The organism is Acinetobacter sp. 8I-beige (genome assembly GCF_902505955.1).
Lineage (GTDB): Bacteria > Pseudomonadota > Gammaproteobacteria > Pseudomonadales > Moraxellaceae > Acinetobacter > Acinetobacter johnsonii.
In genome coordinates this window covers 1,191,759-1,281,832 of record NZ_LR732790.1, presented here as the reverse complement: position 1 = coordinate 1,281,832, position 90,074 = coordinate 1,191,759, and the positions used below count along the sequence as shown (strand labels likewise).

General features: G+C 39.7%; 90 protein-coding genes and 1 pseudogene (1 of these 91 only partly in view). 39 read left to right on the top strand and 52 right to left on the bottom strand.

The window, feature by feature from the left end:
* On the top strand, positions 1-468 hold a 468-nt coding region (locus GVX98_RS06120), incomplete at its 5' end, for a hypothetical protein (RefSeq protein WP_216070678.1).
* Between the two features lie 17 nt (positions 469-485).
* Here GVX98_RS06120 and GVX98_RS06115 read toward each other — a convergent pair.
* On the bottom strand, positions 486-977 hold the full coding sequence (locus tag GVX98_RS06115; RefSeq protein ID WP_171503304.1) for a hypothetical protein: 492 nt from the start codon (positions 975-977) through the stop codon (positions 486-488).
* 85 nt (positions 978-1,062) lie between these two features.
* Between GVX98_RS06115 and GVX98_RS06110 the strand changes: the two genes are divergently transcribed.
* Entirely contained in the window at positions 1,063-1,272 is a 210-nt protein-coding gene (locus GVX98_RS06110) for a helix-turn-helix domain-containing protein (RefSeq protein WP_151801463.1), read from the top strand.
* Here the strand turns inward: GVX98_RS06110 and GVX98_RS06105 are convergent.
* From GVX98_RS06105 to ftsY, 8 genes are all read right to left on the bottom strand, one after another.
* Positions 1,261-1,698, bottom strand: a complete 438-nt coding sequence (locus GVX98_RS06105; protein WP_159127529.1) for a hypothetical protein — start codon at positions 1,696-1,698, stop codon at positions 1,261-1,263. The genes GVX98_RS06110 and GVX98_RS06105 overlap by 12 nt on opposite strands.
* 1 nt (position 1,699) lies before the next feature.
* Entirely contained in the window at positions 1,700-4,024 is a 2,325-nt protein-coding gene (locus GVX98_RS06100; RefSeq protein WP_159127963.1) for a hypothetical protein, read from the bottom strand.
* The gene (locus tag GVX98_RS06095) at positions 4,014-5,594 is read right to left on the bottom strand and encodes a site-specific integrase (RefSeq protein ID WP_159127528.1); all 1,581 of its coding nucleotides are present in this window, start codon (positions 5,592-5,594) and stop codon (positions 4,014-4,016) included. The genes GVX98_RS06100 and GVX98_RS06095 overlap by 11 nt, the downstream gene beginning before the upstream one ends.
* An 11-nt stretch (positions 5,595-5,605) precedes the next feature.
* Positions 5,606-6,952: a site-specific integrase gene (locus GVX98_RS06090; protein ID WP_159127527.1), complete on the bottom strand. Its 1,347-nt coding sequence runs from the start codon at positions 6,950-6,952 to the stop codon at positions 5,606-5,608.
* Between the two features lie 610 nt (positions 6,953-7,562).
* Entirely contained in the window at positions 7,563-8,225 is a 663-nt protein-coding gene (locus GVX98_RS06085) for a DUF2057 family protein (protein ID WP_159127526.1), read from the bottom strand.
* Between the two features lie 197 nt (positions 8,226-8,422).
* Positions 8,423-9,016, bottom strand: a complete 594-nt coding sequence (locus GVX98_RS06080; protein ID WP_159127525.1) for a nitroreductase family protein — start codon at positions 9,014-9,016, stop codon at positions 8,423-8,425.
* A 173-nt stretch (positions 9,017-9,189) separates the two neighbouring features.
* The gene (locus GVX98_RS06075) at positions 9,190-9,876 is read right to left on the bottom strand and encodes a nitroreductase family protein (RefSeq protein ID WP_159127524.1); all 687 of its coding nucleotides are present in this window, start codon (positions 9,874-9,876) and stop codon (positions 9,190-9,192) included.
* 194 nt (positions 9,877-10,070) lie between these two features.
* Positions 10,071-11,177: a signal recognition particle-docking protein FtsY gene (gene ftsY / locus GVX98_RS06070; protein WP_159127523.1), complete on the bottom strand. Its 1,107-nt coding sequence runs from the start codon at positions 11,175-11,177 to the stop codon at positions 10,071-10,073.
* A 190-nt stretch (positions 11,178-11,367) separates the two neighbouring features.
* Here ftsY and GVX98_RS06065 point away from each other — a divergent pair, with 190 nt between their 5' ends.
* Both GVX98_RS06065 and GVX98_RS06060 read left to right on the top strand, forming a co-directional pair.
* Positions 11,368-12,747: a pitrilysin family protein gene (locus tag GVX98_RS06065; RefSeq protein ID WP_159127962.1), complete on the top strand. Its 1,380-nt coding sequence runs from the start codon at positions 11,368-11,370 to the stop codon at positions 12,745-12,747.
* Positions 12,747-14,339, top strand: coding sequence for a pitrilysin family protein (locus GVX98_RS06060; RefSeq protein WP_159127522.1), 1,593 nt, complete (start codon positions 12,747-12,749; stop codon positions 14,337-14,339). The genes GVX98_RS06065 and GVX98_RS06060 overlap by 1 nt, the downstream gene beginning before the upstream one ends.
* Before the next feature lie 376 nt (positions 14,340-14,715).
* On the opposite strand, the gene GVX98_RS06050 is transcribed toward GVX98_RS06060, so the two are convergent.
* Positions 14,716-15,075, bottom strand: a complete 360-nt coding sequence (locus GVX98_RS06050; protein WP_004984633.1) for a hypothetical protein — start codon at positions 15,073-15,075, stop codon at positions 14,716-14,718.
* A gap of 217 nt (positions 15,076-15,292) precedes the next feature.
* On the opposite strand from GVX98_RS06050, the gene GVX98_RS06045 reads away from it, so the two are divergent.
* The 3 genes from GVX98_RS06045 (at position 15,293) to GVX98_RS06035 (ending at position 16,609) form a co-directional block, all read left to right on the top strand.
* On the top strand, positions 15,293-15,526 hold the full coding sequence (locus GVX98_RS06045) for a hypothetical protein (RefSeq protein WP_004697075.1): 234 nt from the start codon (positions 15,293-15,295) through the stop codon (positions 15,524-15,526).
* A 139-nt stretch (positions 15,527-15,665) separates the two neighbouring features.
* Positions 15,666-16,046, top strand: coding sequence for a DUF2750 domain-containing protein (locus tag GVX98_RS06040; RefSeq protein ID WP_004984635.1), 381 nt, complete (start codon positions 15,666-15,668; stop codon positions 16,044-16,046).
* Between the two features lie 131 nt (positions 16,047-16,177).
* Positions 16,178-16,609 (top strand): CBS domain-containing protein, encoded by a 432-nt coding sequence (locus GVX98_RS06035; RefSeq protein WP_159127521.1) that lies wholly within the window; start codon positions 16,178-16,180, stop codon positions 16,607-16,609.
* A gap of 133 nt (positions 16,610-16,742) precedes the next feature.
* Here GVX98_RS06035 and trpB read toward each other — a convergent pair whose 3' ends face one another.
* From trpB to GVX98_RS05990, 9 genes are all read right to left on the bottom strand, one after another.
* The gene (trpB, locus tag GVX98_RS06030; RefSeq protein ID WP_159127520.1) at positions 16,743-17,951 is read right to left on the bottom strand and encodes a tryptophan synthase subunit beta; all 1,209 of its coding nucleotides are present in this window, start codon (positions 17,949-17,951) and stop codon (positions 16,743-16,745) included.
* 42 nt (positions 17,952-17,993) lie between these two features.
* A complete protein-coding gene (locus GVX98_RS06025) occupies positions 17,994-19,181 on the bottom strand; it encodes a VWA domain-containing protein (RefSeq protein ID WP_159127519.1) in 1,188 nt (395 codons plus the stop codon).
* A gap of 13 nt (positions 19,182-19,194) precedes the next feature.
* Entirely contained in the window at positions 19,195-20,046 is an 852-nt protein-coding gene (locus tag GVX98_RS06020) for a MoxR family ATPase (RefSeq protein ID WP_159127518.1), read from the bottom strand.
* Positions 20,047-20,068: 22 nt separating this feature from the next.
* Positions 20,069-20,452: a hypothetical protein gene (locus tag GVX98_RS06015; RefSeq protein ID WP_004697064.1), complete on the bottom strand. Its 384-nt coding sequence runs from the start codon at positions 20,450-20,452 to the stop codon at positions 20,069-20,071.
* A 22-nt stretch (positions 20,453-20,474) separates the two neighbouring features.
* Positions 20,475-20,783: a YcgL domain-containing protein gene (locus GVX98_RS06010; protein ID WP_004984643.1), complete on the bottom strand. Its 309-nt coding sequence runs from the start codon at positions 20,781-20,783 to the stop codon at positions 20,475-20,477.
* Positions 20,784-20,912: 129 nt separating this feature from the next.
* The gene (locus GVX98_RS06005; RefSeq protein ID WP_004984645.1) at positions 20,913-22,055 is read right to left on the bottom strand and encodes an HRDC domain-containing protein; all 1,143 of its coding nucleotides are present in this window, start codon (positions 22,053-22,055) and stop codon (positions 20,913-20,915) included.
* Between the two features lie 206 nt (positions 22,056-22,261).
* On the bottom strand, positions 22,262-22,858 hold the full coding sequence (recR, locus tag GVX98_RS06000; protein WP_125274857.1) for a recombination mediator RecR: 597 nt from the start codon (positions 22,856-22,858) through the stop codon (positions 22,262-22,264).
* A gap of 16 nt (positions 22,859-22,874) precedes the next feature.
* Positions 22,875-23,204 (bottom strand): YbaB/EbfC family nucleoid-associated protein, encoded by a 330-nt coding sequence (locus tag GVX98_RS05995; RefSeq protein WP_062032624.1) that lies wholly within the window; start codon positions 23,202-23,204, stop codon positions 22,875-22,877.
* A 29-nt stretch (positions 23,205-23,233) separates the two neighbouring features.
* Positions 23,234-24,421 carry an O-succinylhomoserine sulfhydrylase gene (locus GVX98_RS05990; protein WP_159127517.1) on the bottom strand — a complete coding sequence of 396 codons (1,188 nt, stop codon included), beginning with the start codon at positions 24,419-24,421 and terminating at the stop codon, positions 23,234-23,236.
* 142 nt (positions 24,422-24,563) lie between these two features.
* Between GVX98_RS05990 and GVX98_RS05985 the strand changes: the two genes are divergently transcribed.
* Both GVX98_RS05985 and GVX98_RS05980 read left to right on the top strand, forming a co-directional pair.
* Positions 24,564-25,655 carry an alpha/beta fold hydrolase gene (locus GVX98_RS05985; RefSeq protein WP_159127516.1) on the top strand — a complete coding sequence of 364 codons (1,092 nt, stop codon included), beginning with the start codon at positions 24,564-24,566 and terminating at the stop codon, positions 25,653-25,655.
* A 15-nt stretch (positions 25,656-25,670) separates the two neighbouring features.
* Positions 25,671-26,543 carry an NAD(P)-dependent oxidoreductase gene (locus tag GVX98_RS05980; protein ID WP_159127515.1) on the top strand — a complete coding sequence of 291 codons (873 nt, stop codon included), beginning with the start codon at positions 25,671-25,673 and terminating at the stop codon, positions 26,541-26,543.
* A gap of 71 nt (positions 26,544-26,614) precedes the next feature.
* Here the strand turns inward: GVX98_RS05980 and GVX98_RS05975 are convergent, their stop codons facing one another.
* Complete coding sequence (locus tag GVX98_RS05975; protein WP_159127514.1) at positions 26,615-27,328, bottom strand: transglutaminase family protein; 714 nt, start codon at positions 27,326-27,328, stop codon at positions 26,615-26,617.
* A gap of 207 nt (positions 27,329-27,535) precedes the next feature.
* Here GVX98_RS05975 and GVX98_RS05970 point away from each other — a divergent pair, with 207 nt between their 5' ends.
* The gene (locus GVX98_RS05970) at positions 27,536-27,841 is read left to right on the top strand and encodes a putative quinol monooxygenase (RefSeq protein WP_159127513.1); all 306 of its coding nucleotides are present in this window, start codon (positions 27,536-27,538) and stop codon (positions 27,839-27,841) included.
* 72 nt (positions 27,842-27,913) lie between these two features.
* Here the strand turns inward: GVX98_RS05970 and GVX98_RS05965 are convergent, their stop codons facing one another.
* Positions 27,914-28,633, bottom strand: a complete 720-nt coding sequence (locus GVX98_RS05965; protein ID WP_159127512.1) for an SDR family oxidoreductase — start codon at positions 28,631-28,633, stop codon at positions 27,914-27,916.
* 696 nt (positions 28,634-29,329) lie between these two features.
* Here GVX98_RS05965 and GVX98_RS05960 point away from each other — a divergent pair.
* The 3 genes from GVX98_RS05960 (at position 29,330) to GVX98_RS05950 (ending at position 31,413) form a co-directional block, all read left to right on the top strand.
* Positions 29,330-29,599, top strand: coding sequence for a YARHG domain-containing protein (locus GVX98_RS05960; protein ID WP_004697032.1), 270 nt, complete (start codon positions 29,330-29,332; stop codon positions 29,597-29,599).
* Positions 29,600-29,629: 30 nt separating this feature from the next.
* Positions 29,630-30,043, top strand: coding sequence for an HIT family protein (locus GVX98_RS05955; RefSeq protein ID WP_004697031.1), 414 nt, complete (start codon positions 29,630-29,632; stop codon positions 30,041-30,043).
* A gap of 272 nt (positions 30,044-30,315) precedes the next feature.
* Positions 30,316-31,413, top strand: a complete 1,098-nt coding sequence (locus GVX98_RS05950; protein WP_062032607.1) for a porin — start codon at positions 30,316-30,318, stop codon at positions 31,411-31,413.
* A 104-nt stretch (positions 31,414-31,517) separates the two neighbouring features.
* Here the strand turns inward: GVX98_RS05950 and GVX98_RS05945 are convergent, their stop codons facing one another.
* Positions 31,518-32,138, bottom strand: a complete 621-nt coding sequence (locus GVX98_RS05945) for a YidB family protein (RefSeq protein WP_159127511.1) — start codon at positions 32,136-32,138, stop codon at positions 31,518-31,520.
* 107 nt (positions 32,139-32,245) lie between these two features.
* Positions 32,246-32,713, bottom strand: a complete 468-nt coding sequence (locus GVX98_RS05940) for a DUF6231 family protein (RefSeq protein ID WP_004697025.1) — start codon at positions 32,711-32,713, stop codon at positions 32,246-32,248.
* 34 nt (positions 32,714-32,747) lie between these two features.
* Between GVX98_RS05940 and GVX98_RS05935 the strand changes: the two genes are divergently transcribed.
* Positions 32,748-33,617, top strand: a complete 870-nt coding sequence (locus tag GVX98_RS05935; RefSeq protein WP_004984674.1) for a DUF2797 domain-containing protein — start codon at positions 32,748-32,750, stop codon at positions 33,615-33,617.
* An 83-nt stretch (positions 33,618-33,700) separates the two neighbouring features.
* On the opposite strand, the gene GVX98_RS05930 is transcribed toward GVX98_RS05935, so the two are convergent.
* The 3 genes from GVX98_RS05930 to GVX98_RS05920 all read right to left on the bottom strand — a co-directional run bounded on the left by GVX98_RS05930 (position 33,701) and on the right by GVX98_RS05920 (position 36,606).
* Positions 33,701-35,566: a SurA N-terminal domain-containing protein gene (locus GVX98_RS05930; RefSeq protein ID WP_159127510.1), complete on the bottom strand. Its 1,866-nt coding sequence runs from the start codon at positions 35,564-35,566 to the stop codon at positions 33,701-33,703.
* Between the two features lie 131 nt (positions 35,567-35,697).
* A complete protein-coding gene (locus tag GVX98_RS05925; protein ID WP_004697018.1) occupies positions 35,698-35,970 on the bottom strand; it encodes an HU family DNA-binding protein in 273 nt (90 codons plus the stop codon).
* 168 nt (positions 35,971-36,138) lie between these two features.
* Positions 36,139-36,606 carry a phasin family protein gene (locus GVX98_RS05920; protein WP_004984677.1) on the bottom strand — a complete coding sequence of 156 codons (468 nt, stop codon included), beginning with the start codon at positions 36,604-36,606 and terminating at the stop codon, positions 36,139-36,141.
* A 193-nt stretch (positions 36,607-36,799) separates the two neighbouring features.
* Here GVX98_RS05920 and GVX98_RS05915 point away from each other — a divergent pair, with 193 nt between their 5' ends.
* From GVX98_RS05915 to fdx, 8 genes are all read left to right on the top strand, one after another.
* Entirely contained in the window at positions 36,800-37,447 is a 648-nt protein-coding gene (locus GVX98_RS05915; RefSeq protein ID WP_087013627.1) for a hypothetical protein, read from the top strand.
* 113 nt (positions 37,448-37,560) lie between these two features.
* On the top strand, positions 37,561-38,034 hold the full coding sequence (locus GVX98_RS05910; protein ID WP_004697011.1) for an Rrf2 family transcriptional regulator: 474 nt from the start codon (positions 37,561-37,563) through the stop codon (positions 38,032-38,034).
* A 1-nt stretch (position 38,035) separates the two neighbouring features.
* Positions 38,036-39,253, top strand: a complete 1,218-nt coding sequence (locus tag GVX98_RS05905) for an IscS subfamily cysteine desulfurase (RefSeq protein ID WP_004697009.1) — start codon at positions 38,036-38,038, stop codon at positions 39,251-39,253.
* A 104-nt stretch (positions 39,254-39,357) separates the two neighbouring features.
* The gene (iscU, locus tag GVX98_RS05900; protein ID WP_004697007.1) at positions 39,358-39,744 is read left to right on the top strand and encodes a Fe-S cluster assembly scaffold IscU; all 387 of its coding nucleotides are present in this window, start codon (positions 39,358-39,360) and stop codon (positions 39,742-39,744) included.
* A gap of 36 nt (positions 39,745-39,780) precedes the next feature.
* Complete coding sequence (gene iscA / locus GVX98_RS05895) at positions 39,781-40,101, top strand: iron-sulfur cluster assembly protein IscA (RefSeq protein WP_004697006.1); 321 nt, start codon at positions 39,781-39,783, stop codon at positions 40,099-40,101.
* A gap of 119 nt (positions 40,102-40,220) precedes the next feature.
* Positions 40,221-40,736 (top strand): Fe-S protein assembly co-chaperone HscB, encoded by a 516-nt coding sequence (gene hscB, locus GVX98_RS05890; protein ID WP_004697004.1) that lies wholly within the window; start codon positions 40,221-40,223, stop codon positions 40,734-40,736.
* Between the two features lie 38 nt (positions 40,737-40,774).
* Positions 40,775-42,634, top strand: a complete 1,860-nt coding sequence (gene hscA, locus GVX98_RS05885) for a Fe-S protein assembly chaperone HscA (protein ID WP_159127509.1) — start codon at positions 40,775-40,777, stop codon at positions 42,632-42,634.
* Between the two features lie 16 nt (positions 42,635-42,650).
* Positions 42,651-42,989, top strand: coding sequence for an ISC system 2Fe-2S type ferredoxin (gene fdx, locus GVX98_RS05880; RefSeq protein WP_004697000.1), 339 nt, complete (start codon positions 42,651-42,653; stop codon positions 42,987-42,989).
* A gap of 74 nt (positions 42,990-43,063) precedes the next feature.
* Here fdx and GVX98_RS05875 read toward each other — a convergent pair whose 3' ends face one another.
* The 5 genes and pseudogenes from GVX98_RS05875 to GVX98_RS16890 all read right to left on the bottom strand — a co-directional run.
* Positions 43,064-44,527, bottom strand: coding sequence for an adenylate/guanylate cyclase domain-containing protein (locus GVX98_RS05875; RefSeq protein WP_004984691.1), 1,464 nt, complete (start codon positions 44,525-44,527; stop codon positions 43,064-43,066).
* Positions 44,528-44,585: 58 nt separating this feature from the next.
* Positions 44,586-45,020, bottom strand: a complete 435-nt coding sequence (locus GVX98_RS05870; RefSeq protein ID WP_004696995.1) for an HIT domain-containing protein — start codon at positions 45,018-45,020, stop codon at positions 44,586-44,588.
* Positions 45,021-45,251: 231 nt separating this feature from the next.
* Entirely contained in the window at positions 45,252-48,710 is a 3,459-nt protein-coding gene (gene mfd / locus GVX98_RS05865) for a transcription-repair coupling factor (RefSeq protein ID WP_159127961.1), read from the bottom strand.
* A gap of 140 nt (positions 48,711-48,850) precedes the next feature.
* Positions 48,851-49,216, bottom strand: a complete 366-nt coding sequence (locus tag GVX98_RS05860) for a hypothetical protein (RefSeq protein ID WP_159127508.1) — start codon at positions 49,214-49,216, stop codon at positions 48,851-48,853.
* A gap of 213 nt (positions 49,217-49,429) precedes the next feature.
* Positions 49,430-50,046: pseudogene (locus GVX98_RS16890) on the bottom strand (lyase family protein); the annotation flags it as partial.
* Between the two features lie 404 nt (positions 50,047-50,450).
* Here GVX98_RS16890 and putP point away from each other — a divergent pair.
* Positions 50,451-51,974 (top strand): sodium/proline symporter PutP, encoded by a 1,524-nt coding sequence (gene putP / locus GVX98_RS05855; protein WP_062032755.1) that lies wholly within the window; start codon positions 50,451-50,453, stop codon positions 51,972-51,974.
* Positions 51,975-52,037: 63 nt separating this feature from the next.
* Here the strand turns inward: putP and GVX98_RS05850 are convergent, their stop codons facing one another.
* The gene (locus GVX98_RS05850) at positions 52,038-52,532 is read right to left on the bottom strand and encodes an Lrp/AsnC ligand binding domain-containing protein (RefSeq protein ID WP_004696989.1); all 495 of its coding nucleotides are present in this window, start codon (positions 52,530-52,532) and stop codon (positions 52,038-52,040) included.
* Between the two features lie 117 nt (positions 52,533-52,649).
* On the opposite strand from GVX98_RS05850, the gene putA reads away from it, so the two are divergent.
* The 5 genes from putA (at position 52,650) to GVX98_RS05820 (ending at position 59,420) form a co-directional block, all read left to right on the top strand.
* Positions 52,650-56,405, top strand: a complete 3,756-nt coding sequence (gene putA / locus GVX98_RS05845) for a trifunctional transcriptional regulator/proline dehydrogenase/L-glutamate gamma-semialdehyde dehydrogenase (RefSeq protein WP_159127507.1) — start codon at positions 52,650-52,652, stop codon at positions 56,403-56,405.
* 267 nt (positions 56,406-56,672) lie between these two features.
* Complete coding sequence (gene trmA, locus GVX98_RS05840) at positions 56,673-57,755, top strand: tRNA (uridine(54)-C5)-methyltransferase TrmA (RefSeq protein ID WP_159127506.1); 1,083 nt, start codon at positions 56,673-56,675, stop codon at positions 57,753-57,755.
* A gap of 242 nt (positions 57,756-57,997) precedes the next feature.
* On the top strand, positions 57,998-58,222 hold the full coding sequence (locus tag GVX98_RS05830) for a hypothetical protein (RefSeq protein WP_004984703.1): 225 nt from the start codon (positions 57,998-58,000) through the stop codon (positions 58,220-58,222).
* Positions 58,223-58,430: 208 nt separating this feature from the next.
* Positions 58,431-58,679, top strand: coding sequence for a hypothetical protein (locus tag GVX98_RS05825; RefSeq protein ID WP_078426558.1), 249 nt, complete (start codon positions 58,431-58,433; stop codon positions 58,677-58,679).
* Between the two features lie 201 nt (positions 58,680-58,880).
* Positions 58,881-59,420: a lecithin retinol acyltransferase family protein gene (locus tag GVX98_RS05820; protein WP_159127504.1), complete on the top strand. Its 540-nt coding sequence runs from the start codon at positions 58,881-58,883 to the stop codon at positions 59,418-59,420.
* On the opposite strand, the gene GVX98_RS05815 is transcribed toward GVX98_RS05820, so the two are convergent.
* From GVX98_RS05815 to GVX98_RS05805, 3 genes are all read right to left on the bottom strand, one after another.
* Positions 59,414-59,875 (bottom strand): SRPBCC domain-containing protein, encoded by a 462-nt coding sequence (locus GVX98_RS05815; protein WP_159127503.1) that lies wholly within the window; start codon positions 59,873-59,875, stop codon positions 59,414-59,416. The two genes, GVX98_RS05820 and GVX98_RS05815, sit on opposite strands and share 7 nt — an antisense overlap.
* A 119-nt stretch (positions 59,876-59,994) precedes the next feature.
* The gene (locus GVX98_RS05810; protein ID WP_159127502.1) at positions 59,995-60,906 is read right to left on the bottom strand and encodes a bestrophin family protein; all 912 of its coding nucleotides are present in this window, start codon (positions 60,904-60,906) and stop codon (positions 59,995-59,997) included.
* A 79-nt stretch (positions 60,907-60,985) separates the two neighbouring features.
* Positions 60,986-62,704, bottom strand: a complete 1,719-nt coding sequence (locus GVX98_RS05805) for a glutamine--tRNA ligase/YqeY domain fusion protein (protein WP_159127501.1) — start codon at positions 62,702-62,704, stop codon at positions 60,986-60,988.
* Positions 62,705-62,939: 235 nt separating this feature from the next.
* On the opposite strand from GVX98_RS05805, the gene GVX98_RS05800 reads away from it, so the two are divergent.
* Together GVX98_RS05800 and GVX98_RS05795 are read left to right on the top strand one after the other, a co-directional pair.
* Entirely contained in the window at positions 62,940-63,449 is a 510-nt protein-coding gene (locus GVX98_RS05800) for a peptidylprolyl isomerase (RefSeq protein ID WP_004696971.1), read from the top strand.
* 118 nt (positions 63,450-63,567) lie between these two features.
* A complete protein-coding gene (locus GVX98_RS05795; RefSeq protein WP_004984713.1) occupies positions 63,568-64,287 on the top strand; it encodes a UDP-2,3-diacylglucosamine diphosphatase in 720 nt (239 codons plus the stop codon).
* Positions 64,288-64,348: 61 nt separating this feature from the next.
* On the opposite strand, the gene GVX98_RS05790 is transcribed toward GVX98_RS05795, so the two are convergent.
* Positions 64,349-64,576 carry a transposase gene (locus GVX98_RS05790; RefSeq protein WP_159127500.1) on the bottom strand — a complete coding sequence of 76 codons (228 nt, stop codon included), beginning with the start codon at positions 64,574-64,576 and terminating at the stop codon, positions 64,349-64,351.
* 417 nt (positions 64,577-64,993) lie between these two features.
* Between GVX98_RS05790 and nfsB the strand changes: the two genes are divergently transcribed.
* The gene (nfsB, locus tag GVX98_RS05785; protein ID WP_159127499.1) at positions 64,994-65,647 is read left to right on the top strand and encodes an oxygen-insensitive NAD(P)H nitroreductase; all 654 of its coding nucleotides are present in this window, start codon (positions 64,994-64,996) and stop codon (positions 65,645-65,647) included.
* A 100-nt stretch (positions 65,648-65,747) separates the two neighbouring features.
* Entirely contained in the window at positions 65,748-65,981 is a 234-nt protein-coding gene (locus GVX98_RS16885) for a hypothetical protein (protein ID WP_004984716.1), read from the top strand.
* On the opposite strand, the gene GVX98_RS05780 is transcribed toward GVX98_RS16885, so the two are convergent.
* From GVX98_RS05780 to GVX98_RS05765, 4 genes are all read right to left on the bottom strand, one after another.
* Entirely contained in the window at positions 65,941-66,798 is an 858-nt protein-coding gene (locus tag GVX98_RS05780; RefSeq protein WP_004984717.1) for a DMT family transporter, read from the bottom strand. The two genes, GVX98_RS16885 and GVX98_RS05780, sit on opposite strands and share 41 nt — an antisense overlap.
* A gap of 93 nt (positions 66,799-66,891) precedes the next feature.
* Positions 66,892-67,929, bottom strand: coding sequence for a class II fructose-bisphosphate aldolase (gene fba / locus GVX98_RS05775; RefSeq protein WP_004984718.1), 1,038 nt, complete (start codon positions 67,927-67,929; stop codon positions 66,892-66,894).
* A 121-nt stretch (positions 67,930-68,050) separates the two neighbouring features.
* A complete protein-coding gene (locus tag GVX98_RS05770) occupies positions 68,051-68,326 on the bottom strand; it encodes a hypothetical protein (protein ID WP_004696954.1) in 276 nt (91 codons plus the stop codon).
* A 149-nt stretch (positions 68,327-68,475) separates the two neighbouring features.
* Positions 68,476-69,666 (bottom strand): phosphoglycerate kinase, encoded by a 1,191-nt coding sequence (locus GVX98_RS05765; RefSeq protein WP_159127498.1) that lies wholly within the window; start codon positions 69,664-69,666, stop codon positions 68,476-68,478.
* Between the two features lie 139 nt (positions 69,667-69,805).
* Here GVX98_RS05765 and GVX98_RS05760 point away from each other — a divergent pair, with 139 nt between their 5' ends.
* Complete coding sequence (locus GVX98_RS05760; RefSeq protein WP_004984725.1) at positions 69,806-70,192, top strand: DUF2237 family protein; 387 nt, start codon at positions 69,806-69,808, stop codon at positions 70,190-70,192.
* On the top strand, positions 70,189-70,782 hold the full coding sequence (locus GVX98_RS05755) for a nucleoside triphosphate pyrophosphatase (RefSeq protein ID WP_159127497.1): 594 nt from the start codon (positions 70,189-70,191) through the stop codon (positions 70,780-70,782). Before GVX98_RS05760 ends, GVX98_RS05755 begins: the two co-directional genes overlap by 4 nt.
* Before the next feature lie 274 nt (positions 70,783-71,056).
* Here the strand turns inward: GVX98_RS05755 and GVX98_RS16880 are convergent, their stop codons facing one another.
* Positions 71,057-71,317, bottom strand: a complete 261-nt coding sequence (locus GVX98_RS16880; protein ID WP_228716270.1) for a hypothetical protein — start codon at positions 71,315-71,317, stop codon at positions 71,057-71,059.
* Positions 71,318-71,510: 193 nt separating this feature from the next.
* On the opposite strand from GVX98_RS16880, the gene GVX98_RS05745 reads away from it, so the two are divergent.
* Positions 71,511-72,677: a cupin domain-containing protein gene (locus GVX98_RS05745; RefSeq protein ID WP_159127496.1), complete on the top strand. Its 1,167-nt coding sequence runs from the start codon at positions 71,511-71,513 to the stop codon at positions 72,675-72,677.
* A 26-nt stretch (positions 72,678-72,703) separates the two neighbouring features.
* Here the strand turns inward: GVX98_RS05745 and GVX98_RS05740 are convergent, their stop codons facing one another.
* Positions 72,704-74,602 carry a 7TM diverse intracellular signaling domain-containing protein gene (locus tag GVX98_RS05740; RefSeq protein ID WP_159127495.1) on the bottom strand — a complete coding sequence of 633 codons (1,899 nt, stop codon included), beginning with the start codon at positions 74,600-74,602 and terminating at the stop codon, positions 72,704-72,706.
* Positions 74,599-75,285, bottom strand: coding sequence for a response regulator transcription factor (locus GVX98_RS05735; RefSeq protein WP_004696942.1), 687 nt, complete (start codon positions 75,283-75,285; stop codon positions 74,599-74,601). The genes GVX98_RS05740 and GVX98_RS05735 overlap by 4 nt, the downstream gene beginning before the upstream one ends.
* A 298-nt stretch (positions 75,286-75,583) precedes the next feature.
* Here GVX98_RS05735 and GVX98_RS05730 point away from each other — a divergent pair, with 298 nt between their 5' ends.
* A complete protein-coding gene (locus GVX98_RS05730) occupies positions 75,584-77,254 on the top strand; it encodes an FMN-binding glutamate synthase family protein (RefSeq protein WP_159127494.1) in 1,671 nt (556 codons plus the stop codon).
* A gap of 57 nt (positions 77,255-77,311) precedes the next feature.
* On the opposite strand, the gene GVX98_RS05725 is transcribed toward GVX98_RS05730, so the two are convergent.
* From GVX98_RS05725 to GVX98_RS05710, 4 genes are read right to left on the bottom strand one after another with little or no spacing between them, the layout of a single operon-like run.
* Positions 77,312-78,343 (bottom strand): alpha/beta hydrolase, encoded by a 1,032-nt coding sequence (locus GVX98_RS05725; RefSeq protein WP_004696940.1) that lies wholly within the window; start codon positions 78,341-78,343, stop codon positions 77,312-77,314.
* Positions 78,343-79,455 carry a YdcF family protein gene (locus tag GVX98_RS05720; RefSeq protein WP_159127493.1) on the bottom strand — a complete coding sequence of 371 codons (1,113 nt, stop codon included), beginning with the start codon at positions 79,453-79,455 and terminating at the stop codon, positions 78,343-78,345. The genes GVX98_RS05725 and GVX98_RS05720 overlap by 1 nt, the downstream gene beginning before the upstream one ends.
* Positions 79,456-79,459: 4 nt before the next feature.
* Positions 79,460-80,497 carry a UDP-N-acetylmuramate dehydrogenase gene (gene murB / locus GVX98_RS05715; protein ID WP_159127492.1) on the bottom strand — a complete coding sequence of 346 codons (1,038 nt, stop codon included), beginning with the start codon at positions 80,495-80,497 and terminating at the stop codon, positions 79,460-79,462.
* A 12-nt stretch (positions 80,498-80,509) separates the two neighbouring features.
* Positions 80,510-81,019 carry a low molecular weight protein-tyrosine-phosphatase gene (locus tag GVX98_RS05710; RefSeq protein WP_004984748.1) on the bottom strand — a complete coding sequence of 170 codons (510 nt, stop codon included), beginning with the start codon at positions 81,017-81,019 and terminating at the stop codon, positions 80,510-80,512.
* A 114-nt stretch (positions 81,020-81,133) separates the two neighbouring features.
* Between GVX98_RS05710 and GVX98_RS05705 the strand changes: the two genes are divergently transcribed.
* Together GVX98_RS05705 and GVX98_RS05700 are read left to right on the top strand one after the other, a co-directional pair.
* Complete coding sequence (locus GVX98_RS05705) at positions 81,134-82,294, top strand: iron-containing alcohol dehydrogenase (protein ID WP_159127491.1); 1,161 nt, start codon at positions 81,134-81,136, stop codon at positions 82,292-82,294.
* 52 nt (positions 82,295-82,346) lie between these two features.
* Positions 82,347-82,790, top strand: a complete 444-nt coding sequence (locus GVX98_RS05700) for a thioesterase family protein (RefSeq protein ID WP_004696935.1) — start codon at positions 82,347-82,349, stop codon at positions 82,788-82,790.
* Here the strand turns inward: GVX98_RS05700 and dnaX are convergent.
* The 5 genes from dnaX to GVX98_RS05675 all read right to left on the bottom strand — a co-directional run bounded on the left by dnaX (position 82,783) and on the right by GVX98_RS05675 (position 89,379).
* A complete protein-coding gene (gene dnaX, locus GVX98_RS05695) occupies positions 82,783-84,879 on the bottom strand; it encodes a DNA polymerase III subunit gamma/tau (protein ID WP_159127490.1) in 2,097 nt (698 codons plus the stop codon). The genes GVX98_RS05700 and dnaX overlap by 8 nt on opposite strands.
* Positions 84,880-85,139: 260 nt before the next feature.
* A complete protein-coding gene (locus tag GVX98_RS05690; protein ID WP_159127489.1) occupies positions 85,140-85,595 on the bottom strand; it encodes a copper resistance protein NlpE N-terminal domain-containing protein in 456 nt (151 codons plus the stop codon).
* A 71-nt stretch (positions 85,596-85,666) separates the two neighbouring features.
* Positions 85,667-86,917: a serine hydrolase gene (locus GVX98_RS05685; protein WP_004984767.1), complete on the bottom strand. Its 1,251-nt coding sequence runs from the start codon at positions 86,915-86,917 to the stop codon at positions 85,667-85,669.
* 68 nt (positions 86,918-86,985) lie between these two features.
* Complete coding sequence (locus tag GVX98_RS05680; protein ID WP_159127488.1) at positions 86,986-87,840, bottom strand: MaoC/PaaZ C-terminal domain-containing protein; 855 nt, start codon at positions 87,838-87,840, stop codon at positions 86,986-86,988.
* Between the two features lie 147 nt (positions 87,841-87,987).
* Complete coding sequence (locus GVX98_RS05675) at positions 87,988-89,379, bottom strand: 3-oxoacyl-ACP reductase (RefSeq protein WP_159127487.1); 1,392 nt, start codon at positions 89,377-89,379, stop codon at positions 87,988-87,990.
* A 240-nt stretch (positions 89,380-89,619) separates the two neighbouring features.
* Here GVX98_RS05675 and GVX98_RS05670 point away from each other — a divergent pair, with 240 nt between their 5' ends.
* Positions 89,620-90,074, top strand: the beginning of a protein-coding gene (locus GVX98_RS05670; protein ID WP_078388861.1) for an acetyl-CoA C-acetyltransferase. Its footprint extends 1,063 nt past the window's final position; the window shows 455 of its 1,518 coding nt (coding positions 1-455); the start codon lies at positions 89,620-89,622; its stop codon lies beyond the right edge, outside the window.

The following is a 90,074-nucleotide window of genomic DNA, read 5'->3' as shown; positions in this document are numbered from 1 at the left end:
GCTTACTCTTGGGTTAGAGGGAAATCAATTAATAATATTATTAATGATTCAATTGAGTATAGTAATACAATTTATATAAATTACGAGAAATTTGATTTCAATAAGAATGACCCAGAACATATTAATATAAAAATATCTCAAGTAATTTCAACTTTGGAAAATGATATCGGTTTTAAATTAGAAACTAGTGTCAACCATTTTTTTCAATTATGTAAATCTATTCATGGTGAAGATCTCTCAGGAATTAACTTAGCAAAGTTTTTAGAATATGGTACAACAAACTCTAAAAATATGGCTATACAAGAATATGGCTTTTCAAGAATCGCTTCTATTCAATTATTGAAAAATTATAGTAACTATTTGAAATTCGATGAAAATGATGAACTTCAATCTATTGATTTAAAAAATATTATAAAAAATTCAGATGAAGATATTTTATTAAACCGTGAAGCAAAATGGTTAACTTAGCTAATAAAGTGAGCGAGTTATAAACAAAATTGGATTATAGATATAATTGCTCTTGTCTGCGATTGTAAGCTTTTAATCTCTTTTATTTTAATTTGCTTTAATTGTTCAATTTTAAACTGTAGATCAGTAAATTGACCTTTTAAATTCTCTAAGGCACTAATTTCTTCTTCAAGGTTAGTAATTTCTTTTTCAAATTCATTTTTTATTAGATTTAATTCTTGAATAGTCGACGTGGATTCAATACAAAATTCTGCACGGAGGTCATGTAATTTATCGGCTTCTGTATAAATTTTTTGCCCATGTTTGCTTTTTTCAACATCAACTGTTAAATAGCCTTCTTTAACCATCCGAAGTATTAGTCGATAAACACTTTGATAGTTAACATTACTATCTACTACTTTTAAAAGTTTAACTTTATCCCAGAAATCTACAGTTTGCCATGACTCAATTCTATAGCTACAAAATACGCGTGATAGCTCTTTAAACATTGGTAAGGTTTGAATTTCCATATTCATTACACAAATAATGAGGATTATAGTCCGTGGATTAAAACACTTCAATTCTTGATAGTTCTTGTATTTATGGTTATCACCTATGAATCAAGAACTAGCACTGTCGATTGGCTCTAACATAAGGGAAACTCGAAAAAATAAGTCTATTAGTCAAGAGCAATTAGCTTTGTTAACAACGATTGATCGTAGCTATTTGGGACGAATTGAAAGGGGTGAAGTCAGCATTACTGTTGAAAAACTCTACCAAATCTCACAAACACTCAATGTTGATCCTAAAATATTACTCCCGTGATAAATATTTTTTGAGAAGGTGAGGAGCTAGTAGATGATCTATCTTCAAGTTAGTTCTTAACTTTACCTCTTCTATAATATCTATAAGTGTTTCTGTATTCTTATGAAGTTGTGACTCCAAATCATCAATTTGTGTGCGTAGATTTTTATTGGTATCCGTAAGAGCCTGTCTTGTCTTTTTATTCACATAAAGTTGTTGTTCTTTAGTCTTTAAATGCAGTGGAGAAATTTGCTCAGATATATACAGAGATATGAGCTTTTTCCTTTCAGTCGAACTCAAAGTACTTAGCCCACCTGATATATACCCCTTAGCTGTTAGACGGCTATGAAGAGCCTTGTGCGAAATGGGAGATTTCTCAAAACCTTCCACCAGCATTATTTGTAATTCTTGTTCGATGACTTCATCTAATTGTTTACCACGTAACATATCAGGCTTCCTTAGATTCGATTTTTTGCTGTTCTATGGCAAACAGTTCACTTAAAGTTGTTGGTAATTTAGCGATCGCATCTCCATAAGGAAAAACTGGAATAGGCGTTAAACTATTTTGTCTATTAAGTGCTTTTGTCTTTAAGTCACTTAAATAAAGTATTTTTTGACGTAAATCCTCAAGCATTTCTCTATAAGATAAATCATGGGCTACGATTTGCTCTATATGTGAAAACTTATCTAGCAATTCATTCAAAGTATATTGTAGTGCTTCTAATTCACCTTTACGGCCAGTTAAAGAAAAGTTTCCACATTGATCACCTGATTGGCATGCAAGACGTTTAGGGCAATCGTGTACAGCGACTTCACGCATACATCCACCAAAAGGCAAGGGGTGTAAACAAGCATGGCGTTGAACTAATGAATTGGCTAATGATTGATCCTCTTTAACCAACTCATTAAAAGATTCAGCGATATCTTGGAAATATTCATCAAAGAAAGATTCCTTTACATAACTTGCTACTTCATTTTTGGAATCAAATGTCTGTAAATTCTTCTTTAGATTATTTTCTAGATCCAATTGGTCTGAAAAGTACATTAATCCATCATTTTTGATAGAATCAATTGGATAGTTTGGCTTTAGTTCTTGTTTATCATTTTCGTAAAGTGCCACTTCATGTTTTTCTAGCAAACTGGCTGTGACTTTGCGTTGTTTTAAAGCTAAGTGTTGATAATATTGATTTTGCTTAATGTCCACACGCCCCATTAGCATTGCTTGTAGATGTTCAGCCAAACCACTGAGGGCTAAGAAAGTATTGATATTGTGGCGTGGTATATGACTTGTAAGCTTTGAATGTTCAGTCTCATTTTCTAATAAATTATATTTTTCAAAAACAGATGTACTTAACGAATTCCCTAAAAAGCTATTCACTAACACTACATTTAAAGGAATAATGTTTGTTTTATTAATAAAGGCTCTTCGTAGTGTTGCTGATCTAAATTCATGAATAAAAAGTAGATCTTCATAAGCAATTTTTTCCATTTTTCCTTCATAATTAAAAACATGATCTATAGGGTATTCAGAGTCATAATTTGCCAACCCTTTGATTAAATTATTGATATCATGCTTTAAATAATATCTTTCAACTCTTTGACCAGATTTAATCTCCTTGAAAACAGGTACATTTTTAAGAGTTTTAATAACAACTTCACGCTGTCCAGCTCGACCTCTATAGGTATCTTTAACTCCAAAAATAGTTCCAATCAGGTCATCTATTTCTAAATAATCTTCACTAATTTCATCAATTGATTTTGGTAAAAAATCTGAATTTTTTTTTGATCTAATATATTTAAGGTGACCTCTATATTCTTGGGTAAGACTTAATACTGATTGAAATATTGTCTCTACTAAATTTGCAGATAAGGGCTCAACCCAATGTATTCTAAATCCAGCACCTTTAGCACCATGATATTGAATTCCCAAAGTGTATTGTTTGAAGCCATCTAAAGTTAGATGCTCCTTTGTTACTGGATCAAGAATAGATTGTTTGATTAATGCATCTGTTTTTAGAAGGATTGCTTCCGTTGATCGTAAGCCTGTGACAATCAGTAATAATAAAAGATTAAGAACAATCTTTTCACCATTCGTTTCACACAAACTAATTAAGGACACAATATTTATAAACGTCCGAATAGAAATCAGCTTATCTTTATCAATATCATCTTCATCAAGCTCTAATTGTTCTATTAAAGCTTTTGTTCTCTTGGCATTTGGGGTTCTATTATGAGAACTTGTGTAAAGATATTTTTGAGAAAATTCTAATGGTTGTTCAGTAAAACAATAGTGATTTAACATTTCCTGTAATCTGAGGTATGAACCTGCATGATCTGGAAGGTTTGTTTTGCTGGAGTTTTCTACAAGAATTTCAAAAGAATTATTTAAAACTAAAGTTGATAAGTAATAGGGATGTGTTTTTGATCTATCCATATCATGAAGTGAGCTGTACCAGCGCTTTAAAACATAGAACTCTGCACATAGCTTTTGAGGAGATGCTTTAGCGTTTGATTTTCTATAGCTAAGAATTAAAACTGCTTTAATAAAATATTGAAAAACTTCATTAATATTGCAGCTATTTACACCATTTAATCTTTTAATACTTTCAAAATTAAAATATATTTTCCCACTTCTAGATAATAACCAGCCAGAACCTATTGTTCCTCCATACCATAATGGATCACTCCAACTACACTCGAAGTTCGCCTGTAAATTTTGATTAAAGTATTCTTTCTGTTCGTTGATGAATGCGTTATATTTTTCAAGATTCATCATGATCTTCCTTATGCATAGCACAACGAGCTATTACAGACTCGATTTCAAATTTTGTTGATTCATGAACTCTAATTAAAGGATTTCTAGAAACACCGATACCGTCAGATAGTCTGATTAGATCATTAATCTCATTTTGAATACTTTCTAGAACATTACTATGATTAGCATCAATAAAAGGATGAAAGTACATACAACCATAGCAGTTACGTACAGGTTGAAATAAACACTTATCTTCGTAGGAGCATCCACCAATATCGTAATGAATTCTGCTACCAATATTTCCAAGAACTTTTTTCTGATTCCAATCTTTTTTATAAACTAACCTTCCAGTGAGAAGCATAGCGATCATTTGTCGATATAAGGAATTTTTCCCAAGTGCCTGTGCTCTAATTTGAGCAAGTTCAGGGGTAGAGAAAATATAATGTCTAGCTGTCACTACAGAAGAATGACCTAAGATATATGCAATTTCCTCAGCAGAAGACCCTGCCATTGCCAAACTATAGCCAACATGATGCCTAAAATCAGAAAATGAGTACTTTTGCTTTATCATTTCACCTGCAAGAACAGCTTCTTTGTACTCTTCGGGAGCAAAATCAAATAATTGTGTATTAATCGCTTTTGAGCAAGAGCGTGCAGAATTTTCACCTAAATCAAATAACTTATCTTTTGGACTTAAGTTAAATCTTGCGATATAAGCAATGATGATTTCAGCAACTTCTTCTGGAAGTTTTACAGCTATCTTCTCATGTACATAACGTGCTTGTTTTGCATAAGGAATTAGTATGCTATAGCGATGGAATTGATCTATCGTACGTGTGGTATCTATTTTTATATCTTCAGCAGATAACTTAGCTAATTGCACAGGTCTAAGACCAGTTAAATACACTAAACCAAGTATTGATGAGTAAAGTAGTTCTTGATTATCAATACTTTGAAAATCATCCTTGATAACTTGGTTTAACTTGATAAAACCTTGTTGAATCATTGAAATAAGAGGGTAATCAATAGAATCTTCGTATTGTTGGTAATATAATTTTGAATTAAATGCTTGAGGACGTTCAAGAAATTCCAACTCGTATTCGTGGTCAAGACCAAAGCATGAAAAGTTCTCGATAAATAGTAGCTTCACCAAAAACTTAAAATGATAATAGTATGTAGAATTATCGGCTTTTGCTAAATCAACCAATACAGATTTCGCATTCTGATAATCAAGCTTTAAGTTTCTAGTTTTTAGCGACTTGATTGTAAAAGTGTAAGCCTGTAATTTAGCTTCAAGTGCAGATGGTGTATTAACTTGAATGTAATTAGCTAGAAAAAATTTAGCCAATTTTTTCTCTGGCGTGCTGAAGTTTGAGAAGTTTAAGTGAAGCTTTTTCCCTGAATAAGAAAAATTCCAAACATCATTAGATGTTTGAACGAACTTGCTATCAAATTTATCAGCTCTATGAAATCGAATGATTGTCGGCAAGTGTAAAGATTCTATAAGCCTAAGATCAGCATCGTGGAAAATAATAAATTCACTATGGCTATTATCAATTTTTTCAAAATCTAGACTAAGTTGGGACATATTTTTATCAATCAAAATTTAATACTGGAATCTATTATCCGAGCCAAATTCATAAAATTAGCTCGTTCTACAATAAAGCGTTTACCATAATATATAGGCATTGTACTTGTAGGTGACCAACCACCTAAGGCTCTTAGATCATCCTGTGCTTTTAGTAGAGCATCATTTACACTTTGTTTGAGATAAGAGTGACTAGCATTTTCTTTCTTATATTTCTCAAAAGAAAAACTTAACATCATATAAGCCCAAGAATGTCTACATACGTGTGGAGTTAGACGTTCTATTGAATCATAAGCTGAAGTATCAAAACACTCAGGTAACAATGCTTTTAATGACAAATCTACTTGATCAAATATCTTTTTAACACTGGCATAACTTAAAGCAGAGTAGGGAGGCTTTAAAGATGTAAATAAGATTTGTGAAGGAATTTCTTTTCGTATTTCATTTATATAAATTTGAAGAATTCTATAGTCTCGTTCCTGTAGTTTTATTACTCGGTACGAATATTCATTTTTGATTTTTGGCTTTTTTGATCGTTCATCGAACTCATCATCTGTATTTGTAATAATTAAACTAAAACTATGATTCTGAATTGATTTTTTAATAGAATTGGTTGTTAGTAGCATAAGCTCACCAATTCTGAGACCATAATTAAGCATGAGATGTATGATCAGAAAATTTCTGAGTTGCACACTTTTAGATCTAAAAGGGTTTAATTCATTGTATCTATTAGAGTTGCTCGGTGAAATAACTGAATACAATCCTTTAATCATTTCCTGATTCATACTCTTAAAATTATGATTTATCTCACTTTTAATTGTTTTATTGGCTTTTGAAAAGTTATTTATAATTTTTTTCTTTATTGTCATATATTTATTCAAGTTTTCTTTAATTTTTTGAATTTCTTTTAACGTGAGTTGTGGCTGTGATTGGATGCTTAAGTATTCATCAATCAAAAAGTTGTAAAACTTTAGAAAGGATCTAATTCTATGGCCAATTGTTGTGTAATTGGTATGGTCTGTATTTCTTAGCCGAATAAGATTGCTATCAATTTTTTTATTATTTTCTAAATAGACAATGAAATTATCAATTTCAACTTGGATGATCTCAAAATTGTAGGATGTCGAATAGAAAGATTCACAAAAGGATGTCGAAAACTTTTCATACCAAAATTCATACCAAAATTTTATTGCTATCAAATCTGCATGCTGCGTAGATATGCTTTGAAATCTAAGGAACTTCATTGTGTACAGCATAGGGTATAAACATGGACAAGATGAATCTAGATCAAATAAAAGAATAATTTGATTTTCGTTTGAGACTTTCTTTTCTAAATGAAGTGTTTTTAAAGCAAACATAGTAAAGTTTATGAAGTATTCTTAAGGTCAACATATCATATTTTATAAGTGAAATAGAAATCACTTAAGTTATTGAATTTTGGTTTAAGTAAGAAGGATATGAAGTTATGGTTAGGTGTATCGGATTTAACATAAAATTACGTTATGCGACATTCGGCTCTGAGCCAAAATAAAAGGGAGTTTAAAAACTCCCTTTTTTTATCTTGGAATAATTATTTTTCCAGATTCAGTGATTTCTATCAGGAATAAACTTCGAGTAATTTTTACCATTCAATCAATGAAATATTTTCGATCGATCAATCAGTAAAAATCCACACAAGTTGTTCTTCATAATCTCTTAATGATCTTCTTACTGATTCGTCATCAGCAAGACCTTCGCTTTAAGTTATTCACTACATTGCGTTGGTGTGCTGCGTATTCTATACAGTTTTATTTGCAGCGCAAGCGCATTTATATAAATAATCTAAAAAACCCACCTGACTGGTCATTTTTAAATCAAAATAAATGTTTTGGATTAAATTTTAGTCGATATTGTCAAATTATCCATTATTTAAATGCACTATCTAAATAATAAAAACAGCTAATGCTGTTTTTATTTTGAATGAATAGGCTATTGTGCTTGTTCAGCGAGCCAAGCCATAAACGCTTGGCGTTCAGATTTAGATGCACTTTTCCAAGTAGCAATTAATTGTTGAGCATTGCTAGAACTTGTTAAATCTTTTTGTTTCTCTGTCCCAGCTTTAGTAATAACAGCTTGTGACGTATAGACCGGTGCAGGCTGTACCAATGTCGTTGCTTTTTGAGTTAGATCGGTTGGTGCGTCGCTAAATAAATTTTGAAGAATGCCTGCATTTTGAGTTTTACTGCCCTTTTGCTCAACCAGTAACTGATTCTTGGCATTGTAGAGACCAAAAATCGGCTGCTTAGCATAAGCCTTGGCATCATCATGGTTTTGCGGAGGACTGATCAGTGCCAAACGGTAAGACTGTTGGTCTTGTAAAATTGGGGTCTTAATATTCACAATCCCTGAGCGAACGATATCGTGTGAGCCAATACCTGGATGCTCTTCAAAAAACTGGGTATAGCGAACACTGATAATATTCTCACCTGCATCAATATTATATTTATTGTCAGAACTGAATAAACGACTCTTAACCTCTTGCCCATTTAAGCCTTCAATTTTTATTTCCTCTGGGGCAGTAATAGTCACTGCTGAAAATACTGAAGTACTCAACATCAATGCTGCTGTTACAAGGGTTATGCGTAAGGTCATTTTTACACTCTATCGATGATTTATTAAAGTTTAGTTGCACTATGCAGTGTATAAATGACAATTTTATGACAATTTCTGAGCTTAGAACCAACTCGCAACTACAATATATATTGCTAAGCTTTGATATTTTAAAGATAAATCCCTAAACAAAAAAAGAGCAGATCAACTCTGCTCTTTTTCATTTTAATGACTAGCTATTAATTAAATGTTTTAAAGCGATCCACTTCCGCCATAAATGTTTTCTCACCTGCAGGTGCTTCAATCGAACCAAAAACAAGTTGAGCACGGAGTTTCCAATTTGCGGGGATATCGAAGATCTCTGCAATCTCAGCATCTACGATTGGATTGTAGTGCTGTAATGACGCACCAATATTTTGCTCAGATAACGCAGTCCATACGGCAAATTGAGCAATTGCAGAAGAATGTTCAGACCACACTGGGAAATTATCTGCATAAAGCGCAAATTGTTCCTGCAATGATTTTACAACATCTTGGTCTTCGTAAAATAAAACCGTGCCATAACCCGCAGCAAAGCTATTAATTTTGGTATTTGTACCTTCAAAAGCAGCTTCTGGAACAATTTTACGTAAAGTTTCACGCACGATATTCCAAAACTGTAAATGCGACTCACCAAACAAAGTCACTATACGGGAAGTCTGTGAGTTAAATGCAGACGGACTGTGATTTACCGCTTCTTTAATTACAGATTCAATTTGTTCTGGTGTTAATGCAACATTTTTACCAACAGCGTAAATGGTACGACGTTGTTTGATGTGGTCTAAAAATGACATGTTATTTTCCTCAGCGATCTCACGATCTTGTTATATGCAGATTCATATTCATCATAGCTATTATTTTGAATTTGAACATGCTTAATTCAGCGACATAGTGTCTTAAAAATAGAACAATATGCCATAGCAATACAAAACTTGATCTAGAAACCACTAAAGATTATTCCGTGTCATTATGCATAGATCATAAAGCGCTCTTCATCTTTATAATGTTCTTTTTCAGCAGCTTTTTCCTCTATCGAACCAAAGACCAATTGCGCACGTAACAGCCAATGTTTTGGAATCTCAAAAACCTTGGAGATATCAGCATCAATACTCGGGTTATAATGTTGTAATGACGCACCCAAACCTGCATCTGCTAAACAAGTCCATACAGCATATTGGGCCATACCTGAAACTTGCTCTGACCAAATTGGAAATTCTGCCGCATCAAAAGGAATTTTCTTTTGTAATTGTTGAATAATCTGCTGATCTTCATAGAATAGAACTGTACCAAATCCTGCCGAGCATTGATCAACCTTCAGTTCTGCACCAGCAAAAATATGCGCAGGGACTAACTTACGCTGCACTTCTTTTACTATATTCCAAAAGTGATGATGCGCGTCACCCATTAAAATCACAATACAAGTACTTTGTGAATTATGTGCCGAAGGACAACTTCGCACAGCCTCTTGGATCAATTCAGCTAAATACACCTGACTTAAGTGCACACGCTTCCCTAAAACATAAATACTACGTCGCTTTTTTAGTTGATCGATAAATGTGCTTTGTTTTAGGTCTTCTTCGTGATTTTTTTTAAATTTTAAGTCTTTGGTTAAGTCAGTTGTTAGAACTTGTCCAATTTTATGTAATAAAGCCATACCGTGTTCCCCAAAATATACAGTGATGCCTATTGTGTTAGGTACTAGTGTAATCTCAGGAGAATCACTTATATTCATTGCGTGATTTCTAAATGCTTGTTTTTAAAACAAACAAATTGAATCAAAAAATAAACTCCGCATTTAGCGGAGTTTATGTGACTGATCTAACACTTTAAAAACAGTATTGTTGAGTCTTATTTCTCTGTTTCGAACAAAGCAGCAACAAAGGATTTTGCAGAGAAAGGACGTAAGTCGTCAATTTTCTCGCCGACACCAATGAAGCGAATTGGAACATGCGTACGACTGGCAATATTAAATAGTACACCACCTTTCGCAGTACCATCGAGCTTGGTAATCGTCAGGCCTGTCAAACCAACTGCCTCATCAAACATTTCTACTTGATTAATCGCATTTTGACCCGTTCCCGCATCGACCACCAACATAACTTCGTGTGGCGCGGTCGCATCGATTTTTTGCATAACACGTTTTACTTTGGTCAACTCTTGCATGAGATGACCTTTGTTATGTAAACGACCTGCGGTATCTGCGATCAAGATATCAACACCTTTCGCACGCGCACTTTCAAACGCATCGAAAATTACGGAAGCGCTGTCAGCACCATGGCCTTGGGCTACTACGGCAATATTATTACGTTCACCCCAAATTTGAAGCTGCTCAGTCGCTGCCGCACGGAAAGTATCTCCCGCAGCAAGCATCACTTTCTTGCCTTCACCTTGTAAACGTTTTGCCAATTTACCAATGGTTGTGGTTTTACCCACACCGTTTACACCCACCACCAAAATCACATAAGGGCTTTTGTTTGGATCGATATGTAAAGGCTTCACACGTGGTGCTAGTAAAGCCACCAACTCTTCCTGAAGTGCTTTATATAGTGAGTGCGAGTAAATTAAATCGCCACGTGCCGTACGTTCAGTCAAGTTAGCAATAATGGTTTTCGTTGCATCTACACCGATGTCGGCTACTAGAAGCTGCTCTTCAACCTCTTCAAGCAGTTCGTCATCAATTTCCTTACCACCAATCAAAATATTGACCATACCATCGGCAAGGTTTTTACGGGTTTTGGTTAACCCTTCTTTCATGCGGCTAAAGAAACCGCCTTTTGCAGATGCATCTACTTCTTCTGCGCTTGTTTCAGCAACCACAACTGGACTAACAACTGTTTGCTCTTTTGTTTCAACGATTGGCACATTGACCACAGGTAAACTTGGTAATGTGATATCGTCATCCCCGATATCAGCATCAATCAAAAATTTGTTCTGCTCATTAGATTGCTGTTGCATGCCGAATCCTTGAAAAGCACTGCGTTAAAAAAGACGGATTCTACCATAAAAGATAGGCTTTCGCTTAGCAACAATACTTTATGTAAACACTTAACAAATCAATACTTCTGGCGCTTGATCTACTTCGTATTTTTCTTAAGAATGGTTATTTATTGAAATGCTTTCACTTCAACCTGAGCCCAAATTTTATATGCATCACTTATTAGTCACGCATTCTTATAAAAAAAGTTTAGTTGCACTGGGTTTAACTCTACTTTGTTTACCTATAACTACCCATGCACAAATACGCAGTGAACTTACCCGCAGTAGTTTTGAAACCACTTTAAGCAATGGCTTGCAGGTGATTATCCGTGAAGATCACCGCTCCCCAATGGTCATGACCCAAATTTGGTACAAAGTCGGTAGCACTGATGAGTCTGGAAATATAACGGGTATTTCGCATGTACTAGAACATATGATGTTTAAAGGCACATCCAAAGTTCCCAATGACGAATTCAGTCGCTTAAGCCGAATCTATGGCGGTACAGTAAATGCCGCAACATTTACCAATTACACCAATTACTATCAGCTTTATCCTAAAACTTACTTCCCGATGGCTCTAGAGCTTGAAGCCGATCGTATGCGCAATCTCTTACTACGTAAGCAAGACTTTGACCCTGAAATTAAAGTGGTGATGGAGGAGAGACGCCTGCGTACCGATGACAACCCACGTTCACTCGCTTTCGAACGTTTCAAATGGATTTCTTATCCCACAAGCCACTATCGTCAACCCGTCATTGGGCACATGAAACACTTGCAAAATATAAGTCTAGATGACGTGAAACAGTGGTATCAAAAATGGTATAGCCCAAACAATGCGATCTTGGTGATTGTGGGTGATGTCAATGCAGAATCCGCCCTCAGACAAGTTCAAAAATACTTTGGCGACATCAAAAGTCATCCAACACCTGTACGCAATGATGTGACTGAGTTTGAGAACATTGGCTACCGTCACATGGAAAAAAATACCAATGTTGAGGTGCCAAATTTATATATGGCTTGGAATGTCAAATCACTTGCAACAGCAAGCAATCCAGAAGATGTTTACGCGCTCACACTTATTCGAAGCTTATTAGATAGCGGGATCAGCTCTCGATTACAACAGCGCCTTGTACGCGACAAAAAATTAGCAACCGCACTGAGTGTCAGTTATGACCCTTATAACCGTGGAGACAGTCTATTTAGTATCTCCGCACTTCCAGTCACTGGCGTGGAACTTCCTGAGCTACAAAAAGCCATTGAATATGAAATTGAGCGACTCAAAACAGAACTTGTTCAACCACAAGAGCTTGAACGGATTAGCACACGGTTTGTTGCAAACTTAATTTATGGTCAAGATGACATAGTCGGGCAAGCAAAGATGATTGGAAACTTAGCCGTGAATGGCTTGAATTATCGACTAATGGATCAGCTTCCACAGCATTTTGACGCGGTTACGCCTGAAGATATTCAGCACGTTGCTCAAACTGCTTTTATCAGAAATAACTTAAGTACGTTGTACCTTCAACCAGAAAAGAAGGCCACAAAATAATGAAAAATCAAAAGACCATCTTTCACCTATTATTTATTACCATGTCTACCTTTTGCACTACCAATGTAATTGCAGATGTAAGTACAAGCAGTATTAGTAATGATGACCCACGTACATTACAGTCTATTGCTTCTCTACAAAGCTTAAAACAAGTTCTAACTAGCGACCTTTATACAGCACCACATGTACATGAACTTAAGAACAAATACAAAGTTCGAAGTCTATTTGTTGAGTCACCCGCCTTACCTATGGTGGATATTCAACTTACCTTTAATGCAGGCTCTGCACGAGATATAGAAGTAGAAAAAGGATTATATGGCGTTGCCAATATGTCGGCACAACTCATCGATGAAGGCACTACACAACATGATGCAGTTGAAATCGCGAATGCCTTTGAGCAAGTCGGGGCTCGTTTTAGCGTAGCTGCACACCGTGACATGTTTGTGGTTCGACTGCGTTCGCTGTCTGACCCTAAAAAACTAGATGCTGCGGTAAGTACCATGCTTGAAGTATTAAAAGACTCTACTTTTAAAAATAACAGTATTAGTTTGATGGTAAGTAATACCCAAGTAGGTCAGAAACAGCTGAAAGAAAGTCCGAGTCGATTGATGAGTATTCGCTTTTATCGCGTACTCTACGGTTCACATCCTTATGCGGAACCGATTACAGGAACCAATGGCAGTATTAAAAAAATTACGACTCAGCACTTAAAAAAATTCAGAGACGAATTCCTTGTTAGTCAAAATATGAATATTGCACTGACAGGCCAACTCAGTGTGAAACAAGCACAGAAACTGGCTGAACGAATAAGTGCAGCCCTCCCAGAAGGTGAAGCAGCAAAGCCACTCGCCCTACCGCAAGATAAACCTAACTTTGATATTCAACATATTGTGTTTAATTCAACTCAAGCCCATGTCACCATGGGACATCTATCAACCACGCGGGATGATCCGGATCGTTTAGCGCTCGAACTAGCTAACCGTATGTTGGGTGGGGGTGGATTTAGCTCCATTTTAATGAAAGAACTACGCGTTAAGCGTGGATACACCTATGGAGCAAACAGTGCTTTTACATTTAGCCAAGCGGCTGGAAGTTTTAGTCTAAGTTATTCAACCCAGCAAGATCAGCTCATGGACAGCATACAAGTGGCGCATAAAGCCCTAGTTGACTTTGCCCATCAACCAATTGATGCACAGCAGTTAGAAGAAACTAAAGCCGGTATGTTACGCAGCCTACCTAACAGCTATAGCAGCAATGCAAACATCAACGCACAACTGGGCTCTATAGGGTTTTATCAACAAGATGCGAATTATTTAGCCGACTACCCAAAACGTTTAGCTACGATCACGCCTTTAGATGTCCAAAATGCAATACGTAAACACATTCACCCTGAAAGTCTTACCCTTGTGATTGTCAGTAATGCTTTAGATAAAGAGCAACTTCGACATATTTTAGAATTGAATCTTGACCCGAATATTAAGCAAAGCATGCCGCATCCTGATCAAATTCCTGCGATTATTGAACCTCCGGAGCCAATGCCGGAAGCTGCTTCGCCCGATTCTGCTCAAACTGATGAGCCTGCATTAATCTAAAGTAATCAATATAGGAGATCTGGTTTTCCAAAACCAGATCTTGAGCCATCTCTTGTGTTTCTGGGAAAGTCGCTTGATGAGATAAGCGACTTACATTTTCAAATTGGCTTGGAGAAATGGGGCGAGATAAAGCAATACTCGATAAAACGACAATGAGCATAATGATCGACGCCATCAAACCATTATAAATTTGTACAAGTGTAATCTGTGATTTTAATTTAAGAATTTTTTGGATCGCAATGTGCATAACCTACCTCTAGTGAAACTAGTGTAAGTAGCGAATTGCATAATCACAAGTTGAAATGCTGAAAAATGCCCCCATTAATGCTAAAGAGGACATAATTTCAGCAAGTCAGATTGTTTGTAAAGCAAAAGTCTAACCAACAATGCTACGAATAACTGCAAAATAGAGCACCAAGGCAATTACCCCCAATGCAATCATAATGGCGAAAGCCCCAACACCATTTTCTGCATCTGCAGGGTGTGCAGGATCGTCATCTGCAATACGTCTTAGCTCCCCATTGTATGTTTCATAAAAATCAACCCGTTGATTTTCATCAAGCTGACGTGTGAAATCATAAACTCGTTTACGTTGTGCCAAACAAAAATCCCCAAGATGAATTTCTTGATGGAAAACTGCTTCATCTAATAGTGTTCGGTGATATTGCGCCAACGCTACAATTTGAGAAACAGTTGGAGGCATATCAAAATCAAAACCGTCTAATGTATTTGTCATGTTATTCTCCTTATAAAATACAGTTTCCTGTTTTATTATCATATTCAATCTTTTGATTGTTCATTGTTTAATCATGTAAACAAAATAAGATGAAGAATACTCGATAATATATTTGACAATTCCAGCAATTTGTAATAAATATTTAACATTAGCGTGATATTTATATCTAAAGGTAAAAATACCTTTAAGTGATCATAATTAGAATAAGGAGCTTAATATGATTCAACAAATCTCTCATCATGACTTAGAACATGCGTATGCGGATGCAGTAAACACCATTCAATCACAAATGAACTTTGTAGAAGCAGTACAACAGTTAGAAAGCGTTGCACGCGCTGGCCACGGTAAAGCAGCACTGTTTTTGGCAGAACTTTATTATCAAGGTTTCCGCGTAGAACGCGACTCGCTGAAAGCACAATACTGGCAACAGCTTGCCACCATGAAAGCATAATAAAACGTCACCTAGGTGGCGTTTTTTTGAGCCTAACATTTTGATATGACATATTTATTTACATAGTTATGCAAAGCTTACACTGAACTTTCATCTTAATTATTTAAAATAGCGTCATGTTCCTTAATGACATAACGCTATGTACAAAATTTTGAAACTACAACCGATTTCAAATCATTTATATCTAAAAATCAATATTCTAAGAGGCATGATGTACTGCGGTATTCTTTGGGGGCTTTACAACGCTGAACAGCAAGGCTGGGCGATGACCTCAGATCATGATGACTATGTTTTCCCTTTTTGGCTCAATGGTTTACACGCACACCAATATGCTCAATTGCACTGGCCAAACTATATTCCTAAAAAAATCACGCCACAAGATTTCCAAAGCGCATTACTGCCTACTCTGTCACGCTTAAAAGTCACCCCTGCGCTATGTAATGGCACAAAGCGTATGAAGCTCAGCACGTCTCAAATGCGTCACTTTTTCTTCAATGACCGTATTCTGTCGCCAGCTTAAGGCTCATTAAGAACAATAAGACGTAATTAACTTATTATTTTATTGAGAGCTATGACTGTAAAGTATTTGCTTTTTTTTTAAATCGCGCTAATTTAAATATAAAACAATAACCACAACCAAGGATATGCCCTATGACCAATGTTGCTCAAGTATTAAAAGATAAAGTACATCAAGCAATCTACACCATCAGCCCTGAAGCCACTGTTCTTGAAGCAATTTCACTTATGGCAGATAAAGGCATTGGTGCACTTGTGGTCACACACGAAGAACGCGTTGTAGGTATATTGTCCGAACGTGACTATATGCGCAAAGTCATGTTGATGGAACGTAGTTCGAAGCAAACCACAGTCAATGAAATTATGACAGACAAAGTACTAACGGTCACAACAGCAGTTACGGTTGAAGAATGTTTAGACCTTATGACAGACCGCCACCTACGTCATTTGCCCGTGGTTGAACAAGATAAATTATTAGGACTCATTTCTATTGGTGACTTGGTGAAAGCGGCAATGGATGATCAAAAGAAACTGATTGAGCAACTACAACAGTATATTTCAGGTTAAGTTTTAATGTTTAGGTGTTAAACCATAAACATATACTCAGCATTGGCTATTAATGATAAAAAGATAAAACCAAGATCATAAAAAATCCCTGCTCTAAGCAGGGATTTCTATGTAAATATGAAAAACTTGAACCTTAATTCAGACCTAATTTTGCAGCGACATAGTCTGCATCTTTGTCGCCACGACCAGATACATTCACCACAATTTTAATATCTTTGGCCAACTTTGGAGCTTCACGAAGTACCCACGCCACGGCATGTGAACTTTCAAGCGCAGGGACAATCCCTTCAACTCGTGACAACCGCATAAACGCATCCAAGCACTCTTGATCAGTCGCAGTGGTGTATTCAACACGACCCAAGTCTTTCAGTAGACTGTGCTGAGGCCCGACGCCAGGATAATCTAGACCTGAAGCAATCGAGTGTACTGGTAAAGGTTCACCTTGATCATTTTCAAGTACATAACACGCCATACCATGAATTTGACTTGGTTTGCCTAAGGTTAACGTTGCCGAGTGCATGTCGGTATCAAGACCATGACCAGCAGGCTCTACACCAATTAGTTTCACATCTGCATCGTTTAAAAATGCGGTGAAAGCACCCATAGCATTTGAACCACCACCCACACATGCAACCACATAATCTGGGTTCGCACCAAAGCGCTCATGGGTTTGTTCTTTAATTTCTTTACCAATAATCGACTGAAAGTCACGGACCATCATTGGAAATGGATGTGGCCCAACAACCGAACCAATAGCATAGATATAATTGGTTGGATCTTTTAAATACTCTTCAAAAGCACTGTCCACAGCATCTTTCAATGTTGCAGTACCACGTGTCACTGAAATGAGTGTTGCTCCAAGGATTTTCATTTTGACGACATTGGGATGTTCTTTTTCAATATCCACCTGCCCCATATGAATTTCACACGGAATCCCGACCAAAGCACAGGCTGTTGCTAATGCAACGCCGTGTTGGCCTGCCCCCGTTTCTGCAATCACTTTGGTTTTACCCATATATTTTGCAAGCAGCGCTTCACCCAAACAGTGATTAATTTTATGTGCGCCTGTGTGGTTTAAGTCTTCACGTTTAAGATAGATCTGCGCCCCGCCCAACTGTTCAGATAACCGTTTTGCATAAAACAACGGACTCGGACGACCAACATAGTGCGCAAACAGTTCAGCAAGTTCAGTTTGAAACGCTTCGGTTTCACGGATTTGTTCATAGGCGACTTTAATGTCATCCATTGCCGCTTTTAAGTGAGGTGGGATAAACTGACCACCATAGTTGCCAAAAAAGCCCGCGTCATTCGGCAAAGCAATACCATTAATTTGATGATCCATTTTTTATGATCCTTATTCTTAAAATGCGCTTTCTTTCCAGCTTTATCGTGCTAAATACTTGGTCATATCCTCAACGCCTTTGAGGGTCATTGGGTACATATGGTCTTCAAAAATTTGCTTAATCAAACCAATCGTATGAGTGTAATGCCAATAACGGTCTTCTTCTGGATTCAACCATGCTGTTTTTTCAAAATGATTGCGTAAACGCTGTAGCCAGACATTTCCTGCTTCATCATTCATATATTCAACCGAACCACCCACAGAATTGAGTTCATAAGGTGCCATAGAAGCATCCCCAACCACAATTACACGATAGTCGCGTCCGTAGGTATTGAATAATTCCCATGTATTCATACGGGTACTTGAGCGACGTACATTGTCTTTCCAAACATAGTCATATAAACAGTTATGGAAATAGAAATACTCTAAGGTTTTAAACTCAGTTTTCGCTGCACTAAACAGTTTTTCGCATTGTGCAATGTGTGAATCCATCGATCCACCCACATCGAACAACATCAGCACCTTAATACGATTACGACGTTCAGGCACGAGCTGCACATCGAGTATGCCTTGCTTCGCGGTTTCACGAATTGTACCGTCGATGTCTAACTCTTCAGCCGCACCTTGTCTGGCAAACTTACGCAAACGACGCAATGCCATCTGCATTTGGCGCGTTCCGAGAATTTGATCATCATCCAAATTCTGATATTTACGTTGTTCCCAAACTTTTACAGCAGAACGTTTACGTCCCGGCCCACCAATACGCACCCCTTCAGGATGATCACCATAAGCACCAAATGGAGAAGTTCCTCCAGTGCCGATCATCTTGTTTCCACCCTGATGCTTCTTATGCTGCTCGCGTAAACGTTCTTCCAGCATTTTCATGAGTTCTTCTAATGAACCGGCTTTCTTTAATTCTTCACGCTGCTCAGGAGTTAGATGCTTTTCTAAGAGTTCTAAATCGAACCAGTCTTTCGGTAACTTTTGAACTTTATTGAGTAAATCATCTAAATCAAAAGTTGAAATCCCATCAAAATAGTCCTTCATCCCTCGGTCAAATTTGTCAAAGAAGCGTTCATCTTTCACCATAATCGTTTTGGCGAGTTGATAGAACTCTTCTTGATCGGCAAAGACCAAACCTGAAGCAACAGCTTCATTCAGGTCGATCAGTTCACGCGTCGAGACGGGAACACCGTATTTGCGTAAGGTATAAAACAAGCGCACAAACATGCGTGTTTCTCCTTTAGCGACGGGACATGAAGGCTAAACGTTCAAGCAACTGTACATCTTGTTCGTTTTTAATGAGTGCGCCATATAAAGGTGGAATGGCTTTAGACTTATCATGATTACGCAGTACACCTTCTGGCATATCATCGGCCATCAGCAAGCTTAACCAGTCAATCAATTCAGAGGTTGATGGTGGTTTTTTTAGCCCCGGAACTTGACGTAATTTGAAGAAAACTTGTAATGCTTCATTGACCAATGCCGTTGAAATTTGCGGGAAATGAACATCAATAATTTCACGCATGGTTGCGTCGTCTGGAAATTCAATATAATGGAAGAAACAACGACGCAAGAATGCATCTGGAAGTTCTTTTTCATTATTTGAAGTAATAATCACAATAGGACGTTGTGATGCAGTAATGGTTTCGCCCGTCTCATATACATAGAAAGACATCTTATCCAATTCATGCAACAAGTCATTTGGAAACTCAATGTCCGCCTTATCAATTTCATCAATCAATAAAACACAACGTTCTTCACTGGTGAACGCTTCCCACAATTTACCCGGTTTAATATAGTTTTTAATGTCATAAACACGGTCGTCACCCAGTTGGCTGTCACGTAAACGTGAAACCGCATCATATTCATATAAACCTTGCTGGGCTTTTGTGGTTGACTTGATGTGCCAAGTCAACAATTTTAAGCCTAAGCTTTCAGCCACTTGTTCAGCCAGTAAAGTTTTTCCCGTACCCGGCTCACCTTTGACCAATAAAGGCTTTTGTAAGCTACGTGCAGCTTTTACAGCAAGTTTTAAACTATCGGTAGCGATGTACTGATCTGTACCCGTAAATTGTTGTGTTTCAACAGACATGATTAAACCTTATTTTTATTAATTACAGCGGTGAATGATTGTTACTGACAACTGCTTTGGTTTTATTAGCCACATATTTTGACCAAAAGAAACCGATCACAAGCCCCACACCCATGACAAAGAGAATCAGTGACAAATTTGACCAAATGAGTGCTGATTCTTTCGTTAACACACCGAAAAGCAAGCCAAAAATAGCGGGTGCAATCGATGAGTTTGGACCTTCGGAAACCGTTGGTGTCAATAAAATGGCAAAGATCATCATCCATGTGATGCCACCCAACAGCTTCGGTAGGCGTGTAGCAATCGAATACCAACACCACAAAATTAGCAAACTGCCCAAAAGGTAAACTGTGACAGCAATACTGTCTTCAGGAATTGAATCGAGCATTGAAAGAAAACTATCCACGGTGCAACTCCTGAATTATGCTTTATGCGCCACGAAGGCCTTCTGGTGCCGCAGCGTTCGGATTGATTAATCCCTCTGGCGGCATTTGTAGGAAGAAGCCTTGTGTTTGAATCGAATCCATGACATGCAATACATTTACACGGGCCAATTTACGCGCTTCACTCAGCTCTAATGACATCACAAAAGTCGCTCGACCAAATGCAACACGAACAGCTTCAGGTAAAACATTCAATGGGCTAAAATCTTCAGCGGCTTGATCGGCTTCAGTTGGACAAGCAATATAAAGATACATTTCATCTTTTTTGCTTGATTTATAAATAGAACATTGCATATCTAAAACAGCACTCAAATAACTCAAGCCACAGGATACATCAAATAAAAGCAGCTGACATTAGTCATGATTAACGCATCAGTCGTGATTTTGTATAAATATTCAAACTTCAGACCAATTGACTAATTATTAATCCATGACTTTCATTTGCGTCGAAAGATAGCTTTCATCACGGCGTAGGAGTTGAATTAAAGGTTGAGTTAACAAATCATAGCGCCAACCTAATAAATAATCAGGCAAGTCTTGCTCATCATTATGAAAAACCACATGTTGATGCAGCGCATTCATCCACTTTTTGCGCATCAACACTTCTTTAGGAATGCTGGTTTCATTGACCACATTTTGAATTAAGTGATCAATCTTCTCCCCTACATCTTTTGAAGAATGACGGATGGGACGTGCCATGCGTAGCGGCCAATCTGCTTGCTCAGGCAAGAACTTCACCAAATCTAAAATAGTTTTGCCATGCTCGCGGACAACGTTTTGACGTATGTCTTTTACACCCGATAACTGAAAAGCATTTTTCGGATTTTTCTCAACCAAATCAATCATGCTTGAGTTTTTCAAAATGAAACTACGTGGTGTATTTAAAGCTTTCACCATGTGTTCACGCCATACAGCCAACTGCTGTAACTGCATTAACTGACGACGTGAATGTCGATAGTTACCAATATCTTGATAGAGTAAATGTAAAGGCGTTTCTGTCGCGATCTCTTGTGTCAGATGCTGACAGTCCTCAAGTGCAAAGTTTAAGAGTGACTTTGAATCTAGTTCTTGTTTAACTTTTTCTGAGAGATTCATCAAGTACAGCACATCGTTTGCCGCATAACTCAATTGTGCAGGGCTCAATGGACGCGCCAACCAGTTTGAGCGCGTTTCCCCTTTATCGATATCGACATCCAACATTTGTTTCAATGCATTTTGATAGCTGACTTGTAGACCATGTCCTAAAAAAGACATGCCCACTTGGGTATCAAATACATTGTTTAAAGTTTTATGCTGTGCATAGTGATAAATCAGGTCGATATCTTCGCTACAGGCATGAAAGACATTTTGCTGTGCACGAAAAAGTTTATTCCAAAATTCAGTTAAATCGAGTGTCGTACCATCGAGTAAATAGACATTGTTTTCGACATTGATTTGAAATACGCCTAACTTCGGCCATAAGGTATCGACTTTGATGAATTCTGTATCGAGTCCATAGACTTCGTTACGATCCATTTTTTCTAAGACTGGAGTTAAGTCTTGCTGCTGCTGAATAAACTGAAACATATCCTACTGCGTCTAATGCTAGATGCTCTTTGGGCTATCTTACCTGAATAAGATCATTTAGCTATCAAGATTTCTAAGGGTTTTTTAATTATTTACCGTTTTTTGTGATTTTTTTATACAACTAGATTCAAATTAATATTTTTTTTATCTTAATCAAGATTTCAATCTTGTAGCTCAACTAAAAAATGAAACAAGTATCGAAATACTTATTTCATTCGCATTCTGTTATGTACAGCTTGGCTTAAGGTATGACTATCGACATATTCAAGTTCGCCACCCTGTGGTACGCCTTGTGCAATACGCGTCATTTGGATCGGTAAATGTTTCGTTGCCTCAACCAAATAGTGCGCTGTGGCCTGACCCTCTACCGTTGCATTGGTCGCCAAAATCACTTCTGTTACTTTACCATCGCCTAAACGCTGGATCAGATAAGGAATACCGATCTCTTCAGGCCCAACACCATCAAGTGGAGATAAATGCCCACCCAATACATGGTATTTACCGCGGAAACTGCCACTTTGCTCAATCGCCATTACATCTGCTGGAGACTCAACCACACAAAGTAGTTGATCGTCACGTTCATGCGAGACACAAATATCACAAACTTCGTTTTCGGTCAGTGAGTGACACAAACTGCATTCGTGAATATAGCTGGTGGCTTCGTTTAAAGCATGTGCAAGACCCACAGCCCCTTCACGATTTTTCATAATCAGATGAAGCGCCATGCGCTGAGCTGATTTCGGCCCAACACTTGGCAAAATACGTAAGGCTTGTACCAATTGATCAAAACGATCGCTAAACACTATACGTATTCCTTAATTAGAATAAACCTGCAAGACCCGGTGGTAAGCCTGCACCTGAGTTCGCAGCTTTCATACGCTCTTCAGTGATTGCTTCTGCTTGACGTGCAGCATCATTCATTGCCGCAGCAATTAAGTCTTCAATCATATCTGCATCATCTTGCAATAATTCAGGATTGATTTCGATACGTTTTACCACATTACGGCAAGTCATCGTCACTTTAACCAAACCACCACCAGCTTCAGCATGCACTTCAGTTTGTGCAAGTTCTTCTTTGGCTTTTTTAATGTTGCCTTCCATGTCTTTTTGCATGCGTTGAGCTTGCTGCATTAACATATTAATGTTCATTAAAATCTCCGAACATAAAATTTAAAAAATTAGATTAAGTCTAAACCACGTGTGATATCGCGAATAATATCATCAATATCTTCCAAACCAACAGAAACACGAATTAAACCTTCACGAATTCCTGCGGCTTGTTTCGCTTCTGGTGAAAGTTTGCCATGGGTAGTCGTTGCAGGATGGGTAATAGTCGATTTGGCATCGCCCAAGTTACCCGTAATTGAAATAAACTGAGTATTGTCAATAACAGTCCATGCCCCTTCGCGCTCGCCTTTCACTTCAAAAGAAACGATCCCACCAAAGCCTGTTTGTTGCTTCGCTGCAAGTTCATGCCCAATATGCTCTGGTAAACCAGCGTAATACACTTTTTCGACTTTCGGGTGTGTATTTAAGAATTCTGCCAGTTTCTGCGCACTTGCTGAATGCTCGCGCATACGTAAACGTAAAGTCTCTAAGCCTTTTAAGAATACCCATGCATTGAAAGGACTCATTGAAGGCCCTGTAGTACGCACATAACCAAACACTTCTTCGAGTAGTTTATGACTACCCACTACTGCACCACCAAGAGCACGACCTTGACCGTCCAAATACTTCGTCGCTGAATAAATCACCAAGTCCGCACCAAACTCAATTGGGCGCTGTAATACTGGTGTGCAGAAGCTATTATCAATCGCTAAAAGTGCGCCATTGGCATGTGCGATATCAGCAAGTGCTTGAACGTCTGCTACTTCAGCCAAAGGATTCGATGGAGACTCAACAAAGAGTAATTTAGTTTCAGGCTTAATGGCATTTTTCCATGCATCTAAATCTGTTAAATCAACAAAGTCGACAGTTACACCAAACTTAGCCACATATTTTTCAAACAAAGACACGGTCGAACCAAATACCGCACGTGAACAAATCACATGATCGCCTAGTTTTAAAAATGACATTGCCACGGCCATAATTGCGGCCATACCTGAACTGGTTGCCACTGCCCGTTCTGCACCGTCTAAAGCTGCAAGGCGTTTTTCAAACATTGCAACAGTTGGGTTGGTAAAACGCGAGTAGATGTTCCCTGGCTCTTGACCTGAAAATTTTGCTGCGGCCTCTGCTGCATTTTCATAGACAAATGATGAAGTTAGAAAGATAGGTTCGCCATGTTCTCCCTCGAAACTACGCGTATGCCCAGTACGAATGGCTAAGGTATCTAATTGGTATTCAAATTCGTCTTGTAGGCTCATGGCTCTGGTTCAGTCGACAGACTGCCTTTGTAAAGAATTGCCAACATTTTGAGCGTCTAGGCTATTTAAGGTCAAGGCAAAATACGCGAATATTGATTAGACTTCGATCAAACTTTCTGCTTATTTGAGATCTAAGACCTATATGCACTCTTTAAAAACTAAAATTTCAACACATCAAAATAAATTAAAGAATCTTTCTACGCGCATTTTTAATGGAAAGTCACTCATTTTGTCACAAAGCACGCCTTATGAAGTGATTGAAACATTTGATCTAACCCAAATTCGCTATTACACACCTGAAGTGCGTAAGTATAAAGAGCCCTTAGTTTTTGTGGTCCCGCTAGCCATCAATATGTCTATTTACGACCTTTATCCTTATCGCTCACTGGTGAAGTACTTCCAACAGCAAGGCTTTGCCGTATATGTGATTGATTGGGGGAAATTAAATATTCATAACCGTCATTTCAACTTTCTGACGTTTATTGATCATTATATTCCACTCTGTATACAAAGCATTTTAAAACATAGCCACAGCGAGCAAATTTCTCTACATGGTTGGAGTATGGCTGGCATTTTCGTGACCTTGTATACTGCCTTACATCAACCCAATTTTGTGAAAAATTTAATGGTTTTAGGGAGTCCAATTGACAGTTATAAATCTGGGCGAAATGGCCAGTTCTTTGAATATCTCAATCGAATCATTTCAAAAAGCAAAGCATTACAACAACAAATTTATCAGGGCAAAATATCGAAGCGTCTGCTTCATACCTCTGGAGGGTTAAATACTTTTGGTTTTAAAATCATTGATCCTATCGGCTGGTTTCAAAGTCATAAGAACCTACTGCTTAATTTAGATGACCATGAAGCCTTGTATGAGCATGCCACCATCGGCGGATTTCTCAATCGTATGATTGATTATCCCGGCGGCATTAACCAAGACATGCTTTTTAATGTTTGGCTGCGTAATCCACTCAAAACTGGACTAATCACATTAAATGAGAAAAGCATTGCTTTAAAAAATATACAGTGCTCATTGCTTGTAGCTGCGGGGACAACAGACCAACTTGTTACAGCAGAGGCAGCTCAGCCATTAACCCAATTGACAAGTAGCACCGATGTCACGTTTACTCTTATCCCAGGGGGACATTTAGGACTGATGTCGAGTAAGCGTAGTGCCGATGAATTTTGGCCACAACTGGCTCAGTGGTTAAGTGAACGTTCAAGTAAAATTTAAATACTAAGGTTTGACATGATTCAGTCAGTTGCATTTATCGGTCTAGGCGCCATGGGTTATCGCATGGCATCACACTTACCTAAACACTTTGAACACGTGTGGGTATGGAATCGCAATTTTGATAAAGCAAAACAACATGCAGAAGCCTATGGCACGCAGGCGGTGGAACTTGCGCAAGCAGTTCAGGCCGATGTAGTCTTCTCTTGCCTTCCAACCAGTCAAGATATTGAAGACTTACTTGCACAAGTTGAGCTTAAATCGGGCAGCATTTGGGTCGATTGCACCAGTGGTGTACCCTCTTCTGCAAAAAAAGTAGCTGAACAACTTAAACAACACGGTGTGGACTTTTTAGATGCACCGATAAGTGGTCAAACTATTGGTGCTGATAATGCAACCCTTACGGTTATGATTGGTGGTGATGCCGCAGCTTTTGAACGCGCACTACCAGCTATTCAAGCGTTTGGTAAACTGATTAAACACGTGGGCGAATCGGGTGCTGGTTTTGCAGTTAAAGCCGTAAACAATATGCTTTTGGCTGTGAACCTCTGTGCTGTTGCCGAAGGGTTTACCACCCTAAAAGCCCATGGCGTAAACTTAAACGAAGCATTAGATTGCATTAATGCGTCTAGTGGTAAAAGTGGCGTAACTGAAACTGTTTTACCACAGCGCATTCTCAACCGCAGCTTCCCGCTTACTTTTGCACTCCCTCTATTAGCAAAAGATACGGGCATTGCCGTTGATTTAGTCCGCGAAGCAAAACTATCCGCACCTGTGATTGGACTGGCTCAAAGTTTAATTCAAACTGCCAGTGATTTATCTGAAGCAGACAGCGATTTTTCTTCCGCAGTTAAACTATATGAGTCATGGAGCAAAATTACTTTAGAGTAATGCTTATCATAGCCAGTCATACTTTAACTTTAATCATAAGTTAAGCTATTCCGATGGCCGAACAAAAAGCCTCATAAAGAGGCTTTTTGTATATTTCTAATTTTATTGACATTTTGATTCATTAAGTGTCTGACTACATATTTAAAAGCCATACGTTGTATCGGACTAAGTTCTTGTTGATGTAGATTATAAAAATCATCTGGGTTATTAAATAAACCGAAATCTTGATTAATCCCCTTGTCTTGGATAAAAGTATCATTCAAATTCCAATCGATAGGTGGATTTTCAAAATTCTCGGTAAATACCCCAAAACCACAAAAAGTTTTTGCCTGATGCTTATTTATACTTTGTAAGTTTTCTAGATAGAGTCGATCAAGAATTACACCCTCCAAAACATACCATTGTCCATTCACATGAACTTCGACCCAACTATGTAAAATATTCTTGGGCGATAACTTATACCAAATGCCGTTGATTGCGCCTTTTTGTAGGGCTTTATCGATGGTAAACCCATGTATCCGAGTCGCTACACCCACCGCTCTCAGTAACGCCATCAATAACGTTGCTTTGGTATTACACTGACCATAACCGTCGCTTAAGACTTGAGATGCCTGTATCGTATCTCCCGTGTTATAGCCAAATTGAACCTCATCACGAACAAAGTTATAAATATTTCTCACCTTATTAACTTCATCAAGATCTCTCCATTTGCGTTGTTCAATCAAATTTTGAATCGATGGATGGTGATAATCTAAAATCGACGTCTGTTCTAATAGCCTTAGCATACTCAGATCTCCAGTCTAGTCATTTGATTTAAAACTATGGAGTTAGTCCAAGGTCAATATTTTTACTACCCACTTTTATAATGAATTAAGACTAAAGATTGTTTTGAGCTTGATTAATTTTATAGCAGAGTTCTGTATACTCAATTAATTCAGCACATATACTTTCTGTATAAAAAAAAACCGAATTAAATTTAGGATAAACAATTTATGCTCAAAGTCATTGCTCAAGATTTTATTAAACTAGAACATCTTGATAGAGTCATGCCTTTATATCGTGAACTTGTAGAAAAAACAAAAGCCGAACCAAGATGTATATCCTACGACCTATTTATTGATCAGAAAGATGCTGGGCATTTTATATTCATTGAAGAATGGCCTGATCGCGCTGCGCTAGATGCGCATTGCGAAACGGAGCATTTTAAAAGACTAGTACCGTTGATTGACCAATACCAAAGAGCTGCAGGAACCTATATATTGATGGATGAGCTTTCACACCAAAGTAGCTTCACCTAGATTGAATATGGTATCGAAAAATTAAACTATCCGATAAATACGTCCATGTAAAATTACAGCGAAACATCTCGATTAAATATTTTCATCTTTCATTGCAGGCATGAGAATTTCTTTAACACAAGATGCATTACTGGTGGAGATGATAAATTTTATGGCTAAGATAACATCGGACAAAGGAATTAAAGCATGATTGGTCTCTGCCAATACAGTTTCGGTTGGAACATCTGCTTCATATTCTGTTGCTAAATACCCTAGATTTAAAACACTCACCCCAATCAGGTCGTTACGCAAAATTTCCCGCAATGATTGAGCAATTCCACGCAAAGCATATTTCGTTGCAGAAAAGACCAACTCTTTGCCATTATGATTATCTACACCCCACGTAGAACCAATCAATATGACTTTAGCGTTATCCGATAACTTTAAATTTTCTATCAAGGACTGAAGAGACTGAATACAGGTATTAATATTTGTATTTAGAATGGTATTTAACTCGGCAGATGAAACCTCTTCAAAGTTATAATTCTCTGTAAAAGCATTATTTTCCCAGATTCCAACATTATAAATAAGAACATCTATTTTCTCATCTTCGACTGCTTTTTTTACTTTATCCACCGCCTCTTCAGGAGTAGATAAATCTGCACAAATCCAATTCAATTGAGCATTATTTTTAGGATCAGTACGGGAGACACCATAAACTTTGTCCTGAGCTTCAGGCACTAAGTTTACAATCGCTTTACCTAAGCCTCTACTTGCGCCATAAATTAGAAAAGTTCGACCTAAACCATTCATATTTTAATTCATCCTTTCATAACGAACTGCATAATGATTTAAACTTAAGTTAAGTTTAAATCAAGCTTTATTCATCATTTTATATTTTACTCGATGGTTTATATTTAGCTCTTAAAGACTATAATTCTCTAATCCACAGCAAATAAATTACATTTCCATAATTTATTTTCCACCCACTTATTTTGAGTAGATCATTGACACAAGTCATTCAAAAATAAAATAGCAATAAATGAAGTTTTGAGACTGTCTAAAACAAGCATGCAAAAGAGTCCATTTAAGACAGCAAAATATCATTAACCGATAATTATGCATATGCGCTTAATTCAGAAAAAAATGAATAACTTAAAAAATTCATTGCTAATCGTATAAAAATGCCTGAAATAGAATTTGAGATGAGGCGAACATTAAAGGTTAAAGAAGCTGACACACCGAAGCAGTGTGCCCCTCTCAATGAAATTTAAAAGTGTTAGAACCTAAGAAAAGTTATAAAAATAGACTAAATTACATAAAAAACTTAAATATCCATTTCTATCTGCTATTTAGAAAGCAATTGATATATATAAATTTTATGTATTATATGCAGTAATTATGAAGTAAAATTACAATTGAGTAAGAACTCACCATTGAATAAACAGAACAAACCCCTATAAAGTAATAGCGTGACTACATACAATGTTACAAACTGAGGAAATTCTCATGAAAAAGTTGACTGTAGCGGTTTTTGCCAGTCTTGCAACATTAATCGGGGCGCAAAGTTTTGCGGCATCACCTGAGCAAGAGTGTCAAAAATTAAAAGATGATCATGATGTCATTTATGCATCTAAAGGTTTCTGTTTTAAGGACCCTGAAGCGAAAGCAAAATTTGGCAATGATAATTGCTACACCACTAAACCGAAATTCTCTGAAAAAGAGCAACAACGTCTTGACGCGATTAAAGAACGTCAAAAAGAATTAAACTGTAAGTAAATCAGTTTAAGCGAAACTTAAGGAATAGACATGGCTTACGATGAGCAAAACATTTTTGCACGAATTTTACGTGGTGAACTTCCAGCCATTAAAGTATATGAAGATGACCAAGTTCTTGCATTCATGGATATTATGCCTCAAGCAGACGGTCATACTTTAGTCATACCCAAGACACCTGCGGTGACTTTACTCGACCTCCCTGCCGATGCTGCTGCCTACACCATTCAAGTGGTACAAAAAGTAGCAAAAGCCATTGAAGTCGGTTTGGATGCCCAAGGCATTGTCCTCATGCAGTTGTCTGGAGCTGCTGCTGGGCAAACCGTCCCCCATGTACATTTCCACCTCATTCCGAGTTCGGTACATGAGCTAGGTAAGCATGCGTTGCAAATGGGTGATCAAGAAAAAATCAAAGCACAAGCAGAAAAAATTCGTGCTGCTTTGTAATTCCATCCATTCAATCAAGGAGCTTCGGCTCCTTTTTTTAGGTCTAAAAATAAATAAGATCAATAACATAAGTCTCCAAAATCTACCTTAACAATTTATCGTGGAAATGCATTTGACATTGGATGGTTTAATATTTTTGTAATATTCCCTTAATATTAATGACTTATTTGTAATCAATAATGAGCGCCAAGAGACAGAAGTCTGATGAATAAAAAGACGACTGAATAACCTTTTATAGACGAATCAACAAAAAGTCTTTCTTGGAGCTACACATGAAAAAAACACTTTGCGCATTAGCAGTTGGGGCAACTTTACTTACACCAGCTTTAGCGATGGCTGCTGACGTAAAAATTTATGGCCGTGCGCATGTTTCTTTAGACTATCTGGATGATGGCGCTGACTATAACGAAGTTGGAATCTCTTCAAACTCTTCACGCTTAGGTTTCAAAGTAGAGCAAGAACTTGAAAATGGCATGACTGTATTTGGTCAAATTGAGCAAGAAGTTAACTTCGCAAGCGGCTCCGCTGATGATAAAGGTGTAGATTTTGCTACACGTGATACTTTCGTAGGTTTAAAAGGTGACTTCGGTCAAGCACGTGTAGGTCGTTTTGACAGCCCATTCAAGGCTGCACGCGGTCCAATCAACTTCTTTGGTGACATGGTTGGTGACGTACGTAACGTAACACGTGTTGGTGATTTGAAGTTTGATGAGCGTAATGACAACACTATTGAATATAAATCACCTAAATTTGGTGGTGGCTTCAATGTACTTGCAGCACTTTCAATGCACAAGGGTACATCTATCGCTAAAGATGGAACAACAAAAGAAGGCGTTGAGGACAACAAAGCTTACGATCTAGCTTTAACTTACAAAGAAGGTAATGTCGACTTTGCAGCAGCATATGAGAAGTATGAAGATAACTCTGCAACGACATCGCAGAATGTTTCATCAACAGGAATTAAAGCTGAACGCGATGCTTTCCGACTAGCTGGTTCATACAAAATCACACCTGATTTTAACCTAGGTGCAATGTATCAAATTGCTCAATACGATCATGATGATCTAAGTGATTTTGATGCTCAAGTATTCGGTATTGCAGGTGAATACAAACTTACGCCAAAAACAGCTCTACGTGGTGAATACTTCTACCGTGATGTCGATGCTGATGATGCAAATTCAAGTTTAGTTGCAATTGGTGTTGAGCACCGCTTGGATAAAGCAGTACGCGTTTATGCCAACCTTGCAACCATGCTAAATGATAAGAATGCTAATCTTACTCCATGGAAAGAGGGCCGCTCATACTCTGTTAGTGGTGAAAAAGACGAAAATGCTACAGCACTTTCTTTAGGTTTCCGTTACGACTTCTAAGTTAACGCTCCCCTAAAAATTAAAAAACACGCTTCGGCGTGTTTTTTAATTTAGAATTTTAAGTAATAAAACAGCCATTCTAGGATGGCTTTTTTATTATGAATTTAGCGCTTTAAGAAACCCGAAACCAAGTTTAATACCTGTTGAATATCCGCGTTGGCTTCTTGAGGATTAGTTTGTCCTGCTTGCGGGGTGAGTGAATCAATAATTTGCGGTAACACTTGCGAAATAGCACTATATACATCTTGTTTAGGTGCATTCGCTTGCTCTGCAACTTGCTCCACCGCGGCATCATCAAACAAGTTTTGAACTTGCTCTGGATTTACACTGGCGTTTTCTCCTGGTCCTGTAGAAACCCAGTCCTCAACCTGACTGCTTAAACCTTGCCCTTTGAGTTTATCTAAAGCTGCCTGCAAACCACCTTGCTGTTGAATCCATGCCAAAATCAAAGGCAGTACCGCAATCAATAAACTTTTTCCACCGCCTGCGAATCCTGAGTTATGCGAGTTTGGCGCCTGCTGCGACTGCCCACCAGTCAAACCACCCAACACCGAGCCTAAAATATCACCCAGACCACCCTGTTGTGTTTGGCCTGTACCACCCGCTCCGAGTTGTCCAAGCACCGAACCCAAAATTCCACCCAAACCACTTTGTTGGTTTGACTGTTGCTGACCGCCCATGGCCTGCTTTGCTAAAATTTCTATAATATTATTCAGGTTCGTCATCACTTTATCCTTTCTAGGTTTTTAAACAGCATACGATGTTTAAAAAAACCCTATAGAGATAAATTGTTAATTTTTGCTATGAATGGAAAAATACAGTCGCAGTCGAATCACCAACGGAATTTATTCCAGTTTTCAGGATTCGCCCAAAATTTTGAATTGAACCAGTCAGGCACATGCTTATAGGTCAAAATATTAAATTGCCATAAAGCAAAGTCTTTACCATGCGTCGTTTTATCGATCAGTTGAGTAAAACCTAAAGCACGAAGCAGTTGTTCATCCTGCAATTGACTGACCACCACAATACGCTTTGCCATCAAATCTCTTAAACGCACCAATAGTTGTGATTTTTGTTGTGAGCTTATATTTTGCATTTCTGCCGTGTCAAAAAGCACAAAACCTAAATCATAGCGCTGGGTAAAAGGCAGACTTAAAAAGTCAGATACGCTAAAATATTGCCATTGAATAGATTGATGATGATTTGGGCTGAGATCCTGCCCAATGCACAATGCAGTTGAAATAGGCTGTTCTTGAGATAAATCGTCTAGCATAGAAGTAATGACGTTCAGTTCAGCCATAACCGCATCCTTAATATTGAGTGAGTAATTCTGTATGGAACTTCAAGGCATTTGCCATAAAATGCATGCAGGTCTTAAGGACCTTAGTGTAACTGATCAACATACACACAAGGCAAATGTTGAATATAAATTTATCCTAGATCGTTCAGAAGTTGACCTTCCTTTTAACTTGGGTCAAGAAATCGAGATTGAATGGACTGGTAAAATCTTTTGTGTTTCATGTGGTACGAAGACTTCTAAATCATTTTCGCAAGGCCATTGCTTTAAGTGCTTTAAAACCAAAGCCTCTTGTGACATGTGTATTATGAAACCTGAAACCTGTCACTACCATCTAGGTACCTGCCGAGAAGACAGCTTCGCGCATGAAGTTTGTTTCCAGCCACATATTGTTTATTTAGCCAACTCAAGTGCCCTAAAAGTTGGGATTACACGGATTAGCCAAATGCCAACCCGTTGGCTTGATCAAGGTGCAACCCAAGCCCTTCCAATTATGAAAGTCGGTTCGCGTCGTCTTTCAGGCCAGCTCGAAATTATGTTTGGCACACAAGTGGCAGACAAAACCGATTGGCGTAAATTACTCAAAGGCGAAGCTGAACCACTCGACTTGATTGAAGTTCGCGAACAACTCATCGAAGAATTTGCACCTAAAATCCAAACCATTCGTGAGGAATTTAGTCAAAATCTTGAATTCAATGAAACGGTTGACCTTTTGGAAACTGAACTACCACGCGAGTTTGTTTATCCAGTTGAGCAATATCCTGAGAAAATTAAATCCCACAATCTGGATAAAACCCCAGTTATTCGCGGTAAGTTACAAGGGATTAAAGGTCAGTACCTGATTTTAGATACAGGCGTGATTAATATTCGTAAATATTCAGGTTATGAGCTCAAAATTCGTGCCTAAGCTTGTTTATCCTTAAATAAAATTTGTTTATCTACACACATAAAAAAAACCTGCACGAATGCAGGTTTTTTTATAGCATGCGATTATTTAATTTTCGCATGTGCTTTTAAGTATTGCACATAATCTTCAGCTTCTTGCTGACCACGAAGTTGTTGATATAACTTCGAAAGCTCAGCCAACTGCTCATCCGTCAATGCACTAGACGTCGTCTTGTTTACGTTTAATACTGCGACTACCACCATTTCTGTTGGCAATAATGCTGTTGTTACAGACCACTGTCCTGTTTTTGGTGCCGCTTGGCTAAATGCCGCACGCTCAACTGCACGTGGTAAGCCTTGTGAACGAATAAACACTTGCGGTGCAGTAAAGGTCAAACCGCTCTTGGCAACAACTGATGCTGCTGGTTGAGTTTTAAAGTCTTTTAAGCTTTGAGCAATTTTAGCTTTAGCAGCATCATAAGCTTTTTGTTCAACCAATTTTGCTTTCACACGTGGTGTTGCTTCTTGAAGCGTTTGGACACCTGCCGCATGATAATCACGTACTTTTGCCCAAACTACATCCCCATTTGGAAGTTGGATGCTGCTGGTCGCGTTACGATCACCATTTTTAACGTCATCGTTAAACAGTTTCACTTTCACCGCAGCATTACTTAATACAGGATGCTGTGTAGATAAGGTCATGCCTTTTACTGTTTGAACTTGTACACCTTTAACTTCTTGAGACACCACGTCTAAAGCATCTGAGTCTACAACCAGTTCATTTAAACTGTTTACAGTATCAGAGAATGCATTGGCTGTTTTATTCTTTTGAACTTCCGCCGTCAAACGTACTTTTTCATTTTCAAAAGATGGCAACTTCACAGCTGGCGCATCAGTTTCAATGACATGGTAACCAAATTCAGTTTTTACAGGCGCTGACACTTGGCCCGATTTAAGTGATGCTACAGCTTGGTCAAAAGCATCACCAAAAGTGCCTTTGTTATAAACTGCTAAAGCACCACCATTCGCTTTAGATGCAGTATCTTCAGAGTATTGAGCCGCAGCTGCTGCAAAGCTTGTTCCTGCTTTAATTTTCGCAACAACTTCTTCTGCACGTTTTTTCGCTTCAGCATCTGTACGTGCATCAGTCGTAATCAGAATATGTTTAACCAAAGGCGCAATATTCTCTTTTTGTGCTTCAACAAACTGTGTATAGGCTTGCTGCAACTCGGCCTCTGTTACAGGTAAAGCAGCAGCAGGTACATTGGCTGGTGTTAACAACACATAGTCAACATCTACACTTGCCACTTGTTTAAACATAGCTGGGTGTTGCTTGTAATAGTTTTCAATCTCTTGTGCTGAAACCTTGACGTTCTTTTTATATTCATCAAGATTTACATTGGCAAACTGCACAGTACGCTGTTCTGTTTGTAAGTTAGCAATTTGTTGAATATCTAGTTTACTCACCAATGCATAATCAACAAAAGTCGAACGCATCATTTTTAATGCATGGTCTTGACGTAAGTTTGCAACGAGCGCATCACTACTCATACCCACAGACTGCAAATAGCTTGAATAACGCGTTTCTGAAAATTTCCCATTTTCTTGAAAACTTGGCTGTTGAGCAATCATCTGTTCAATTTGAGTATCACTGAGTGAAATGCCCAGCTTTTCAGCCTGTTGTAATAACAAAGTATTTGCGATCAGTTGGTCCATCGCTTTATCTTTAATAAAGCTTTGGTTGAGTAAAGTTTCATCCCGATTGGCATAAGCTAAGAATTGTTCTTTAAAGGAAGCGGTTAAGGTCTCTAATTCCTTTTCAGAAATATCTTGGCCATTGACTGATTTTACAGCGTCTTTTGATCCGCTACTAAAATATCCTTCAATACCTACAAGTGCTAAAGGGGTCAAAAACAAAATGAGCAAAGCTTTGCCCAACCAACCCTTAATAACTTTACGAAAAGATTCCATAAGTATTCCAATATTTTATTTGCCCGAGATTTTAACTGAAAAGCAGCAATGAATGAATGTGTTATCGACACATTTTCTAATGTTTAATAAAAAACGCGCCGAAAAGGCGCGTTTAGTATTTATTTAAAAGATTAAGCAACAGAATCTTTTAAACCTTTACCAGCTTTGAAGCTTGGTACTTTGCTTGCTTTAATTTCTAAAGTAGCACCAGTTTGTGGGTTACGGCCAGTACGTGCAGCACGTTCTTTCACGTTGAAAGTACCAAAACCAACAAGTGTAACTGTATCACCAGACTTAAGCGCTTCAGTGATTGAAGCAATTGTAGCGTCTAAGGCCTTACCAGCATCAGTCTTAGACAATCCCCCTTTCTCTGCAATTGCATCAATTAATTCTGATTTATTCATGTGGATCGCGTCCTCTTAATATCGTTTATTTAAGGTCCAAAAATTTAGTATAAATTACCGTAACGCCTTTATAGCAATGCTTTAGGTGAAAACGCAATACTCTGTATATGCTTTTTTGGAAAATAAATCACAAAAAAACGTTGAAAAAGGTACAAAAGCACAACCAGATCACTTTTTATTCACTTTTTCGTTTAACTTCTTATTTTCTTCAATCAAAACATCGATTTTATCATTCAGTTGAAGAATCAGGTTTTCTAAGTACTGAATATCTTTAACTGTGACCAATCCAATCCGGTTTAAAGAGTGATTTACCCCGCGATCTACAATCTTCTCAACCTTATCTTTAGTATCCGTCACCGATTCACGCGCTTTTTCAGATACCTTTTCAACCGTTTGGTCAGCAATCTCAGTGGTTTTAGATTCTAACTCTTCGCCGACTTGGACCAACGAGTCAAATAATTTATTCCCTTCTTCCTCTGCACGTGAAAAAGCACCCAAACCGGCTAACCAGATTTGTTTGGTATACTTTCTAAAATCCAAACTATTTTTACGGTGAAAATGATGCTTAGTTTTTGTTTTTTTTAGTGTTTCATCTTCTTGCGAAATATCATCTAACTCTATATCTGCTTTTTCCATTAGCACCATCTCCTGCATGATTTATGTGCAAAAACATCCAAAAAATCTTATAGATTGCACTATACTAGCAAATATTAGACTTGATCGATTTGTAAAACTGTTCTACAAAGCATCTTTATTACATTTTTATTTTTAAGTCTGAAGTTTTTGCGAGCAGGATGCTCATTTCAGGTCAGGATTTAGGTTACTACTTATGAGTGATTCTCAAAAAGAACACAATCAAACACATATGCTACTCACTATGGTGATGATTGTTCTTGAGACGATCTTTTCTCTTATTTTAAAACACGACCGCGTGGTTGCACTTCACTGTAAAAAGTTTGTTGAGCAAAATATTGCGATTAAAATAAATAGCTATCTGCCTTATTTTGACTTCTATATCACCTTTACCGCTCAAGGTGTTTTATTTGACGCCAAAGCACCTGAAAAACCGGTCGACCTAGATGTACGCACCACATTGATGGATTTAATTAAAATTTTCGTCTTTGGAAACCGTCGTAGTATTAAAACCATGCGTATTGATGGTGACATCACCTTAAAAGATGAGTTCCGAGATTTAATTTTACATTTTAGTGCACCTAAAGTTCTTGCCGATTGGAAAAACTGGTTAACTGAACCAACTGATCCGCAAAATGTAGTTGCATCTAAAAAGCGCATTGCACCTCTTTTAGAGAAAATTGAAGAACAACGTTCTAAAATCAACACTCTACAGGTTGAAGTGAAACAATACAAAAATCGTATTCGCCGTATCGAGCAACGTCAAAAACGTATAAATGTCACATTTTTTGTGTTTTCTATACTTTTGATTAGCTTATTAGTATATAATATTTGGCTTGCATAACTACATAATATTTCAAGCAAATTAAATACGCACAATCCCTATTAAAAAAACTTGACTATTTTAGTCAGGATTCTTAAAATCGGCACATCTAGTCTAATCATGTGTATCGAATCATGCGCTTAACAACTCGCGGACGCTACGCAGTGACTGCTCTACTTGATTTAGCTTTGCAGCCAACTGAACAAACGATCACGCTTGCAGAAATTGCAGCTCGTCAAACTATCTCTGTTGCTTATCTTGAGCAGTTATTTGCGAAATTAAAGCGCCACGGCTTAGTTTCTAGTATTCGTGGTGCCAACGGTGGTTACCATTTAGCTCGTCGCGCTGATGAAATTACTGTATTAGCAGTTATTGAAGCTGTAAACGAAACAGTTGATGCCACTCGCTGTGACCATAAAGGCAACTGCCAAAATGGCGCAATGTGCTTAACTCACGATTTATGGCAAGAACTCTCCCATCACATTGCCGACTATCTCGCTAAAATCACTCTTGCTGACCTTGTAGCACGTGACAACGTTCAAAAAGTTGCCATTCGCCAAAACACAGCACCTTCAGATTCAGCCCTTTTATCGGTAACAGGTATTTGACATGAAACGTCCAATTTATCTTGATTATGCAGCAACAACTCCTGTAGACCCGCAAGTCGCTGAACGCATGATGGAATGCCTGACATTTGACGGCACATTTGGCAACCCAGCATCTCGCTCTCATGCTTACGGCTGGCAGGCAGAAGAAAAAGTAGAATATGCACGTGAACAAGTTGCAAACTTGATCAAAGCAGATCCACGCGAAATCGTTTGGACTTCTGGTGCAACTGAATCAGATAACTTAGCTCTTAAAGGCGTAGCACAATTCTATGCCTCTAAAGGCAAGCACATTATTACAAGTAAAATTGAACACAAAGCTATTTTAGACACTTGCCGTGAGCTTGAGTCTGAAGGTTTTGAAATCACTTACCTTGAGCCACTTCCAAACACTGGCTTAATTACCCCTGAAATGGTTGAAGCAGCTATTCGTCCAGACACTATTCTTGTTTCGCTTATGATGGTAAACAACGAAATTGGTTCTGTGACTGATGTTGCGGCAATTGGTGAAATTACTCGTGCACACAAGATCTTCTTCCATGTCGATGCGGCGCAAGCTGCAGGTAAAGTTGAAATTGACCTTTCAACTATGAAAGTTGACCTTATGAGCTTCTCTGCTCATAAAATTTATGGCCCTAAAGGTATTGGCGCACTCTATGTACGTCGTACTCCACGTGTTCGTTTAAAAGCGCAAATGCATGGTGGTGGTCATGAACGCGGTATGCGTTCTGGTACACTTGCAACACACCAAATCGTTGGTATGGGTGAAGCATTTGAACTTGCAGGTAAAAACTTAGCTTCTGAACAAGCACGCATTCGCGTACTTCGTGACAAGCTTTGGAATGGCTTACAAGACTTAGAACAAATTTTCTTAAACGGCCACCCAACACAAAACGTTGCGAACTACTTAAATGTAAGTTTCAACTTTGTTGAAGGTGAATCGTTAATGATGTCGTTGAAAGACGCTGCTGTATCTTCGGGTTCAGCTTGTACTTCAGCAACATTAGAACCTTCTTATGTATTACGTGCACTAGGTTTGTCTGACGAACTTGCGCACAGTTCAATTCGTTTCAGTTTTGGTAAATACACCACTGAAGCAGACATTGACCATGTACTTACAGTGACGCGTTCTGCAGTGGAGAAACTTCGTGAACTTTCTCCACTTTGGGACATGTACAAAGACGGTATCGACCTTTCTACAGTTGAGTGGGCTGAACACTAATTTTTCCCATTGAAGTCATTCACATACTGGATGACTTCATTGAAAAATCAAGTTTTGACCCCATATTTAATATTAACGCTGACCCCGAGGTTTGGAGACGCATCATGGCTTATAGCGAAAAAGTAATTGACCATTACGAAAACCCTCGTAATGTAGGTGTATTAGACAAAAATGCTGAAAACGTAGGTACAGGTATGGTCGGAGCACCTGCATGTGGCGACGTTATGCGTTTACAGATTCAAGTAGATGACAACGGTGTGATTGAAGAAGCACGTTTCAAAACTTATGGTTGTGGCTCTGCTATTGCATCAAGCTCTTTAGTGACTGAATGGCTAAAAGGCAAAACTTTAGATCAAGCTCAAGCGATCAAAAACATTGATATCGCAACTGAACTTGCGCTTCCTCCAGTAAAAGTACACTGTTCTGTACTGGCTGAAGATGCTATTAAAGCTGCTGTTGAAGACTACCGCAGCAAAAAATCTAAAGCTTAATTGCTTCGCATTTTAAAGAAAGATTAGGGAGTTTTCATGATCAACTTAACCGAAAATGCTGCAACTCATATCAGCAATTATTTAAAAAATCGCGGTAAGGGTGAAGGTATTCGCGTTGGCGTGAAAACTTCAGGCTGTTCTGGTTTGGCTTATGTGCTTGAGTTTGTCGATTCAATTGATGCACATGACACCACCTTTGAGCAGTTTGGGGTGAAAGTATTTGTAGACCCAAAAAGCTTGGTTTATCTCGATGGTATGGAGATGGACTACGTGAAAAATGGTTTAAACGAAGGCTTTGAGTTTAACAACCCAAACAAAAAAGGCGAATGTGGCTGTGGTGAATCTTTCACCGTATAACAGTTCATTAACTTGCTTTTCAACATTAAAACAGTGTGTATCACACTGTTTTAATTGCATTTACATAGAGTGTTTTTGCTTTCGCAATGACCCCCAATTTAGCGCGGAATCCCTCTCCTATGAATCATTTTGAGTTGTTTAACCTCCCAGTAGCACTCGATATTGATTTAGCAACCTTAAAATCAGAATTTTTAAAGTTGCAGCAACAATATCACCCAGATAAAGCTCTCGATAAAGATCAAGCCCTCATAAAATCAAGTGAGATCAATCAAGCATTTAAAGTTTTATCTCAGGTTGATAGCCGTGCAGGATATTTATTAGGATTAAAAAAACAAGATTATCATCTTGATCAATCCATCAATGATTTTGAATTTCTCCAGTCTGCCTTAGAAATCCGTGAACAACTTGATGAAGCACGTTCAGCAGATGAATTACAATCACTCAAATTAGACGTTCAACAATGGATTGATGGTTTAGTCCGCGAATTCAAAATTGATTTTGAAGAGGAAGATTGGGCTGAGGCACGTGATGATGTCCGTAAACTTCGCTTCTTTGTAAAAGTCATGCATGACATAGATAAAGCTGAAGATCGTTTTGAAGATGACGATAGCTTTGATTTAGATGATGAATTTTAACTTATTTTTTAATTTTTGACGCTCAAAGGATGTAACACATGGCTCTCTTGCAAATTGCAGAACCTGGACAATCAAGTGCGCCACATGAACACCGTATTGCCATTGGTATCGACTTAGGTACAACTCACTCTCTAGTTGCAACTGTACTTTCAGGCAAAGCAAAGGTTTTGCATGATGAACAAGGTCGTGTCTTACTCCCATCGATCGCGCATTATGGTGTAAACCAAACCCAATATGGAGACGAAGCGAAACCATTTTTGACTGCCGATCCTAAAAACACCATCGTTTCAGTCAAACGTTTTATGGGACGCTCTAAAGCCGACATTAAGTTTCAACACCCCTACACTTTAGTGGGTGAAGATAATCAAATGCCTGCTTTTGAAACTGCTCAGGGCCGCAAAACTCCTGTCGAAGTGTCCGCTGAAATCTTAAAGCAACTAAAAGATCGTGCTGAAGCGAGCTTAAAAAATGAAGTCAATGGTGCAGTGATTACTGTTCCTGCATACTTCGATGAAGCTCAGCGTCAAGCGACACGTGATGCCGCACAACTTGCGGGTTTAAACGTATTGCGTCTTTTAAATGAGCCTACTGCTGCCGCGGTTGCGTATGGTCTGGACCAAGAAACCAATCTTGCGCATGATCACAACTATGTAATTTATGACTTGGGTGGCGGTACGTTTGACGTTTCAATTTTACGCTTTTCTCAAGGCGTATTTGAAGTGTTAGCAACGGGTGGCCATACCGCATTAGGTGGTGATGATCTTGACCGTTTAATCGTAAAATGGGCGAAAAAAGAACTCAATATTGAGCAGTTCGATGACACTGAATATGCACACGTTTTAGTTGCTGCACGTAAAGCCAAAGAAGCTTTAACCGACGCAGAAAGCGTTCATTTACAAGTCCTAGAGCAGAGCTTAACGCTTGATCGTGCGACATTTGAAAGCATTATCAAAGTTGCTTTAGATAAAACGATTAGTGTGTGCAAACGCGTCCTCCGCGATGCGAAGCTTGAACTCAGTGACATTCAAAACGTGGTTTTGGTCGGTGGTTCAACTCGCTCTTATGCTGTACAAAACGCTGTACGTGATGTGTTTGCTCAAGAGCCATTGTGTACCATCAACCCTGACGAAGTTGTTGCTATTGGTGCATCGATTACAGCCAATCAGTTGATTGGAAACACAGCCGATGGCGCATTACTGCTTGATGTAACTCCGCTTTCCCTAGGTCTAGAAACCATGGGCGGCTTGGTTGAGCGTCTTATTTCACGTAATACCGCAATTCCAGTTGCACGTCGTCAAGAGTTCACCACCTACCAAGATGGTCAAACAGCGATGTTGATTCATGTGGTTCAAGGTGAGCGTGATTTGGTTGAGCATTGCCGTAGCTTAGGTCGTTTTGTCCTTCGCGGCATTCCACCCATGACTGCGGGTCAAGCACGCATTGAAGTGACCTTCCAAGTGGATGCCGATGGCCTACTGACGGTTTCAGCTAAAGAAACAACCTCTGGCGTACATGCACAAATTGACATCAAACCATCATATGGTTTGGCTGATAGTGACATGGAACGCTTACTGCTTGATGGTTATAAGTTTGCTGAAGAAGATAAAAATCTTCGTCACTTACAAGAAACTAAAGTTGAAGCAAAACGCGAACTCGAAGCTTTAGAGCAAGCCCTAAAAGCAGATGCTCACCTGCTCACGAATGAACAACAAGTTGCATTAAATGCGGCCAAAACTTCATTAGAAGCAACACTTGAAACAACAGAAATCAAAGCAATTGAATCTGCTGTTGAACAGCTTAAAATACACAGTGATGCTTTTGCAGCAGCACGTATGAATCAGCATATCGATGCAGCGCTGAAAGGCACAAAACTCGACGACTGGTCAAACTCAAACTAATTTATAGGTAAAGACTATGCCACGTATTAAAGTTCTCCCACATGCGCAAATCTGCCCAGAAGGTGCTGAGTTTGAAGTTGAACAGAATGCGAATCTTTGTGAAAGCTTACTGAAAAATGGAATCAAGATTGAACATGCGTGCGATATGTCCGCTGCATGTACAACCTGTCACGTTGTAGTACGTAAAGGCTTCGACAGCTTAGAAGAAATGAATGATGTTGAAGCAGACCTCCTAGATCGTGCTTGGGGCTTAGAACCTGACTCTCGCTTGTCTTGCCAAGTGAAGTTAGTGGATGAAGACTTAGAAGTTGAAATTCCTAAATACACAATTAACCACGCGTCTGAAAATCACTAATTTTCAAAGCGTAAAAAAGCCACTCATTGTAGTGGCTTTTTTACGACTCTCGCTTTGTATCTCATCCTATCAACTTAATGATATTCATTTTTTTGAACAGGCTCTATTACTTCATCTTCAAGATTGAGTTTGACGATACCTTGCGAGTTGGTCATCTTCTGCTGGGTTTGAATGCGTTGAATCATTTTCTCCAAGACTTGAATCAACTGCGGATATTCAAAATTCTGCACTTCATCTAAGTTCAGCAGTAAATGAAACCCTTTATATTCATAATCAAACCAGCGTTGATAGTCTGATTTTTGCGAGGTATATTTTTCAACGACTTGCCACGTCTTCACAGCACCTTTAATCCCCTTAAGGAAAATTGGTGCTTTCGGTGCACAAAGATAATCATTTTTTACTAAATTATGTGTATCGTCCGAAATTAAGATTTCATCCACTTGCGCTGCACTTTGTAAGCGTGCAGCAAGGTTTGCATCACGACCAACAATGGTATAAGCCATACGGTGCGACGCGCCATAATTCCCTACGTGACAATACCCTGTAGAAATTCCCATACGAATATGCAATGGCGGATAACCCATTTTCACCCAACGTTCGCGCAGGATTTTCATTTGCTGACGCATTGCCATAGCCATTTCCAAACAGTTTTGTGCATCACGCTCTACACCTTCGGAATTAGGGTCACCAAAGAACACTAAAATTGCATCGCCCATGAATTTATCCACAGTACCTTCATATTGCTTCGCAATCTCGGTCATGTGTTTTAAATAATCATTGAGTAGGAATGCTAAATCATCCGGAATTAGGCTTTCAGAAAGCTCTGTAAAACCCTGAATATCTGAAAAGAAAACTGTCAGTTTCTTACGCTTGTATTCAATTTTCGCTTCAGACTCACCCTTCATAATCGATTGCCACAACTGAACTGGTGCATAGCGACTCAGCTGATTGGCAAACTCCATATAACGGTTCATCTGATCGAAATAGTGATTTTTGCGGCGGTATATGTCTTGCATTTGGTTGCGCTGATAATAGCTACCCACGCCAAAATAAGTAGTGAGGCACAAAAAGCCCAATACGATCAGTTCAGTACTGGTAGCCTCGAAATACTCACCAAAACCAAAGACAAAAATAATCGAAATATAAAAGACAACCACCCCAATCAGGCTGGCCAAAGACACCATCAAAAAAGAAATTTTATTACTAATAGCCGTGTAAAGCATAGCAAAAATGGTTAAAAATGTGAGTACGATACTGAGATGTACAGCGGCTAAAATGATCGCTGTAATGACAATATCAATAACAAACATCACACCGCGTCGCATCGTATTATTGAAGCGATAACCTAACCACCTTGAAAATGGTGGTGTGATCAATAACACAATGAGCAACAACAGCGGCACATAAATCTGATATTGCGTATCTGCCATCGTATAATGATAGACAATGGTTATTAAAGACAGCATGCCATATCCCATCACACGATGGAAATACTCAAATTGTTTGGGCTCTTTAGATAACCAATCGTCTAATGGCACTGCTCGTTCCCCACTATGCGCACGATCAAATCATCCCTGATTTGATTTCTCACGTGTATTAGTCCATACGCCAATCGAATGGCATATCACCTTGACCACGTAGTGCAAGCATTAAAGTTTGACGCATATGCGCAAGTACTTCATTGCTATAAGGAACAGCGGGTGTACCCCAAACTGGTTTTGGCCATGCGACGTCGTTTTGATAACGTACAACATGGTGAAAATGGAGCTGCGGAACCATGTTACCTAAAGCAGCAACATTCATTTTGTCAGCACGGAATACACGAGCCAATTGGCTTGATAACCAGCTTGACTCACGTAAAAACTGTTCTTGGTCAGCTTGACTGAGTTCATATAACTCAGTGATGCCTGGCACGCGTGGAATTAAAATTAGCCACGGGAATTGCATATCATTCATTAAGCGACATGTTGAAAGTGGAAAGTCGCCTACAAAAAACGTATCTTGAGCAAGTTGTGGATGCAAACTAAACATATCTTTATAAATGATGCAAATTAGAATAATGGCTAATACTATCACATCCAATCAGAGGTGAATATTGCAAGCAATGTGTTTCAACACAAATAAACTACGTTTTAATTTGAACTACATCACATTTATTACTTTAATAAATTTCATCAAAAAATCAAGTCTTTCTTTTTATAGCGTAAGCCCGCAAGAAAGACCTGATATCTGTATGAAATAACAGCAAATTAAAGCTAAATTTTAATGCAATTCTTTCAACAAACTTTCCAATAAGTCATTGATAAATTGAACCCTTTTTTCATATTCCTCTAGCATCACCATGACCTTTAAGCGCTGACCACCCTCCATCCTAAAAAAGGTCGGGTGTTTTTGCATCATCTGAATAATACTAATCGCCTGAACAGGAGTATCAGGAGAGAATTCAATCGCACCACCATTGGCAGCAATATCCACTTTGGTAATGCCCAGTGTTTCCGCTTTCAAACGCATCTGATGCACAGCAAAAAGCTGCTTCACAGGTTGTGGCGGTATCCCAAAACGGTCAATCAACTCCATACGAATGTTATCGAGTTTTTCCTGACTGTCCGTATTACTAATGCGCTTATAGAACAATAAACGCTGATGGACATCTCCTAGATATTCATCTGGAATCAAAGCCGGCATATGTAAATTGATTTCTGCGGTCAGTGATAGTGGCGCATCGAAGTTTGGGGTTTTGCCCTTTTGAATGGCTTTGGTCGCCTTTTCAAGCATCTCCATATACAAGCTATAGCCAATAGCTTGCATGGATCCACTTTGTTGCTCGCCGAGTAACTCACCCGCTCCGCGAATTTCTAAGTCTTCCGTCGCTAACATAAAACCCGCGCCTAATGTCGATGCCCGCTGAATCGCATCTAAACGTTTTTCAGCATCACCTTTCAACCCTTTGATGGATGGCACCAACAGATAGGCATAGGCTTGGTGATGCGAGCGCCCCACACGCCCACGTAGTTGATGCAACTGCGCTAAACCCAGCTTATCTGCCCGTTCAATTAAAATGGTATTGGCATTCGGAACGTCAATCCCTGTTTCAATAATGGTTGAACAAACCAGCACGTTATATTCTTTATGGTAGAACTGCTGCATGACTTGTTCTAACTCGCGTTCACGCATTTGACCATGTGCAACAGCCACACGTGCCTCAGGGACCAGTTCTCGAAGACTCTCCGCTGCACGCTCAATGGTTTCTACTTCATTATGCAGGAAATAAACTTGTCCACCACGCAGTAACTCACGCAAGATGGCTTCCTTAACTGAATCACCCGTATGTTCTTGCACAAAAGTTTTTACCGCTAAACGTCGTGCAGGTGGTGTGGCAATAATCGATAAATCACGCATGCCACTAAAGGCCATATTTAAAGTCCGTGGAATTGGAGTTGCAGTCAGAGTCAACATGTCCACATCTGCACGCATCGCTTTAATCCGCTCTTTATCACGTACACCGAAGCGGTGTTCTTCATCCACAATCATCAGGCCCAAGTCTTTAAACTGGACACTCTCTTGTAGAATTTTATGCGTACCAATCACGATGTCGACTTTGCCCTCGGCTAAGTCTTCAATCGTTTTCGTATGTGATTTACTGCTGCCAAAACGTGATAAAACTTCGATACGAATAGGCCAGTCTGCAAAACGATCTTTAAACGACTCATAATGCTGTTGAGCCAGCAACGTCGTCGGCACCAAAACAGCCACTTGTTTATTGTTCTGTACCGCTAAAAATGCTGCGCGCATCGCAACTTCGGTTTTACCAAAGCCCACATCACCACAGACCAAGCGATCCATAGGTTTAGCCAATTGCATATCATACAAAGTTGCCTCAATCGCATTGGCTTGATCGAGTGTTTCTTCATAGGCAAAGCCACTGGCAAACTGCATATATTGACCTTGATCTAACTCAAAACCAAAACCTGGCTTGGCTTGACGACGGGCTTGGATATGCAATAACTCCGCTGCTACATCATGGATTTGCTCTAATGCTTTACGCTTTGCTTTGCTCCAAGCATCAGTACCCAGCTTATGCAAGGGTGCCAAGTCCGGGTCACCGCCACTATAACGGCTGATCAAATGTAAATTGGTGACAGGAACATAAACTTTGGCCGCATCGGCATAATCGAGCTGCAAGAACTCATAGTCTTGATCATCAATGCTTAAAGTAACTAAGCCCGCATAACGCCCCACACCATAGTCGATATGCACCACCGGAGCGCCCATACTCAGTTCAGTCAAACTGCGGATGAGAAACTCTTCTGAAACCTCTTGCTGACGTTTACGACGACGCTGTACAACACGATGCTCATACAACTGATTTTCAGAAATGATGCTAATGCTGTCTTTTAATACCAAGCCACGCTCTAATGGCGCACTGGTAATTGCAATGGCATGTAAGGATTTTTGAAATTCAGCAAAATTCTCGACATTAGGAATCTCTCCCAATGTCGCACGCAATGCATCTTTTAAAGTTTCACGACGCCCCGCGCTTTCAGCAACCAGTAATACTGGATGGTTAGCAGCATCAATATACTGTTTAACTGCATGAAAAGGCTTTTCATGCTTAGGATCGACCGCTAAACGTGGTGGAAGTTCAGTGTTTAAATTGGTCACACCCGCTTTTAGATCAAAAGCCTCGACTGAAGCAATAATACGTGGAAAGGTATTGAGCTGCTCTAAAACTTGATTGGTCGAAATAAAAAGATGGTTAGGGGCTAAAATTGGCTGATCAACATTATGGCGACGGTCTTCATAACGTCGATCGATTTCTTTCCAAAAACTATCTAAACCATCATCAACTTGCTTATCTGTAATGACAATGGAATGACTTGGTAAATACGAAAGCAGTGTACTTTGGGTTTCCATCTGCGCTGCACTGAAAAAGAGCGGGAAATAGAACTCAATTCCTGGCGATGCAATTCCTTCTAACACATCCTGATAAATTGGATTTTTCTTTGGATTTGCCGTCGGAAACATTTCTGCATAGCGATCACGAAATATGCTGCGTGCCTCTTTCAGCGGAAACTCTTTAGCCGGTAATACGGAAAATTGTTTTAAGTTTTGCGTAGTACGCTGCGTTTCAGGATCAAAAAATTTGAGGGTTTCAATTTCATCATCAAACAGGTCTATGCGAATTGGTGCGGCTTGACCTGAGGCATAGATGTCCATAATGCTACCCCGAACTGCAAATTCACCATGGTCATATACTGTGTCGACCAAATGATAGCCTGCTTGAATCAAACGCTTCTTTTGCTGTTCTAATTCAAACTTTTGACCAACGTGAATATCAAAGTGTTCTCCCAAAACCCACGAAGTCGGCGCTACACGCTGCGCCAAGGTCGAAGCCGAAATCAGTAAGACACCTGTTTGCGGCATATTGGATAAAATTGCGAGACGCTCAGACACAATATCCTGATGAGGAGATAAACGGTCATAAGGCAGAATTTCCCAGTCTGGAAAAATGGTCGGTCGAATACCGTAAAATTCAAATTCACTTTCGAGTTGTGCTAAGTGTTGATTATTTTTTGCCACAACCACAAAGAGCTTTTTATTTTGTGAACTTAACGTTTGAATGAATAATGCAGCTGAAGAGCCGAGCAAATTTCCCAGCCAACGTTTTTCGCCTGCTTTTAGTTGTTGCACATTCAGTTGGGAGATTTCTTCTTGGAACATGGACATGGCTTTAGCGTTTAAAAACATGCGTCATATACTAGCATGATGTCCTCTCGCTGCATGTTATTTTTCACGACAACAACAACATCAATCTAGCGCTAAGTCCTTTTTACAACTCAAATTTATGGCTTTCAAAAGACTTATTTTTTGTCACGTATAAACTGGTAATAATAGTCATTAAGTAGCTTAATCATTCGCTTTAGCTCAGTTAAGTTTTCTAGATTATTACCTAAACGTGCGACAAATCGTTCATTGGCAATTTCCAAGTCGATCTTTTCATTGATTAGCATAGCACTATAAAAAAGTGCATTGAGGTCATCAAACTGACTAATTCTACGATTTGAAAAATAGACCAAACGTTCAGCATGTATGGCATTTAGCACAATACCTTCGATGATAAAGCCTTTTTCATCATCATATTCAATCTGATTCTGCTGCAAAAAAAGTTGTTCTGGCGCATCTTTCTTTAATTTAAATAATTGGCTTAATTTACTCAGCATAGACATCTAATCATGGTTCTTCACTCAAGCTTATTGTAGTTCCAACTACTACATTTTGTTAGCGTGTATCGGCTAAAAAGTATAAAAGCAGCGCATTGACTACTTTTATACCTATATATAGTTATAAATGTCTTAGCGAACTTATGCTAAAGGTACAACCGTCGGCGTCACCTCAGTAACCAAATTTTCAAATAAAAAAATGTGACCTAAGGGTTATTAAGTCAACAACCCTTTCTCCAATACCACTTGCTGAATTGTTTTGTTTTTCCGCAATACACTGTTTAGCCATTTCATCACATTTCGCATGACCTAAAATGGCTCAAACAAAGTCACAATGCCAACACTACGCATGACTATATCCAAGCATACCTGTTGATTGGCTTGAATACATTTGGTATTTAAGGCTGCAATACCATTAATAAGTGACTAAAACGCAGCGCCGTTGGATAGACATCATTGGTCGATTGAGATTAATTGATATGATCGTTTTGAAATATAAAATCATATTTACCTTGAGGAAGTGATAGATGTTCCAATGCAAGATTGGCCAGCACTTCGTTGCTATTCATTTAATTGAAGTATCCGCTCCACCTTGATAGGCATCTATGGTTAGATGCAAGGAAAAAGCGTATAACCAACTTTCAGATGGTTGGATCAATTGCTCACATGCCACCGCAATGGCCTGCACAATTTCAGGAGAGATTTTTGCCAAATGTGCAGTTAATTTATGCTGACTCTATTTTTACTTACGCCAAAGCATGCAGAAAATGCCATTGAATTCCTATTTTCTAATTAGAAATTTGAAAGTTTTCCAATGCACTCAAAGTATGAATGCCCTAAGAAAGTTAGTTAAATAGTGAAATATTCGTCTTTTTCACTGATTTCATAACTGTAAATACATTTCATAAATGAAACACCTTATATGTAAATGCGCCTATTTTGTAGGTAATGTAATTTTTCGTAAGCAATAAAAAATCATAAATTATAACTAGCCTGCTGATTTTACGAAATAAAAGCTTAGAATTTCATTCACCCTATAAAAAAGAATAATAAATGATCAATAAACAGCATATTTTCAACAACTTATTGTTTAATTTTAAAAAACAATTAATAATTACACAAAACATACAAAAACACATCACAACTGTTACAGAGTGTAATTTTATTTTTATGCTTGAATCGCCGTCTCAAACAAAGCGATTAAAAAATCTCCCAAGTCGGATTTTGCCAAGGAATGCCTATGAGTCAAATTAACCCCACCCTCGTCACATTTTTAGTTTATATCATTGCCATGGTTGGCATCGGTTTGTATGCATACAAGTCTACAAACAACTTTGATGATTACATCTTAGGTGGTCGTAGTTTAGGAAGTGTAGTTACTGCGCTTTCTGCAGGTGCATCAGACATGAGTGGCTGGTTACTGATGGGCTTGCCGGGGGCAATTTATTTGTCTGGTTTGTCTGAAGCGTGGATTGCTGTAGGTCTGATCATTGGTGCATGGCTCAACTGGTTATTGGTTGCAGGACGTTTACGTGTACATACTGAAGTCCAAAACAATGCCCTCACCCTGCCTGATTATTTCACAGGTCGTTTCGCCGATCGTAAACGTATCTTGCGTATGATCTCAGCGATCGTCATTTTAGTATTCTTCGCGATTTACTGTGCTTCAGGCATGGTCGCTGGCTCACGTTTATTTGAAAGCATCTTTGGATGGGACTACACCACTGCTCTTTGGATTAGCGCAATTGCAACCATCAGTTATGTATGTATCGGTGGCTTCCTTGCAATTAGCTGGACAGACACATTCCAAGCAGGCTTAATGATTTTTGCTCTGCTGCTTACCCCAATCATGACTTATCTTGCGATTGATGGTAATGCTGCACAGTTCACAGTCCTGCTTGAAACTGCTCGCCCACAAGCAATGCACATTGTCTCTGAACTCAGCACTGTTGCCATCCTGTCATCATTGGCATGGGGCTTAGGCTATTTTGGTCAGCCACACATTTTAGTGCGCTTCATGGCTGCGGACTCTGTGAAAACAATTCCTGCTGCGCGTCGTATTGGTATGACATGGATGATTTTATGTCTAGGTGGTGCGGTAGGTGCAGGTTTTATTGCGATTGCTTACTTCCAACAACACCCTGAACTGGCTGCTGTGGTTTCTCAAAACCCTGAAACTGTGTTCATGGAACTGACTAAAATATTATTCAACCCATGGATTGCAGGCATTGTTTTAGCTGCAATTTTAGCTGCGGTGATGAGTACATTAAGCTGTCAGTTACTGGTTTGTTCTACAACATTGACAGAAGACATGTACAAAGCATTCATCCGTAAAACCGCTTCTCAAAAAGAATTGGTCTGGGTGGGTCGCTTCATGGTTCTTGCAGTTGCTATTCTTGCAATTTGTTTAGCAAGCAACCCTGACAGTAAAGTTCTAGGCCTTGTAGCTTATGCATGGGCAGGTTTTGGTGCGGCATTTGGTCCACTGATTATCTTGTCTTTGTTCTGGAAGCGCATGACTTTGAATGGTGCTATTGCAGGTATTATTGTTGGTGCAGTAACCGTGATTGTGTGGAAAAATGCATTAGGACACTTAGGTCTATATGAAATTATTCCAGGCTTCATCTTCTCTTGGATCAGCATTGTAGTTGTAAGCTTAATGGGTAAAGCCCCTGAAGCTGAAGTGGTACAACGCTTTGAACAAGCAGACAGCATGTACAAACAAGCAATGGCTGAAATGAAAGAAGAATCTACACAACGTTAATTGAACGTGTAGACCAACAAAAAGGGGCTTTTAAGCCCCTTTTTTTGCATCTCATGCACTCAATTATTTCGACAAAGGTTTGTATTTAAGCTGAATACGAGAGCTTTCTTTGATAACTTCCATCACGGGATAACTGCGCGTTTCTTTAACACCCGGCAGTTGCCACAAGACTTGACCTGAGATTTTTCGGAACTCATCCATACTGGCACAACGAATCTTCACCACAAAATCAAAGCCCCCACTGGTCATATGACATTCCACAATTTCATCATGCTGTAGCACGGCATGGCGAAAATCTTCCAAAACATGTGGCGTGGTTTTATCCAAAAGTATCTCCACAAAAACCACAAAACTGGCATTAAGCATGTTTGGATTTAAGCGTGCTTCATAACTCAGAATAAAGCCTTCCTTGGTTAATTTTTGCACCCGCGCCAAAGCAGCCGTCGCTGATAAGTTCACTTCTTCGGCAAGTTTAATATTCGATATTTTTCCATCTCTTTGAAGAATATCTAATATTTTGATATCTGTTCGGTCCAAGCTAAAAATTGGGCTCGTCATCTGAATTAATCTCTAAATAGCATACAAATTATAGTGAGTTATTCGGCATTCTTTCTGTAATCATAAATTAATTACTATAGATCTCTCAACACATTATTGTATGCACAGGATGTAGGCATGAATATGATGGAAAGCAATACGCATTTCAACGACGCTCAAACTCAATTTGAATATATTACCGAATTCAAAGAAAAAAGTGAGCTTGAAGTTGAAATCAATACCGCTTGGCGACGTGCCGAAACTGACTGTGTTCAAAACTTACTAGACCACAGCAAAATCTCTGACGAGATGAATCAACGCATTCATGAACTTGCGTTTGATTTGGCTCATACTTTACGTGAACGTAAAAGCGGCAGCGGTAAAGCAGGTATTGTACAGGGTCTCTTACAAGAATTTGCACTGTCTTCTCAAGAAGGCATCGCGCTGATGTGTTTAGCTGAAGCATTGCTTCGTATTCCAGACATGGCGACACGTGACTTATTGATTAAAGACAAAATCAACCAAGGCAACTGGAAAGAGCACGTTGGTCAAAGTAACCTGATGTTTGTCAATGCGGCAGCATGGGGTCTCATGTTGACTGGCAAGCTCATGGAAACACCAAAACAAAATAGCTTATCTGGCACTTTAACAGGCTTATTGGCACGTAGTGGGCGTGGCATCATCCGTAAAGCAGTTGATGTAGCTATGCGTATGATGGGCGAACAGTTTGTGACTGGTGAAACCATTGGTGAAGCATTACAACACGCTGAACGTCTTGAAGAAAAAGGCTTCCGTTATTCATACGACATGTTGGGTGAAGCAGCACTAACCGATCATGATGCTGATCGTTATATGAAAGATTATACCGATGCCATTCATGCCATTGGTCAAGCGTCAAAAGACAAAGATGTTTATGACGGCCCTGGTATTTCAATTAAATTATCTGCTCTACACCCTCGCTACCAACGCGCACAAGTTGCACGTATGCATGAAGAGTTATACGGCAAAGTCTTTACCCTTGCTAAATTAGCACGCGGCTATAACATCGGTTTAAATATTGATGCTGAAGAATCTGAGCGTTTAGAAATTTCTTTAGAAATGCTCGAACGCCTATGCTTTGAACCAGAACTCAAAGACTGGAAAGGCATTGGTTTCGTTATCCAAGCGTATCAAAAACGTTGTTTCTACGTGGTTGACTACATCGTAGACTTGGCTAAACGTAGCGAAAAACGCTTAATGATTCGTTTAGTGAAAGGCGCGTACTGGGACAGCGAAATCAAGAAAGCACAAATCGAAGGAATGACTGACTACCCTGTATTTACTCGTAAAGTACATACAGACTTGTCATATATCGCATGTGCAAAAAAATTATTGGCTGCACCAGAACAAATCTACCCACAGTTTGCAACGCACAATGCGCAAACCTTGGCGACCATTTATGAAATGGCCAACCCAGAGAAATACTACGTGGGTCAGTACGAGTTCCAATGCTTACACGGCATGGGCGAGCCACTGTATGAACAAGTGGTCGGTGAAAAGCAAGATAAAAAGTTGGGTGTACCGTGCCGTATTTATGCGCCAGTGGGCAATCATGAAACACTATTGGCTTACCTTGTACGTCGTTTACTTGAAAATGGTGCAAACACCTCTTTTGTAAACCGTATTGCAGATAAGTCACTCGCAATTGATGATTTGATTGAAAACCCAACTCAAACCATTTTAAGCAGTGCAAAACGTGAAAATATCGTGGGTCAAAAGCACCTTTCGATTCCACTTCCTGCTGAGCTTTATGGGCAGCTACGTGCAAACTCTAAAGGTTTAGACCTTGCAAATGACTCTGCATTAGTTCAGTTGAACCAAACAGCTCAACAGTTTGCTAAGCATCAATGGTCTGCTGCACCAATGGGTGAGCACATCCAGACCAATGACGCCGTTGCTCCACAAAGCATTATCAACCCAGCACGTCACACAGATGTTGTCGGTTATGTACAAGAAGCAACAACTGAACAAGTTGAGCAAGCATTAAACAATGCACAGGCTGTTCAAGACATTTGGGCACGTACGGCTAAAGACACCCGTGCAAGTTACCTACTTCGTGCTGCTGACTTAATGGAAGCTCGCTTAGAAGAACTGATGGTTTTACTTTGTCGTGAAAGTGGTAAAACGTATGCCAATGCCATTGCAGAAGTTCGTGAAGCTGTAGATTTCTTACGCTACTACGCAACGCAAATGATAGATCTAGATGCAAACGCAGAAGTTGAGCCTTTAGGCACTATGCTATGCATTAGCCCATGGAACTTCCCATTGGCCATCTTCACAGGTCAGGTTGCTGCTGCATTGGTTGCGGGTAATACCGTGATTGCTAAACCAGCTGAACAAACGCCATTGATTGCAGCGCAAGCAATTCAAATCTTATGGCAAGCAGGTGTGCCTCAAGCTGCTGTACAGCTGATGCCGGGTCGCGGTGAAACTGTAGGTGCACAGCTCAGTGCATCAGAACAGGTTCAAGGCATCATGTTCACAGGCTCAACCGAAGTTGCCAAGATTTTACAAAAAACTGTAGCGAAGCGTTTGAGCAAAAATGGTGAAAGTATTCCACTGATTGCTGAAACAGGCGGTCAAAATGCAATGATCGTTGACTCATCAGCACTGACTGAACAAGTTGTACTTGACGTCGTCAGCTCAGCTTATGACAGCGCAGGTCAACGTTGTTCTGCCCTTCGCGTACTATGTGTACAAGAAGACAATGCCGATGCTGTGATTAACATGCTTAAAGGCGCAATGCAGCAACTTCAAGTGGGCAACCCATATCTACTTAAAACAGATATTGGTCCTGTAATTGATGCTGAAGCGCAAGAAAACATTCAAAAGCACATCGATAAAATGCGTCAAAAAGGCCATCGCGTACATCAGTTAATGCGTAATGATGCTCAAGACACTGAGATAAATGCAGGCACGTTCATTACACCAACATTGATTGAACTGCCAAATCTCAATGATTTAGAGCGCGAAGTGTTTGGTCCTGTGCTGCACGTTATTCGCTTTAACCAAGGTTCACTCAAACAGTTACTTGAGCACATCAACAGCAAAGGCTATGGCCTGACGATGGGTCTACATACCCGTATTGATGAGACCATTCAAACTGTAATGACCCATGCTGAAGTAGGTAACCTCTACATCAACCGTAACATCGTGGGTGCAGTTGTCGGTGTACAACCTTTTGGTGGCGAAGGTTTATCGGGTACAGGCCCTAAAGCGGGTGGTCCAATTTATCTATATCGCCTAATGCAAAACTGTTCTGCGAAAAAGTTGAATAAACCATTTGCAACAGGTGCTGATTTGAACCCTCAAGTCGAGTTCAGCAACTCTGCATTGTTCATTGAATGGGCAGCTAAAACCTTCCCAGCAGTGAAATTGGCAAAAATTGAGAACTTCTGTTCAGGTCATCATTACGAGCTGCAAGGTCCGACTGGTGAAAGCAACCAATACATGGTGATTCCGCGTCATGCAGTGTTGTCATTAGCTGAACAAGAAGTGGATCAGTTACAACAGTTGAATGCGATTTTTGCAGTTGGTAGCCGTCCAGCGGTGCTTGCAGATAACAGCTTTGTGTTAAAACACATGCCAAGCATGCCTAAAGCATTGGCTCAAGCTTTTCATGTCATCAAAGACATCAAAACTGATGCTTTTGATGCAGTATTACATCATGGTACAACGGCGCAGCTTTTAGCTCTGCAACAGCAGATTGCTGAGCGTCAAGGTGCGATTGTAGGTATTACCCACCTTAGCCCATCACAAACGGCCATTCCTTTGGAACGTTTTGTGATTGAGCGCGCGATCAGTGTTAACACTGCAGCTGCTGGTGGTAATGCAAGTCTCATGACTTTGAACTAAGCCCAATTTAAACCTGTAGTCCTCATCGGGACAGCAGGTTTAATACTGTGTTTCCTCTATTGCCAAGTAAACATATCCTGGTCTGTTTACTTGGCATTTTTTATGCGACTCGGTTTGGCTTAATCTGCTCGATAATTTCCGATATAGCAAAGTATCAAACCATCTGTAGCATGAACAAACTCCACGCTTTTGCTGAATATCTTTAGGCTAATTCGGCAAACTTTGTTACCATCTCTTTTTTCAATATGTTTGCGATTTTTACTGCATATGACTTCTTCTTATCAACAACAACTTGACGCCAAAATTGAACGAATTACAGATCAATTTGCTGAATTCACTCCACCTTCGCTTGAAGTTTTTCAATCTCCTGAAAAAAACTTTCGCATGCGTGCAGAATTCCGTATTTGGCATACCGAAGATGATATGTTTTATGCCATGTTTGAACGCGATGAAGACAATCAGAAAAAAGTCATCCGTATTGATGACTTCCCAATCGCTGATGCCAGTATTAATCAGCTCATGCCTGTTTTATTGGCAGAATTAAAAAGCAATGATCTCCTCTCAAAACGCCTATTTGAAGTGCATTTCTTAGCAACCTTAAAGGGTGAAATGCTGGTTTCACTGATTTATCGCTGCCCACTCGATGAACAATGGCAGGTTTTAGCCAAACAACTTTCAGAAAAATTAAATATTAAGTTGATTGGTCGTAGCCGTGGTCAAAAAGTGGTACTCACCGATGAATTTGTGGTGGAAGAACTACAAGTTTTTGAGCGTAAATATCAGTACAAACAAATTGAAAGCAGCTTTACGCAGCCTAATGCGCAAGTCTGCCAAAAAATGCTCGAATGGGCCTGCAATGCTGCACAGCAGTCAAATAAAGATTTGTTAGAACTTTACTGTGGTAATGGTAACTTCACCCTACCGCTTTCAACCCATTTCAACCGTGTTTTAGCCACTGAGCTAGCAAAGTCTTCGGTGTATGCGGCACAGTGGAATATCGAACAAAACCACATCGATAATATTCAAGTCGCGCGTTTATCGGCAGAAGACTTCACACAAGCCTATAACGGCGAACGCGAATTCCGTCGCTTACAAGAAGCGAATATCGATATGAGCAGCTATGAGTTCGATACGGTGTTTGTTGACCCACCGCGTGCGGGTATTGATGACGAAACCTTAAAATTGATTCAGCGTTTTGAACGGATCATCTATATTTCGTGTAATCCTGACACCTTGCATGACAATTTAAAAACACTCAGCCAAACCCATAAAATTTCACAGTTTGCGCTGTTTGACCAATTTCCCTATACCCACCATGTCGAATCTGGGGTTTTGCTGGAAAAAATTTAAACAATTTGTTGCAAATTAAACCGTATAAAAAAGAAGCTCGAATGAGCTTCTTTTTTAATTTTCATGAAAAAAGATAAGCTTATACAAAATGCAAGTATTTCAATTGTCATAATAACGTTAATACCTGACGCTATAATCGGAATTTTTCGACATCGATCGCTGCTTTTATCTCTCACGCTGACTTGCATTATTTTACAGATTGGTTATATTTCACCCTATGTTAGGTTGTAAATGAAGTCTATATGAGTTTTTGGCAAAAGCTGTTTTCAAATGAACAGCAAAACGAGCATAAAAATCAAATTGCTTGTGTTGAAAATGACTGCTCTTGTAAAACCAATGAACAGCTCATCGAAAAGCTTAAAACAGCGACCGATGAAGACGTGATTGTTGGGATTAAAAAAGTATTAGCTTCTCGTGGCTATGGCCGTAAGGAGTTAAATGAACTTCAGCATCGACCTCTACAGTAGTAGAGTCACTGAATATTCATCAAAAAGGCATTTAGATTGATCTAAGTGCCTTTTTTAATGGCTGCACATCACTCTGCCTATAAAAAACCAAGGTATATAAAGCACAGCACACTTTGTACGTTTAAATATTATACAAAGTCTAATTTTTTTGTTACCTTACAGGCTCAATATAAAAATCAATAATGTTTGAAAATTAAAGGTTTAAGCAATGAAAAAATTACTTATGGTCAGCACATGTATTACCCTTTTATCTTTAACAGCATGTAGTAAAATGCCAAAAGCCTGTGTGGAGTCTTGGGAAAAAATGGAAAAACTTGCCGAGCAGATGGGTTTACCTGAAGAACAACTCAAAGAACAAAAAAAGAAATTTGAAGAAGACGTTAAAGCGATGAACACTGAAGAAGCAACACGCATGTGTAGTACCCAAAACTCACTTTTAGGTCTAGTCGACCAATAAACATCGCCTTATCTTTAAAAGGGATGCTTGCATCCTCTTTTAATGCGATCACAAAAACTAGATACTCCTTTCCAATCGGTCTCTTTTATTTCTATCATCGTAAACTCAAATAACCGAAACCCACTAAACAGTCGCTAATTCCTAGCAGAAGCTTTAAAATACAGATAAAAGACAACTGTAATGAATTAGCACGTATTAGGCATGCAACAACAAAAAGTCCACTACCCCTTGGGGGCTCATCTCATAGTCAAACATTTTGGCTATACGCATCACGGCATATATGCTGGGCGTGGACGTGTAATCCATTATTCAGGTTTTGCGCATCTTTTTAAAAAGCACCCGATTGAAATCACTTCTATCGAAAACTTTAGCCACGGACGTAAAATTATAGTCAATCAGTACCAAGACCCCAAATATAAAGGCCGTAAAGTGGTTCGCCGTATGCGCTCACGCATGCATGAAAACAACTACCATCTTATTATCAATAACTGTGAACACTTGTGCACGTGGGCCATTACAGGCGTTGAAAGTAGCCCACAAGTCATCAAAATGATGAACCGACTCACTACCATTGGCTATGTTAGCTCTATGATGAGTTTCATGAACAGCCTAATGTTAACGCTGACCACCACCTGTTTTGCCTTGGTGCTTTATATCAAAAAGAAATTACGTGATAAGGCCAAACAGCAGCTTGGGAACTATTTTGAGTTTAAAGAGGAACGCTCTAAAAAAGATCACTGATGTGAACGTAATTGAAAAGGCGGAAATTTATCTTCAACCAAGTTAAGCTGAATATCGTATTCAAGCCATGCCTTGGCACCATCTAGCACTGTAGTAAAGCCACCTGTTGCATCCATCACATAATGAATCAGCTCATTACCCTGTAATTCAATGTCATAGTTTCGAATGATCACGTAGGTATTCATACTGTCGATTTTTTCAAATACAAAATCAACTTTTGTTTTAGGCGTACCCCATTCGATGCAGATCAACTCATTTTCAACGACTTGTAAGACATGAATCGAGTGGGTAATTTGGTATTTATCCCATGTCCAATCAACCATTGCACTTTTTTCTAAATAGCCTGAAGACTGACTAAACCAAAACTTGGTGGTTATGAGTGGATCAACAAAAGCGTTAAACACAATATTGACAGAACGCCGAATCAACATCTGAGTTTCGATCACGGTAGTCATTGTTATATCCCTATCACTTTTAAACTTAGTGATAGCACATCTCAACAAACCAATCATATCGAAAATTTGTTATGGCTCAGGCAATCTGCTGATTTTCTGTTATGGATTTGTTCACTGCTTTAACTTAAATTGGCTCTATGCGCGCACACTGGTTCTGGCAAAGTTTCATTTAAAGAACTCAGCATTTCACGCTCTATGCCCCGTACAATAGCATCTAAAGGCAAGTCATTTTCCTGAAGCCCGAAGGGTTCTTCTAATTCTGCACTCAATGCATCTAAACCCAATAAGAGATAGGCAATTAAGGCCACGATCACAGGCGACCAAAAACCAAGACTGGAACTTAAACTAAAAGGTAAAATGAGACAGAAAGAGTACACGGCACGGTGTAACAAAACCGAATAAGAAAATGGCAGAGGTGTAGATGAAATACGGTCACAACCAGCGTGAATATCGCCCATTGTAACTGTATGCTTGGTCAGCATACTGTAAATAATATCGCTAATCTCGCCACGCTTATACAACGCCGCCAGATCTTTCTGCGTAAGCTCTAATAGATATTGCGGTGGATTAATATGCGTAGCCAATACCTCCCACTGCTCTGCTGTCAGTTGTACTTTGGCTTGATAGTGGTCATAGGTATGACTTTGCTGCCGTAAACGATCTCGAAGCAAGTGGCTAAACAGCATTACGCGATACATCAAAACTGTACGCTCTGCATCATTTAAGACATAACTATCACGGATTATATGCCTTGCGTTGGCAATCATTGCGCCCCATAGCTTACGCCCTTCCCACCAGCGGTCATAACACGCTGTATTTCGAAAGCTTAAGAAAATCGAAAGAATCACACCAAATACAGTAAAACCAATGACAGGCACTGCAGGAGCAGTCACGTAATGTTGAGTCGCTAGATAAACCAACAGAGTTGAAATTAAAACACCGACCATCAGTGCCGGAAACACTTTCGGTAAAATAGTGCCGCGCCAAGCAAAGAGTAATGCAAAGCTATTGGTTTTATCTCGAACGATCACAGTGTATTCCTATTGGTTTCGCTACGAAAAGGCTCAACCGAAGTTGAGCCTTAATATATCCACATCAAGCAAACAGCGCTTATTTAGGCTTAAAGCTGTCTTTTAAGTCTAAAATACGGTTAAACACAGGTTTCTCTGCTGTATGGTCATATTGATCTGCAACAAAATAACCTTCACGCTCAAATTGGAAACGGTCTTCAGGCTGTGCTTGCGCCAATGCAGGCTCAATCACCGCGTGTACAATTTTCAATGAATCAGGGTTCAAGTTCGCTAAGAAGTCATCACCAACTTCAGGGTCTGACTCTGTAAACAGGCGATCATAAATACGCACTTCAGCAGGAATGCCTTTGCTTGCAGACACCCAGTGAATTACCCCTTTAACTTTACGACCTTCTGGATTTTTGCCCAAAGTTTCAGGGTCGATTGAACACTTTAACTCAACCACTTCACCGTTTTCATCTTTAATCACTTCATCACACTTAATAACATAAGCATGACGCAAACGTACTTCACCACCCGGAATTAAACGCTTGAAGCCTTTTGGTGGTTCTTCTTCAAAGTCTTTACGGTCAATGTAAATTTCAGATGTTAACGGAATCACACGCTCACCCATGTCTACATTTGGATGACGTGAATGGGTTAAATCCATATCGTTAGGCAAGTTTGTGAGCGTCACTTTAAGTGGGTTCAACACCGCCATACCACGCGCCGCAATATTTTCTAAAGACTGACGGATGCAGTATTCAAGCATTGCAACATCAACAATACCATCTGACTTCGACACACCAACACGCTTACAGAAGTCACGTAGACCTTCTGGGGTAAAACCACGACGACGCATACCTACAACTGTTGGCATACGTGGGTCATCCCATCCATTGACATAACCACCTTCAACCAATTTACGTAATTTACGCTTAGAGGTAATGGTGTAGTCAATATTTAAACGGCTAGACTCATACTGACGCGGCACTGCTTCCGAGTGAACTTTCTCAACCACCCAGTCATAAAACGGACGGTGGTCTTGGAATTCCAAAGTACATAATGAATGAGTAATGCCTTCAATTGCATCTGATAATGGATGCGCATAGTCGTACATTGGGTACATTTTCCATTTATCACCTGTTTGGTGATGCTCTGAATGGAGTACACGATACAAAATAGGATCACGCATATGCACATTTGGAGATGCCATATCAATTTTGGCACGCAGAACAGCTTCACCTTCTGCAAACTCACCATTGTTCATTTTTTCAAAACGCGCAAGGTTTTCTTCAACTGGAGTATCACGGTAAGGCGAGTTTTTACCCGGCTCAATAAAGTTACCACGGTTCAAACGAATTTCTTCAGGTGACTGCAAATCCACATAAGCATCACCCTGTTTAATCAGTTGAATCGCCCATGCATGGAGTTGATCGAAATAGCTTGATGCATAGCGCGGTTCGCCATTCCATTCAAAACCCAACCATTTAACATCGTTGGCGATCCCATCTACATATTCTTGTTCTTCAGCATCTGGGTTGGTGTCATCAAAACGTAGGTTGCAAAAACCATCAAACTCGTTGGCAATACCAAAGTTTAAGCAAATCGCTTTCACGTGACCAATGTGTAAATAACCATTCGGCTCTGGCGGGAAACGCGTGACTACTTTTTGCGTACGACCTTCAGCCAAATCATCGGTAATCACTTGGCGAACAAAGTCTAAGCCTGGCTGTTGTTCTTGCTGCGCTGCGACAGAGGCATTGTTACTTGGTGTCGGGTTATTTGGCAGTGTTGAAACAACATCATTCGGCTTCATAGTTTAAAAATCACTTTGATGAAAAAAATTAAGGAAAAATAGGGTCCTGCTATACGAGCATAATTCTAACTGATCTATCAGTCGATTTATGAATATTTTACAGCCCCTTAAACGATATTTGATCTATTTTACAAAGAAAATAACGTTTTTGCTTGCCTTGTAGTTTACAGTTTGCTTATGCTTCTCACAACCAAAAAACCCATGGCTTTGATGTCCATGATTAGGAGATTACACAATGAGTTTTCCTCAAGTCGAATTAAACACCAATAAAGGTCGTATTGTTCTTGAACTTAACAACGAAAAAGCACCGATTACTGTTGCTAACTTCTTAGAATACGTACGTGACGGTTTCTATGACGGCGTAATTTTCCACCGCGTGATCGATGGCTTCATGATCCAAGGTGGTGGTATGGATGAAAACTTCAAAGAAAAAGCAACACGTGATGCAATTGAAAACGAAGCTGATAACGGCTTAACCAATGACCTTGGTACAATTGCAATGGCGCGTACACAAGCACCTCACTCTGCATCTGCTCAGTTCTTTATTAACGTGGGTAACAACTCGTTCCTTAACCACTCTGGCAAAAATGCACAAGGTTGGGGTTATGCAGTTTTCGGTAAAGTAACTGAAGGCCTAGACGTAGTAAACGAAATTAAAGGCGTTCGTACTGGCAACCGTGGCTACCACGCTGACGTTCCACTAGAAAACGTTGTTATTGAATCTGCTAAGATCATTTCTGAGTAATTTTTAAATCCTCCCCAACCCTCCTTTGATAAAGGAGGGAGCTAGACTCTCATTCGAATATGAGATTCTCCTCCCTTTTTAAAGGGAGGTCGGGAGGGATTTTTAAAAGGAAACTTCCGTGACCTATTTGTTTATCGCTGATTTACACTTGTCACCAGATCACCCTCGACTCGTTCGGGGGTTTTTAGATTTATTAGAGGCTTATAAAAACAAGAATACCCAGCTATATATTTTAGGCGACTGGTTCAATGCATGGATTGGCGACGACTACACAGCCCCTTGGCTAAATGAAATCATTCGCGCTTTAAAGCAATTTTCAAATGCAGGCAATCACATCTATTTCTTAACAGGTAACCGTGATTTTGCCCTAGGACAACAGTTCCTCGACCAATTTAATGGTCAACTGTTAGCTGAAGTTTGCACACTCAAACTTTCAGATCACACCATTCGTATTGAACATGGTGATTTGCTCTGCACGGACGACGTATCCTATCAGCGTTTTCGTAAAATCATCCGTAATCCACTTCTACTAAAATTTTTAAAAAGTACACCGCTTGGCTTTAGACAAAAACTGGCCAATGGGTTCCGTAAAAAAAGCCGTCAAGCACAACAGTTTAAAAGCTATGAAGTCATGGATGTGAATCAAGATGCTGTTCAAGCAGCACTAAAAAATGTCGATTTACTGATTCACGGACACACGCATCGTGCCAACATTCATGATGTCGATGGGAAAAAGAGAATTGTACTCGGTGACTGGAAAGAAGATTCCGCTCAGATTTTAGAAATTAATGCGAATGGTCATCTACAAAATTTGGCATTAAAAAAATGGCAGTATTAATGCCATTTTTTTACTATACCAATCAATATTATACATAATGCTAACTCAAGTACTTATCGCCTTAGTTCAACTCATTTAGACGGTACAATTGATTAACACCGGTATAAAAGCTCAAACCATCTAAGTTCATTGGAAGAGTTTCGCCAGATTCAAGTTGAATCATATGCCCAACTTCAACCCAGATTAAACCGTGATTTGTATTCTGTTGACGTTTAAGTGGCACCAATTTTACATTGATTTCACTACCATTTACGGCTGTAGCAACACGCCATGTATTTAAAGTTTTCAAAATTTTAACTCACTAAGTGAGCTTTTTGTGATGGAACAAAGAGATTAATAAAACGGGTTTTGAATAATAATTCTGTAGTTACAATGATGATATTCAAGTCAAATGCCTGAACTCAGATAGATCACAATCAGCTATATCATAGAAAAGTAGGAACAATACCTACTCGTAGTCTGCATTATACTAGGTTGTCAAGATTTAAGCAAAAGTAGCCCATTTTTTAATAGAATGACTTTTTTATTATTTTATCTGTTTGAAATAAAAAACTTTTCATATAAATACTTTATTCACAGGCACTTAAATGCGTGTTCACCCGGCACACATATTCAACTAAAATCTAAGTCTGTTCGAGTTGTAGCGTGATCACAAGTCTCCTTTCATCGGTTAGAATGAGACATCAACAATAAATCGAGTGCGATTATGGATCTGCTAAATATTTCAAAAAGTCGTTATACCACCAAAGCTTATGACCCAAATAGAAAGATCCCTCATGAACAGTTTACTCGATTATTAGAAATTCTCCGCTTAACACCATCGTCTATCAACATCCAGCCTTGGCATTTTTTCATTGCAGAAAACACAAACGCCAAAGAACGCATTGCAAAAGCACTGGTGGGTAAATACGCATACAATGCCCCCAAAGTACTAGATTCATCACATACAATTTTATTTTGCACCAAAGCCGATATTTCTGAGCAACATTTGGAAAATTTATTGCATCAAGATGACCTACATGGTCGTTTTAAAGATAAGGCAGCTAAGCAAGGCCAAAAAGACAGTCGTTCAGGTTATGTCAACTATTACCGCAATGAAAAAGGTGATATACAGCGCTGGGCGGAAAACCAAACCTTTATTGCTTTAGGTCAAATTCTATTGGCTGCAGGTATTGAAAAAATTGATGCGACGCCAATTGGTGGTTTTGATGAATCCATTATTAGTGAAGAGCTAGGTTTAACCGAACAAGGTCTAGTCCCTTCTGTATTGCTCACACTAGGCTATCGGAGTGATGCCGACTTCAATGCCAAATTACCCAAGTCTCGTCTAAGCAAACAAGATATTTTCACGCAGCTGTAATGCTATTTGTATATAAAAGGGACTTCAGTCCCTTTTATATTTTGGGCCTGAAAATTGCTTCATCATGTTCAATGTCAAAACAAAAATAGTGAGGTTGCTGATGTCTGTTAAGCCCAATATGCCGATGAAATTTGAATGTGCACATTGCAATAAAATCTATTTAGGTCAGTATCAACATATTATGCGCCCTCACTATCCCGATTGCCCCAGTTGTGAGCAACCAGGGCTGTTATTAGGGATTGCAGTAATTGAAGATCTGCTCAAACACCCTTTTTCCTTTGTGCAGAACTATTTTAAACAGACATTTCATAAGCTAAACAAGCCACGCTTGTGATACCCAACACCAATCCGATGGCTGTTGGGAGTTTGAGCTTCTCTTTAAAGAAAAGTAGTCCGCTGAATACGCCTAACAGCACCACCATAATATTCATGCCCGCAAAGACCACTGCTGGGCTGTCCTTGAGTAGCAGATGAGCTTTGACATAAAGTGCGATATTGGCAAAGTTCAACACGCCAAGACATAAACCTGCCAAGACGTTCTTGGTTAAGCCGATATTTTTCGTGGTCACAGCAACATAACCGACTGACAATAAAAACGCGCAAATAAACATCAGGTTTAACGCAACGGAAAACTGCACACCCAGCCCTGTTGTATATTTGAGTAGGACATCAATCAGCGCATAACCAAACCAGACTAGTGCTAAATACCACACAGCCTGTTTTTGACTTTCACCCCCACCTGAAGCATGGGTAAATAAAATGCACATCACGGCGGCAAGCCCCAAGACTACCCCGACAATTTTGAGCTGATTAAACTGTTCTTGAAAAATAAAATAAGCCGCCAATAAAGATAAAATCACCGACAAACGCTGTGCGATTTCTGTTTTGACAATGCCTGCATATTGTAAAGATTTAGCTAAAAATAAAAATACACTCGGCAACAAAACACCAAGCGCGACAATCAGCCACCACGGAGTATTTGAAATAGAAACATGGCTTAGATCAGGTTTAAACCAGAAGTAACACAGTAAACTGGCTGAAGCATAGTTCCAGCTAATCATCTGGATCGGATCAAATCCTTTGTTTTTGCCCCATTTTAAAAGAATGGAGACCACCACACTACAACAGGCCGCAGCAAATATCAGTTCCATAGCACACTCTTATTATTGTCGCCTCGAATATAAACACACATAGAAAAGCCCACATCAGGGTGGGCTTTTCCAATATAAATTATTCAAAAAGAATTATTTATAACGATCAACCATTTTCTCTAAAGAAATTGGACGAATCTTATCGGCATTACCCGCAGTACCAAATGCTTCATAACGGTCAACACAAATTTGTTTCATTGCATCTACAGTTTTCGCGAAGAATTTACGAGGGTCAAATTCGCTTGGTTGTTCAGCCATCATACGACGCATTGCACCAGTCGATGCTAAACGCAAGTCTGTATCGATGTTGATTTTACGAACACCGTGCTTGATTGCTTCAACCAATTGCTCAACAGGAACACCATAAGTTTCTTTGATGTCGCCGCCGTACTGGTTAATGATCGCTAACCATTCTTGAGGAACAGAGCTTGAACCGTGCATCACAAGGTGGGTATTTGGAAGCGCCGCATGAATTTCTTTAATGCGGTCAATTGCCAAAATATCGCCTGTAGGTGGACGCGTAAATTTGTACGCACCGTGAGAAGTACCCACTGCAATTGCAAGTGCATCTACATTGGTATCTGCAACGAACTGACGTGCTTCTTCAACTGAAGTGAGAAGTTGAGAATGATCAAGAACACCTTCAGCGCCTACACCATCTTCTTCACCGGCCATACCAGTTTCAAGGCTACCTAAACAACCGATTTCACCTTCAACTGAAACACCGCATGCATGCGCCATTTGTACTGTACGACGTGTTACATCAACATTATATTCATAAGTTGTTGGTGTTTTACCGTCTGCACCCAATGAACCATCCATCATCACAGATGAGAAGCCCAATTGAATTGAACGTTGGCAAACGTCTGGATCTGTACCATGGTCTTGATGCATTACCACTGGAATGTGTGGCCATTCTTCAATTGCAGCCAAAATAAGATGACGTAAGAATGGAGCACCTGCATATTTACGCGCACCTGCTGATGCTTGTACGATAACAGGTGAATTTGTCGCATCTGCTGCAAGCATGATTGCGCGCATTTGTTCTAAGTTGTTTACGTTGAATGCTGGTACGCCGTAAGCATGTTCGCCGGCGTGATCCAAGAGCTGGCGCAATGAAATAAGAGCCATAATGTCCTCCCAGTTGATGCGACATATTCTACATGCTCAAAGGTTTCAATTCAGCAACAAATAACACTATTTAAAAAAAATCCCCGCAATTGCAGGGACTTTTTACGAAATTCGCGTGTATTTAGTGTGCTGTAGCTGCCGAAGCCTCTACCGCAGGATCCGCAGTTGCAGCATCTGCAGGTGCATTTGCAACTTCAGCAGGAATGTCTTTGTTCTTTTCATCCAATTCTGGCTGATCAATCGCATCAATTGCCGCTTGTTGTTCAGCCGTTACAGCTTCTTCAACTGCTGCTGTTTCAGATGCTGCAGCAGTTTGCTCTGGTGCTTCATTTTTCTTACAAGCAGTCAGTGCCAATGGTGCTAACAAAAGTGCAGCAAGGGTCATTTTTAAATTCATAATGTTTTCCTAGAACAGATGATTTAATGCCCTGTAGTTTATTTCAGCATTATTTCATTTTCATGACTGAATGATGAATAGATTTGTTAAGCCCATAAAAAAAGGTTGACCGAAGTCAACCTTTTTACAACAGCATGAGCACACAACAATTATTGTGCACGCTCGATCAGCGCTGCAACTGCAGGAAGTGTTTTGCCTTCGACAAACTCAAGGAAAGCACCACCACCCGTTGAGATATAACCAATTTTGTCTGCAACTTCGTATTTATCAATAGCAGCTAAAGTGTCACCACCACCTGCAATAGAGAAGCCAGCAGATTCAGCAATCGCTAAAGATAATGTTTTAGTGCCTTCGCCGAATTGATCAACTTCAAATACGCCCACTGGGCCATTCCAAAGAATCGTTTTCGACGTTTTCAAGATTTCAGCAAATGCTTTTGCTGTTTCTGGACCTACATCTAAAATCATGTCATTGTCAGTTACATCTGCAACTTTTTTCACAACTGCTTTAGCAGCAGCCAATGAACCCAAGAAGTCTGCAAAATCGATTTCAGAGGCATCCGCTACTACAACATCCGTTGGAAGCGGCACAGAAACTTTTGCAGCAATTGCTTGTGCTGTATCGATTAAATCATTTTCACACAATGATTTACCGACATTGAAGCCTGCTGCTGCCAAGAACGTATTGGCAATACCACCACCCACAATCAATTGATCACAAATATCAGAAAGTGATGTCAACACATCTAACTTAGTCGATACTTTAGAACCAGCAACAATAGCAACCATTGGTTTTTCAGGTGTTTGTAATGCACGGCCAAGTGCGTCTAACTCAGCTGCCAATAAAGGACCAGCCGCCGCAACTTTCGCTAAACGTGCCACACCTTCAGTTGATGCTTCTGCACGGTGCGCTGTACCGAATGCATCCATCACAAATACATCGCAAAGTGCTGCATATTTTGCTGCAAGTTCTGGGTTGTTTTTCTTTTCACCTGCGTTAAAACGGCAGTTTTCAAGGAGTACCACTTGACCTGCTGCAACGTCAACACCATCAAGGTAATCCGTCACTAATTGAACGTCTTGACCCAATGCTTCAGTCAAATACGCAGCAACTGGTGCTAATGATTGTTCTGGTTTTGGCTCACCTTCAACTGGACGACCAAGGTGAGAATAAACCATTAGGGCTGCGCCTTGTGCTAACGCTGCTTTAATTGTTGGTAAAGCGGCACGTAAACGTGCATCACTTGTAATCACACCATTTTTAACAGGAACGTTTAAATCTTCGCGAATAAGAACACGTTTACCCGTTAAATCGAGGTCAGTCATACGCTGAAAATTCATGTAGAGCTCTCTTTCTATATATAAAAATCGCGTCGATTTTAAATGATTATGCAGAAAAAGGTTAGCTTCTTTTGCAGAAAAGCAAACGAAAGGCAAAGTTTTGCTATCATAGTGAAAAGTCTCACTAGATTTAGCATTTATGTCTATTCATCCTGATCCAAATCTAAACCGTTTAAACGTTTTGGGTGAACCTTTAGCCAGCTGTTGTTATTCCCCGATCACGGGATATTTCCGTAATGGTTTTTGTCATACAGCACCTTCCGATTTGGGACAACACACGATCTGTGTCGAAATGACCTCTGAGTTTTTAAATTTTTCTCAGCGAGTGGGTAATGATCTCATTACCCCTGTGCCTGAAGTTGACTTTCCAGGCCTACAACCTGGTGATTTTTGGTGTATCTGCGTGACCCGTTGGGTAGAAGCTTATCAGGCCGGTTTTGCGCCTCCTGTTAAAGTTCAAGCTTGCCATCAAGCTGTACTCTCCTATGTGCCGCTGAATGTGCTTATGGAATATGCAGTCGAATGAATACTTCAGAAATTATCTTGGCATCAAGCAGTCAAACTCGTAAAGACCTCATGAATCGTTTACGTCTAGACTACCGCTGCGTTGTCCCTGATATAGACGAATCGCCTCGTGGTGAAAGCCATGCCGATGATTTAGCCAAACGATTGGCTTTTGAAAAAGCGCATGTCATTGCATCACAGAATCCTGAAGCAATCGTAATTGGTTCAGATCAAGTGGCATGGCGTGAAGGTGCACCCGATATTTTTATTGGTAAGCCATTGAGTACTGAAAAAGCCATTAAACAGCTACAGGCCAATTCAGACAAAATTGTCTACTTCAGTACCGCACTCAGCGTGCAGCAACACTCAACAGGCTTTGAGCGTAGTCTGGTTGAACACTATAAAGTTAAGTTCCGTAAATTGGGACTGCCTGAAATTCAGCGTTATGTTGAAGTTGAACAACCACTGATGTGTGCTGGAAGCTTCAAGTGTGAAAGCCTTGGTATCAGCTTATTTGAACAAATGATGGGGCAAGATCAAACCACGTTAATGGGTATGCCTATGATTCAGTTATGTAATATTCTGCGTGAATTAAAAGTGCTTGTGCCATAATTATTAGAAGTGTTTTTAGTTGGTTCCTCCAATAAATTGAACAGTAGCAAATGTTGCTGTTCAATTCTTAGTGTTAAATGTAACAACAGCATTAATAAAATATATAGCCAATCGCTCAAAGATTTTTAGACGAATTTGCAGAGAGATAAGCTTGAATGAGTCGTTTAAAGTACATTCGAATTAATAGACTACGGTATAGAGTGATCAGCATAAAAAGAATAAGAAATGAAGATAGACCAATATTATTAGGGTCAAAGCTACTCACACTTTCCCTCTATCTAAAGAGATATTTGACAAATAACAATGCCAATACCAAATAGCCATACCACATTTTATTATATAGCGGATGATCTTCAGCGAGCCTTTTGGCTTGTCTAAAAGTAAGATAGCTGATATTGCGGCACCTTAGCCAAATCTTTTTTTTCGTATATCCTATCGATTGAGGATGTTTTTTCGCTAATTTGGACTGACTTTTCTCTCTTTCTTTTTGCAATATCTCATTCGCCATTTTCTCGGCATCTTCTTTACTTAACATTATTTTTCTTCACTATATTTTAGACCTATTATGCTGTAAAAATTTTGATGCCTGCAATCATAACGACTGAGACAAACTCAATTTATTTAAATCAACCAAGCGCATTTAAATAAATCTAACGATACTTGCACATAGACCTTCGATCATAAGACAATAGTCACAATATTGTTTTAAATTTGCTTAGGCTATTTCCATGTCCCAATCTCTTGATGTTCTTGGCGGTATTACAGCTGAACAATTCCTTGCCGAATATTGGCAAAAAAAGCCATTATTGGTCCGCAACGCGCTGCCTGAAATTATCAATATTTTAGAACCTAGCGATATTATGGAACTGGCTTTAGATGAAAATGTCACAGCTCGTCTCATCAAACAAAAAGACCGTGACCCAAATCAGTGGTCGGTAAAGTCTTCACCGCTGTTAAAAGCTGACTTCCAAAAGATGCCAAAACTCTGGACTTTATTGGTTCAAGCCGTAGATCACTACTCTTTTGACTTAGCTGCACTGTGGAAAAAATTTCCTTTTATTCCGCAGTGGCGCCGTGATGACATCATGGTGTCTTATGCGCCTAAGGGTGGCTCTGTCGGAAAGCATTTTGACTTTTACGATGTCTTTTTAGTTCAAGGTTATGGACACCGTCGTTGGCAATTGGGTCAAATGTGCGATGCTGAATCTGAGATTGTTGCAGGCCAACCTTTAAAATTACTGCCTGAAATTGACGTACATTTTGACGAAGTATTAGCACCAGGTGATCTACTTTATGTACCACCAGGTTTATCACATTTTGGTGTAGCCGAAGATGACTGCCTGACTTTCTCTTTTGGCTTCCGTATGCCAAACGTCACAGACATGGTAGACCGTGTAGGCGACAAACTGTCTGATAACGCTCTGCTACGTAATCCTTTACTCGATATTGTTCGTGACCAACAAAGCCCGATCGGCCAATTAACACAAAACGAATTGGATTATTTAAAAGCAGAAATTTTGGAGCAACTGCAAAACTCAACATTGCTTGAAGATGCCATTATGACCTTGATGTCAGAGCCAAAGTACCCTGAAAACATTCCTGAAGCTGAAGAAATTGGCACAGGAGATTTGGAAGGTATTTTAGACCAAGGCTATCAGTTGATCTTGGAACCCGCTTCTCGCCTACTTTATACCCACGATGAAGGTGAATTCTTATTTTGGGCCAATGGTGAAGGGCTATGCATTTCAGAGCAATTTGCACCGTTACTTAAGAACTTAGCAGATGGTGAAGCACTGTTACTTGATGAAAGCTTATATGATGCCGATATTCTTGAAGACATTGCAATGCTGATGAACGAATCCGTCTTAATGCTACTCCCACCTGAAGAAGCTTAAGCAAACTAAGTGCTGGGTAGTCTAATCTACTCAGTACTTTCTCCCTCACCAAACCTTAAACTGGCAATAATTTTGGTACAGCCTTTTTCAGATTCGATATTGAGCTCAGCACCAATTTTTTCTAAACGCATTTTCATACTGCGCATACCAATGCCCATCCCGTGGTTAAGCACACACTCCACATTAAAACCTACGCCATCATCCTGAATAATCATGACCAAGTGAGTTGTACTTGGATAATACATTTTTACATCAATATGCCGTCCTTGGCTGTGCTTCATAATATTGGTCAAGCTTTCTTCAAGCACACGAATTAAAGTCAAACATTGTAGTGCTGTCGGTTGTATTTCCCATGCCTCTGGAATGCTCCAAGTCGCCTCAATGTCCAACTCATCCATGATCTGACTAAACCGATGCCGAACAGGAGCAATCCATAAGACTGGATTATCTGGCGTTTTGTTATTGGTTAAAGAACCGCTGTCAATAATCTGTCTTAAATCATCTCGAAGCAATTTGAGGATGGATAAAAATTGTTGATTCGACATAGTGCTGGAGCTCTGATCCACCAAAATCATAGAACGAACCAGAGATGCACCCAAACCATCGTGCAAATCATGCGCTAAATGAATACGTTCTTGTAAGCGAACATTTTCAAGCTCTAATTGATGTCGAGCATATAAACTAGAGGACAGATTACTGGTCACAAAGCTCACTCGTTGCTCAAGCTCACTATTAAATCTTTGTATCTTTTTAATATTTTTATCTAATCGTGTTGCAAGAATAATCACAATAAAAAATGTGATCACTGGTGAGGTATACGGCGACAAAGGCTGATGGTCATTAATATGCCCATCAAAAAGTAGTGAAATATCGTAAAGCATAACCACAAGAATCACACTTAAACAAACCACCAACAAAATATAATCACGGCGCTTGGTCTTATAAGCACGATAAATCACAAAGCAAAATGATGCGATAAATAATGCAATACATAACAGGAAAATCACAGCAAATACGATATTGACCATCAAGCTCGGGATAAACAAGATGGTGACAATACACACTGCAGCAACTAAAAATAAGGTTTTCTCTAATTCAGCAAACTTTGTTTTCACAAAGCGCAGTAAGTAAATGGAAAAGCAAACATTGTACAAAACAAAATAAGTCAGGTTGGTTTTCATGACCCACAAGGAGTTTGGATATGGAAACACTTCTCGATTGATGACATTCCAAATAAACAACACCCAAAACAGGCAGCTAATAGAAAACCACAGAAATGTCGTTTCATTGCGTCTAAAAAACCAAATGACAAAGCACACCAAACCTAAGGTGGTGGAAATGACTAAATTGACTTGAAACAGTGCTCTCTTGTTCCAAATTCTTTTTTGTTGTTTATCATATGCTGTTGTGATATCAGAAAATTCTAGATTGCCTAAACCCGGACTTTCATAACTATTACCAACCACATAGACCCAAATGTCATTGTTTTTTTGTTTTAAGCTTTCGACAGGAAGGATCCAAAAACGCGGAGTATTCCAACTTTTAGACAAGGGTTCAACTAAATGCTTATCTTTCCAAAGTAAATTTCGATTAAAAAAAACAGCGCCTGCGCTACTCATGCCTTCCACAGAAAATGCTAAAGGCTGTTTTAACTCATCACTATCCTTACAACTCCAATGCCAATTAAAATGGTACCAAACGCCGCCATCGTAATGTGGCCAGCGTTCTGTCCACACATCAGGGTTTTTGACCTCTACCCATCCGGTCTTCGGAACAACATCGATAGAACTTGTTTTCACCGCAGAAATTTTATCGACATTCACGTTACAGGTTGGACTAACAACAAAGTTTGTTTGTGCGGAACTGGCAAAGCTAAGCACACACAAACACAGTGTGACAAAAATGCTCAGCCAGCCATTTCTCATAAAATACCTAAAGAACGCGCAGTGCTGACAGCTTTGGTTCTTTTTGAAACAGAAAGCTTTCGGTAAATATGCTTAATATGGCTTTCAACAGTATAGCGCGAAACAAATAATTGCTCAGCAATTTCGCGGTTACTCAGGCCTTGTGCCACCAAGTTGAGAATTTCAGTTTCTCGATTGGTCAGTTGGTCATAGTCCTGACCATCCAACTGCTCTACACGCTCAGTTTGGGGGGTATTTGAGGTTGAGATTTGATTTAAAATTTCGCGAGCAATAAAGGGATCAATCGGCGCTCCGCCGCGCAAAATACTCCGTATCGACATTAGCACTTCGGCATCATCACGTTCTTTCAGTACATAGCCATTCGCTCCCGCTTTAATCGAGGCAAATAAACTTTGCTGTGTACTCCATGCCGAAATCACCAAAATTAAGGCGCTTTCGTCTATCTCTCTAAGTTTTTCAATTAAGGTGATACCATTTCCATCGGGCAACCCTAAATCAACTAAGGCTAAAGAAATCGGTTGTGATGCAATGATTTGCATGGCTTCAGCTAAATTTTTAGCAAAAATCAGCATATCTTGACTATAGCCCAGCTCCGACAGGATCAGATCTAGGCGCGAGCGAATCATGGCTTCATCTTCCACGATTAAAACAGGTGCAGGCAAAACAGTTTCCTTATTTTTCACTGAAGCTTCCCCTTTTTCTTATCATTCTTCAACCACACTATACCGATGCAAGCTTGGCCTAACCTATCCCTAGAAGTAAGTAATTTATAATTTTTTCTTTTGAACAATAAGCGCTTGTTCATATTCATTTTATATACTTTAAATTCTGAAAGATATCAATCTGTATAAAATTTATCCATAATTCTAATATTGGATTGCTCCTGCGAATAATAACGGACTTAACAACAATTTATTACTTGTAGATGAAATAGAGACTTGGCACATTAGGTCTAAACAACCAGGAAGGATGCCCAGCCATATGTCTAGCCCTGCTCAATCCATACGTCATAAATTACTCAATACTTTTTTTTCCCGGCACTCCATTTGGCTACTGTGTATTTTTATTTTCTTGAGCATTTCTTTTTTTCATTATAGCCATACGCCCATCTATATTAATTATTTTATTTCGGACACTTTACTGAACAGTATTTGGCTGATCACAGGTTTACTAAGTCTTGTTGGCTTGCATGATGTTTTACAAAGTAAACATTCGATCTTAAAGAACTATCCGATTATGGGACATTTTCGTTTTATTTTTGAAGATTTCCGCCCTGAAATTCGCCAGTATTTTATTGAGGCCGATCAAGACGCACTGCCTTTTTCACGGATGCAACGTAGTCTGGTCTATCAACGTGCAAAAAACCAAAATGCAGATAAACCATTCGGCTCTATTATCGATGTCTATGCAGATAATTACCGTTTCATGACTCATTCACTGAGCCCATGCACACCTGCAAATCCTAAAACCTTCCGTATTTTGGTGGGTAATTCGCAATGTTCACAACCTTATAGTGCTTCTATTTTCAATATTTCAGCCATGAGTTTTGGCAGCCTGAGTGCCAATGCCATTCGCGCTTTAAACAAAGGAGCGCAAATGGGTGGTTTTTACCATGATACTGGCGAAGGCAGTTTAAGTCCGTACCATCTTGAGTATGGAGGCGATATTGTTTGGGAGTTAGGCAGTGGTTATTTTGGCTGCCGTACTCTAGATGGCCAATTTGACCCTGAAAAATTTGCCGTTCAAGCCAAACGACCTCAAGTCAAAATGATCGAAATCAAGCTCTCTCAGGGAGCAAAACCTGGTCATGGCGGGATTCTACCGAAAGATAAAATTTCTGAAGAGATTGCCGAAATACGGGGCGTCAGTCGCGATCATGACTGTGTTTCTCCCTCAAGTCATTCTGCCTTCAAAACTCCAATTCAGATGATGCATTTTATTCAAAAACTGCGTGAGTTATCTGAAGGCAAACCTGTCGGTTTCAAGCTGTGTATTGGTCAACCTTGGCAATTTATGAGCATTGTCAAAGCCATGCTGCATACTCAAATTATTCCTGATTTTATTGTCGTAGATGGCTCCGAAGGCGGGACTGGTGCAGCACCTATCGAACTGATAGACAATATGGGCGTACCACTACGTGAAGGCTTACTTTTCGTACACAACACACTGGTCGGTGCGGGTTTACGTGATCAGATCAAAATTGGTGCCAGTGGCAAATTGGTTAGTGCCTTTGATATTGCCAGTACCATGGCAATTGGTGCAGATTGGGTGAACTCTGCACGAGGGTTTATGTTTGCGGTGGGCTGCATTCAAGCGCAAAGTTGTCATACCAACCAATGCCCTGTCGGTGTTGCAACGCAAGACAAAGAGCGTCAAAAAGCACTACATGTGCCCACCAAAGCCGAACGTGTACTTCATTTTCATGACAACACATTAAAGGCACTTTCAGAAATGATTGCTTCAGCGGGCTTAAAACATCCTTCAGAAATTAAAGCACGCCATTTAGCGCAGCGCATTAATGACCGAGAAATTCGAAACTATGCGCAGCTACATTTCTGGTTAAAAGATGGTGAACTGCTGTCTTGTGAAAATAAAGATGAAGAAAACTTCTATTTCCGTATGTGGAATATGTCCAAATTAGAACACTTCTAAATAAAAGGAGGCTCTATCAGCCTCCTTTTTATTTTCGATAACAGAAATCACAGAGTGTTAGTAATATCCACTCGATGAACCCTGTGCATGTAAAAAGGCTGGGATTAGACCTGTTAATGCCGCACGAATATCCGAACGCTCATTGATCAATTGATGTGAACCCTCCTCCAACATCAATAAGGTCTGTAGGCGGAACTTTTCACGAATAAACTCAATGTTATAACGCCAGTCTACCGTCTGATCCAAGGCACCTTGAGCTAACCAAACTGGAATACGACAAGCTGGGCGCTGCTCCATTTCCAACATCCATTTAGACATAGCCAAAATCCAATCCATACCCATCATGCGAGGTTGTAGTGGATCTTTTAAACGAACAAAACGTAAGAACTCAGGGTTATGGTTATTCCGCCTAAAATGACGCGGCACTTGACGTTTAATCCGACGAATAATGCCTAGTCCAACCGAGTTATGCCACCAAGCGGATTTTGCAGGTCGAATGAGTGGCGACAACAACAAAACACGTTGCACATAAGGGTTTTCACGGCGTTCGGCAAATTCAAGCAAATGATGCATCAAAATTGCACCACCCGTGCTCTGCCCTATACCTAACCACGGTTGCGGCAACTGCTCAGCATGTTTAACATAACGCACCACCGCATGTAACACATCTTGATAATGATCAAAATTTTGGATATTCGCGGGTGATCCATCACTGAGTCCATGCCCTGGAAGATCATAAGTCAGTACACTAAAGCCTTGTTCAAGTAGTTCTTTAATAATGGGTTGGTATATTCCGCTATGCTCTAAATAACCATGCAACAGGCAGACTGAACCTTTAATTTTTTCAATTTTAGGTGCAAAAACTTGGACATGCAGCTTAAACAAAGGCATTTGAACATAACCTTGCCAGTGATCACAGTCCAACGCATCTAAACCGTATAAACGACGATAAGACACCATCTCCACCGATGCCTCATACGGCTGGTTTAGATTCAAAGGCATTAATAGCTGTGGTGTTGTCTCACGACTCGGCACAGGAAGTTCAAGCTGTTTGAGTACGGAAGGATTTAAAAAAGGAAGTTCAGGCATTATGGAATCTCCCTACAGTCACTCGAACCCAACAGTACATCGCGTATCGTTGCGAGCATTTCATAATTGGCACGGCGACTATGATCATAATTTTGTTCACTTGGACGCCATTGGGTTAATTGGGTCGGCATAGGTGCCTCAATCGGCTGTGTTTCGATACCATTTAAAGCAAATAAACGGCGTGTACGTGGCATATGATATTGATCTGTAATTAAAATCACTCGTGGTGCACCACCTTTTTTCTGCAACAGCAAAGAGCTAAAGCGCGAGTTTTCGCAGGTGTTCATACTACGATCTTCCAATAGTTTCGCATCGACTCCACGTGCCTTTAACCATCTTTGCATATACGGGGCTTCGACACCGCTAAGCACAATGGGGAGCTTGAACTGTTGTTCGACCTGCAATGTGGTTTCAAGACGTAATCGCGTATATTCATTCACCACAATATCTTTACGATTTTTATCTAAAGTTAATCCGCCACCCAAAACAACTATGGCATTCGGCATGTTTAATGCCGCTTTTCTCTCTTCATTTTGTGCATGTATTTGTGCAATGTCCTGATAGATTTGTTCATCTATCGGCTCTTCCTCTACAGTCTCAACTTTATGCGTTTTTAAAAAGTCGAGATAATGTTCCATCAGGGCTTTATTTTCTTTGCTATTCAGCTCTAGCAGTTCTTTGACATTTTCAGTCGGGTCAACCTCAGAACTTGCCGTCTCAACCACCAAAGGAATTTGAGGCTTTTGCTCTTTTTCTTGCTCTTCACGCTGTTCAGAAATAATTAACTGTTGCAGTGCTTTATAACGTGCCTGAATCGTGGTTAGGTTTTGCGAATTATGTTCTTTGATTTGCTCTTCCATCAACTGTAAGTACGCTTGACGAGCAATCCACAAATCAGAACCCGGTTCTAAGCTTTCTTGCTCACTGAGTGCTGCCATTTTTTGACTTTGTGCTGCAACTTCATTGACATCTACAGGGACAAAGGCATTCAATGTCGCCACAATCAGTTTAGAATAAAAAGGCGTATAAATAAAAATCATTAAACAGCCGAAAAATGCAAACAGCACCGAAGTGATTTGCATTAAACGCACCATTTTATGGGTTTTACTCATACTTTTAACGATCCTGATGAGATTGGATGAGACCCGCCGAATTAAAAAGCACAGGCTCAGGTTCCAACAAAACTTTAAATTTATTATACACATCCTGCTGTACTGCACGGTATGTGCTCTGTACATCGTTCAAATCTGCATTGGCATAATTCACTAAAACCAAGGCTTGTTTGGCAAACATCCCTACCACACCGAGCTGCTTACCTTTCCAGCCCGATTGATCAATCAACCAACCTGCTGCAATTTTAACATCACCATTCGCCTGCGGATAATGTGGCAATTTTTCAAATTGTTGGGCTAAAAGGTCATAAGCTTGCTGACTAATAATTGGATTCTTAAAAAAACTGCCTACGTTTGGAAATTCTTTCGGGTCAGGCAGTTTACTTTGACGAATCTGAATCACTTGTTGTTGTAAATTAAAAGCAGTGAGCTCATCACCCACGGCTTGTTTTAAGTCACCATAGCTAATTTTCAAATCTTCTTTTTTCAACAACTTGAAGGTCACATGCGTAATCACATAGCGATTTGGATCATCTTTAAAAATACTATGACGATAACTAAATGCACAGTCTTTAGCTTGAATATCGCTAAATGTTTTCAACTGTCGGTCATAGACTTGCACGCTTTCGATGAACTCACCGGCCTCTACACCATAAGCCCCAATATTTTGTACAGGAGATGCGCCCACGAGGCCCGGAATCAATGCCAAATTCTGTAAGCCAAATAAATGGTGTTCTGTCGTCCAAAGCACAAAGTCATGCCAAACTTGACCCGCACCGACCCGTATAGTTTTGGTAGTTGCATCTTCAGACAGGTTTTCTACGCCTAGAATGTTCATATGCACAACTAGAGCATCAATTTGTGCAGGAAGCAGCATATTACTTCCACCAGATAAAATCATGACATTCAAAGCGTGTTGCTGTGCATAGTCCAATGCTTCTACAAGCTCATCTGGACTGTGAATTTGAACATAATGAGAGGCTATCGCATTTAAGCTTAACGTATTAAAAGGTTTAAGCTGTTTTTGTGTTTCGATTTGCATGCACGAACCTTATTACTGTTCAAAGTGTTGTTTAAAAATACTGACCCACGCTTGGCTGCTCGACTCACATTGGTCAAGAACACGTTCAAAACCATCAGAGCCACCATAGTAAGGATCAGGTAATGCTTGCTGCGGATACTGCGCGTCATGTTCAGACATCAGTGCAATTTTAGCGCGGAGAGGCTGAGTACCAAATTCAGTTTGCGCTGTTTGATACAAGGCTTGAATATCATCAAAATTAAGATGATCCATCGCCAAAATTAAATCGAAATGAACAAAATCATGGGTCTGTAACTGTCGTGCGCGTAAGCTGGATAAATCATAGCCCCGTTTTAAAGCATGTTCTTGACTACGTAAGTCAGGTGCTTTGTTGGGATGGTAGTTACTGGTTCCCGCCGAATCGATTTCGATATTGAGCTGATGTGCATCACAAAAATGTCTGAGAACCACTTCTGCCGTGGGAGAACGACAAATATTTCCTAAACAGACACATAACACCTTATAGGGCGCTGTGAATGACATAACCACCTCGAAACAGCTTTATTTTCAAGTGTCTTATGTTAAGTTATTTAGAGGATGAATCCTATAGAAGTACAAAACAATATTGTTGGATAAGATATAAAAAAGGATGCTGATATGAACCAATTTCAATTTCAAACTGTGCCGAATATTATTTCTGGCTTAGGCAGCATTCAACAGCTCAGAGGCATTTTAACAGCACGTCCTTATCAGCATCTGTTATTGGTTACAGATGCAGGCATGTTAAAGCATCAGCTTCATCTTCCCATCTTAGAAATTTTAGAAGATCTCTTGCTCACTTATAGTATTTACAGTGAGGTTGAAGCGGATCCGAGTGAACAAATTGTTTTATATGCGGTTGATTATGCCAAACAGCAAAAGGTAGATATCGTTTTAGGCTTTGGTGGCGGCAGCTCTATGGATGTTGCAAAAATTATTGCCATCCTCAGCCATCCCGCACAGCAGCAAAAGTTATCAGATCTTTATGGGATGAATAATGCCCAAGCACCTCGTCTACCCTTAATTTTAGTCCCTACCACTGCAGGGACAGGCTCTGAAGTCACACCGATTTCGATTGTCACCACAGGTGAAACGACAAAGACTGGCATCGTAGCACCCGTTCTTTTTGCCGATGTAGCGATTTTGGATGCGACATTTACTGAAAACCTGCCGCGTCATATTTGTGCTGCTACAGGCATTGACGCGATGGTACATGCGATTGAAGCTTATACCTCTAAAATCAAGAAAAATCCCTATGCTGACATGTTGGCGAAACAGGCTTTAAAACTGCTGAATCAAAACCTCAGTTTGGTGCTAGAAGATGGTCAAAATTTAGAAGCTCGACAAAATATGTTGGTCGGTTCGATGTTGGCAGGACAAGCATTTGCCAATGCCCCTGTAGGTGCTGTTCATGCGCTTGCTTATCCATTGGGTGGGCATTTTCACATTTCTCATGGACACAGTAATGCCTTAGTACTGACAGAGGTTTTAAAGTTTAACCTCCCCCAAGCCAAGCAACATTATGCGGAACTGATCTGCTGGCTCGACCCAAAAAGTACAGGCTGTACCGATGGTCTTTCTGATCTTTTCGTCGATCATATGCAAAACCATTTGGACCGTAGCGGTTTAACCTTAAAACTCAAAGAATTGAATATTTCTGAACATAGTCTAGACCAGCTTGCAACCGATGCCATGTTGCAAACACGCCTACTACAAAACAACCCAAGAGAACTAGAGTGGCAACAGGCACGCGAAATTTATCAAGCCATTTACAGCTAAACCATATAATTAACTTAGGCTACTTATAAGATGATTTTTAAGGATGATATCGATGAGACAAGCTGCAAAGACACGTGACCAATTTCATTATTTTCTACCGATTCAAACACGTTGGTCGGACAATGACCTCTATGGCCATGTCAACAATGTCACCTACTATAGTTATTTTGATACTGCCGCAAATGCCTTACTGATTGAAAAAGCAAATTTTGATATTCACCAATCCCCTATTATTGGTTTAGTGGTCGACTCAGCATGCAGTTTCTTACATGAGTTGTCTTATCCTGAGATTATTGATGTTGGTGTGACTATTGCCAAAATAGGGAACTCTTCACTCACTTACGAACTTGCCATTTTCAAATTTGGTCAAGAAACTGCTTCAGCTCAAGGACATTTTGTTCATGTCTTTGTAGACCGTGAAACACGCAAAAGCACCCCGATTCCATCTGAAATGCGGAGTGCTTTGCGCCACTACTTAAGCCATGGCATTACTTAAGTTGGATATTCTGCAACTCACCATCAAAAGTTTGTACAAGGCCTTTGACCGTATCTTCGTTTTGCAGTAATTCATGCGCACGTTGAAATGCTCTTTGCTTGCGCTGCGCCTGCATGGTGTACGGGGTAATTGTTTCAACTTCTGCATATTTCACATCAAAACGCGTCTGAGGCCATTCAGCTTTGAGCGCATCTTCCAAGACATGACGTAACTGGGTGAGGAGTTGCTCATAACGCTGCGGAATCATAAACACAGACTCGGCATTAATTTGCCCAGCCATTAAACCTTGCTGAGCCAACTCTTGTACCGCGGGTGATAAGCCACTGCTTCTGAACCAGTACTCCCACTTCTCCACCGTCCACTCACCGACTAACTGCTGCGGTTGAAGTTGTAAAATATCTTGTGGCATTAAATCGGCTGATGCAGTTGAAACCTGTTCAGGTTGAACGGGCTCTACAATAGCGGCAACAGTTTGCAGGCTTTCATTTTCTACAACTTGGGTGTCCTGTACACTATCAGCAGACAGCACTTCATTTGCTAAATCAAACGACTTCGCTTGCACAGCAGGTTCAGCTATTACTGCGGCAGGTTCAACGGATGCGTCATTTTGAGTTTCTAGGTCTAGCGGTACAATTTCATCAAATAAGAAATCATCACTATTGGGCTCCTCGTCATGAGTTTGCGCATTAAATTCGTCTGCTTCATCTAAATCGAACAACACTTCATCGCTTGAAGGATCGAATACGATTTGATCAGATTGCTGAGATGCATCCACTGGTGGTTTATTATCTTCGGCGCTTTCTGAAACATCCACCTCATCAAGTTCAGGCTTAAACTCAGGTTCTGCATTCTGAGTTATTGCAGCATCTTCAAATTCTACTTCAACATCTGCGCCTTGAGCATCTTGCTGCAAAGCCGTTTCTGGATCAGAAGTCAGTATTGCCGTTTGTTGTACAGATTCAACTACAGCGCTATTGGCCTGAGCCACCAGCACTTCATTCGGTTGTAATGGACGGAACGCCAACATACGCAGCACCGACATTTCAAAGCCTTGCTCTTGGGTGACTGCTAGCTGTAATTCAGCACGTCCTTTACATGCAATTTGGTAATAAAGTTGTAAGTCTTGCGCAGCAATTTGCTGAGACAATTGCATGATTTTTTTATTAATTTCAGCACTATATTTGAGACTAAGTTCTGGCAAATATTGTAGCAATGCCAATTCATGTAAAGTCGAAATCAGCTGATCCAAAACTAAAGATACATCCAGTGCTTGCTGGCGGAATTGCATCAGCAACTCACTCACCCGTTGTTTTTGGTTTTGATGTATCGCAAGGATCAGATCATAAATAATGGTACGGTCGATTAAACCCAACATTTCTTTGACATCTTGGTGCTGGATAGCGCCCTGACCGTAAGCAATCGCTTGGTCTGTCAAAGAAAGTGCATCACGTAATGAGCCTTGGGCAGACTCTGCAATTTGCCAAATCGCATCTTGTTCGGCTTGGATGCTCTCTTTATTTAAAATATTACCCAGATGCTCAGTAATTTCATCTACAGCCAAAGGGCGTAATGTAAATTGCAAACAGCGCGAGATCACGGTAATTGGGAGCTTTTGCGGATCTGTCGTTGCAAAAAGGAATTTCACATGTTCAGGCGGTTCTTCCAATGTTTTGAGTAAAGCATTAAAAGAATGCGTAGACAGCATATGCACTTCATCGATCAAATAGACCTTAAAACGACCTTGCGTCGGTGCATAAGGAACATTGTCTAAAAGCTCTCGCGTATCTTCAACTTTAGTCCGCGATGCCGCATCAATTTCAATCAAGTCAATAAAACGGCCTTCATTCACGGCGGTACAGGTTGGGCAAACTTCACATGGTGTCGAAGTCACACCTGTTTCACAGTTCAAGCACTTCGCCAAAATACGGGCAATGGTGGTTTTTCCGACCCCACGCGTTCCTGTAAATAAATAAGCATGGTGCAAACGCCCGCGCTCTAAAGCACTGGTTAGTGCTCGAGAAACGTGGTTTTGACCCACTAGCTCATTAAAATTGCGAGGACGATATTTCCGTGCAAGTACTTGATACATGTATGCTCCTTTTTATAGGCCTAAGCATACTGTTTTTTTGCCAAAGAGTGAATGAATTACTTCACTCCGTTCTCGCATTTCTAAGCTATAAAGCTGATTTAGATCAATAATTCAAAAACCATTAGCTCCATTTTTATCCCACTCCCTATCTCAAGCTATTTATGTATTTAGATTATAGATTTGAAATAAAGTGAGAGCTTTGGAAAAGTAAAAAGATGTAAATATTAAAATGAATTTCTAAAATACAGATATTTAGAAAATTAAGTTGGTTTCACCAAAACAAAATCACTCTGCATTTGATATTTTTTTCCAGTCACATCTTCACGTATTTCTAAAACACGATCTTCTAAATCGACATAAAGCAAGTTTCGCGTTGTCACGTTCACTAACTCTACCTTGTGCTGATCTTGAGCATTAAAACGAAGTGCTCCAGTCAAAGTTTCGATTTCGTTATGCCCACTCAAACTTTCTCGTTTTAGGGTATAGGTCATGTTTTCATGCAGCTCTAGTGCTACTGCCATACCCGGACAGTCTTCACAACGGGACAAACACCCCATACACGGCGTTGTCCCCTGATAACTCCCAACCCACGCAGGAATAATCTGCTTTTGTTCTGCCACTTGAAGTTTAGACTGATCATGTTGCGTTTGATTCGCCTCGGAACAACCTAACAATAATCCTGTAGCAACCAGCGGGATAAGAATGGGAGTCTTCATGTCACAAATATTCAAAACCTAAACCGCGACGAACATAACATATTTTAGACGATGACTAAATCTCAGACTTGTCAAAACCAGCCTTTTTTGCCTGTTAAGACCGCATCTGCGCAGCGTAAACTTTCTTGGCTCAAAGCCCAAAGTCGATAATCCCCAGTTAAAGAACCTGTAGCAAAGTTATGTGTATAGGCAAAACTTAAGCCTCGCTCACTATCGCCCCAAGCCCCTGAACCATTAAAGCCCATATGACCAAAACCCTGCTCTGCGGTTTTTCCTAAAGTTAATATACGGTGATATCCCAAGCGCCAATGCATAGGTATCGGCATCACGCGATCTCGATAGGTATATTGCACTCGACTCAATTCAGAAAACACATCAGGGCAAATCAGCTGCTGACCTTCCCAAATCCCTTTTTGAGATAGCATCGCATACACTTTGGCTAAACTATTGGCTGTAAATACACCATTTGCAGCAGGAATGATCGCCTGAATCGCATCATCATGATAAAAACTGACCTTTTTCATGCCTTTGGGTATCATGCCATCTTGAAAGTCTTGTGGATCTTGCCCTGACCACTGCATCGCTTTATCCAGCAATGAAACTTTACGCACCTTCGTTGGACTTTTCTGATTTGGTTGGACAGGTACAGGACGAGTAATAGGTCTCGCGATACGTTTTAATTCAGCACTGGGTGCACCAAAGTAAGCCCCATCAAGTTCAAGTGGCTTAACTAAATAGGTTTGAAAGAGTTCAGTTAAAGGTTTCCCTGTTGCTTTTTCCAAAGCACCACCGACTAGCCAACCAAATGACAAAGGTTGATAGGCAGCATCTTCACCAATTGCAAAACGAGGTTGTGCCTTTTCAAATACGTCTAACATATGTGCCCAATCCAACATCTCTGTTGCATCGGCAATGTTATTACGAATATCAAATAATCCGCTTTGATGACTTAGCACATGTCTTAGCGTCATCTTCCCTTTGCCATTTTGGGCAAATTCAGGCCAATAATCCGCAATTGGTTGATCGTAGCTCAGCACACCTCGACTGACTAAAATATGCGCCAAGGTTGCGAGCACACCTTTGCCTGTCGAATAACACACCGACATGGTATTGGCCTGCCAAGGAGAATCTACCGCTGCTAAACCAGTATAGATATCGACAACTTTTTCACCTTGAAAATATAAAACACAGGCTGCACCACCATATGCTGAACGAGCATCCTGTAAGCAGCTAAAGAGATGGGCAATACTTTGAAAACGTGGGTCAACATAGCCTTGATAATGGTTCGGATTCGCTTGTAAATATTGTTTTAAAATTTTCATTTACACATCCTTGTATTTTTAAGCGGACATAAAAAAGCCCAGTGTAATCTAAACTGGGCTTTTTAAAATTATAGTGCTTTGACCTGTCCCGTCACATGCGGTTTTTGATTCTTACTATTTCGAATGAAGAAAGCTGTATTTACACCTTCTGTCGCAGTCATAAAATCGACTGTTGACGGTAAATACATCGGCAGTTTAAACCAAACATCTGCTTCATAAGCATCAGGCAATGTGATCGAAGCCAACACTCGGGCCTTACTCCACATGCCATGCGCAATGGCCTGTTTGAAACCAAAAGCTTTTGCTGTCACCGCATGAATGTGGATCAGGTTGAAGTCGCCCGAGGTCATTGCATAACGACGGCCTGTGTTTTCAGAGACTTCCCAGACTGCATTTGGCTGATAATCTGGAGTCGTTGGTTCAACTAATTTTGGTGCTGTTTTACCATCGGTCTTTTGACGTGCTAAATACGTGGTTAAGGCTTCAACCACCACTTCATTGCCAACTTTCACCGTGGTAATGAAATCGAACTGAACACCTTTATCATGTGGTTCAAGCGCACCATATTTACATGATAAAGTGAGGGTTTCATTGACGCCAACTTTACGCATTTGTTTAACTTGATTGCGAATATGCACCAAACCTAAGACTGGAAATGGAAACGGCTCTTGCCCCATCATGTGCATTTGTAAGCTTTGCGATAATACAACCAAATAAATCGCAGGAATATAACCATTATTTTTAAAGCCACACACTTGGTTATAAGCTTTCAAATGTTTTTGATCGACGTTAAAAGAATCCACCACATACTCAACCTGCGGTAAGAATTTTTCACCTTTTGGTTTTTTAAAGATCAAACCTTGAATTACTTTTGGATAAGCCATATATGGTTTTGGAAGTTGACTAAAATGGCGAGTCTTCATACTGAACCTTTGAGAAGTTTTTATTTCAATATTTTTGAAAGCTCCTTCTCCCCCCAGGGAGAAGGTTGGGATGAGGGAAATGCCATCCCATTTATAATATAAAGAATCTATCCCCCTCTAAAGGAGAGATAAATTCAAGCTTTTAAATTAAGCACCCAACAAGCTTTGACCACAAACGCGTACCACGTTGCCGTTTAAACCAGTCGATGCTGTCGCTGCAAATAAAGCAATAGTTTCAGCAACATCTACAGGCAAGCCACCTTGGCTCATCGAGTTCATACGGCGACCCGCTTCGCGGATTGCAAATGGAATCGCAGCAGTCATTTGCGTTTCAATGAAACCTGGTGCAACCGCATTGATAGTAATGCCATTCGTCAACGTTGGAGCAGTAAATTTAACTACACCAATGACACCTGCTTTCGACACAGCATAGTTGGTTTGACCTAGGTTACCCGCAATACCTGAAATAGATGATACACAAACAATACGACCATTGGCATTTAAACCGTCATTCGCAAGTAAATAATCATTTACACGTTCAATTGCAGACAAGTTAATGTTAATCACCAAGTCCCAAAGCTCAGGCTTCATATTTGCCAAAGTTTTGTCACGAGTAATACCTGCGTTATGCACGATGATGTCTAAACCACCTTGAGCAGCTGCCGCAGCTTTAATTTTCTCACCAGCATCATTTGCAGTGATATCAATCGCCAGTGTTGAACCACCGATCTCACCTGCAACACGGTCAAGATCTGCTTGCTGCTGTGGTACATCTAAACAAATCACATGCGCACCATCACGTGCCAAGACATGTGCAATCGCTTCACCAATACCACGGCTCGCACCTGTCACTACAGCAGTTTTACCGGCCAATGGTTTAGCCCAGTCTACATCTACAACATCAGCTTTAGATACGCGAATCACTTGACCAGAGACATAAGCAGAACGTGGAGATGCTGCAAAACGTAAACTTGACTCAAGATTTGCTTCTGCACCTGCATCCACATAAATCAAATGTGCTGCAATCCCCTTTTTAAATTCTTTACCGACAGACTTCACGAAGCCTTCAAGCGCGCGTTGTGCAATCGCTTTTTTCACGCTACCCGCAGTTTCAGGGGTAGTACCTACCACAATCACACGACCAGAAGCAGCCACTTGACGTGCGATAGGGTTAAAGAAGTTATATAACTCATTGAGTTGTTCTGATGACTCAATGCCAGATGCATCAAAAATAACAACTTTGAATTTAGACTCTTTGTCGCCTGCATTAAATGCGCTTAAGTTTAAGCCCACTTGAGCCGCAACTTGTTGTAACTGTGCATTGTTACCTGCATAGCTATTGGCATGAACATTTGCCAACACTTGCGCAATTGCACCTGATAATGAACTGTTTGCTGCTGCACCCAGTAAAACAGCACCTTTAATCACAGGCATTGCCGACTCAAAACGGTCTAAAAAAGTTGGTGCAGGTAAACCCAAATTTTTAATGACAAATTTACCAATCGGAGATTTTGCAAAAGTTTGGTATTGATCAGTCATGTTTTTATCTCTCATACAAATTAATTGTTGATGGATTCAAAGATATCCTTTTAACTTCAAAGTGATGTCTAGAGTCTTATATTTCAATAGTTCCATCGGTTTCTATAGAATCATACTTGAGTTATAGATGATATGTCTTGACCTGAAAGCCTGTTGCAATGTCATTCTAGTCAATTCAGCCCTTTTTATAATATGCTAATGTACACCCTAAGAATAGATTAACATGCTTGGAAAAGCCTTATGAGCAAAACAACTCAAGAAAATCCAGCAGTGGAAAATTCTGCTACGGAAACTGTGTCAAATACATCAAAAAGTACACCGCGTAGAACTAAAAGTACTGGCACAACAACCCAATCAGTAAATAATACGACTAAGCCGACTCGCACCCGTGCTGCGTCAACTCGTAGTAAAAGCCCCGCTTCTTCTACAAATGCTTCAAAACCAAAAACTCAAACTGCTGTTCAACAGGATCAAACCATGAGTCAAAACACTGTTCGCCGCGTGGCTATTATCGGTGGTAACCGTATTCCTTTCGCTCGCTCAAATGGCGCATATTTCACCGCTTCGAATACAGATATGTTCACAGCAGCGCTAAACGGTCTTGTTGAACGTTTTAACCTTCAAGGTCAACGTCTTGGTGAAGTTGTTGCTGGTGCTGTTCTTAAGCACAGCCGTGACTTTAACATGACCCGTGA

What these genes read in the sequence shown, in the direction of transcription:
- GVX98_RS06085 (WP_159127526.1), bottom strand. Translation starts at nt 8,225, where the DNA reads ATGACCTTACGCATAACCCTTGTAACAGCAGCATTGATGTTGAGTACT.
- GVX98_RS06020 (WP_159127518.1), bottom strand. Translation starts at nt 20,046, where the DNA reads ATGTCTGTTGAAACACAACAATTTACGGGTACAGATCAGTACATCGCT.
- GVX98_RS05815 (WP_159127503.1), bottom strand. Translation starts at nt 59,875, where the DNA reads ATGACTACCGTGATCGAAACTCAGATGTTGATTCGGCGTTCTGTCAAT.
- murB (WP_159127492.1), bottom strand. Translation starts at nt 80,497, where the DNA reads ATGCAAATCGAAACACAAAAACAGCTTAAACCTTTTAATACGTTAAGC.
- GVX98_RS05685 (WP_004984767.1), bottom strand. Translation starts at nt 86,917, where the DNA reads ATGAAAATTTTAAAACAATATTTACAAGCGAATCCGAACCATTATCAA.
- mfd (WP_159127961.1), bottom strand. Translation starts at nt 48,710, where the DNA reads ATGTTCCAAGAAGAAATCTCCCAACTGAATGTGCAACAACTAAAAGCA.
- GVX98_RS05800 (WP_004696971.1), top strand. Translation starts at nt 62,940, where the DNA reads ATGAGTTTTCCTCAAGTCGAATTAAACACCAATAAAGGTCGTATTGTT.
- GVX98_RS06045 (WP_004697075.1), top strand. Translation starts at nt 15,293, where the DNA reads ATGATTCAACAAATCTCTCATCATGACTTAGAACATGCGTATGCGGAT.
- GVX98_RS06035 (WP_159127521.1), top strand. Translation starts at nt 16,178, where the DNA reads ATGACCAATGTTGCTCAAGTATTAAAAGATAAAGTACATCAAGCAATC.
- putA (WP_159127507.1), top strand. Translation starts at nt 52,650, where the DNA reads ATGAATATGATGGAAAGCAATACGCATTTCAACGACGCTCAAACTCAA.
- GVX98_RS16880 (WP_228716270.1), bottom strand. Translation starts at nt 71,317, where the DNA reads ATGTTAAGTAAAGAAGATGCCGAGAAAATGGCGAATGAGATATTGCAA.
- GVX98_RS05965 (WP_159127512.1), bottom strand. Translation starts at nt 28,633, where the DNA reads ATGAATGGTTTAGGTCGAACTTTTCTAATTTATGGCGCAAGTAGAGGC.
- GVX98_RS05995 (WP_062032624.1), bottom strand. Translation starts at nt 23,204, where the DNA reads ATGAACATTAATATGTTAATGCAGCAAGCTCAACGCATGCAAAAAGAC.
- GVX98_RS05955 (WP_004697031.1), top strand. Translation starts at nt 29,630, where the DNA reads ATGGCTTACGATGAGCAAAACATTTTTGCACGAATTTTACGTGGTGAA.
- GVX98_RS05710 (WP_004984748.1), bottom strand. Translation starts at nt 81,019, where the DNA reads ATGTCATTCACAGCGCCCTATAAGGTGTTATGTGTCTGTTTAGGAAAT.
- GVX98_RS05740 (WP_159127495.1), bottom strand. Translation starts at nt 74,602, where the DNA reads ATGAGAAATGGCTGGCTGAGCATTTTTGTCACACTGTGTTTGTGTGTG.
- GVX98_RS05930 (WP_159127510.1), bottom strand. Translation starts at nt 35,566, where the DNA reads ATGGAATCTTTTCGTAAAGTTATTAAGGGTTGGTTGGGCAAAGCTTTG.
- GVX98_RS06010 (WP_004984643.1), bottom strand. Translation starts at nt 20,783, where the DNA reads ATGCAATGTTCTATTTATAAATCAAGCAAAAAAGATGAAATGTATCTT.
- fba (WP_004984718.1), bottom strand. Translation starts at nt 67,929, where the DNA reads ATGGCTCTTATTTCATTGCGCCAGCTCTTGGATCACGCCGGCGAACAT.
- GVX98_RS05720 (WP_159127493.1), bottom strand. Translation starts at nt 79,455, where the DNA reads ATGAGTAAAACCCATAAAATGGTGCGTTTAATGCAAATCACTTCGGTG.
- putP (WP_062032755.1), top strand. Translation starts at nt 50,451, where the DNA reads ATGAGTCAAATTAACCCCACCCTCGTCACATTTTTAGTTTATATCATT.
- GVX98_RS06095 (WP_159127528.1), bottom strand. Translation starts at nt 5,594, where the DNA reads ATGTCCCAACTTAGTCTAGATTTTGAAAAAATTGATAATAGCCATAGT.
- GVX98_RS05915 (WP_087013627.1), top strand. Translation starts at nt 36,800, where the DNA reads ATGAGTGATTCTCAAAAAGAACACAATCAAACACATATGCTACTCACT.
- GVX98_RS05680 (WP_159127488.1), bottom strand. Translation starts at nt 87,840, where the DNA reads ATGAAGACTCGCCATTTTAGTCAACTTCCAAAACCATATATGGCTTAT.
- fdx (WP_004697000.1), top strand. Translation starts at nt 42,651, where the DNA reads ATGCCACGTATTAAAGTTCTCCCACATGCGCAAATCTGCCCAGAAGGT.
- iscU (WP_004697007.1), top strand. Translation starts at nt 39,358, where the DNA reads ATGGCTTATAGCGAAAAAGTAATTGACCATTACGAAAACCCTCGTAAT.
- GVX98_RS06050 (WP_004984633.1), bottom strand. Translation starts at nt 15,075, where the DNA reads ATGACAAATACATTAGACGGTTTTGATTTTGATATGCCTCCAACTGTT.
- dnaX (WP_159127490.1), bottom strand. Translation starts at nt 84,879, where the DNA reads ATGTATCAAGTACTTGCACGGAAATATCGTCCTCGCAATTTTAATGAG.
- GVX98_RS05755 (WP_159127497.1), top strand. Translation starts at nt 70,189, where the DNA reads ATGAATACTTCAGAAATTATCTTGGCATCAAGCAGTCAAACTCGTAAA.
- GVX98_RS05705 (WP_159127491.1), top strand. Translation starts at nt 81,134, where the DNA reads ATGAACCAATTTCAATTTCAAACTGTGCCGAATATTATTTCTGGCTTA.
- GVX98_RS05945 (WP_159127511.1), bottom strand. Translation starts at nt 32,138, where the DNA reads ATGACGAACCTGAATAATATTATAGAAATTTTAGCAAAGCAGGCCATG.
- hscA (WP_159127509.1), top strand. Translation starts at nt 40,775, where the DNA reads ATGGCTCTCTTGCAAATTGCAGAACCTGGACAATCAAGTGCGCCACAT.
- GVX98_RS06075 (WP_159127524.1), bottom strand. Translation starts at nt 9,876, where the DNA reads ATGGCTTTATTACATAAAATTGGACAAGTTCTAACAACTGACTTAACC.
- nfsB (WP_159127499.1), top strand. Translation starts at nt 64,994, where the DNA reads ATGGATCTGCTAAATATTTCAAAAAGTCGTTATACCACCAAAGCTTAT.
- GVX98_RS05700 (WP_004696935.1), top strand. Translation starts at nt 82,347, where the DNA reads ATGAGACAAGCTGCAAAGACACGTGACCAATTTCATTATTTTCTACCG.
- GVX98_RS05725 (WP_004696940.1), bottom strand. Translation starts at nt 78,343, where the DNA reads ATGCCTGAACTTCCTTTTTTAAATCCTTCCGTACTCAAACAGCTTGAA.
- GVX98_RS05805 (WP_159127501.1), bottom strand. Translation starts at nt 62,704, where the DNA reads ATGAAGCCGAATGATGTTGTTTCAACACTGCCAAATAACCCGACACCA.
- GVX98_RS06065 (WP_159127962.1), top strand. Translation starts at nt 11,368, where the DNA reads ATGCATCACTTATTAGTCACGCATTCTTATAAAAAAAGTTTAGTTGCA.
- GVX98_RS06105 (WP_159127529.1), bottom strand. Translation starts at nt 1,698, where the DNA reads ATGTTACGTGGTAAACAATTAGATGAAGTCATCGAACAAGAATTACAA.
- GVX98_RS05980 (WP_159127515.1), top strand. Translation starts at nt 25,671, where the DNA reads ATGATTCAGTCAGTTGCATTTATCGGTCTAGGCGCCATGGGTTATCGC.
- GVX98_RS05870 (WP_004696995.1), bottom strand. Translation starts at nt 45,020, where the DNA reads ATGTTTAGTTTGCATCCACAACTTGCTCAAGATACGTTTTTTGTAGGC.
- GVX98_RS05960 (WP_004697032.1), top strand. Translation starts at nt 29,330, where the DNA reads ATGAAAAAGTTGACTGTAGCGGTTTTTGCCAGTCTTGCAACATTAATC.
- GVX98_RS05905 (WP_004697009.1), top strand. Translation starts at nt 38,036, where the DNA reads ATGAAACGTCCAATTTATCTTGATTATGCAGCAACAACTCCTGTAGAC.
- GVX98_RS05990 (WP_159127517.1), bottom strand. Translation starts at nt 24,421, where the DNA reads ATGAGCCTACAAGACGAATTTGAATACCAATTAGATACCTTAGCCATT.
- GVX98_RS05910 (WP_004697011.1), top strand. Translation starts at nt 37,561, where the DNA reads ATGCGCTTAACAACTCGCGGACGCTACGCAGTGACTGCTCTACTTGAT.
- GVX98_RS05825 (WP_078426558.1), top strand. Translation starts at nt 58,431, where the DNA reads ATGAAAAAATTACTTATGGTCAGCACATGTATTACCCTTTTATCTTTA.
- ftsY (WP_159127523.1), bottom strand. Translation starts at nt 11,177, where the DNA reads ATGCAACAGCAATCTAATGAGCAGAACAAATTTTTGATTGATGCTGAT.
- GVX98_RS05770 (WP_004696954.1), bottom strand. Translation starts at nt 68,326, where the DNA reads ATGAATTTAAAAATGACCCTTGCTGCACTTTTGTTAGCACCATTGGCA.
- hscB (WP_004697004.1), top strand. Translation starts at nt 40,221, where the DNA reads ATGAATCATTTTGAGTTGTTTAACCTCCCAGTAGCACTCGATATTGAT.
- GVX98_RS05950 (WP_062032607.1), top strand. Translation starts at nt 30,316, where the DNA reads ATGAAAAAAACACTTTGCGCATTAGCAGTTGGGGCAACTTTACTTACA.
- GVX98_RS06110 (WP_151801463.1), top strand. Translation starts at nt 1,063, where the DNA reads ATGAATCAAGAACTAGCACTGTCGATTGGCTCTAACATAAGGGAAACT.
- GVX98_RS05780 (WP_004984717.1), bottom strand. Translation starts at nt 66,798, where the DNA reads ATGGAACTGATATTTGCTGCGGCCTGTTGTAGTGTGGTGGTCTCCATT.
- GVX98_RS05760 (WP_004984725.1), top strand. Translation starts at nt 69,806, where the DNA reads ATGTCTATTCATCCTGATCCAAATCTAAACCGTTTAAACGTTTTGGGT.
- GVX98_RS05975 (WP_159127514.1), bottom strand. Translation starts at nt 27,328, where the DNA reads ATGCTAAGGCTATTAGAACAGACGTCGATTTTAGATTATCACCATCCA.
- GVX98_RS05830 (WP_004984703.1), top strand. Translation starts at nt 57,998, where the DNA reads ATGAGTTTTTGGCAAAAGCTGTTTTCAAATGAACAGCAAAACGAGCAT.
- GVX98_RS05985 (WP_159127516.1), top strand. Translation starts at nt 24,564, where the DNA reads ATGCACTCTTTAAAAACTAAAATTTCAACACATCAAAATAAATTAAAG.
- GVX98_RS05860 (WP_159127508.1), bottom strand. Translation starts at nt 49,216, where the DNA reads ATGTCTATGCTGAGTAAATTAAGCCAATTATTTAAATTAAAGAAAGAT.
- GVX98_RS05850 (WP_004696989.1), bottom strand. Translation starts at nt 52,532, where the DNA reads ATGACGAGCCCAATTTTTAGCTTGGACCGAACAGATATCAAAATATTA.
- GVX98_RS06080 (WP_159127525.1), bottom strand. Translation starts at nt 9,016, where the DNA reads ATGTCATTTTTAGACCACATCAAACAACGTCGTACCATTTACGCTGTT.
- trmA (WP_159127506.1), top strand. Translation starts at nt 56,673, where the DNA reads ATGACTTCTTCTTATCAACAACAACTTGACGCCAAAATTGAACGAATT.
- GVX98_RS05920 (WP_004984677.1), bottom strand. Translation starts at nt 36,606, where the DNA reads ATGGAAAAAGCAGATATAGAGTTAGATGATATTTCGCAAGAAGATGAA.
- trpB (WP_159127520.1), bottom strand. Translation starts at nt 17,951, where the DNA reads ATGGATCATCAAATTAATGGTATTGCTTTGCCGAATGACGCGGGCTTT.
- GVX98_RS05820 (WP_159127504.1), top strand. Translation starts at nt 58,881, where the DNA reads ATGCAACAACAAAAAGTCCACTACCCCTTGGGGGCTCATCTCATAGTC.
- GVX98_RS05765 (WP_159127498.1), bottom strand. Translation starts at nt 69,666, where the DNA reads ATGAATTTTCAGCGTATGACTGACCTCGATTTAACGGGTAAACGTGTT.
- GVX98_RS05935 (WP_004984674.1), top strand. Translation starts at nt 32,748, where the DNA reads ATGGAACTTCAAGGCATTTGCCATAAAATGCATGCAGGTCTTAAGGAC.
- GVX98_RS06040 (WP_004984635.1), top strand. Translation starts at nt 15,666, where the DNA reads ATGTACAAAATTTTGAAACTACAACCGATTTCAAATCATTTATATCTA.
- iscA (WP_004697006.1), top strand. Translation starts at nt 39,781, where the DNA reads ATGATCAACTTAACCGAAAATGCTGCAACTCATATCAGCAATTATTTA.
- GVX98_RS06025 (WP_159127519.1), bottom strand. Translation starts at nt 19,181, where the DNA reads ATGTTTGTGCGCTTGTTTTATACCTTACGCAAATACGGTGTTCCCGTC.
- GVX98_RS05925 (WP_004697018.1), bottom strand. Translation starts at nt 35,970, where the DNA reads ATGAATAAATCAGAATTAATTGATGCAATTGCAGAGAAAGGGGGATTG.
- GVX98_RS16885 (WP_004984716.1), top strand. Translation starts at nt 65,748, where the DNA reads ATGTCTGTTAAGCCCAATATGCCGATGAAATTTGAATGTGCACATTGC.
- GVX98_RS06115 (WP_171503304.1), bottom strand. Translation starts at nt 977, where the DNA reads ATGGAAATTCAAACCTTACCAATGTTTAAAGAGCTATCACGCGTATTT.
- GVX98_RS06090 (WP_159127527.1), bottom strand. Translation starts at nt 6,952, where the DNA reads ATGTTTGCTTTAAAAACACTTCATTTAGAAAAGAAAGTCTCAAACGAA.
- GVX98_RS05745 (WP_159127496.1), top strand. Translation starts at nt 71,511, where the DNA reads ATGTCCCAATCTCTTGATGTTCTTGGCGGTATTACAGCTGAACAATTC.
- GVX98_RS06005 (WP_004984645.1), bottom strand. Translation starts at nt 22,055, where the DNA reads ATGTTTCAGTTTATTCAGCAGCAGCAAGACTTAACTCCAGTCTTAGAA.
- GVX98_RS05675 (WP_159127487.1), bottom strand. Translation starts at nt 89,379, where the DNA reads ATGACTGATCAATACCAAACTTTTGCAAAATCTCCGATTGGTAAATTT.
- GVX98_RS06100 (WP_159127963.1), bottom strand. Translation starts at nt 4,024, where the DNA reads ATGAATCTTGAAAAATATAACGCATTCATCAACGAACAGAAAGAATAC.
- GVX98_RS05690 (WP_159127489.1), bottom strand. Translation starts at nt 85,595, where the DNA reads ATGAAGACTCCCATTCTTATCCCGCTGGTTGCTACAGGATTATTGTTA.
- GVX98_RS05730 (WP_159127494.1), top strand. Translation starts at nt 75,584, where the DNA reads ATGTCTAGCCCTGCTCAATCCATACGTCATAAATTACTCAATACTTTT.
- GVX98_RS05940 (WP_004697025.1), bottom strand. Translation starts at nt 32,713, where the DNA reads ATGGCTGAACTGAACGTCATTACTTCTATGCTAGACGATTTATCTCAA.
- GVX98_RS05970 (WP_159127513.1), top strand. Translation starts at nt 27,536, where the DNA reads ATGCTCAAAGTCATTGCTCAAGATTTTATTAAACTAGAACATCTTGAT.
- GVX98_RS06060 (WP_159127522.1), top strand. Translation starts at nt 12,747, where the DNA reads ATGAAAAATCAAAAGACCATCTTTCACCTATTATTTATTACCATGTCT.